We start from the raw sequence: 115,343 nt of genomic DNA, 5'->3' as shown, positions 1-115,343 counted from the left end.
TTCACCACAGGCAGTGAGCATTAAAATTGGTTGTGGATAAAACATACGTAATTCACGGCATACATCAAAACCGCTTTTGTACGGCAGCATCACATCAAGAATCACCAGATCGGGCGCATGCTGTTGCACATAAGCAGCGACCTGATCACCGCGCGCAATATGATGTACGCGATAATTGTGTCCGCGCAGATAATTCACAATCCACTCGGCGAGCGATGCATCATCTTCCACCAACAAAATGCTGGCCTGATGCTCTGTCGTTACTGCTGGCGTATTCATGACTGTAATTTTCCCAAAGGATCAAGGCGATGCGTTTTAAAATAAACGCCAATGGGTTTTTCGGCGGGTATTGGATTTATAAACCCACGCCACTTCCATAGTGGCTTGCGCCAATAATTGTTGCTGCGCGTTTTTCAATTGCAACACTTGCGATTGCGCGCTGGCAAATTCATACGCGTAATTACCTTGCGCCTGCGCTTGCCAACAATGTAATGGCTCGGGTTGGTCATCGACATACAAACAATAGTTTCCTACCTGCTCACTACTCCAGGAAACCTGCACCTTCTGGTAACACATTTGTCCCTGGTGCAATGCAACACAGCGCACCGGAGTCAGCAGCACACTGGCTTGCGTTGCAGATGTGTTGACCGATGGATTGTTAATATTATTTGCAGCATTGACCGATGTATCACCAGCCGCACACAATAAAGGCGATAACAAAATCGCTGCGGTGATTAACAATCCTTGGAATATTCTTGCCATAACCATCGCCGCTAGAATACGTAACTGATGGACGTGGCAATCATGTCGCCATGATTGTCCAGAATAAGCGGACTTTTTTCAGCATCGGTACCTATGTCAATGCGGCGGATCAAACTGCGCAGCACCCATTTCTCACTCAGCGGGTAAGTTGCCCCCAGTTCACCTACGTAGGCCATCGCTGACGATGCAGAAAATACCGGAAATTGCGCAGATGCTTCTGTTTCATCGATACCAAAATAATAATTGGTGATCTGGCGCGAGCGATAAGTTGCACCGACAATGCCGTGAATCGTCCAATTGCGGTATTGCCAGTGACGTGCAAGCTTGAGTGAATACAATTCGCCGTGATGGGTGTTACTGATGTCAGTGAGTGCGTGTAATTGCACGATGTAATTACCAAGATACGCTGTCGCGCGCGGCCCGGACATAAAATCGAAATGCCGTTTTTTTAATCCGCGATAATCATTGGATTCCTCCGCGCTCATTTCATCGTGTTGCATCAGCGCAACCCAATCTATCGCCCAATTTTCCCCGTTGTGAAAATTGTAGCCGAGCGTAAATTGCTCCAGACTTTGTGAAAATAATTCAGCAAAAAATCCGCGGTATTGATAGCGCGCGTTGATATCCACAAATAATTCCGGATGGACTTCGTCTTTTTCATTACCTTCCGGCGCGCCCAATATGGGGCTGGTATAGGCTGTTACGCCCATACCAATTTCAAAGTAACCGCCGTCGCCGGAATCCGGCCCCGACGCACCTTTGCGTACATCGCTGGAAAGATCGCCTGCCAGCGCGGATAACGGCAACATGCCCATGCACACCGACAAAACGATAATGAACAACGCGCGCGAACGATTAATCCCCATAACCACTATCAACACCCTAATAATAAAAACGCTAACGACAGTTTTAGAACGAAAGACAACGATTTAAAACGAAAGAAACCTATTTAATTAAAACGAGAGCGACATACCGACCGCCGGAATAATGCCCATACCCACTTCATCTTCCAATTTAAAATCTTGCGCTGACTGGGTGCGTTTGTAATCCAGATTGCGGTCGGTCACATTGCGCCGGTTGAGGGCGTTGAGAATATCAATATTGTAGGTGCCGGTGTAACCCCATAATGTCATATCGCGCTTGAAACGCACGTCAAGCCGTGTGTACACCGGCAAGTTTTCCGAATAGGGCTCGCCGTATACCGGCAGTATGCGGCCTTCAAACCAGGGGTTGGGCTGCACACCGACAATCGGGGTAATGGCGCGGCCTGATTGCGCCGTCAAACGTGTGCCCATCGTCCACCGATCATTGAGTTGATAATTCATGACCCAATTCAATACCAGCGGCGTATCCAAATAATAATCGCGCTCAACGCCTGTCAGTTTGTTGGTGCGCGTACTGCGCGATGCACTGATAGCAAGCCAACCGTACCAGCGCTCGGTCAAACCTTTGTTGATAAAAATATCCACTCCGTATGCATCGCCTTCTACATCGTTGGTATAAAGCGCGCTGTTGTTATTGTTACTGTTGTTAGCAACGCTGCTGCCGTTATTGAGATTCACATCGCTAGCAAGCGGCAAATCATCCATGGTTTTGTAGTAAGTAGTAACCGACCAACTCCACTCATTATCCAATTCGTGTTTGATACCGAATGTGTAATGGTTTGAGGTGGGCGATTTCAATTCAGTGTTGCCAATTTCCGGGAATATTTTGTCAATATCCGGCAAGCGATTGTAGGAACCGGCAGAGGTATTGATCGTCCAGTTGTCGATAAATTCCCACGCGACAGCTATACGCGGATGGGTAAAGGTTTCATCGGTGTAATTGTTGTAATGGGTTTGTACGCCGACATCGACAGCCACGCGATCACTCAGCAGCCAATGATCATTGATATACGCTGAGTGTTCACGGATATTTACGTCATCTGCCGCTACCAATAATTCACCGCGGCGCAATTCGCAATCCGGATCAAATTCGGTGCACACATAATTGATAAAGCGCGCATCGTAACGGTATTGGGTATCGTGCGCTTCTGCACCCAGCGACAAGGTGTGGCGCTCACCTAACAGCAGATCGTAGTGAACGAGTGCATAATTATCTTCCGTGGTGATGTCAAAAAAATAGTTATCGCCACCCCAAAATGTATCTTCCTGTTTTTGGTAATGGCCAATTTGTACATCTAATTCTTGACGTTCATCGGGTGCAAATTGCCAGCGCAAATTTTGGTTATTGAATTGGTTTTTGATTTTGGCATTACCGGCAAAATCCGGTTCTTCCATCACCTCGGTTGAGCGCTCGGTAAATTCTGCTGCGGCCAAATCACTCGCGCCGTTTGCACTGAACGTCAGCTTGTGCGCATCGCCAATACGATATTGGTATTTGAATTGGTAGTCGGTGTCTTCTGGCGCATCCTGCACACGGATGCCATCTTCTTGGTCGGCTTCGTCGGTATCATAAAAATATTGCAACAAGCTTGCGCGCGCCGATACATAAAAAGCCGAATTGTCGGTGACCTCGCCTTCGGTAAAAATCCCCGCGCGCAAAATAGAGATATCCACTTTGCTACTGATGTCCTGCGCTTTGGGATCGCGCAATTTGATATCAAATACGCCGCCAATCGCATTGCTGTAACGCGGCCCAAAACCCGCTGAATACAACTCGAAGTTCTGGATAATATTTTCATGGAAAATCGAAGTGGAAAAGGCATGGAATACATACGCAGCCGGTGCACCATCCACCAAATAGCGGTTATCACTGGGCGATGAACCGCGCACTGCCGGTGCACCGCCACCATCGCCTTCACTGATCACACCGGGCAGGCTAAACACCGCCATCAGCGGATCACTCAATGAGCCGGGAACATCAATCATTTTTTGCGCCTGCTCGGTAATAACCGAGTAATCACCCTGACGGCCTTGCACAAACAGTTCTTCAACCGCTTCGCCATCAGCAGATACAGAATCGGCAAATACAGGATTGGCAACTATCGACAATGCAACTATCAACAACTCAACTATCAACAACACAATAGTTGCCGGAACAAACGCAAATGAAACCAGCAGGCAGTGGATTAATGAAGGGCGCGGTTTGGAGCTGAGCATGGCAGTTTCCTTTTTGGCTGCAAATAATCCGCACAGCCTACTGACTGGCCGCCAGCATGGGTGTAACAGTGCGCAAGCGTCTGTATCCATCTGTAACAACTCCGCGCGATTTATTGCGAAAACAACCTGATTGTTAAAAGAAATTATCAAAATGGTCTAAAGAGAACAGTGTCGCACCGCAGGAAGCACCTATACTTTTTTGGTAATCAGAAGAGGGATGACTATGAAGTTTCTGAAACCGGCCAGTACCTTGGCATCCGCGAAGAACCCACTGGCCAAACCCTGGAAAGTGGCTGTTATCGATGATGAAGAGCAAGTGCACGCCGTCACCCAACTGGTGCTTAAAAATACCCAGCTCGATGGCCAACCCTTGCAATTTCTCAACGCTTATAGCGCTGAGGATGGCTTGCGTTTATTTCAGGATCACCCGGATATCGCTCTGGCATTTATTGATGTAGTGATGGAAAGTGACGACGCCGGTTTGCAGCTGATCCACAAAATCCGCAACGATCTGCAAAACCATTCCACGCGTATTGTGCTGCGCACCGGCCAACCCGGTAGCGCACCGGAAGAAACGATTATCCGCACTTACGACATCAATGATTACAAAAGCAAAACCGAACTGACCGATACTAAATTAAAAACCTGCGTTTACTCATCCATCCGCTCCTATCGCGACATCCTCACCATTGAAACCAGCAAGCGCGGTATGCAAAAAGTCATCGCCGCATCGGACTCAGTACTGCGCAGTCAGACACTCCACCAATTTGGCAACGCCATCTTGAGCCACACGGTACAGTTGCTGAATATCAAAACCGCTGAAATGTATTTGGTGAGTCAACATATCGATTTATTTGGCGATGCTGAATTAATTTTATTGGCCGCGACAGGCGATGAAGTCAAACTCAATAATCAATGGGATACCGACATACTTCCTGCAGATGTCAAACACGCCATCATTGACGCATTGGAGCAACAACAATCATCAGTGGCTGAAAATGTTTTTGTTGGTTATTACCACACCAATGAAAATACCCAGAGCGTGCTCTACACCCGCTTCCATGAAGCACATAACGCGCAGCAGGATGAAATTTTAAAATTATTTGCGGCCAACATTACGTTGATTTTCCAAAATTTGCACAACCGTGAGCACATCCAGGAAACCCAAAAAGAATTACTGTTGGTATTGGGCGATGCGATTGAACAGCGCTCAAAAGAAACCGGTTCACATGTGCGCCGCGTTGCGCTGATGTGCGAACTCATGGCGTTGAAACTGGGCCAATCCAGTGAATACGCCGAGATTTTGAAACACGCATCGCCACTGCACGACATCGGCAAAATCGGCATACCGGAAAGCATTTTGCACAAACCAGGAAAGCTCAATGATGAAGAATGGGAAGTGATGAAAACCCACGCGCAAATTGGCTACGATCTATTACAAGGCTCTACCCGTACCATCGCCAAAATGGGCGCGCGTATCGCCGTGAGTCATCACGAACATTGGGACGGTAATGGCTACCCTAACGGCCTTAAAGGCGAAGACATCCCGCTGGAAGGGCGTATAGTCGCCATTATTGATGTGATCGACGCACTCGGTTCCGAGCGCTCCTATAAAAAACCCTGGCAAGAAAGTGAAATTATCCAGTACGTCAGCGAGCGCCGCGGCAAACAATTTGACCCGGCGATTGTGGATGCGGCGCTGGAATTATTTGAAGCTTTCCGCGAGATTCGCCGCAACTTACCCGACCATACACACCACTGATAAATAACGGATCACCATGACCAGATCGCTTTACGATATTTTGCTCGACGTTTCCAAATCCACCATGATTGATGACGGCGATTTAAATGCTGCCGGTTTGTTGATTCTCACTGCCGCTATCCACGGATTACGCATCAGCCGCGCAGGCATTTGGTTATTATCGGAAGACAAACAAGCCATTTGCGGAAAAATGCTGATTGATGGTGATGACTGTAAATTGGATACCGATTTATGCCTGTTGCGCGAACACTTCCCACGCTACTTTGACAGCTTGGACACCGATCGCGCGATTGTCGCCAACAACGCACAAGAAGATGACAGCACCAATGAATTCCGCGATAGCTATTTAATTCCCTACGGCATTACCTCCATGCTGGATGCACCTATCCGCCACCGCGGCAATATGCTGGGGATTATTTGCTGTGAGCATCAAGGTGACATGCGCGAATGGACGAATGAAGAGATCGCCTTTGTGAGCGCACTGGCCGACACTTATGGCCGCGCTGTCAGCGCAGCGCAGCGCAACGATTACGAGCAACAACTAAAAAAAATTAACGAGCAGCTGGAAGAAAAAATCAATGAACGCACCAATGTGCTGCAAGATGCACTGCGCAATTTGAATCACACCCAGGCAAAATTAATTGAAAGCGAAAAACTCGCATCACTCGGGCGATTGGTATCGGGACTTGCCCATGAAATCAATACGCCCTTGGGTATCGCAGTCACGTCAGCCAGCCATTGCGCCAACGAATTAAAGCAGGTGCAGCAACTCTATCGCGACGACGCATTAAGTGAAGAGGCGTTTGCACAATTTCTGACAAACATTGACGACGGCCTCAGCCTGATTAACAACAACCTCGGCCGCGCTGCCACCTTGGTACAAAACTTCAAACTCTCCGGAGCAATTCACATTGCCAACGAAGAGGAACAATTTGAACTGCGCGCGTGTATTGAATTAACACTGAAAAGTCTGCAACCGCTGCTGAAAAAAAATCACATCGATTGCACGCTGTTGCCCGGTGCAGAGATCAACATCAACAGCTACCCGGGTGCTATCGCCCAGATTATTACCAACCTGATCACTAACTCCATCCACCATGCGTTTGCCAATACCAGCGATAAAAAAATCCGTATCGAATTACGCGAATCCCAAGGCCAAGTCGTACTTCACTACACCGACAACGGCTGCGGCATCGCCAATGATATCCGCGCAAAAATCTTTGAACCCTTCTTCACCACCGCCCGCCGCACCGGCGGCTCAGGGCTAGGCCTGTCGATTGTGTACAACCTGGTAACACAAAAACTGAAAGGCGAAATAATCATCAGCGAAGACCAAAGCCAGGGCGCCAGTTTTGAGGTAATTTTGCCTAATCAGCATTAACCGCGATTTATCCCTCTTTGGACGGCAGATGCTGCGCTGGCATCTACATCCCTATGCGCCTACAATTCCCACCTTTGGTTTTGCTGCTGCCGTTAACGCTATGAGCTCATCCCTGATTCCTGAACGCCCACTGCTGGTTTCCCCGTCCCTTGCAGCCACTATCGGGCTGGAAGAGGCGTGTATGCTGTCGATTTTGGGAGACATGGCGGCGTTTTTGCCGCTCTCGCAAGCCAATGGGCGGCAGTGGCTAGATGTGGATGCAAACTGGGCAAGCCGGATGATGCCGTTTTGGACGGATCACGACATTCAGCGCATTAGCCGCAACCTGAAAGACAAGGGCATTATCCTGCTGGCTTCAGCGCCTTACACCGAGAGCCAACGGCTGGTGATCTCGCTGGAGACGGAGCCTCAAGCCGCCAATCCACCTTCAGCTCCCGCATTTGCGCCGACTCATACGGGATCGCACAGCGCGAATTTGATTCCCCACAACTGGCAACCCGACCGCGACCTGCTCGCGCAGTTATTGCAACTGGGTGTACCCGGTGAGTTTGCCTGGCAACAAGTGCCGGAATTTATTGTCTACTGGCGCGACCGTGGCGATACCAAGCATTCCTGGGGTTCGGCCTTTGTTAAGCACACCAAAAAGCTGTGGGAGCAAAAGCAATCTGACGATGCCCGCCGCCTGCGTGAAGAGCAGGAGCGCCGCACGCGCGACCGCGATACCGAATTCCTGCAGCGCGATCAGGAAATTGCCATGCACAGCCAATGGCGTCCAAGCCGCGAAGCGCTTGAAGTGCTGGTCAAACACGCCAATATCAGTCTCGCATTTGTAGAGGATTCGATTCCCGAATTTGTGGTGTACTGGCAAGAGCGCGGTGAAGTCGGCCGGACTTGGAACAGTAAATTTATCCAGCACGTTAAACGCCAATGGCTGCGCTACCATTCGGCGCTGGAGCACGATACCGAACCCAAGCGTATTCCCGAAAACTGGCAGCCAAGCCAGGATGTATTTGATGTGCTCAAATTGGCAAATATCGATTTGCAATTTGCCCGGCAACAGGTTGCGGAGTTTGTTCTTTTCTGGCGCGACAGCAATCAGGTATACCCCAGCTGGAATACCAAATTTTTGCAGCACGTGAAATATCACTGGGCAAAACAACACGCATTAACCACCGTCAACTCGCAGCAGGTTAACCATGCAGGACAGCCAATCCCTCATCAATCAGGTCGCACAAGAGATAGCAGCCTCGCAGAACAACTCAACGACCGCAGCTGGGCAAGCTGATTCTGCGCGCGCGCAACGCGAGCATTACAGCGCGCCCACTGATGCGCATGTCGATGCAATCAATCAAGTGTTTGCATTGTTCCGTATTAATTATCACAACCAATATTACAGCGCGTTCAAAGACAATGAATTGCTCAATCAAGCGCGTCGCCTGTGGTTGAATTCACTCGCGCAATTCGCGCCGGAAACTATTTTGCGCGGCGCGCGTAAAGTGATTGAAGAGTCGGAATATTTACCCACGCTCAACCGCATGATCCGCGCTTGCCAGGGCAATCCGGAAGCCTTTGGTTTGGTTGATGCCCACCAAGCCTATGTAGAAGCCTGCCGTGCGCCCAGCCCCAAAGCGGCTCACCAGTGGAGCCATCCGGCGGTGTATCACGCCGGTTGTGCGAGCGACTGGTATTTTCTGGCAAGTAACAGTGAAAAAGTGGCCTTTCCTATTTTCGAGCGACACTACCTGAAACTATGCGAGCGCGTCATGAATGGTACCGAACTACCCGCGCCTAATGTGCCTGCACTACCGGAAACCATAGAGACACCGCTCAGCAAAGAAGAAAATGCCAAACGTATGGAAGCACTGCGCAAACAACTTGATTTGTAACTTCCAATTACTCTTTTTATTTTTTATTTTTTATTTTTTATTTTTTATTTTTTATTTTTTATTTAGGTATAGCAATTCATGAACAAAAACCTTTCGCAATGGTTGATGGGATTTTTACTGATCGCATTTCCACTGGCCACCTTGGTGCTGGTTGTCATCCTGATGTCCACTCCACTTCAACAGGTGTTTATGGATGAGGATGAACTCACCAGCAGCACACTGCTGCCCGATTTTGCCGCCATCGACCAAACACCAGAACGTAAAGAGCAGTTCTTGAATATGCTGCGCCCACTGGTCGATGAAAAAAATGCAAAATTATTAAAATCCCGTGAACGTTTATTAAAAATAAAAGCCGAATGGGATACATCGCAAAGCATTACCGGAGTGAATAAACGCAATCTTGAAAAACTACGTGAAAAATTCCACGTCACTTACGAAACCTACCCGGAAGATGCCAAAGCAATCGACATCTTATTGTTGCGTGTTGATGCCATACCGCCAGCGATGGTATTGGCACAAGCGGCTGTTGAATCCGGCTGGGGCACATCGCGTTTTGCAGAAGAAGCACATAACCTGTTCGGCCATTGGTGTTACAAGGAAGGCTGCGGCATAGTTCCCAGCAAACGCCCTAAAGGCGCGAAACATGAAGTTAAGAAATTTAACAATGTAGAAGAGTCCCTTACGGCATACTTCAACAACATTAACACCCACAATGCGTATCGCCCTTGGCGGCAACTGCGCGCAACACTGCGTGATACACCCGAGCAATTTACCGGCCACGCCCTGGTTGCAGAGCTGGGTAAGTATTCTGGTCGCGGCAGCGCTTATATTCACGAACTGCGCACTGTAATCAACGGCAATAATCTGGAATAACTGTTAACAATCACATCTATCACACAGCAAGGAAAACTTATGTGTAAACGATTGCTACTCATCAACGGCCTGCTAGGCGCTCTGGCTTGTAGCCACGCCATGGCAGAACAAGACCTAATTGCCTTCAGCGCATCGGCGCAGGCGGTTTACACCAAAATCAAAGCTTCGGGTGAAAGTTTTTCGCCATCGCTCTTGCAACTCAAAGGCGAAGCTGCCTTTACCGATGGATTAATGGATGGCATCGGTCTGCAAGCATTGATTGCCGCCCCGATGAGCGATGCAAAAGAAAACAACCTGACGATGGATGTTAAGCAACAGAGCGGTATTTACATCACGCTCACCAACCCAGATACACAACCGGAAGACCTGAAAGTCAGTGTGCTTTTGGGTTATGCATCGACCGAGCTGGAAACCAACCTGCCAATACTTGGCAATCTCGCCAATAACAAAGACACCTTTTCTGATTTTAGTTACGGCGTATCGCTGCAAGACCGCATTATGCGCAACAAAAATTTTTATTGGACGTTGGATTATCTGCGCTACTACAAAGATGATCACCTGACGATTGACGGCTTCGGCCTGGGAGTAACTTATGCGTTCTAAGGGAATACGTTTTTTATCGACACTCGCACTCAGCGCCAGTGCATTTACCCTGATCAGTTGTGGTGGTGGCGATGGTGACAGCGCGCGGGTTGAGCAAACCGTTGATGCAAGCAAAAATGGCGTTATCTCGATTGCCATCGCAAACAACGACGGCATTGTGCACATCAAAGGTGATTATCAATTTAATGCAATTGGTAAAAATGCTGAAGGTAAAGACTTCAATCTCAATAGCAAAGCCACTTGGAAACTGAGCGATTCAAGCTTTGGTTCAATCAAAAATGGTTTATTTAAAGCGTCAGGCAAAATAGGTCAGGTATCACTTACCGTCAGCTATGCAGGCATGATTACCGAACAAAATATTTCGTTAACGGATGCCAATCTGAAAAAAGTCACTGTCAAACATTCATCCGGCGCAACCTCTGTAGATGAATGCCAAAATACAACATTCACCGCTGAAGCTGAATTTGAAGGCGGCATTACACTGCCTTATCCGCTGACATGGGCAGTCACTGAAGGCAGCACAATTGCAAGCTTTAAGGATAAAAACGCAGAGGCGCTCAGCACCACCAACAGCGGCACCATTAAAATCGTCGCAAGCGGAACAAATAACGACAATGAAATAATTTCATCTGATGCGCTTGGCTTTACCGTGAATGACGCGCTGACCGCAATTACGGTCACAAACAGTAAAACAACCGAATGGCGCGATGGCGATACTGCAACGGTTACCATCAACGGTACTTATACCACCGGCTCCACTCCTATTGATATTACCGCCAATTCAACTCTTTCAGCAGCTCCAGCGAGTTTGTTAAAAATTGAAGGCACCAAAATTACCGCGCAAAACGGTACAGCCAATGGATCAACAGTCACCTTAAAAGGTACCTGTGGCGATATAGAAGGCACTCAAAAGTTAGTCATTAAAGAGCGTCAACTTCGGTCAATTGAAATCAAAAACAACAATGGTGGAGCAACTTCAAACCTGAGCGTTTCAGAAGACAGCAACCTGAATCTGGATGTCACCGCAACTTATGCCGACGGATCAACCAAAGACGACTACACCAGCAATGTATTTTGGGATATTGATGATCGCAACAACACCATTCCAGATGACCGTGAGAATAGAATTACCATCACATCAACGGGTGAGTTACGTGTGAATAGCGATCTGGATCTCGTCTCAAGCGCTACGATTTATGTTGTCGCTGAAGTGCGTGACAGTGAAGGCAATGTGATCGAAAACTCAAGCGGCGTTGAAGTAACTGACGACATCAATATCACTATCAATCCTAATTAACGCCAGACTCACATAATAAAAATAGCGCTCCTGTTGTTAACAACAAATTCATATCTGGTTAACAACAGCGAGTGCGATTAACAAGGAATCCGCAATGCCTGATATTTTTATTATTAACGCCAAAGGCGGCTGCGGAAAAACCACTATTGCGACCAACCTCGCCTGCCACTTTGCCAACCAACACGTTCCTACCGTATTGGTTGACCGCGATCCGCAAAAATCAGCCGCTGATTGGTTTGCATCCCGCCCTAAAAACTGCACTGTATTTGACCTGATTACGCGCCAAGTTGATGAGCCTTTTCAAGCGAATATTGATGGCGCGGTTGTCATTCACGATCTGCCTGCCGGTTGGATTCCAGAAACGCAATCACCTGTGCTTGCGCCCGGCTGCCAACTGATTATTCCGCTATTGCCATCGCCGGTGGATATCAAAGCCAGCTTGCGTTTTTTAATGCAGATCTATCGCTCTGGTATTTTGGAACAGAATCTGCGCGCAGGCATGCTGGCCAATCGCACTCGACCACATGTGCGTTTTCATCAGGAATTAATGACATTTTTGCAGCGTGTACAAATTCCGCTTATCGGCACACTGCGCGATTCACAAAACTATATTCGTGCAATGGAGAATGGCATTTCTATTTTTGATTTACCCGTGCGCAGCGTACAAAAAGATTTACAACAATGGCAGGATATTACTGCATGGCTCTCGGCGGGCAATTCTGCTAACAAAGAGCCATCCAAACGCTAAAAATAGCATTCGCTTTTAATTAATCCTTATAGGTCCAAGCGCCTTTTTTATCTGTCACCAACCACTGTTGTGTGTACCAATAAAAACGCCCTTTCTCACCCGTATAAGCCGTACAGTTGTAACGTGTTCGCCCTGGCACTAATGCTGTTTTTGCCTGCGCCCACAAAGCATTGCCAATCACTTCAACTGGAATGGCCCCTTGGCCTGTCGCAAAGCAATTTATTTTTTTCAACAGTGCAGTATCATCCAGTGTTAACACCAACCAGGGTTTATCGCCTTCACGCGCAATCAGGTTATCCATGCGTTTATTTTTATCTGCATAAAACTCCACGCGCTTTACCGGCATAGGCTTGGTGTTAACCTTCATAATAAAATCATCCAGCTCGGCAAAGCTACCGCCAAACGGGAAGCGCGGCACCGCTTGTAAATCGCCCTCACTATAGAGCACACCCGATTGCTGGCCGAAGGCGATATATCCCAGTTTTTGGGCAATACGTTGCACTTCTATATCGTATTCACCAAAAGGGTAAGCAAGAATCATCGGTGCTTTGCCAATTTCTTTTTTAATCGTCTGCTGCGCGTTATTAATGTCAGCGGTAATGCGTGCGCGCCACTGTTTTTCAGTTTCATTTTGCTCGCGACGCGGAAGGTGATGATGCGCACTGGAATGATTGGCGACAGTCACACCATTCCTGGACATTTCACGCAACTGATCCCAGCTCACAAATATTTTTCCCGAGCTGACAACCTCGGTATTCACAAAAAAAGTGAATGGCCAGCCACGTTTTTTTAAGCGTGGATAAGCAGATTCATACACAGATGCGTAAGAATCATCAAAGGTGATGGCAATAGTTTTATCGGGCAGAGGCTCACCCTTGCGTAACTTTTCAGTCAACTCCAGCAAAGGCACAACAGTGAAATTATTGTTTTCCAGATAATCCATCTGCGCTTCAAAGGCTTCTGGACTGATACTGGTAGATTTAGGCGTGGAGTTACTAACATGATGGTAAAGCAGGACAACCGCAGACTGGGCATTGAGTGCGCCCGTCAACATGATCAACAATAACAACAGGCGCACACTGGATTTCATAAAGTGTTAATCCTCTGCTTCAGCAACAGTATCCATCAGGTTGGCAATCACATCGGGAACAAAGGGACGGCCGCGCTCGTTGAGCGATGTCCCGGTAATTTTGGCAGCGAGCATTAATTTATTATCGCGCTTGCGATAAATATGCTGCACAAAATCAAAGCGCACACGCGATGATTGCTCAACACGCACATCCACAAAAAACTCATCGCCGCTCACCAGCGGCAACTTGTAATCCAATTCGGCGCGCAACACGACCAAATTAATTTTTTGCCGCGTCAGCTCCGCAAAATCAATGCCTTTCGCCAGCAAATACTCATGGCGCGCATGCTCCAGATAATTCTGGTAGACACTGTTATTCACAATGCCTTGCATGTCGCACTCGTAGTCGCGCACTTTGAAATCGAGCGTAAATATTTCCTTATCCATTTTTTATCTGCCTTATTTCGCTATGTTTATTTAACAACCGATGCAAACACATCAAAGTAAGTCGGAAAGGTTTTGGCAGTGCATTTCGGGTCATTAATTCGCACCGGCACACCACCGAAAGTAGCGAGTGAGAAACACATCGCCATACGGTGATCGTCGTAGGTATCAATCGCCGCATTGGGAATTAATTTTTCCACCGGCGTAATACGCAGCCAGTCTTCACCCTCTTCCACAATCGCGCCAAGCTTGCGCAGCTCAGTCGCCATCGCAGCAATACGGTCCGTTTCTTTCACGCGCCAACTGGCGATATTGGTCAAGCGCGAAGGACCATCGCAAAAGAGCGCAACCACAGCGAGCGTCATAGCAGCATCGGGGATATGGTTGAAATCGCGATCAAACGCTTTGAGTGGTAACGAAGGCGCAGAGGCTTCAATCCAGTTTTCACCCTTGGTGATGGTTACACCAATCGCTTCCAGCGCATCGGCAAACGCCACGTCACCCTGGATACTGTTTGCGCCAACACCCTGTACGCGCAACGGGCCACCGCCTAATGCACCCGCCGCAAGGAAGTAAGACGCCGAGGACGCATCGCCCTCCACAAAAACAGTCGCCGGGCTGGTGTAGCCAGTTGCCGCAGGAACAGTAAAACGCTCCCAGCCATCGCGCTGCACATTGACGCCGAATTGCGCCATCAACTTGAGCGTGATTTCAATATAAGGCTTGGAGATAAGCTCACTCACCAGCTCGATTTGTGTTTCTTTGCCGGTCATTGGCAGCGCCATCAGCAACGCCGTGAGGAATTGGCTGGAGACATCACCACGAATTTTAATGCTGCCATTTGCAGCGATCTTCGCAGGCTTGATCAGCAGCGGTGGAAAGCCCTCTTGCCCGAGATAAGTAATATCCGCGCTGATCTGGCGCAGCGCATCCACTAAATCGCCAATGGGGCGCTCATGCATACGCGCCACACCATGCAGCTTGTAAGTGCCGCCACTCAGCGCAAGCGCCGCGGTCAATGGGCGAAATGCCGTACCCGCGTTACCCAGGAACAGATCTGCCTCTTTATTAGGGAAGCTGCCACCAGTGCCAACTACGCGGTAATCGTTCTCGCCGGTCTTGGTCACGCTCACACCCAGAGCCGCCAAGGCTTCCAACATGCGATCGGTATCGTCAGACTTCAGCAAATCGCGGATATGCGTCTCGCCTTGCGCCAACGCCGCCAACAACAAGGTGCGGTTGGAGATGCTTTTGGAGCCGGGCAAATGCACAGTGCCCTGGGCACGGGTAACGGGAGCGAGATCAAGAAATTCCATCGTGAACCTGTCTGACAAGAGGGTGAACGCCGGATAATGGCGCAAAAAAGAAAGTGCGCATCATACCCGCATCAGCTTCTCCCCGCATCTCTCCTAACACCCAGCCAGCTGCTGACCCAAACCCCGACAAACGCCCCTAAAACACCCGCAAGTTACGATTTTGGGGTTGACAGCCAGCCCCTCTATCGCCAAAATGCGCGCCTCTCAATTATGGCTAGATAGCTCAGCTGGTTAGAGCACAGCACTCATAATGCTGGGGTCGGCGGTTCAAGTCCGCCTCTAGCTACCATATTTGAAAAGGGTTTGTAGGTTAGTTCCTGCAAACCTTTTTTATTTCTACATCCATAAAAAATCCATTTTGCCTCCAGAACAATCCAAAGAAGCTGGATAACTGCCATTCCATCCGTGTGGACAAAAGGCGATAGATCACCTTAACCGGAAACACCGCATTGCCTTGTTGCCCACACTACCCGCGCTCACGCGCCCTTACGTCCTATCCGGACGCCAACATCGATTAATCTGGTTTAAATGGGAGAGAGATCACGAACTCTTGCCATGTAATCAGGGGCGAGGTGTGCGTACCGCATAGTGACCTTTAAGTCGGAGTGACCAAGGATTCTTTGTAGTGCGAGAATATCGCCACCATTCATCAGGAAATGGCTTGCGAAGGTATGCCGGAGAACATGCGTTAACTGCCCATCGGGTAATTCGATACCGGAACGCTCAACAGCCTTACGGAAAGCCCCCTTACAGCTCGAAAACAACCTAACCCCTACAGGATAGGCCACCGCAGACAAAGCCGCTGATAACTCAGATTTAATCGGAACGACACGGACACGACCATTTTTCGTATCCGAGAAGACCACCCTGTCAGCCAAGAGATTATGGCGAGGTAAATTATTGGCCTCACTCCAACGGGCACCAGTAGCAAGACACAAACGCGCAACCAAACCGCAGTGATTGTTGGTTGATTTATCGCACTCAGCCAAGAGCACCGGAATTTGCTCAGCCGTCAGGAAAGAAAGCTCTCGTTCACGCTCTGCAAAAGTGCGGATAGTGGCGAGCGGATTTTTGCCGTTAAATTGATCCAGCCTGATTAATTCTGCAAAGACCGCACGAAGATAACGTGTCTCATGATTTACCGTAGAGACCGAAACATCCTGCAATCGCTTTTCACGATACCGCGAGAAGTCAGCCGCTGAAAATTTATCAACCGAAGGATCACCCAACGCATCACAGACAGCAAGGGTACGTGACAATCGATACCTGGCATCACGCAATGTAGAACCGTGTAACTTGTACCAGAGATTTACCAAGTCAGAGAGCTTGCGACGATCAACAGTGAATCGATCCGGTGCAGCCTGATAATCCAATTCATATTGAGCCTGCAGCGCTTTCAGTTCTTTTTTAGACCCGATACGTTGAACGCGAATACCTTTGGCACCAGCAGGGTAAAAGTCCAGTTTGTAACGACCATCCGGCAACTTCTTAATCACGCAGCAACACCATTCAAAATCAGCATACGCATTTTTTCAGACACAAAGTCATAGAGCACTTCAGGCAATAGATCAGACTCGCCAAATAATCGCACACTGAAATAATCAGACAGCTCAGCCTCAAGACCACAGGACATTAATTTGGCAACAACAAAATGCGGATCGTAACGCTTACGAGCATAGAGACGAATTTGATTACCAAGCCAGAAAGCGACGTTACGACGAGTATTTTGTGAAGGAGGCTTAGGCTCGCGACGATAATTTAAATCAGGGGACGGGCAAAAAAATTCAATATCTTCGATGAGAAATTGCCAAACAGGATCGATGTAAGACGTGGAATGCTGCAAGCGAAAATTATTTAACGAATACTTCCAGAGTGCAGTTAAGTGCGGAGCCAATTCAGCGTAAGTTTTGATAGAAATATTTTTACCATCAGCACCTTTGGTTCCCCAGCAAAACTGATTAATAACCGAGTGATGAAAACGAGCCTCTATGCGATGAACAGTATCAACTGGCTGATACTCGGACATTGAATCAAGATTGCTAAAATCCCCGTCAAAATCAGCTGCAGGCACCTTAGACCAAACACCCTGCCAGAAGTCGAGCTTATCGCTTTTAATCGCCTCAGCGGTTTTATCGTAAATACAAAACTGCAACGCACCAGCAGAACCAAATGTGTAGGACTGCCCTGCACCGTAAATAACCGCTGTTTCATTCAAATCCAACTGTGCATTGGAAATGCAATTGAACTTGTACTGACGCTTGGCTTTAGCAACGAGACGAGCTTCCAGATCATCAGGCACTTGAAAACCTTTAACGTCAACAGCGATATGACATGAGACACCAGCAGGAACGAGCTGATAACCAAAATGCGAAGCGATAGCGTTAATCTCATCAGTGAGGGACTGGGGAGAATGCTGGGAAATTAATTGCGGCGTACATTCAATTTTAATATGAGAACCAGAAAGATCATGCTCAGCGTAAAACGACTTAAGCAATACAACAAAACCTAAATCCAAGTTTTTGAGAATGTACTGATAACCAGATGCCTTACTGGAACGAGTCAGCGCCCAATCAATACCGTTCAACGTCAGATACTGATCCGATGACTCATAAGCGCTCTGCACAAGTTTGAGCACATCCTGATTAAGTAAGCAGTTGTAAAGCTGCTTAATCGTATCAACACCACAGTGCAGATATTTTAGCGAGGAAAGATCAAACGATTTTGACTCGTTAAAAAAGCGATTACCAATACGGTGCCAAAATTTATTCTCGTAACGCATGCGGAACTCCTTAAAGAGCGGTAAGGATTTTTTAAAAACTAAAACAAAAAAAATAAAAAAGCAAAAAAACCTGTGAATGTGGCGCAGTGAGGTTCAGTGAGGGAGATCACCCCCCTTATTATTAACGTGTTACAGGAACGTTAGCGGTGCCCGCCAGCGCGCGGGGCAAGCCCTGATCGCGCGCAGTGGCGTAGTCACCGCCTTGAGAATCAGAAAAATTATCGGGTTTAGTGTGATTGAAATAGCCATTATCAACATAACGGTTGCAAGCTTTTTCTGATATTTCCAACGGTGTAGCTTGTTGTGTGTAACATTTGCAAAGTGGAGGATTGTCATACCCTCTATTAAAACGAATACACTGAGGCCGTGGGAACGTTTTGGGGACAGTCAATGCATCATAGACAGGGGCAGACCAAGGGACATCCGGCAATCGCGGTGTGTGGGCTTTAATGTAGTCATCCGTAGATAGATAAGTCGCAGAACTGCTGGGAGAATCAGAACGAATAACGCCGGCTAATTTTTCAACAGGTGCAGCAATAGAATCAGGCAATGACTCACTATCAATTCGATCACCCCATGAATTTACAAAGTGAACAACGAGACCAATTAAAACCGCGAGAGCAATAAACGGAATAAATACTTTTGCAGGCAATTTCCGCTTATGTGTATGAACCTCAGCAGATTTATAGGTGCCGTAATATTTCTTATCGAAACCAACTCGCTTAATTACTGCTTCTTTACGCTTGAAATGATCATCAACATCAGTAACGCATTTTTCCCATGTAAGCCATTTGGCAGACTCAAGACCGAATATACGCTCGATGTGCGTATGCCTTCCCACAAAGCGGCGAAAACCTGCATCCAACAAATTGGGTGATTGGGTCATAAAAATCAGATCATAGCCTTTGTGGCGATGCTCAGACATTTTTAAAATCCAATCAGGCAACGGCTTACGAGGGTCGCGCACCGGCATTAAGTATTGAGCTTCATCAACCACCAACACAGCACCTTCAGGCAATGTGTCCCACTCTTTAACTTCATTCTCATCCAGTGAAATCCAAGGCAATGAAAGCTCTTTGATTCTGTGATAGTAAATATTGCGACCTTTAAAAGTAGAGTCTTCGCAAATTGTTTTAATCACATTAAGTGTTTTAGAAGAACCTGGAGCACCGGTAAATAAATAGATCATTATCAGGCCTCCATTTTTCCTTTAAACACCATTTTGGTAGAAGACTGTGCAAGCTTGAATGCAATAGCAATACTCATAGCGGTAAATACTATTTTGAAACCTGCATCCACCTTCATGATTAGAAATATTTGCAAAAGATCATTAGGCAAACCGTTTAGTTTTGATAAAGCAAACTCAGATAAAGCATCAACGGTAAGATCAACACCCGCATAAGACACAACACCAATGCCAAGCAATTTAATTGCTTTTTCCAGAACAAGAGGAAGGGCAAATAAAATAAACGCCCACAATCTTGTCCAGATAGTAAAGAAGAAAGCGCGCAATAATGCGTAGACACCCTGAAGAACCGCGACAATTACATAAGGCATAAATCCCCCTTACCACTGCAAAGAGCGGTAAACAATCATTGCACCAATATAGGAAAAAATAAGAATGACCAAACCAGATACTTGTGCTGCAAAATCGCAAAAAAACTGATAGGAAATATCGAAGTTACCAGCGCCCAAACTAATAGCGCGATCAGCAGGACAAGAGCCACCACCACCGGAATTAGCCGCACCATCCAGACCGGACAAATCAAGCCCATTGCCACTCCCACTGCCATTACCTGAACCAGTCCCAGAACCACTACCAGAGCCGGAACCATTACCGGCACCACCGCCCGGGGTCATAACATCCAATACACCTTCTTGATTTACAGAGGGCTCAGCAGATGACATAAGCGCATCAAAATTATCGCGAATTGCTTCGTTATCATCAGACGGATTATTTAACTCGACTTCATCAAAACCAGCGCAATTGTTTATCCAGAGCTGAACAAGCATTGCGCATTGAATTGGATCACCGTCACATTCAGGTTCATTGTCATTACAGTTAGCGGCAGCAGCAGTGCCATTACCAATTCCTTCATCACCGTCACCACTACCCGTATCAGAAGGCGTAGAGGAATTGTTACCCGATCCATTACCATCCCCATCACCGGAACCATTACCGGAGCCAGAACCACCAGATGATGAATCAGAGCCACTACCGGTACTTGAGGGTGTAGACGTATTACTGCCGGATGAAGATGGCGGGGAGGAATTGCTACCAGAAGATGAAGGGGTGCTATCAGGTGTACCGCAAACTTTCCAAGAGCCCGCAGGCGTAGTCAAAATTGTTGAGCTAGTACCATCACCACAGTTTTCATCATTGGTACAAACATAACCGCTACCGGCAGCAACCGCAGTTGTATACGTACTACCGCAATCTTCTGGCTTTTCTTCAACATCGCGGCAAAGACCAGCAAAATCAACTTTAGGAGGAAGACACTCTTCAGGCTGAGCAGGCTCATCAGGAATACATTCACCCTTTTTAACACCTAGAACCTCAGTAACATTAAATTTTTGGCCAGCAGGACAAGAGCAATTAGACATTACTACACAGGCGTAATATTTGTGATTAGCAGGACAACCCATTTGACCTTTATCAAGCAAAAATTTATCAGGTGCTTGAGCTTGGCACCATGAAGTATTGGGACCTACTGTTTGAGCATCAAGACAACCGAGGTTATATGGATTTGTACAGTTAGGAACAGCTTGAGCAAAAACAAAATTACTATGCAAACTGAATACTAAAAAAAATAGTACATATAAAAAACGCATACCCCACCTCATATCCCGTCAGCCATTACATAAAGTGCAATCACATAAACGAACAAAAGAAATGCGTAGGGATCAAAAAACATTTTAATTACCTCGAAAAATTAAGAGGCCGAAAATAAAAAAGGGAGCCGAAGCCCCCTCGGGATGAACGGCTATTAACCGAAGAAAGTAGCCTTAACCCACTTGATACCAACTGCCACAACGGCCAAGCCAATCAGGGCACCACCTACAGTAGTGATGTCAGTTGAAACATCACCCATATCTGCAGAGAACGTTGATGGAAGGATTGACGCTGCATGAGCAGAGCCAGTCAAAATCAAAGCAGATGTTGCAGTTGCGATTTTTACGCCCTTGGAACGGGCAACAGTAAATACATTTTTCATGACTCATTACCTTTCGAGGAATTGAACAAAAGTTTTAACAACACACGTACACCAATTGCAGTGCACATGATTGCTGTAACGCCCGCGCCAACAATCCAAAAATCCTCTTGTGTGAGCATTGATGAACGGACGAGAGCGCCCAACAATTCATCCTCCGAAACGCTTTGCCATGCGGAGCAATGAAGTGAACCATCTACAATGGTTATTTCACTTTCGCACCGGAGATAAAACGGCATACATCACCTGTTAATTAGCAGATGAAGGTTTGTTAGCAGATGCAGCAATAGGACTGCGAGCATCAATGGCTTTAACGCCTGTACAAAACTGACCAAGACGACCTTGTGCTGCTTTTTTCAACCGATACGACAATTCAACCTGAACAGGATATTTTGCAAAACGAAGGGACTCGTACACGTCAGGATCACAAGGCATTTTCATAATCACGATGCCTTTTGCATTTTCTTCTTTTTCGTTTTCGACTTGCTGGCCAAGAAACAAAGACACGTACTTTGTTCCTTCCATATCAGCGATAGAGGCACCGTATAAATCAACAGTCATAGTTTGGTTCATGGCATTTACCTTTTGATTAAGAGAGCTGGAATTGAATTAATCCCGTGACCCAGCTTGTCATCACAGAATGTAGGAATAAAAGGGGACGCAGACCCACAGAGAATCCGCACATTCTCTTTTGCGTGGGTAGCGTCCAAGACAGAGCGACTAGGCAACTGTGTACAGGCGATGGGGTGCGTGTGGTTTAAATATTCTTTCCACCCCACCATTAAGAGCATCGCGAAAATAAAAAACATAAAAATGCGAACGATGTGTTTTTCAGTCGTGAGCATATTCACCTCGACTAAAAATCGTTTTTCCGTTTTTCAGGTCATCAACAAATGCAATGACATTGATGTAACGCTGGCGACCAATTTTTACATGCGGGAGTGTGTCATTCTCGACCCAGCCGCGGACGGTATCTGGTGTTGAACCGATGAAGGTTGCGAATTGCTCTTGAGAAACCACAGGAGCGATTACCGATAAATTCACGATGATGTTTTGATCGAACGACATTACGCAGCCGCCTTGGCAGCTTTCACTTGCTGCAAAAATGCTTTGAATTTTTTCAGTTCAGATACGGGGAAATTGATGTAGGCGTTTGCGAGGTAAACAGAAAAGATCACCTGCCCTGCTTGAATGTCATGGTTGATATGTGAGGAGCAGAGGCAAAAGGAGCCGGTTGGGATAGACGCTAGAAAAGTGCGGGTAACAGTAAAGGCAATGCGCCATTCGACTCCATCGACAGCTTTTATATGAACATCCATTACTGACATAGCCATTACCTTTATGGTTTAGTGAGTTTCAATGAGGTTCATGGCTTGGTTTTTAGACCTTCGTGAGCCAGAATGAACAACGATTAACTTCAATTAAAGGTAATAGTTACTGGTAATTATTACTAGTAATAAATACTTATGACGTCATTTGATGTAATAGACAGACTCAATCTAATAATTGAAACTGAAAGGGTTAGCCGCGATGCACTAAGCCAGAAAACCGGCATTAGCTACACTCGATGGACTAACGCTCTGCAACGCAAAGCAAAATTGCGCCATGAAGAAATTGAAGCTGTTGGAAAGGCATGGCCTGAATACAGACTCTGGCTCGCATATGGTGAAGAGTTGCCCGAGGCAGGACAGATAAGCCCAATGACGAAAAAAGCCTTGGGTGACTTAGGAACACAAGGGAGAGCCTAATTATTGCGGCTAAGGTTGCCAGTAGATGGAGGAAGGTAAGGTGAAAAAGATAATTTCACTTGTGATTGGAACACTGTTTGTAAACATCTTAATAATAAAAACTGCCAACGCAAACGAGTGCTGGCGGATAGAAAGGCAATTAAGACAAGCAGAATACAAACTTCAACAAGGCGGCGATCAAAGCTATATGAAAATGTGGCAACAAAGCCGAGATCACAACGCCAAAGAACTACCCAAATGCCTGAGAAGATTTAATGCAGGCCCACCACTAATCAGCGTAGCGACAGGAAAAAAACCAGAAAACAACAACCGCTACAACGAAGAACCCATATCAATCGATACAGACAATCCGCAACTACAGCAGGTAATAAAAACCTGCAATTATTGGATACAACAACACAATCAATATGGAAGCGAACACACCCGCAATCTTCGCAATATGGCTTGCGAGCATGTAAACAGAACTCGCAGAGAAATAGAACAAAACCAAGGAAAAGCGCAAGAAGCATTCATAGCTACACGATCACTTAAAGAATGCGTAAAACCGAATAATAAAATTGATGATGATGTGAAGCTTTGCATGCAAGGACTGAAGGAGCCGGAATGGGTTACCAAACACAGAAATTGAGCAGCAATCAAAAAACTTTATCCGCAAATGAAGCTATGAAAAATTGAATCATTTGATTTAAATATAAACCGAAAGCAACTGGCTCGAGTTGAATGTCATGGGCAGAGAAAAAATATTTATATTCCAGGGGAATTATGATTTAGCGTTTCAGGATCGATAGGAGGATTCGCCAAAAATTCTTGCGGTTCAGAGCTATCAGAAGTGAATTTACTACCCAGCTTATTCAGAGTCGACTGAACTTCGGCATTAACTTTGTCAACGGCGTCAGCGGCTTGTTGAGAAGAGTTTTTAACTATCCCACCCGAATCGTCCACAACTCCATCAGCGGCAGGTAAAGGTTTTATATTAGAGTATAAATTTAAAAGATCCGTAATTGCCTTGAGAGCTCGAGGTGACTCCAATGTACGCATATCAGCATCAAATTTTGCACCATTAGGCAACACCATACTTGTCGGATGAGCCCCCTTTAAATCATTGACCCTATGGGATTTTAGCCATAAAAGAGCCGCAACACTTATAAGTACAAAACCAGATACTAAAGGAATCCAAAAATTCTTGTCATGCCATGCAAATAGAAATGCAGTAGGAAGACAAGTACCTCCTAGGCAAACAAGAACCACGGGAAAAGCTTGATTATGTTTAGGAGGTATTGGAAGGCTAGCGGTATCAGTAACGTCCATCTTGTTATCCCTCTATCAACTACTTTTTATCGTAATAGTTCCATTAGCATTCTTTTGAGGAGTGAAGTAAGGAAATGTGCTGTACATTTCTGAGCTTCTGGAATACCAAAGCTTGATAATTTTTAATATATCAGGCGAATAAATTATTGTGGTTTTGTCATCAAGCATGCAGTCAATGAGCTCAAATTTAGTAGAGCTTACAAACAATTTGGAAGATTCGAAACGGCAATTTTTAAAACGGTAGCCATCCAAATGCACCTCCTTTTCAAAGAACCAAAGCTGATTTACATCGTAAAATGAATCATAAACCGCCAGCCCTCCCAACAACCCGCTATTACCACCCAGTCCGAATCCAAGATTAGGGCGAAACCCAAGCCCAAGCTGATTTTTTTCATCTTCCATAGAATACAACCTTCTGAATTGGCCTAAAAACCAGCAGATTAATCCAAATCTCACAAAATCACCAATTACCAATCCATAACTAGATGATTTAGTATGGTGTAACGAGGTTTAATGTGGTTTTAAGTTATTGATTTTATTGGTTTTGAGGTTCTATGAGGGTGAGTTATCAGCTCTCATAATGCTGGGGTCGGCGGTTCAAGTCCGCCTCTAGCTACCATATTTGAAAAGCCGACCTGGTTAACGCCTCGTCGGCTTTTTTATTGTCTTGAGCTTCCCTCGCCCCGATACGCCCATCCCGCTACTATCGCCTTAAGCATCTCGTAAGAATTGGTCGATATGCTTTGCTATTACGTTTATAAAATAAACTGAACTCATGCTGCCAAAGACTGCATGGGTGGCGAAATGGTGTGCGGGTCATGTTTGAGACAGCGCCTTATACGACGTTTTGTATGTTGACACTCATGATCGTGCCGATTGTATCGTTGCGGCGGCGTGTGCTGGATTATGCGGAAGCTAATTGGCCTGAGTTATTTTTGGAATTTAATTTACAGCATGAAAATACCGATTTACCTACGGAGCCATGTTTATTCAATTTTTTAAACAGCGGTGCCTATACGCGAACGCATGATCCCATTTTTATTGCGCTGTGCAGGCGATTAATTCGCTGGATTTATTTTTTTATGTTCGCCTGCGCACTTGTGTTGATTGATATAGATACTGTCGCAAAAATTCAAACCTTTTTATAACTCCTCACGTATCAACTCCTGCATGTATTCAATATATCAAGATTGCGATTGAGCACACTGGTCTCTATGTGCAATAACCCGAGTACGGTATGGAATAGGTTGTCATGGGAATAAGACTTTTGGTTCAGATTGTGTAAACAGTTTTTATTGATGTGGTTTGCACTCACATACTCATCTGACATCCACATAATTAATGGAACATGTTTTTGCGCTTTAGGTGCAATCCCGTAGGGCATACCATGAAGGTAGAGATGCTTTTCCCCCAAGGATTCCCCATGATCGGACATATAAATTAAAGCAGTGTTATATTGCGAGTTTTTCTGTTTTACCCATTCAATCGTTTTATTCAAAAAATAGTCGGTATAACGAATAGTATTATCAAACGCATTGATGACTTCCTCTCTGGTGCAATCTTGCAATTGGTTGGTTTGGCATACCGGTAAGAAAAAAGCATGGTCTTTAGGATAGCGCTTGTGGTAATCAGGCCCATGACTGCCCTTTTGGTGTAAAACCAATAATTTACTCCCTACAACAGGGAACACTTTGCTATCCAAATCGTGCAACAAAATCTCATCGTAACACTCGTCGGAATTACAGACTTCCGACACGCGCAGCCTTTGCATGTCTTCACTGGTGACACGATTACACGTACCCTTGCAACTGGAATTGTTATCGCGCCATAAAACATCGACTCCCGCGTGAGAAACAACATCCAACAATCCCTCTTGGGATTTTGCTTTTGAGTCAGAGTAGCCGCGACGACCTAAATTGGAAAACATACAAGGCACAGAAACTGCTGTCTCTGTTCCACAGGATGTCACACGGGGAAAGTTAATGATGTTCTGCTGCGCAAGTAATGGCGTTGTGTCTCGCTCATAGCCATTAATACCAAAATGATCTGCTCTTGCTGTTTCACCCACCACTAACACCAGCAATGTTGGCTTTACCTGACTCGCCCCAAAAGCGCTGATTTTTGCATCATTCTCAATGGGCTTTATTACAATGTCTTTTTCAAGAAGAGATGCAGCATAAGAACCTGTTGCATAAATAAAATTAAGCGGATTGGCTGACTGACGAATACTTTTGTGATTACGAAAAAAAGAAGCATAATCCATTGACATACTTAAAATTAAAATCACACAGACAATGAGCGAAATAGATATATATTTCAGCTTATTCCAACCTTCCACACCCACGCTGCCATACCGGACTCTTATGCGCCACAATACAATAGAAGGCAAAAGCCCCAAAGCAACAATATATAAGGCAAGCTTTATATTAAGCAGATCCTTTACTTCTGCTATATCCGTTTCCATGACATTCTGAACCATCAATTTATGAATAACCACACCATAGGTATCCATAAAATAAGCAGTACAAGACGCAGCAAAAAAAACAATGGGAAACAAGATATTAACCACATAGGGAATGGTGACGAGGTAAATAAAAATAAACGTGACCAACCACAGCAAAATACTCAGGTTAGCGATAAATAATGCACCATTAATATTAGTGATGCCGACAAGATCAATAACCGATCGAAAAAAGAAGGCATTGTAAAAGCAGACAAAAAACAAAGATAAGAGTGCGGCAACGACAACCGGACTAAATTGCTGTTCCGCGCGACCATGAGTAGGCTCAACTGCAATGCTCATCGACATGCTTATTTACCATCCATTACTTAAATCGATTTTTTGAAAAACAAAACATATGTACACAACGAAACAAACCAACACACCGCTAATGTCCAAAGATCATGCGATATAAAGTGCGCTCCACGCAACTGCTGCGCAAAGCCAAACACTGTACCAACCGCTATCGCTGAGAATAAAACCCACCAGCGCCATCGCGCCTGATAGAAAAGCCCAACAAAATAACCTGATACCCACGCGTACCCGGCACTGGCATGACCCGCGGGAAAACATCCATCTCCATTGCGCAAAAATAGTTGCTCGATGACTGACGCATAAACCAGATCACCGCCATAACGCTGAAATTCCCAAGGGCAAGAAACCGCTAGCGATGATTTCAGCAGTGACACTAAAATGCTGCCGATCGCCGTCGCGATAAAAAGAAAGATCAATGTTTTTTTAAAGGGCGACAAAACAGATACTGCGAACGATGCAAGCGCAACAACCAGCAGCAGCAACGCCATTAACAGTGACAACGCCCTCCCGCCTTTATGGATAACATTTTCAAGTAGCCACGCGCTTTTCCATGCCCAGTTATGCCCCTGTAACGAGTAAACATAATCGGCAAGGCGCATATCTATATTGCCTATCGATATCACCACCGAAAGGGAAATCAATGCCAGCAAAGGAAGCCAAAAATGTAATAGAAGGAATTTTTTAATCTTATTCACCGCAACCAATAAGAGCCGATGAAATCAGATTACGATTAAAAACTTAACGCTTTCTTAAGAAAGGAAACTTACATAGAAGCATCGCGTCTGAATGACCAACTACTTGGTTGACGACGAATTGCGGGAAATGAACAGTACAACCAAGCCGATGCTAACGAACAATACCGTCAGGGGGTGAACGCGATTGGTTTCTTGCTGCGCTACAAACAATGAGCCAACCGAGGATACGGTATGGGTATCGTCTGGCACAACCTGAGAGGGAGCAGGACTGATATTGGCGACATCCTTGTCGGAGTTTCCTCCTTGAGCCTGTGCCACATCCTTGTGCAGATCCGCGTTTTGGGTAGACACCAGGGCGGCTTGACCCACATCCATGGGGACAGCGGCAGCCGTGGTGGCTATTGAAAAAGAAAGCAGCGCGATAACGATGAGAAAGTGGTTAAACATTCGCGTAACTCCTTTTTGCACATGACAAAAACGCCGGACGCTAGTCCTTTAATACCAATGCCGCGAGTGACGCCAATCAACCCACAACGCTTGGTACATGGGGTACTTTAAAGGGTAACTGAAGGGATAGATGTACGTTATTGGGGGTTGGGAATGTGAAATATTCACGTTTTGAAGTGAGGGATGTTGTGCAGGGGACGCTGTCGCGCTGAATGAGGGGGAAAAACCAGCGGGGTTAGCCGCTGGTTTTTAGTGCTTAATCTTTTCTTTTGATAATTAACGGCGGATCAAGCTCTTTTCCATTAGCTTTAATACCGTAATCGAAAACAAGCTGCTTATTCTTCCGAAACTCTTCAGCAAATTCTTTTCTTTCCAGAATATCTTCAGGAATTTTTATTACCACAACCCCATTAACCGAAGCATTCTCCACTTTACGATTAGGTGTTTTTCTATTCTTGAAGATGATAGAAAATTCATCTGGGCCTGCATAAAGAACTTTTTGACCGGGATATGCCACTACATCTTTAAATGTTTCTTTCGGGATACCATTTTTATCAAGACCTATTCCGACCACTACTGTATTAGTACCCGGCAAAGCATACCCTGTTTCAAGTTTTTTAGGGTCACAATCGATTGATGCACAACCCACAAACGAAAACAAAACACCTACTAAGATTAACTTTATAAAATGCATTTTATCCTCCTGGTTTATATACATTTACTTCTGTTTGAGAAAAATACTACTAAATCTAGATTCCTTTAAAATTGATAAGTCGGGATCTGACAGTAGCAATTTATCCGAATATTCACCTTCGAGCAAATTTGACGCATGCTTTTTGATACTTTCATCATCCTGTAATGCAACAGCTATTCTCAAATGAGTATATGAAGCCTCTGTGCTCTCATTATCTATTTCATCTGAAATGATCATCATCTTTTTTGCTTCATCAAATCTTCCAAAATAAGCGTACGCCCTGGCAATATACTGATATGGCTTAGCAATTTTTGGATTAAGCAAAATCTCCTTATTTGCGTATTCGATTGTATTCTTAAAATATTCATCCGCTAAACTTTTATTTCCCGGCAACCATTTGTATGCATCAGCAATATATGCCATCCACTGATAACTTGCAGGCTCAAGACGTAATGCTTCCTTATACATTTCAAGAGCTTTAGCATAATCTCCCGACAGATAATACATACTCCCTGTATTAGCAAAAACAAAGGCATTTGGATCCAATTCCGCAGCCCTCTCGAAAGCCACAGCAGCGCCTTTAAAATTATTTTTATACAAATAGCCAATCGCAATATTATTAAGAGCAGTTACATTGCCTTCGGTTAGATCAAGTACTTTCAGATAAATATTGATCGCTTCATCGTAACGCCCACTACGAAGAAGCATATATCCGTATCCGTCATACGCCCTCCAATTTTTTGGAAAGCTGGATATTATCTGTTTAAAAGAATCTTCTGATTTCTTCTTTTCCCCCAATAAAAAATGTACTCCTGCTAGAGCAACCAAAACAGATACATCGTCAGGATTCGTTTTCTTGGCCTTCTCCAAATAAACAATTGCCTTTTCATATTGCCCTGTATCTCTGTAGATAGCCCCCATACTTTTGTAGGCTTTTACTGATTTTTCATCCTGTTTTAATGCATTCAAACAGTGCAATTCTGCATCTAATAACCAAGAGCCAGCTCCTGTAATTTCATATTTCTGCCAGTAAGCCTCACATATTCCAGTATTAGCCAAAGAGAATTTAGAGTCGTGCACTAATGCGGCATTAAACTTTTGAACCGCAGAATCTATATTCTCATGAGTGGTTGGTTTATTTAAAAAATTCAATCCCTGCAAATAATAATCATAAGCCGTAACATCACCCGTTAACCTCAATGGCGCTGGCCGAAAATTCTGTAAATCAAATTCATCCGCTAAATACCGTGCAATCTCACCCACTAAACGATCTTGCAGAATAAAAATATCCTGATAAGTGCCATCCAATTTTCCGCCAGCGATTTGCACGTTATCTTTGCGGCGAAATAAGCGGTAGGTAATGCGTAGGTTATCACCCAGGCGCTGTACGCTGCCTTCCAAGCGGATGGGTGCGTGTACGCCTTCTTTGGGATCAACTATGTATACATCGCGCATATCGGCTAATTGCGAGCGCACGGCGGCAGTGATACCGGCAGAGAAATAATCGGCATCGCCTTTTTCGCTCATCAGGTTTTGGAAATCGGCGATCTCTACATAATTGGCGGCATAACCTGGCACCAACCAGCGCGGAATAAAATAAAAACCGGCGGCGATAATCGCGAACACGCACACCGTTATCGGGTAGCGATAGGCAACAATCGCTTTATTCAGCGCGCGCAAAAAATAATGCAGGTGATCGCGCCAACCAATGCCTGCGGGCTTGATTAAATAGACGCGGATTTTTTGCTGGATATTTTTTAAAGTTTGTACACCCAAGCGTTTGGCGGGCGATGACAGTGTTAGGCGAATTTCATCGTATACGGTTTGCGAAATACAAATGCCATCGGCAACGGCGAGGGGTTCCAGACGCGCGGCGATGTTGACGCTATCGCCATAAACTGCACCATCGCGCAGCATTACTTCGCCTTTGTGCAGGCCGATGCGGGTTTGCAAGCGCGGGAGTTTTTTATCGCGCGCTTCATTAAACGCAAGCAAATGTTGTTGGATGGCGATGGCGGCCGCGACAGCAGCAGTGGCTGTGTTAAAGCGTGCAAAAATGGCATCGCCCACGAATTCCACCAATTGCCCGCCTTGCGCTTCAATATGCGAAAGCAAAATGCGGCGATACTCGCCCAACATCTCCACCGCCAGCAACTCATTGCGCCCCATAAGGCGCGAGTAGCCAACGATGTCGGTGAACATGAGTGTCTGTTCACAGTGATGATTGGGCTCGACGACCATGATGCAGTCGGCTCTCCATGCGATAGCGTTAAATGGGAATGAAAGATGATCCTTGCCGCAACAAATAACGGCGGAGTGAACCGATTATTGTGCGTTTTGGTGTCAATAACAACCAATCCTTTCTGCTCGCACAAGAGCGTGAGGAAATGCACAGGTTTTTGCTAACTTAAGCGCCAAAGTTAGCCGCACAGCAGATCAGGGGTTATGATGAGCGTCACGCCAATCACTCACAAGAAGCCACTGTCATGTTAGAAAACGTACGTCTTTTTGCCGATGTGCCGACCGAATATCTCCTGCAATTGGAAAAACTCAGCATTCCGCGCCGCTTTCCCAAAAACACGGTATTGGTGACCGAGGGGGATGAATCCACGCATTTGTATATTATTCGCAAAGGTACTGCGAGCGCGTTTTTAACGAATGAAGATGGCCGTCAGGTCAATTTGAATTACATGCAGGAAGGCGAATATTTTGGTGAGCTATCGCTTCTGGACGGCCAGCCGCGCTCTGCATCGGTAATGACAGTGACCGATTGCGAAATCATTTTAGTTCCTCGTACCGGCGTCATTGAGCTGCTCAGCAAGCACCCGGAATTTGCGATGGTGCTGATTACCGAATTAACACGCCGCGTGCGCGACTTGACCGACAGTGTAAAAGATATGGCGCTGCTGGATGTATATGGCCGCGTGAGTAATGCATTGGAAAAATTGAGCGACGAAAACAAACGCATCCACAACCCTAAAGTGACCCATCAGGATATTGCCAATATGGTAGGCTCATCGCGCGAGATGGTAAGCCGGATCATGAAACAATTATTGATTGGCGAATATATTGAACAATGCCCCGGCTACATTGAAATCAAAAAACAATTGCCGCGTTATTGGTAAATTTTGACTTTAAAACCTATGGATCCCCGCTGCGCGAGGATGACGACTCCCCATTTTTAACTATTATCGCATGGGAATTATTTCTGTATATTTTCTTTTAATTAAACGCGCCCACCTGCACCAACCAGGCTTTGAGTTGCGGCAATGGCATAGCGCCGGATACACGTTCTACTTCGCGCCCGCCTTTAAATAAAATCAATGTGGGAATACTGCGAATGCCCCAATCTTGCGCAACGGATGGAACAGCTTCGGTATTTAATTTTGCACAACGTAAATAGGGTTCCGATTGCGCGGCCAACTGTTCAAACACCGGCGCAAAGCTTTGGCAAGGACCACACCAGGGTGCCCAACAATCTACCAATACCGGAATATCATTTTTCTCGATGGTGCTAGCGACATTCCCCGCATTCAACTCCAGTGGTTTTCCCACAAACAGATGATTTTTGCACCGGCCGCAGGTTGGGTTATCAGCAAGGCGCTCAGAAGGTAAACGGTTAGTGGCAAAACAATGGGGGCAATTAATTTGTATGGCGCTCATGGTCGCTCCGCGTGTGGGTATAAAATGGGAGAAAATAAAATATAAACCACTATAACAAATAAAAAGACCCACCGCCGCCAAGGGGGGCGACGGCAGGCAAAGGAGCACTGGGTTTCCAGTGAGGGGTAAATCGATATTCGCTAATTGCGTGCTACAACAGATGCGCTTTTTGCTACTGAAACATTTTTTACAACTGCCGTATTATCCAACTGCCAGCCGCCGCCCAGCGATTTATAGACCGCGACCAGATTTAATAGCACTTGCATATCGCTCTGCGCTAACTGCGCACTAATCGTCAATTGCGAACGCTCTGCATCGAGCACCGTTAAAAAATCACTGCTGCCCACCTCAAACCGTTTGCGGGCAAAAAATGCAGCCTGATTACTGGCATTTAATGCGCGTTGCAAGTCGGTACGGCGCTCTTCTTCACGCGAGAAATTTTGCAAGGCGTTATCGGTTTCTTCCAACGCCACCAATACTTTTTGTTCAAACTCCGCAACACGCGCCTGGGTGCGGGCATCGGCAGCATCGATTTGCGCATCCACGCGGCCGAGATTTAACGCCGCCCATTGAATACGCGGTGAGAAGGAAAACGTATCGGTTCCGCTATTACCCAGACGCGTCCAATCCGTCGATAAATAACCAAGGCCACCGCTAAAAGTAATGCTGGGATACAAATCGGCCACGCGAATATTGTATTCAGCAACGGCACCGGCAAGCGCATTTTCTGCACGGCGAATGTCAGGCCGACGCTTTAATAAATCCGCAGGATTTCCCACCGCAAAGGATGCAGGTACTTCCGGCAAAGACTTGGTTTGCGTCAGCGCCATTTTTAATTCAGCGGTAGGTTTGCCAGTAAGTACGCCAATGCGATTCAACGCCACATTCACTTGCGCATGCAACACCGGAATACTCGCGCGCGTTAATTCAAGCTGCGCTTCGGCACGCGCAACATCTAACTGATCGCCACGCCCAACTTCTTCAAAACGCTCGGTAAGTTGCAGCGTTTCCTGCTGATTGATCACATTGCGCAGCGCCACATCCAATAAATACTGGTTGCCACGCAAGGTGATGTAAGCACTGGCGACTTCTGCTGCGATACTGACTTGTGCTGCTTGCAAATCGGCTTCGCTTGCGGCCAATTGTGCTTTGGATAATTTCACACCATTGCGCACGCGACCAAATACATCCAACTCCCAGCTCGCATCAAAACCGGCTTGATAAGTTTCGCTGATGCGATCACCTGCGCCTACAATATCTGCGCTTTGTTTTTGGCGCGTGCCGCTGACATTGGCTTCCACTGTTGGGTAGCGATCCAACTTGCTATTGCGCAGCAGAGCGCGCGATTCAGCAAGTGATGCTTGCGCGATACGGATCGAATGGTTTTGTTGCAACGCATCGGCAATTAATTGATTTAACTGCTCATCGTTTAATTGCGACCACCATGCAACCACAGGCTGTTCCTGCATCATACCTTGCTGCATAGCGAATGCAGCAGGCAGTGTTGGTGTGGCTGCCAGATCACGCGCCTGTTCGACAGATTTAAATCCGCTACAGGCGCTGATGACCAGGGGCAGCAATGCAAGACTAAATAGTTTCAATAAAGGTTTCCGGTTCATACATGCACCTCTTTATGCCCTGCACTTTTATCTTCCACTGCAGGAACAGAATGATCTTCAACTTTATTGCTGCGCTTGCCTTCTTTATAACTGCGATTACCTTCCAGCTTGCGCAGCAACACATAAAACATCGGCGTGAAAAACAAGCCAAAGAAGGTCACACCCAACATGCCCGAGAACACCGCGATACCCATCACGCTACGCATTTCTGCACCCGCACCGGTAGAGAACACCATCGGCAGTACACCCATAATGAAGGCGAAAGAGGTCATCAAAATCGGGCGTAAACGCATACGGCTCGCGGTGATTGCCGCTTGATAAGTTTCCATGCCGCGCATTTCCAATTCACGCGCAAATTCCACAATCAAAATCGCATTTTTACTGGCAAGACCCGCCAGTACAAACAAACTGATTTGCGTGAAAATATTATTGTCGCCATTGGTAATCCACACACCAAAAAGTGCAGACAAAATCGAGAGTGGAACAATCGTCACGACGACCAGTGGCAGCGCCAAACTTTCGTACTGCGCGGCAAGCACCAAAAACACCAACAGCAAACACAATGGCAAAATGTAAATCGCGGTATTACCGGCAAGCACTTCCTGATAAGTTAAATCGGTCCATTCATACACAATACCCGCAGGCAATACTTCATCCAGAATTTCAGCAATCGCATCCTGTGCCTGCCCACTTGAATAACCGGGCGCCGCATTGCCGTTAATATCTGCCGCCAAATAACCGTTGTAATGCGCAGCACTTTCAGGGCCATAACTTTCTTGCATACTCAACACAGCGCCGAGCGGCACCATATCGCCCTGCGCATTGCGCACTTTTAATTTGAGCGCATCATCAGGCGTGTTGCGATATTCTGCATCCGCTTGCGCGATAACCTGATAGGTGCGACCAAATTGGTTAAAGTCATTTACATACAAGGAACCGAGATATACTTGCATGGTGTCGAAGACATCTTTCACATTCAGGCCAAGCTGTTTGGCTTTGGTGCGATCCACGTCGGCATACAATTGCGGCACATTGATTTTGTAATTTGAAAACACACTCGCAAGCTCCGGGCGCTGCATGGCTTTTTGTTGCACCTGCGCAACCACTTCAGCCAGTTTTTCGTAACCCAACCCTGCGCGGTCTTCAATTTGCAATTTAAATCCACCGGTTGTACCCAAACCACGCACAGGCGGTGGAGGGAAGATCGCAATAAACGCTTCTTCTATACCGGCAAATTTCATTTGCAATTTGTGCGCAATAGCTCCTGCAGAAAGATCATCACTGGTGCGCTGGTCAAAATCTTTTAACGGGAAAAACACAATGCCCGCGCTGGAGCTGTTGGTGAAACCGTTAATACTCAAGCCGGGAAATTGCACCGCATTTTCCACACCGGCTTCGGCCAAACCAATTTCACCCATTTCACGGATCACTTGCTCGGTACGGTTCAGAGTCGCGCCGTCGGGCAACTGCGCAAACGCAATCAGATATTGTTTATCCTGTGCGGGCACAAAGCCTTTGGGAATAATATTGAACCCAACTACTGCAACACCGAGCAACACTGCATAAACACCGACCGCTGCCATTTTGCGGCCTAAAATTTTTCCGACTTGGGTAGAGTAATTACCGGATGCACGCGCAAAGCTGCGATTGAACCAGGCAAAGAAACTACCGAATACTTTATCCATCCCTCTGGTCAAACGATCTTTAGGTGCGTCGTGACTTTTTAACAACAGCGCTGCCAATGCCGGGCTGAGCGTGAGCGAGTTAATCGCCGAAATCACGGTGGAAATCGCAATAGTCAACGCAAATTGTTTGTAAAACTGGCCAGTTAAACCACTCACGAATGCGATAGGCACAAACACTGCAATCAACGTTAATGAAATAGCAATAATCGGCCCGCTAACTTCCTGCATCGCTTTATAGGTCGCCGCCAGCGGTGTTAATCCCTCTTCAATATTTCGCTCAACGTTTTCTACCACCACAATGGCATCGTCAACGACGATACCAATCGCCAGTACCAAACCAAATAGCGAAAGCGTGTTGATGGAAAAACCAAACGCCCACATCAATGCAAAGGTACCGATAATGGAAACCGGAACGGCGAGCAGCGGAATAATGGAGGCTCTCCAGGTTTGCAAAAACAGAATCACAACCACCACAACCAACGCCAGTGCTTCAAGCAAGGTTTTGATCACTGCTTTGATTGAGCTTTTAACAAAAATGGTAGGGTCATACACAACGTGGTAATCCACACCGACAGGAAAACGCTCCTTCAATTCCGCCATAGTGGCGCGTACCTTGTCGGAAATTTGAATAGCATTCGCACCGGGTGCCTGGAAAATAGGAATAGCGACTGCAGGCTGGCTATCGAGCATGGAGTTCAGCGCGAATTCTGACGCACCCATTTCCACACGGGCGACATCTTTCAAACGGGTAATTTCACCATTGCTGCCCGCGCGAATAATAATTTCGCCAAACTCTTCCGGATTATCCAAACGGCCTTTGGCATTCACTGGCAATTGCACATCCACCAAATCGGTCACGGGCGCACCACCGATAATACCGGCAGCCACTTGCACGTTTTGTTCGCGCACGGCGTTAACCACATCATTCGCGGTGAGATTTTTTTCTGCAATTTTTTCCGGATTCAACCAAATACGCATGGCGTAATCGCCAGAGCCAAACAAACGCACCATTCCTACACCCGGCACTTTGGCGAGTTCATCTTTGATATTCATTAATGCGTAGTTGCGCAGATAAAGTTCGTCGTAACTTTTGTCCGGCGAAATTAAATGCACCACCATGGTTAAATCAGGCGAACTTTTTACGACGGTTACACCGCGCTGGCGGGTGACATCGGGCAAACGCGGCAGTGCCTGGGAAATACGGTTCTGCACCATTTGCTGTGCAAGATCGGGATCGGTGCCGATTTTAAATGTCACCGTTAAGGTCAAGCGGCCATCGGTTGTGGCTTGTGAAAACATGTACAACATATTTTCAGTGCCCGCCAATTGCTCTTCCAAAGGTGTTGCTACGGTTTCAGCAATCACTTTCGGGTTTGCACCCGGATAGGAGGCATTCACGACCACCGACGGCGGCGATACTTCGGGGTATTCCGAAATCGGCAATTGAAACATGGCGATAGCGCCACCGATAAAAATCAACAGTGAAATCACACCGGCAAAAATTGGGCGATCCACAAAAAATTTGGATATGTTCATACTGAACCTGCCTGCATGGCTACAATAAAAATCGAATTGAAAATGTAAAAAAATGAATAAAACCAAATGACGAGCTTGGAGACTGCTGGTGCATAGCACCAACAGATCTCGCTATAAAACAATCGGAAAGCTAGTGTGTAATTAGATCAGTGCGAAGACGCAACCTTGGTTGCAGCACTTTCTTGCGTAACACTCGGATTGACGACGCTATTGGGTCGCACGTGGGACAGACCATTGACGATAATTTTATCGCCCGCATTCACACCAGCGACAATCACACGCTGGCCTTGATAGTGATCACCCAAGGTGACTTCGTGATAATTCGCGGTGTTATTTTCATCCACAACCAATACATATTTTTTGCTTTGGTTGGTACCAATGGCACGCTCGGGAATTAATAACGCCTGCATTTTTTCTGCTGAACCCAAGCGCACATTGGCAAACATACCGGCGGTTAATGCACCGTCGTTGTTTTCAAATACAGCGCGCGCACGAATGGTGCCGCTATTGGTATCCAGACGATTATCAAAGGCAGAGATATAACCTTTGTAGGTCACGCTGGCATCGCTGGCGAGTGTTAATTCCACTGGCATGTCCTGCGTGTTTTTGGTGTTGCGTACAAATTGAATGTAGGTCGCTTCATCCACATTAAATTCTGCATAGAGCTTGTCGTTCGCTACAATCTGCGTGAGCAGTGGCGCATTTGCCCCCGCCTCCACCACATTGCCTACCGTCAATTCAGCGCGGCCGACACGCCCGGAAATAGGCGCGCTGATGTGCGCATATTCCAAATCCAACTTTGCCTGACTCAAGGCTGCTTCTGCCTGTTTTACATCGGCTTGCGCAACCTGATGCGCACTGAAGGCGGAATCGTAAATGCTTTGCGATATCAACTTGGCCGCAATCAATTGCTGTGAGCGATCCAATTCATCTTTCGCCAGTTTTGCGCGCGATTGCGCTGTCGCCAATTGTGCCTGGGCGCGCTGCACCGATGCCTGATGCGGACGCGGGTCAATCACAAACAGCGGCTGGCCTTTTTTCACCTGCTGACCTTCGCTAAACAACACCTGCTGGATGGTGCCACTCACCAGAGGTTTGATGGCGGCGCTTTCTACCGGCGCAAGGCGGCCTGAAAAATTAGCCCAGGTGCGTATGGCTTGCGGCTCTACCACCACCACATCCACCGCCGGTGCAGGTGGTACGGCGGCAGGGGTTGCAGCATCCACTCCGGACACATAATAAAAGCCTACTATACCTGCAAGTATGGCGGCAGCAGTGTAGTGGAAGGTACGGCGGGATAACGCCGCTGTACTCTTGATATTCACGGTGCTACTCATGGGAAGTCTCCTGAAATCCGTTAGCAAATGAATGACTATTTGAAACTCCTTGGAGGGGTCTAAATCGGCATTTGTGAAAATCATACATACCGGTCGGTATGCTGGTCAACAAGATTTTTCAGGCAGTGTTCACACCAGGGGGAGTAAAATGGAAAGAAGCAGAATAAACACCAATAAAATCAATAAGTTTGGCGAGCAGATTTTTTTTGATGCAGGCGCAACTTTTGACCTGCAACCGGTATAGACAAGAAAATGGCCGATTGAAAAACATACCGGCCGGTATCATAATGACCTTAGTCTTTGTACGAGAACCCGAGTAATGAACGCTACTGATACCCGCACTGTATTACTGGAAACTGCGCTGGGCCTGATATGGAACAGCAATTACAATTCCGTGGGTGTGAATGAAATCTGCAAGCAGGCGGGCGTTACCAAAGGCAGCTTCTACCACCACTTTGAATCCAAGGCGCAGCTGTTTTGTGAAGCGACCAATCACTATTGGGATGAAATTCGCCGCGAGCTGGATTGTATTTTTTCCCCCATCAACAGCCCACTTGAACAGCTGGAAAATTGGCTGCAATTTATTTTTATTAACAAAGTGGGTAACGATAAAGACAATGTGCCCGGCTGTGCATTTTTTACGGCAGGCATGCAAGCGGGCTGCGGCGAAAATCGCATCAGCGATACCTTGCAACTTATGACGGAGCGCGGCGCAAAGTACAATCAAGCGTTAGTGCTGAGCTTGCTCAATAACAATTATCTGCAAAACGCAAAAGACCCGGAACAACTGGCGCGCCTGATGCAGCAGTACGTGCAAGGCGCAATCATGCATGCGCGCGTGACACGCAACATCAGCAACATTAAAAAAGATTTACCGGAAGGGATTTATCGCATACTCGGTTTAAAACCAGAGTTTTGGTTCAGCGCAAAACCGACTTGGCCAAGCGCCGAACCAACATAATATTTACAACTTGACGCGCAACCCCATGCGCGTCAGCAGCGCGCCAATTCCCATAATTACGCAAGCAAACAACAGACTCCAGATAATACCCGGCACACCCGCATTAAAAAATTCAGGGCGCAGATAAAACCCGAAAATACCGCACAGCGACAGCACGATATACGGCAGGATATACACCAATAAAGGATTGGTGGCGGACGGCTCAAAAAATGCAGTCCAGCGACGCTGTTGTTTTACATCGACCAACCAATAAACCGCACCGAAAATCAGACAGCAGAAAAATACGCTGAACAACGCCCAGCTGGGTGTTGCCCAAATTTTGGAAATGGGTGACACCTGCCAACTAGCGAATGCTAACGCGCAGACTACGCCGGTAAAGATAGAGTAATTTTTTAATTTACTCGTTGCAAAATTCGGCAGATAAAATAATTGCGAGAGAATGACACCAGCCAACACAATCGCGGCGTGGGTGTGATTGCCATTGAATCCGGCCAGAGTTTCCAACACCGGAACGTCCGCCAAATCCGCTTTGTTTTTATCCAAAACAAAAAACAACACAATCAAGCCAAGCGATGTAACGGCGAGTGTAAAAAATTGCGTCGCGGGTGATGCAAACTGACGGGTGATTAAAAACAACGAGCCTGCCAACAAATATGCCCAACCGATTAACCCGAGAATTCCCCACCACTGTGTAGTCATGCCGGTATTATCCGGGCCTTGGTACAACCACCAAAGCATTAGTAATCCGGCAACGCCAATCAGTTTTGCGCCGAGTGAAATAGCGGGTGAAAGTGTTTTGGGATAATTCGACCAAATCAGCAACACACAGATAAACATTAACAAGGTCCACAGCGGCATGGAAATACTCATCGCCGCTGCATCGTAGCCCGACTCCGCATTCACCATAAATACGCCGATCACCATCAACCCGAAACTGCGCAGGGCGATGTGTTTGAAAATCTCCAATGCGGAGTCACCCTTGTTGGCGCGCGCCTGGATTGCAAACGGAATTGACATGCCGACGATAAATAAAAACGCCGGAAAAACCAGATCAACAAAGGTCATGCCATCGACATCAGCCGGTAAATGTTTCATCCACTGGGGAATATCGGCAACACCGGCCAATTCATTCACAAAGACCATGGTAAAAATAATGATGCCGCGGAAAACATCGATGGATAAAACGCGGTTGGCGTTACTAACGGGATTATTCATGTAATTGCCCTTGCGCCCCCGATGGGGATCATTGTTATGGTTGATTTTTTTGTAAAAATCCACAATAACCGAGCGGCACCTAAAGCCGCAATCCAAAAATGACAACGTTGACTGTCGATTTACAAATCCCTACACAGGTACATGTGTTTGCTCGGGAACGAGGCGCAGTCAATCCATACCCACAATAAAAAAGCCCGCAATAACCTGCGGGCTTTTTTGCGGTGGCGCCATCAAAACACTTAATCGTGGTGATGACCACCAACGCCGTGCGCATGGCCGTGAGCGAGTTCTTCGTCAGTCGCATCGCGCACGTCAATGACTTCCAGTTCAAATTCCAGATTTTTACCGGCCAGTGGATGGTTGCTGTCGATATCGACATTGAATTTACCGACTTTCAATACGATTGCATCCCAAGGACCGTGCTGGGTGTTTACCGCGACTTTCATGCCCGGTTTGATTTTGCCTTTCAGTTTCTCGTGACCGTGCAGGTGTTTGATCGGAATACGTTGCACTGCACCTTCCTGACGCTGGCCGTAGCCTTGCTCCGGGGTGATGCTTACGCTGATTTTGTCGCCCGCTTGTTTGCCTTCCAGTGCAGCTTCCAGCGCTGCGAGCAAACCATTGTGGCCGTGCAGATAGAGGGTTGGGTCGGTATCGTAAGACGATTCCAGCAGCTCACCGCCAGTTTCGCTCAAGCGGTAGTGAAAGCTGACAACTTTGTTGGCAGTGATTTGCATAACAACTCCAAAAGGATTCTGTGTGTTTTTGAGGGCGCGAATTGTCGCTGATTTGCCCTAAACAAAAAAGCCCGCATAAAGCGGGCTAAAGGGTGATGTATCAAACATCGGTGGAGAAAAATTACAGTGAATTGAGGAACGCTTTTAGTGCATTGCGATCGCCGGTGGAAAGCGCCTCGTAGCGCAAACGGCTGTTGGTCGCTTCGCCGCCGTGCCAGAGGATGGCCTCATCCAACGTGCGGGCGCGGCCATCGTGCAAGTAGCGGACGCTCGCCTCATTGCCTGCCGAAGTGCCGCTTTGCACGTACTTCAAGCTACCCAAACCCCACAGCGGCGCGGTGCGCCACATGCTGGCAGAAGCACCGTCTTGCGCGAGGGTATCGGCAAGGTCTGGCCCCATATCGTGCAGCAGCAGGTCGGTGTAGGGGCGGATAGTTTGGTTGCGCAATTCGGCGAAAGGATGTGTGTTGCCGGTGGTGAAACTGGCTTTGTGGCAGGCCACGCATTGGGCATTCTCAAACACAGTTTTGCCCTGGGCGATTTGCGCCGGATTTACATCGTGCTCTACCGATACCCGCATACCATTTGGATAACCACTGCGATAGCTGCGCTGTGCCGGTACGCCGAGCAACTGCAAATAGTTGGTCAGACGGGTCAGCTCCAACTCAGACACATGGGTGCTCACACCGGCTTGATGGCAATTCACATCGGTCTTTTGGCAGGAGCGAACAGGATACACAGGCGATGTCACCCCCATATCCTGCACCAGCGCTTCTGCGGCTTGATGGCGCACACTGGCTTTTGCTGCTTTCCAACCAAAACGGCCGAGCTGGGTTGCGCCGGTTTCCGGATTTTTCACAAAGTTGGCTTTACCGCGCACGCCATCGCCATTGGTATCGCTAGCATCCACATTCGCCAGAATGGCCGACTCGGGAATCGCCTCTAACAAACCAGCACCAATGACTTGCGGCGCCTGACGCACGGAATACAACTGCGGCACCGGGCCGCTGAATTCATACACCGGTTTGTGCATGTCCACGCGGGTGCCATCGTTGAGGAAGCGCGGGGTTACATCGTAGCGCTGCAGCTTCACGGTGTTATCCACTGCCCCCTTCTGCAGAACGTTAAAGCCGTAGTAAGGGTCAGGCAGGTTGCCCGGCGCGCCGGTCAGCACTGACATTGTATCCAGTGCAGCACCTGCCACCGCGGCTTTACTGCGGCCATTCAACTGGTGACAAGCGATACAGCGTTCATCGTTAAAGTTGCTACCCAACTGGTTAACGTGCTCATTGAAGATGGGGTTCTGGGTTGGGAACTCCGAGTGTTGGCCAGTCGCAAACGAGGTATGGAACAACCGGCGACCTTTGAGGAAGCGGTCGGTGTTGCGGATACCAATGTTGTTCGCCATTTGCTGGAACACGCGGTATGGTTCTTCGGAATAGTTGTAAGACACACTGGTCTCACCGCCGAGCAGCGCATCATTCGGTACAGGAACAGAATCCAGATTGGGCGCAACACCGTACCAGGGACGAACGCCCTCACCGACGACATACAGCTGCTCGAACGAGTAGTAGCGCGAACCGCCGCCATCGATACGTGCACGGTTGTCCGATTCACTCATCTCCACCAAGCGCGGTGCCGGTGCCAGCTCAATACGGTCGCCCATCACCAGCGGACGGTGTGGATCGCGGCCGGTATTCCAGTAGGAATCGACATCCAAGTAGCAGTCTTCATTGCCACCATCAAAACAGCGCGGCAAATTACCTTCTTTCAGGTTGTTGAAACCATAGTTCAGCGCCCAGCCAAATTCGGTGACGGTTGGGTCGCTGGAGTTGCGGAACAAACTGAAGGTAGTGCCAAAGAAAGTCCCCTCATTAATCAACATGGTGATGCGGATATTGCGCCCGCCCGCAGGGATGGTGTCGCGGATTTTCAAACCGAACGAGCGGTTTTGGAAATAAAACGGTGGATAAGTGAAATAACGGCCATCAGCCTCGTTCGCTGCCAACCAAGGCTCACCGCGCTCGCGCGCATGGCGTTCGGTAGAGCGCATGCCCATTAACGTCACCAATGTGCCATCCGGCTCACGGTATTGGATTTGCTCGGTCACTTGCGTACCTTCCGGGAACAGCGGCGTATAGCCCAAATTGCCCGTGCTGGACGATGACGACGAGCTTGATGATGAGCTGCTTGCTGCGCCTCCGGCAAACACACGCATCTCAAATATTGAATAACCCCAAGCATTGCCCGGCGCACGTTTGGTGGCATACATACGCACATAACGGTAACTGCCGCTCACGTTGAAACTGTCGGTGCGGTTGCCAAAAGTGCCGCCGGTTTTGGTCGCGAGTGTCGTCCAGGTTGAATTATTGTTAGAGCCCTGAATTTGATAAGTCTCGGGGTTAGCTGCCTCCCAATCGATAACCACCTGACCAAGATTGGTCGCGGTGCCCAGATCGACGGTTAACCAGCCCGCCTCCAACCCTTGGGTCGATTCCCAGCGGCTGTAGCTGCTGCCATCGACTGCATCTTTGGCGGCGCGCAGCTCACTGCTGGCATAGGTGGTTTTGTTAAGCGCAAGGTTGGTTTGCGCCAATGCGGTGCCTGCACACAGCAAACTCGCGGTAATACACATCAGCTGACTAAAGCGGTTGAGGGTGTCACGGTTGAAGGAGTTTTTGCGCCGCAGCACAATCGCTCCGGGGGGAGTAGTGTTCATACTAATTACCTTCTCGTTTTGTTATTCGAATGAATGCGACGGCATCCCGGCATCACACCGGCAAACACATTCGCCACGAAAAGCGCCTGTAGCTTCTCACCATAAAAGCCAGGCTCTCTCTGATACGCAGAAGGATTGTGCGAGCATGGAAAAAAAGAGTGTTCGGACAAGCGCCGCGAACGCGTATTTTTTAGGTTCGGTTAAAAAACACGATCAATACGCCCACCTGAAAAAACGATGTAGCTAACAAATCGCGCGCAGAATTGATGAATGAATCACAACACGACAAAGTGGGACGCGAATCGGCGTATGATGCGCAGCTTTACTTTTATCCAAAGCGCACATCGACAATGTACACACCTAAAGCGCAGCCTTGATCATCCACACCATGACGACACATTTGCCATCTCTTTCCGCACCGGTTTTTTCCCAAGCAATGCCCGATGCCACTGCATCATTAGCTGCACGGGAAATACACCTGTGGCTGCTGGATTTAGATCAATTTACCGATGCGCATCGCCTTGAAGCGACAAAGATCATGAGTGCCAGCGAACATACGCGGGCGCAAAAATTTATGCGCGGCAAAGAGAGTTATATCGCCAGCCGCTGGCTACAGCGCAAGGTGCTGGCGAGGTATTTGGATGTGGCACCGCAAGAGTTGGAATTGTTGCGCTCCGACAAAGGCAAACCCTACCTGCCCCATAGCGATATGCATTTCAGCTTGAGTCACAGCGGCCATTGGGCGGTACTGGCAGTGGGCAAGGCTGAGCTTTTGGGAGTCGATCTGGAAAGTATCCGATCGGCGCGCAACCTGTCCGGTATCGCCCAACACTATTACCATCCTGATGAGCAGACACAAATGCAGTCATTACAAGGCAGCGCACAGGCCGATTATTTCTATCGCCTGTGGACACTCAAAGAAGCGTTTTTCAAAGCGCTGGGCACAGGCATATCTGCCGGATTGGAAAAGGTCGCCTTTCAGTGGGACGCAGATAACATCAGCGCAACCATTGACGACCAGCTCGGCTGCCTCAGCGATCAGTGGCAATTTCACCAATGGGCGCTATCGCCACAAGATTACTGTGCCCTGGCGCACAAGAGCGGCCAACCACTGGCAGCCAAATGGCTTGATGCACTCACATTGCCAGCTTTTCCTTGACTCGCCGGGCGCCACTGCTAGCATTGCCGCCTGAACATTACCGCTTTAAAACCCGGTTCCCAGCACTCACTCCAAGATAAGAAGATCCCATGTTGCCATTCCATCAGGCCGTCAAAGACGACTTCAGCGCAGTCAACCAACTCATCATCGATAAGCTTCACTCCGATGTCGGACTGGTTGAGAACATCGGCCATTATTTGGTGGAAGCAGGCGGCAAACGCTTACGCCCATTACTGGTGCTGCTCACTGCCAACGCACTGGGCTACCAGGGCAAGGATCATTTATCGCTCGCGGCGATTATTGAATTTATCCACACCGCCACCTTGTTGCATGACGATGTGGTGGATATGTCCAACCTGCGCCGCGGCCGCCCGACTGCCAATGCGCAATGGGGCAATGCGCCGAGCGTACTGGTGGGGGATTTCCTCTATTCGCGCGCATTCCAGATGATGGTGGCGATAGGCAATATGGATGTCATGGCGATCCTGAGCGATACCACCAACGTCATCGCCGAAGGTGAAGTACAACAACTGGTGAACGCCAAAGATCCCAACGTGGATGAAGAAAATTACTTCCGCGTCATCGACAAAAAAACCGCCATCTTATTTGCAGCTGCCTGTGAAGTAGCCGCGGTGCAATGCGGCGCAACACCTGCGCAGCGCGAGGCCTTGCGCCTGTATGGTCGCCATGTCGGTGTCGCATTCCAATTGGTGGACGATGCGCTGGACTACACCGGCGATGCCGCAACCCTCGGCAAAAATGTGGGTGATGATCTGGCCGAAGGTAAACCTACCCTGCCACTGATTTACGCCATGCGCACCGGAACCGCTGCGCAGGCAGAGGTGATCGCCACCGCCATCCGCAATGGCGATGCCAGCCAGTTGCCCGCCATTTTGGAGATAGTACAAACCACCGGTGGCATGACCTACACCCTGGATGCCGCAAAACAGCAGGTACAACAGGCACTCGAACAACTGAAACTTTTGCCCGATAATCCTTACACTCTCGCCATGAAGCAGCTGGCAGAGTTTTCACTGGCGCGCAGCTTCTGACCTGCGCCCACAACGCCAACCGGCATCCGCCAAACTGGACAATGCAGCCGTAGCGGTTAGAATGGCGCACTTTTGCGTGGGCGTTGCCTGCGCGCAATGATCACTAGCAGAGTAAATTCCATGACTCCCTTTGAACCCAAAAGCTCTTACAGCCGCGAAGACTTGCTCCTCTGTGGCGACGGCAAATTGTTCGGCCCAGGCAACGCACAGCTGCCAAAACCCAACATGTTGATGCTCGACCGCATTGTGCACATCAGCCAAACTGGCGGCGAATTCGGCAAAGGCGAGATAGTGGCAGAGCTGGATATCAGCCCTGACCTGTGGTTCTTTGACTGCCATTTCCCCGGCGATCCTGTAATGCCAGGCTGCCTGGGTCTGGATGCCATGTGGCAATTGGTCGGCTTTTTCCTTGGCTGGAAAGGTAACCCTGGCCGCGGCCGCGCATTAGGTTGTGGCGAAGTGAAATTCACTGGCCAAATCCTGCCTACTGCCAAGAAAATTACTTACCACATCAATTTGAAACGCGTGATTGAGCGCAAGTTGATTATGGGAATTGCCGATGGCCGCGTATCGTGCGATGGCAAAGACATTTACTTCGCGCATGATTTGCGTGTGGGTTTGTTCCAAAACACTGACAGCTTCTAATCTGTTCGCAATAATTACAATGAGTGAGCGCCTTATTGCCTATGGCATAATGCTCGCTTCGAACCAAGCCAAAGGGCATCAATGCCCAAATGCTGTAGCTCAAGAGTAAGAAGAGGTAGCCTATGAAACGCGTTGTTGTTACCGGTATGGGGATTGTGTCCTGTCTGGGCAATGATAAAAGTGCCGTATTGGATGCGTTGCGCGCTGGCCGTTCCGGTATCAAGTTCCAGGAATCCTACAAAGAAATGGGATTCCGCAGCCACGTCGCAGGCTCTATTGATATCAACCTGTCCGAGCTGATCGACCGCAAGGTATTGCGTTTTATGGGCGATGCGGCGGCATACGCTTACCTCTCTATGCAACAAGCGATTGCCGATGCAGGATTGAGCGAAGATCAGGTTTCCAATGAGCGCACCGGTATCATCATGGGTTCCGGCGGCGCATCTTCCATGAATCTGGTGGAAGCGGCAGACATTCTGCGTGAAAAAGGCCTGAAGCGCGTTGGCCCCTATCGTGTAACACAAACGATGGGCAGCACTACCTCTGCGTGTTTGGCGACCCCTTTCAAAATCAAAGGTGTTAACTACTCAATTTCATCCGCCTGTGCGACCAGCGCCCACTGTATTGGTGTGGCTATGGAGCAAATCCAACTCGGCAAGCAAGACATCGTTTTTGCTGGTGGCGGTGAAGAAGAGCACTGGACGCTGACCGCCCTGTTCGATGCGATGGGCGCACTCTCGACCAAATACAACGAAACCCCCGACAAAGCTTCACGCGCTTACGATGCGAACCGCGATGGTTTTGTAATCGCTGGTGGCGGCGGCTGCTTGGTCATCGAAGAATACGAACACGCCAAAGCGCGCGGGGCAAAAATCTATGCTGAGATCGTCGGCTACGGCGCAACGTCCGATGGCTACGACATGGTTGCACCGTCAGGCGAAGGTGCCGTGCGTTGCATGAAACAAGCATTGGCAACGGTTGAAGGCGATATCGACTACATCAACTCTCACGGCACCTCAACGCCAGTGGGCGATCTGGCCGAATTGCGCGCAATTAAAGAAACCTTTGGTGCCAATATTCCCGCCATCAGCTCGACCAAATCGCTTACCGGCCACAGCCTTGGCGCAACCGGCGTACAAGAAGCGATTTACAGTTTGCTGATGTTGGAAAACGACTTTATCTGCGCCTCAGCCAACATCGAAACCCTCGACCCTGAAGCCGAAGGCATGCCTATCGTGCTCAAGCGTCAGGACAACGTGAAGTTAAACCGTGTGATGTCCAACAGCTTCGGCTTTGGTGGCACTAACGCGACACTGGTGTTCCAGAGAATGTAAGTGCTCCAACGCATTTACATATCACACTTACATATCACTGAAACCACCATAAAAAAACCGCGAGCCGCACCAGCGCATCGCGGTTTTTTTATGGTCGCTCCTCACGACCAACGCACACTTCATCGCGTGGTTTTAATCTGCTCGCGGTTATGCAACCACTGTTTCACCAGCGGCAATAAGCTGGGGCGCCAGGAGCGGGATTGGATACCAAAATAATCGCGTGCGCGGCGGCAGCCGAGAATGGCGCTGAGCGGTTCATCGACAGGCTCGCTGTCTTCGAGCGTGAGGCTGGGTTCGGCGGTGAGTAATTGTTGTTGGATGAGAAGCTGCAGGAGGTTTTCGGCGAATTCGTCTTCGGTACAGGCATCGCTGCTGCAATAATGCATGACACCCCAATTTTCCGCCCCACACTGGATTTGCTTGGCCATCGCCACAGCGACACGTGCAGCATCCGATAGCGCCGTAGGCGCACCGCGCAAACGGCGGTTTACACTGACCGATGCCCCTGCCAAAAATGCACTGAGCAAGCGCGTAAGCAAGTTATCGCCATAGGCACCAATCACCCAGCTCAAGCGCAATACAATATGCTTTTCCAGCTTTTGTACAATCATCCGCTCAGCTTCCGCAAACGCATTGCCCGTTTCGTTAAGCGGCGACACATCGTCTTTTTCGCTGTGGGTGCCTTTGCCATCGCCGCCAAATACGCTGTAACTGGAGAAATGAATCAGCGGGATATTGCGCGCACCGCAATGTTCAGCCAACAAGGCAGCGCTGGATAACAACAACGATTGTCCGCCACTATGGTAAGCCTCTTCCCAGCCGCAACAATTAATCACCAAATCCGGCTTATGTTTATCGATGTAATCGGCAAGCCCAAGGGGATTCGACCAATCCAACTCCGCTGCCGATGGCACAAGTAGTTTGAAGGGTTCGCGCTCCAGCTCATGCTCAAGCGCTTTACCTAACGGAGAAGTTACATCGGTTAACAGCAGCGTGAATGACATTATGATGAACAAGCCTTTAAAAAAATTTACGCATATTAGCAGTAGAACCCGCTGCCACCGCAAGGGTAATTCATCCGCGAAACGCTTATACTGCGCCGCTTTTGGTCTTACCCGTCAAGATTGTTACGGCCACTGATACGGATCAATTATTACCAATGCCCCACGCCACACTCACAGTAAACCTTGATCTTGCCATTATCGGCGGTGGCGTAGCCGGTCTTTGGCTCGCCAATCGCGCCAAAGCGGCTGGCTTCAGCGTGGCGGTATTTGAATCCAACGCCTTGGGCAGCGACCAAACGCTCGCCTCACAAGGCATGATCCACGGCGGCATGAAGTACACATTGGCAGGCGCGCTGACCGGTGCATCGGAGGCGATTGCCGATATGCCCCGCCACTGGCGCGCATGTTTGTGCGGCGAGGGCGATGTTGACCTGCGCCATACCCGCATCCTGAGCGACCATTTTTTTATGTGGTCGGGCGATGATCTGGGCAGCAAGTTGACCGGTTTCCTCGCCAGTAAAATTACCCGCGGCCGCATCGACCCGGTTCATCCGGATCGCCGCCCGCCGCTGCTGCGCAATAATCAGTTCAGTGGCAGCCTTTATCGCCTGGAAGATCTGGTGATCGACACCCCCAGCCTGGTCGCCAACCTTGCCCACAATATCGAAGGCAATGCGTTTTTGATTGATTGGGATAACGCGCAACTGGAGAAAGACGATGCGGGCGTAGTGAGCCTGCGCATCCAAACACCAACGCACGCGATTCATCTGCACGCACAGCAATTCATTTTTACGGCAGGCAAAGGCAATGCAGCGCTGCTACAGCAAATCGGGCTTACAAAGCCGATGATGCAACTGCGCCCACTGCAGCAAGTGATGGTCAAACACCACTACCCCTTCGATTTCTACGGGCATTGTTTGGGGCGTGACACAACGCCGCGCTTGACGATATCCAGCCATCGCCTGCCCGATGGCACCCATGTGTGGTATCTGGGTGGCAGCCTTGCCGAGAAAGGCGCACAAATGGCAAGTGATGAGCTCATCGCACTGGCCAAACAAGAGCTGCAAGAGTTGATTCCCTGGGTGAACCTGGACACAGCTGAATGGGCGACCTTGCCGATCGACCGCGCCGAACCGCTCCAGCCCGGTTTTGTGCGGCCGGATAACGCATTTATCGCCGCCGCTGACGGTGCTGCTAATGTGCTGGTCGGCTGGCCTACCAAACTGACGCTGGCACCTAACCTTGCCAATCAGGCGCTTGAGCGATTGCAGGCAGCGGGCATCCAACCTGCCGCTCAAACTACTCATGAGCCCCTGACCAATCTGCTCGATTATTTAGCCTATGCCGAGCCGGCCAAAACCCCATGGGATGAAGCATTTCCACCGGCGATGAGTGCAGAGGAGGCGCTGGCATTGCGCTTTCGCGAACCGGATGATGAGGACGACGAATCATGATGCCGCGTAAACGCCTCGGGCGTACCGACATAGACATCAGCACACTAGGCTTGGGCACCGTCAAATTTGGCCGCAACCAAAGCCTGAAATACCCCGCCCCGTTTGAGCTGCCCAGCGATGAAACCCTGCGCGACCTGCTTGCCTGCGCGCGCGATATGGGCGTGAATCTGGTCGATACCGCGCCTGCTTATGGTTACAGCGAGGAGCGCTTGGGCGAGCTGTTGCGCAAGGAGCGTAAAAACTGGGTGATCTCCACCAAAGTAGGCGAGGAGTTCGAGGCCGATAAATTCTCCGGCGAAGGAAAATCCTACTTCGATTACAGCGCCAAACACACGCGCTTGAGCGTGGAGCGCTCTATGCGCCGCCTGCGCACGGATTACCTTGATCTGGTACTGATCCACTCCGATGGCAATGACATGGAAATCCTCACCCAAACACCGGTTATCCACACCCTGCAGCAGCTCAAGCAGGAAGGCTGGATCCGTGCATTTGGTATCTCCAGCAAAACCCTGGAGGGCGGAATGTTAGCAGCGGAACTGTGCGATACCGTCATGCTCACCTACAATCCCGGGCATACAGAGGAAGAGCCAGTCATCGCAAAATCTGCGCAACATGACACTGCCGTTTTATTAAAAAAGGTTCTCGCCAGCGGCCATATCTGCCATGATGCATCCCCCGTTCAGGGCGCGGCGCAGGCCTTCCATGGTGCCAATGCCCCCGAACCAGACCCCATTCAGGGCGCATTTGATTTTGCCTACGCCCATGCAGGAGTCACCAGTGCCATTATCGGCACCGTCAATTTGCAACATTTGCGCGCTAACCTGATGAAAGCATTGCGTGCCCAAAATCTGGCATGAGATTCTACTGAGTAAACTATGAGTAATTGGTTAGACACCGTTAACTGGAACAGCGATGGACTGGTTCCCGCTATCGCCCAGGATGCAAAATCAGGCCGCATCTTGATGATGGCCTGGATGAACCGTGAGTCCCTGCAACTGTCTGCTGAGCGCGGCGAAGCCGTTTACTGGTCGCGCTCGCGCAACCAACTGTGGCACAAGGGTGAAACTTCGGGTCACATCCAGAAATTGCATGAGATCCGCCTGGATTGCGATGAAGACGTCATTGTCTTGCAAGTCGAACAACTGGGAGGAATTGCCTGCCATACTGGCCGGGAATCTTGCTTTTATCGCGTCCTCAAAGACGGTGAATGGCAAACAGTTGAACCCGTATTGAAAGATCCGGCGACGATTTACTCGCAATAGTCATCCAGCAGACTTATTTATTCGCAACTTATCCAACCAAGAGCTGTACATGAGCAACGATATTCTCCAGCAACTGACGGTCATCCTCGAAGCGCGCAAGAACAATGCTGCCGCTGAAACTTCCTACGTTGCCAGCCTGCATCAAAAAGGGCTGAATAAAATTTTGGAAAAAGTCGGTGAGGAATGCACTGAAACGATTTTGGCCGCGAAGGATGCCCAAGCCAGTGGTGATAACACTGATCTGATCTATGAAACTGCAGACTTGTGGTTCCATAGTCTGGTGATGTTGTCGCACCTCGGTACCAATGCCGATGCAGTATTAAATGAACTAGCGCGCCGCTTTGATGTGTCGGGTCACGACGAAAAAGCAGCGCGCACTCCACAGTAACCAACACCGTATGTTTTGAGGGTATTTATCATGGGTATTAGCGGTATCAGTATTTGGCAACTCCTGATCGTTCTGGCGATTGTCGTGATGTTGTTTGGCACCAAACGCCTGCGCAGTTTGGGCAGCGATCTGGGCAGCATGATCAAAGGCTTCAAAAGCTCAATGAACACCGATGAAACCAAGAAAGATGAAGAAGATCCTGCACAAAAGATGGATCCTAAAAATCTGGATCAAAAGACCACTAACGCCACTGCTGCTGGCGACAAAGTTGACCAGAACAACACCAAGGTTTAATCCGTGTTTGATATTGGTTTTACCGAACTGCTGGTTTGCCTGATCGTTGCTTTGGTGGTTATCGGCCCCGAGCAATTACCGGGCACTGTGCGCACTATCGGATTGTGGATAGGCAGGCTCAAACGCAGCCTGCGCGATACCCGTGAAGAAATCGAGCGGCAAATCGGCGCGGACGATATCCGCCGCCAATTGCACAACGAGGAAATCATGCAAAATCTGGAGGCTACCCGTTTGCAGCTTGAACAAAGCATGCGCGAGGCCGAACAGGCAGCCAGTATCAACCCTGCGGAACAAGCGCCAGCGGGTGCCAAACAATACGGCCCACCCGAGGAGTTACCGGATCACGCGCACATGCACGATCAGGTAAAAGCGGCGCCTGCATCGCCTGAGGCTGACAACACGACACCCAGCACGTCCTCATCCAAATCCGGTACGGGCAATTAAGTACGCATGAACCCATCATCCGATAAAGAACAACCGCTGGTGCAGCATTTGATCGAGCTGCGCACGCGCCTGCTGCACATCATTTATTTTTTACTCGCGGTATTTGCCTGCCTGTTTCCATTTGCAACAGACATCTATGCGATTGTCTCCGCGCCTTTGCAAGCGGTGCTGCCTGCAGGCACGCACATGATTGCAACCGATGTGATATCGCCGTTTTTAACACCGTTAAAACTCACGTTTTATCTATCACTTTTCATTGCCGTGCCTTTTATCCTCTACCAGATATGGGCTTTCATCGCCCCCGGCCTTTATAAGCATGAAAAGCAATTAGCCGCACCGCTACTGTTGTCCAGCGTGCTGTTGTTTTTTACCGGCATGGCATTCGCCTACTTTCTGGTTTTGCCGATGTTGTTCAATTTCACCATGGGGATTGAACTGCAAGGCGTAAGCACAATGACCGACATCACCAAGTATCTCGATCTGGTGCTGCACATGTTCTTTGCTTTCGGCTTTGCATTTGAGATTCCGGTCGCGACAGTACTGCTGATCCACGCCGGCGTGGTTACACCTGAAGGTTTGGCCGAGAAGCGCCGCTATATCGTCGTCGGATGTTTTTTCGTAGGCATGCTGCTCACACCACCAGATGTATTTTCCCAAACTATGCTGGCCATTCCGATGTGGATGCTATTTGAAGCCGGTTTATTTTTTGGGCGGATGGTGAAAAAACGCAGTGAAGAGCGCGAACAAGCCAACGAAAACAACGATCCCTCCAACTGACAACGTCACTCTTCCAGAAAATGTTCTCCCTTCAAAAAAATGGCCTGCCGATCACTCCGCAGGCCATTTTTTATTAGCGGGCAGTTTTATCCACAGACCGTTTAATTGCAGGGTTGATGCGGGAACCCCAGCTAAACACTGTTTGCCAAGGCCTCCTGGATCGCCTCTTTGTTTTCTTCGTATTTCTTCCAACCCAATTCGTGGAAGTAGAAAGCAATGGTGTTGATGGCAGGCTCAATCAACGCCAGCGCACCACCTACCACGATACTTCCGGTTAAGGCGTAACCCACAGTGAAGGCCACGCTGAAATGCACTACTGCGAATGTTGCTGTCTTGGCCATGATGAAATCCTCAATAATCCGGTGTTAATATCGGCGGCTGATGACTTATCAGCCCATGGATTCATCATAGGCAAGCAATAATCATTATCAAAGAAAATAGATTCTAAGCAATCAATAGAAAATAGCTATTTGTGCCACCGATTGAACGGCAAGCGCGATAAGTTGGAGTTGAAATAGCGCGCATCACTGGTCACCTCCTCCCCAACCCACTCCGGCTTATCAAACACGCAATCCTCCGATGGCAATTCAATTTCTGCGGCCACCAAGCCTGCGTTATCACCCACAAATTCATCCACCTCCCACACAAACCCTGCGTGTGGGATCTTGCGGCGATACTTTTCTATTAAGGGTTGCTCGCACAGCGCAAGCAACTCACACGCATCCTCAACAGGCACCGGATACTCAAACTCCGCACGGCTCGCCCCTACCGATTGCCCCTTGATCGTCAGAAACGCCTCATCACCCGCAATACGCACACGCACCGTGCGCGCTTTATCGCGGTTTAAATAACCCTGCGAATAAAACACCGCAGGCGCACTGCGCCAAGCATCGCCAATAATTAAAAATTTACGTTCAATTTCGATTGCCATTCGCACACCTTTTGGAATTCATATGCACCAGACACAACAGCAGCGCCAAAACATAAAACGATAACGAACCACCTCCTCCACCGGATTTAGCTGTGGATGCAGGCGCGCTTGCTGCCACTGAATTGTTCACCGAAGTATTATTGCTTGATGCTACAGATGACGAGCCTATTACTGACTCATCGGGTTTATCTGCAATCACTATTTGCATCATATTAGGCGATGCCAGTGAAAGACCGTTGCGCGGATTATACAAGCGTACAAAGAAATGCTCTGAATATTCATTGCCTTCACCGTCGGCAGTAATGGGAATGGAGATTATTTTTTCACTCGCGTCACCATCCAGCCATTCAACACTGCCATTTACTGCGGTGAAATCATTCTGATCTGCATTACCGGTTTGTGTTTCATAAAAAACGTCTACCCTACCGTTACTGCCGCCGGTTCGCTGAATGGCTATTTGAACGCTTTCACCTTCTTTTGCATTGATATGCGAGGCAGAAAATACTGCTCTGCCTTCTGCGCTTACCGTGTTATCGCGAATCACATATAAACCGCTGTTAATATCGTTTACCAAAATATTGCCACTGGGTAAAAACGGATAGGTTCCCCAAGCGCCATTAAAAGCCGCTGAATTCGCAAAAGGGTAAGTATCGAAAAAACCGGCCTCTTTGGGGTTGCGCGGATCAGTAATATCCAACACCACCAAACCGCGCTCGTAATTGGAAATATAGTAGCGATTGCCGCGCGTATAACCGTTGTGATCAATCGCTGGCGTCGGGCCAATATATTCACCTACTAATTCCGGTGCGCGCAAATTGTTGATGGCAAAAAAACGCACGCGCGTATTTAAGCCATAATTAATTTCATCCAGCTCGTCGTGAACAGAAATAAATTGTTTGTCTTCCATCCACCAGCCGGAATGTACATAAGACACATATTGATACTGGGTGCGCGACAAATTCGCCGGTACCGCATTGTTGGTTTTATCCCACAACAGAATTTCATTTTCGTTGTAATCCAGCATTACATCGCAATCGTTGTTGGTATCGATGCATTGCGCGCGACGCTCATCGGTAATCCACAGCGATGACACATCGTGGCTGTACCAGTTGCGGGGCGATGCCAACGCATTTTTATACACTGCGGCAGGTTTTAATGGATCAGCAAGTGAATACGAATTAAATGCACCGCCTTGTTTATCACTCCCGGCGATATGCATATACGCCGCCTTTCCTGTCAACGCTACACCAGTGGAATAATCAACATTGCTGATATAAATATTGTGCGCACTGGTATCGGTTTTTTCACTGGATGCCACAACAACCGTTTGTGGCAACTGATTTAAATCCAGGATCATAGTGCCGACGCTCGCGGCATCGGCTGTCACATAGGCGTAACTCATCCAACGGCGTAAGCTGTTATCGTAAAACTGATAGGTTTTGATATCGCGCCAGACGGTATTTTGGCTTGCAATAAAACTCACCACGCGCGGATTCACCGGGTCGCTAACCTCAACCACACTCACGCCATTAGTGAGCCCTACCAATGCGTACTCGCGCCCGTCGTTAAGATCGTAATGCCCCCAAATATCATTGCCATTGGAACCGCTATTGCCCAAACGCGACAGCGGTACATGCGCAAGTAAATCAAGATTAGTGCAACTAAACTCGCCTGCTTTTCCGTTCACACAAGGCACAGCCGTTTGCGCTTCTGCCATTGCGCTTAATTGCGATTGTTTTACTTGCAGGTATTGCTGTTGTTCGCGGTTCAAGCCTTTGGTATCAGTGATAACGGTAAAACCTTTTTCTGCCAACCCCTGTGCAAATTGCGCAGGAACACCAATCAATATCGATTTATTAGTTGCAGCCGTTTGTTGTGATGTTGCTTTTTGAAATGTTGTTTTTTGATAACCACCGGAAACCGGTACAACGGTAGAGCTGAGATAAAAAACCGAATCCATGTCGGTAATTTCATAGCGACCTTCCGCCACTAAAATGCGGTCGCCTTTGCCTGCTTGCCTGGCTGCATACGCGATGGTTTTGCAGGGCGACGCAATCTGGTCGCAGCGGCCCTCATCCTTGCCCGACTCAGCCACATAGCGGGCTTTATCATGCTCGGCATGAGCAAATACCGGCGACGACAACGCCAGACCACTACACATAACGCCAGAGATTGTTAATAACCGGAAGTCATTGATACGCACATTAGAGTCCTTTAAAGAATTCACTCGTTAGGATTGCAACAACACAATCCCGTTGATTAAGCGATTAGATTATAGCGGCTCAAGATTCAAACTGCTTAGGCATAAAAAAAGCGCAGACCAGCTGCGCTTTTTAAAGAAGTGTTATTCACACCAGAGGGTAATTGCTTTAACGAGCAATTTTACTGCTGATTAATTTTTTTAAATCTTCCGGCTGCAAGGGAGCATCAGCAACACCAGTATGCTGCACAACCATGCATCCAGACTGCCCCCGCCCTGTTTGCCCGGAGTCTCAGGAGTTGCGGGGGCATCATCTCCTAGTGACTTTTTTTTTGAGACCAATACAACAACCGACCTTGCTGGCACAGTGAATTCGCCTTTGGCAGGATTGATTTTGACATCGTTCAGTCGTTTATCTTTTGACTTCTTTTGCACCGGATGCAGAGCCAAATCGGATTTTTTCAAGTCGCTCAAGGTCAAGGTTTTAGCCGTGACATTTGCGTTAAACAACACCAGAATCATTTCCGCATCAGGATCGAGATTCGCCTTACTATCGCTCAACAACATAGCGATTACACCGGGAACCTGATCAGCGCCGTTGTTATAAAACTTTACTTGCTCCTGAATTTGCGCTGCCGTTTCCAAGCGGAACAGTTTTGAACTTTTGCGGATAGCCAATAATTCCAATGTGCGTTCCAGTGCAGTGCTGATATCTGCCGGAGCAGGCTTCAATGCCGGATTCGCCAACAATAAACGTGACTCATTCCAGTTTTGTTGGTTGTCGCCTTTCAGTGGCAGACCACGCCCCCATCCATTTTGTTGATAGGTAAAATCCAGCAAGTTAAACCAATCACCAGCATCATAACTGTTGCGGTCAGTTGATTTGGAGCGCAGCATTTCCTGCCCGGCATGCAAAAACGGAACGCCCTGGGCAAACAATACAAGCGCGTTGCCAAGATGTTGCATACGCACGCGGTCGGCCATGCTGGTTGCCAGTGGCGCTTTGTATTGGATCATATCGAACAGGGTTTCGTTATCGTGTGCTTCGATATAGTTAATGGTTTCTTGCGGATCCAGCGTATAACCAGCACCGTCAATTGCCGATGCTTTTTGGGTTTTACCGGTGTAGTCCACCAACGAAAATTCTTTCAAGCTTCCGGCGAGTGTTGCTTTCAGCATATCGGTTTGCTTGAGTAAATTTTCTTTGGCAGCAGCGCTTGCCGAATTTTCAGCGTTAGGGTCCAGATACAAACCGTTGATAAAACTCTGGTTTTGGATATGCGCAATACCGGAGTCAAATGGCCCGCCACCGCGCACGGCATCGCGAATAAAATTATTAAAGGTGCCTACGCCGGTGCCACTCATATTGCCAATACGCGCCTGCACAAAACGCGCATCATTTTCTACTTCACCAAAATTCCATCCTTCGCCATAAAAATAAATTGATTTACCATCAACACCGTCCGCATTAGCGGTCAGTGATTGAATGTCATTTTTAATACTGACGATATTGTCTTTGGTGTGATGTCCCATAATGTCATAGCGGAAACCATCGACTTTGTAAGCCGTAGCCCAGGTGCGGATAGAATCGCGCATCAATTTTTCCATCATTACATTTTCACTGGCGGTATTTTCACAGCAGGTACTTCTTTCAATATCGCCCTGCGCATTTAAACGGTGGTAATAACCTGGAACCACTTTATCCAGCACCGATTTATCACTCAGCAATGCACCACTGGTGTGGTTGTAAACCACGTCCATAATCACACGCAAACCGGCATTATTCAGTGCCGCAACCATTGCGCGGAATTCACGGATACGTGTAACGCCGTCAGGATCTGTGGCATAACCACCATCGGGAACGGTGTAATGGTGCGGGTCATAACACCAGTTAAAGCCATCCTGCCCGCGAATTGCCTCTACCGCCGCCTGCTGCATTTCGCTGTCAGGTGCAAAACTGGCGAGATTGTCCGTCAGTGTTTTTTGCTCGGATTTATTTTCATTGATGGTGGCACAGTCAAAGGCTGGCAATAAATGCACGTGGCTTAATCCCGCATCCGCCAAACGTTTTAAATGCTTCATTCCGTTGGAGTTGGTTTTCGTAAACGCCGCAAAAGTCCCGCGCTCTGCTGCTGGTACGGTTTCATCCTGAATACTGAAATCGCGCACATGCAGCTCATAAATCACCATATCTTCGGGCGATTTAAATACCGGTTTTGCCAAACTATCCCAGCCTGCAGGTTTTAAATCCGCATCGGCAAGATTAATAAACTGGCTGCGTTTGCCATTGATAGAGGTATTCAGGCTGTAAGGATCGGTTGTCCAATTTTTTTCAACTTTCCCGGTATGGCGAACAAACACTTCCACTTCATACAAATAATATTTGCGATTCCAATTAGCATTCCCTTCTGCAGTCCACACACCAGACTCTTCATCCAATTGCATTGCATAAGGCGTAGCGGTTGACTGCGGATTGGCATCATCAAATACATGCAGCGTCACTTTTTGTGCGGTAGGTGCCCACAGTTTTACACTGGGAACCGCTCCTGAATAAATCACACCCAAATTGCCGTTATAGGCAAATACATCATCGAGTACGCCTGCTAATTGCAGTGCAGTCGCTTCCAACAAATTACCATTGGCTGCATTCACGGAGATAGCGGTTTGCTGCTTGAGGATGTAGCCAACGCGAGCAAGATCAGCTGCAGCAACTTTGAATACGGAAAGATTTTTTAAATGCGGATATTTATTTTTTAATGCATCACTTAAACCAGTAGCATCATAAGTCAATGCAATAGTATCGCCACCACTTACACCGGCAGGGCTGGTAGACAGGCTGGCATCGCTGGAGAAATGTAAATGTGCTGTTGCGCCTGTTAATTGTTCAGCAGGAAGATTGACTGCAATAGTGTCGCGCGTTAACCAATGCGCTTTAGCGGTTTTTAAATCACCGGCAACCACTTCATCACCGATGTACACTTTTTTATTAGCAGCATCAAAAGTAAACACGACTTTTTGTTTAGGCGTATCAACACGGAAGCTGATGTTATTGCCATTATCGCCGTAACTTTCATCCCATTTTTCATTGGTCGCCACTTTGGCTTCATAGGTTCCCACAGGCAATGCAGTGGTACTGAAGGTATACAGCCCATTACCGTCTACATCTTGCAACCAGGTGCGCAAGCAATCCGGTTGCCAATTGCCGGGGCAGCCCAACAAGGATTGGAAATTACCCACGGCAGTTGCAATAACAGACGTTGCGTTGGACGTAATCCAATGGGTTTTGTGGCTGTAATAAAAGGTCACGGATTGCGGTGCAGAAAGTGAGAGATTGATATTGCTCCCGCCGGCAGCGCCATTAGCGCCATAATTTTCTGACCAGCCTTGATTTAATGTTGCTTTAAATTGCCAGTTGCCTGCAGGTAGCGATAATGTTTTTCGCCATATTTTATCGGCTGCATTCAATTCCATTTGGGTATTGGCGCATTCTGGTTGCCAATCATCCGGGCAACCGGATTCTTGTTGCAAATCGCCCGCTATAGTCACGAAATCCGGTTGCGGTTCTACTGGTGCTACCACACCATCCTGGGAATCGTCGCTAATTTCGTGAGTCACTTCGTCGTAAACAAAGGTAACGGTTTTTTCTTCCGTTATTGCAAACGCGATGTTTGCACCATCTTTGGCACCACCGGCACCGTAGTTTTCTGTCCAGGCACCATCAATGGCAATTTTATATTCCCAACTACCCGCAGGAACGGTGAAAGTTGCAGACCAAAGATTGCCGTTTTTACTTAAAAAAGTGGTTGCGCAAGATGGCTGCCAATCTGCCGGGCATCCCAGCTCTGACTGTAAACTTCCTGCTAGTGTAACGGAGGTGGGTGCAGCCAAGGCCGATGCTGGGATAGCGCAAGCCAGCGTCAGGCTCCACAACCCAATTAAGGTGTTTTTCATAGTAATGATCTCGTTTATTTTTATTAAAGTAGATAGCGTTAAACCAACACACGATAAAAAATGGCGCAGCAAAGCTGCGCCGAATTTATCAACAGCGACGATAAAACGGGAAAAGCAGAAAGGGATTCACTATAAAACTGTCATCCCTAGCATGAGTCGAATACTAGGGCTTTAACAGAAATGACAACAAGCGGTTACATACGTATTCATAGGGAAAAGCAACATTACATACGTATGCAATATTTTTATTTCGCAGCGTTAAAAAATGCATGTTATTAGCAGGAAATTTTTTAGTCGTAAAAAAGGATGACCAAGACTCACATGTGCGCTCTGAGCGCAGCCAATTGTGATTTGTGCGATGAGAAATTTAACGCACAACGACTAATAAAATCTTCTATCGTTTCAAGTTTGTATTTATTGGCGATTGCATTACCGGCACTTAATTGTTTTTGCTCGGGAAAAACACCGTAACCAGCTAACAGACAATGCCAGGATGCCGATGGGTAGTAACCGCCAATCTGTTGCCGCTCGATTTCTTGTGTGAGATTGTCTCCCGATACCCAGACTTGTAATAACCGGCGCAGCGAATCGGACAAGTAATTGTTATTGGCATTTTCTCGCCAGTAATCAGTATCGGTACGCGAATTAACACGGTAATGGCACACGATATAATCGCGTACTGCTTCAAAACGCTGGTTAATTTTTTGGTTAAATGAAGCCTGCTCTTGCTCGGAAAAATTGCCCTGCTCAAAGGCCTCGGCAAAACTTAAAATTGTTTCCTGCACAAGATGCAACGCGGTTGCTTCCAATGGTTCAATAAAACCTTGCGACAATCCCACAGCCAAACAATTTTTTGCCCAATGCTGCTCCACACGGCCCACGTTCATTTTCAGGTGACGCACTGGCACATCGGAATCCAACATATTCAGCTGTGTCCGCAGCTCAACTTCAGCGGCATCTTTTGAGCAGAATGCAGAGCTATACACATAACCATTTCCCACTCGGTTAGTGAGTGGGATATTCCACATCCAGCCATACTGTAGTGCAGTGGATGTTGTCTGCGGTGCAAAATCATCAACCTGTGCTGTCGGCATAACGACCGCAGAATCGTTAAACAGATTTTTAGCAAAACTGACAAAAGGCACCTGCAATGTTTTTTGGATCAGTAATCCTGCAAAACCGGTGCAGTCGATAAAAAAGTCTCCCTCCAATGCCTGGCCATCATCCGTCATCAGTTGGGATATATAACCTTGTGCATTTAGCCGGACATCCACAACACGATGATCCAAATGGGTGACGCCCAATTTTTTTGCGTGTTCTTTTAAAAACTGACCAACCAATGAAGAATCAAAGTGATAACCGTAACCCACCTGAAATGGAAAACGGTGATCGGGCTGCGGACCTAAATGATGGGATGCGAGATAGGTTGCCAGAAAAAATTTATCCGGATGCGCGTAAACATCCGCGCCCCTGCGCCGTACAAATGCATTATAAAAAAATGCCGGTGCAGAATAATCATCCGGCTGCGTAGGAAAGGGATGAAAATAATTCTCGAACCCTTTTTTGGTAGACCAATTACAAAACCGGATACCGGTTTTGTAGGTAGCGTTACAGGCAGGCATCCATTCCTGCTCAGCGATTCCCATGTAATCAAAAAAAGATTTGAGCTGCGGTGTTGAACCTTCACCCACACCAACAATACCAATATCGGTCGATTCCAGTAAGGCGATATCAATACCCCGGTTTGCCCAGCGTTTTGCCAGCATATTGGCTGCCATCCACCCCGCTGTACCACCGCCTAAAATGATAATTTTTTTGATCATACATACCACCTGATGCTGCAATCATCCGAGTATAGCTGACAACACGCTATTAATAGTTTCATCATCTTTTCTTTAAGGATTATTTTTAGCCCACAAACAGCGTGGATTAAACCAGCGGCGACCGGGGACTTCTATATAACGATAAGAAAAATGCGCAGAACCCAGCGTGAGCGCGATAAAAATCAGGATATAACCGCACTTTGCCAATAGCGGCATCTGCTCCAATTCATACTCCACTTTGACAAAAGGAAAACTGAACCAGAAAACGAAAAACCATAGGCCGTGCATTAAATAGATCGAATAGGAAATAGTGCCCAGGTACTGCAACAATGGCTTTTGCAATAGCGTAAAAAAAACGTTGTTGTTATAAGCTGCTGACAGAATCAAAAGTGCAAACAGCGGTATAACAATCAGGTCTGGCCATTTAAAATGAAATGTTGCCGCAATTCCCAACAACAGTGCAGCAAAAACGATATCCCGTTTTAGCCAGCGATGGACACAATTGCGCACATAAAACTGGTAAATACCCAGACCAATAATGAATTCAAACAAACAGCGCCAAAAACCATAATTGAATGTGATATCCAATTTTTTCTCTGGCAACCAATACACCAGTCCAGCTAAACATAAAAAGGCTGCCGACATAGCTATTACAACAATAGGTAATGATTTTTTCCATAAACCGATGATCAAGCCAAGCGCAGCAATATACGTCCACCATTCTGCACCAATAGACCAAGACACCATATTCCAGGAAAGATACTCATGCTGGTTCATTGCATTGGTAAACAATAAATGCGAGGGAATCGCACTCCAGGCAAAATAGGTTTTCCAACTGCCGTCTACTACCGCCGGAAAATAATAAGCAACTACAGGTGCAATCAGCACTAACAATGCCAGAGTAAACAAATGCAGAGGATAAATGCGGGCAAACCTTGCCCAGAGATATTCTTTAATAGCATGCGGCTTATTACTTGATTGAAGCCGCTCACCGTAGACGTGCGCAATAATAAAACCGCTGAGTAAAAAGAAAAAATCAACCCACAAGTAGCCCTGTGAAAATATACCCGTGCTGGTACGAGGCAATAACGCACCAAGGTCACGATAATAAAGACTGACATCAATATGAAAGACAACAACCCACAACGCAGCAAGACCGCGCAAAGGCGTCAGGGAATGGATATAGCGCGCGGAATCAAGGCTAAGCGCAGAGGAATGAGCTGGCTGCATACAATATCCCAACTAAATTATTTGCTGTTATGCGCGCAGAATAACCAAGGAACTTTTTGCAACCAACCCACTACATACGTATTCAGATGCTCAGTTTACAATTATTAATGCCAAAAATAATCACTAACAATGACAGCATTTATTTTTGCAATTGCAACACTAACGATTCCAATGGTGCTAACTGGATGGCGACATAAGCCCGCCCATCGCGCACCACCAACTCGTAAGTGTTGTTATTACCCAAACGCGATTGCAAGAGCGCGCTGCCGGAAAGATTCCAGGCGTTCACCAGCTCTGGTGTTACTTGCAAATTAAATGTGCGCGCTTCAGTTGCGCTGAAATTGCTGACGACTAACCATTGCTGCGCAGTATTCCAACGGGCGAATGCAAAAACCTGCTCATCGTAACCGGAATGATTTGCCAGATTAGCGCCATGCAGTTCACGATACTCGCCATTAAAACCCGATTCGTTTGCCGAGAGCGTCATCAGCTCGCGATAAAACTGCAACAAGGATTTTTCCGCAGGCGTTGATTGCCCTGCATCAAACTTACCTTTGTTCATAAAGCGCTGATGCGCAGGTACACCAGCGTAATCGAATATAGTGGTGCGCGATGGGTCGCCAAAACCGGATTCCAACGCGCCCGCTTCGCCAACCTCCTGACCAAAATACAACATGGTGGGCGAGCGACTGATTAATGCCGACACCACCATCGCCGGTTTGGCTTTTTCAGCACTGCCGGCAAATTCAGGGCTGGCGATGCGCTGCTCATCGTGGTTTTCCAAAAAGTGCAGCATGTGTTCTTCAATATCGCTCATGCCCGCCTGTACCGAGGCAATTGCACTGGTGCCGGTTTTACCTTGCATAATCGCTTTCAAGCTATCGTACATTTCCACTTTGTCGTACAGATAATCCATTTTTCCCAGCTGCAAATAATTGCGGTACTCAGCCGGGTTATAAACTTCTGCCAGTAAAAACGCATCGGGATTTTTGTGTTTAATCGATGAATTCAAATAGCTCCAAAATTCCACCGGCACCATTTCTGCCATATCAAACCGAAAACCGTCCACGCCTTTTGCTAACCAATATTCGGCAATTTGGCGGAATTTAATCCAGGAATCAGGAACCGATTTTCCCTGCCAGAATTGGTAATGCTCCTGCACCGTTTTTTGTGCACAACCTGCAGGCAATTCGGGGAAATCTTTGCTGCCATCGGGGCGAATACCGTAATTGATTTTTACGGTTTCGTACCAGTCATCAAATTTTGGTTGCGCAAGGCGCGAACCATTGCCAGTCCATTTCGCGGGATTTTCAACGAACTTTCCATCACTCAATGGATGTGCCTCGCCACCTAAAGGGCGATAATTATTCAGCGCCTCAGGCACATTAAATGGCTCGCCAACCACATAATAAAAATTGTTATCCCGCGCGTATTCCACTTGCGTGTTATCACGCGCACCAAAATCTTCAACACCTACGGGTTTACTAATGGAGTGATACGCGCGCGCAACATGGTTGGGCACAATATCAATAACCACTTTCATACCCTGCGCATGGGTGCGTGCAATCAATGCTTCGAACTCCTGCAAGCGATTGGCCGGATTCACTGCAAGGTCGGGATTTACGTTGTAATAATCTTTTACGGCATAAGGTGATCCGGCGCGGCCTTTGACCACATCGGGATCATCGTTACTGATACCGAAAGCGGTGTAATCGCGAATCACTGCATGATGCGGAACGCCGGTGTACCACACATGGCTTACGCCGAGCTGTTTGAGTGATTGCAAGGCGGCATCGTTAATGTCGTTGAATTTTCCAACACCATTTTCTTCCAGCGTGCCCCAGGGTTTATTGGTGGTATTGGTATTGCCATACAAGCGCGTGAAAATTTGGTAAACCACAGGTTTTCCTTGCGCATCTACTTTCTTTTCTGCATTGGGTTGCGGCGTGCTCGTACAAGACGCTAGCACCAACACCAAACCGCTCATCATCATTTTTGTTTTCATTGTATTTCCCGCCAGAACAATCCGCTTCATAATCAATTGCATTATTGTATTTCCAGAACCAGCGACGTTTTGGCCGGCAAAACCAATGAATCGCTGACTGCTATTTTTTTATTCGCCAGTACATCGCGCATGGTTTTCTTTCCGTTCAGAAATTCTTTATAGGCACCCAAAGAATGTGTTGTGTCTTGCTTGTTTTTATTTAACAACACCATGACGGCTTTATTATCCAAGTAGCGAACATACACATACACACCTTTTTCCGGTGCGTAGTGGCGCAAATGCCCGCGATGAATCACCTCGGATTTTTTACGCCAGCTGAGCAAGGTTTTCATAAACAGTTGTGCGTCTTTTTCTTTACTGGTCAGCCCTTTTCCAGTGAACGCATTTTTACTATCATCTTTCCAACCGCCGGGCATATCGGCGCGTACGGCACCGTCGTCACGCTCTTTAGGACTGGTCAATAATACTTCCGAGCCGTAATAAAATTGCGGAATGCCGCGCATGGTTGCACTGTAAATCATTGCGGTCTTGAATAAATCCATGTCTTCATTCAGCACCGAATAAATACGCGAGGTGTCATGATTTTCCGGGAAGACCACTAAATTAAACGGATCAGCGTATACAAAATCATTTGCCAGCATTTCATACAAGCGGACAAACCCTTTATCCCAACTCTCTTCTTCTACCAACACATGGCGCAGGGTTTCGTGGATTGGAAAATCCATGACGCTTGGCATGTGCGATACATGCCCGCTTTTGTTTTCTTTGCCCCGCTGCCAATGGGCGACTACTGCCGGGTTTGTGCTCCACTCTTCACCCACAATATTAAACCGGGGATATTCATCCATAATCGCTTTTGCCCAGCGCGATAAGAATTTCTCATCGGCGTAGCCGTAAGTATCTTCACGCACACCGCTCAGGCCTGCGTATTCAATCCACCACAAACTATTCTGGATTAAATAATTTGCCATTTGCGGATTGCGCTGGTTTAAATCCGGCATGGAATTAACGAACCAGCCATTCACAAACAGTTCTTTATCGCGCGTGTCTGCATAAGGATCTTGCACTGTGGTGCGACGATGGTTGGTAAATTCGGGCGCACTTTGAAAATTAAGCCAATCGCTCGCAGGTAAATCTTTCATCCACCAATGCTCCGAGCCTATGTGATTGAGTACGATATCCTGAATAACACCTATCCCTTTTTGTTTTGCTTTTTGCACAAAGCGTTTGAAATCGTCATTGGTGCCGTAGCGCGCATCAATCAAATACAAATTGGTAGCGGCGTAACCATGATAGGAATATCGCGGCTGGTTATTTTCAGTGAGCGGATTTGGCCAGATTTGGGTAAAGCCCATACTGGCGATGTAATCCAGATGTTGCATCATGCCCGCAATATCACCGCCGTGACGGCCGCCTTTATAGGCGCGATCGGGCTGCTCTGTTAACCCAGGCATTGCATCGTTCGCGGGGTTGCCGTTGGCAAAACGGTCGGGCGTGATTAAATAAATGGCATCTTTTGCAGAAAAACCCTGACGCTGTGCAGAATTTTTTTCGCGTTCGAATAACGCATATTCAAAACGACTTTGTGTTTCACCATTGAGCTGAAATTCAATAGGAAATTTTCCTGGCTTGGTGTTAGCCGCAATATCGATAGTGACAAATACATAATTGGGGTTATCGGTTTTTACTACCGAAAGAATTTTTACGCCAGGGTATGCAATGTGCGGCTGTGTTGCACTGATGTTATCGCCATGCACCATGAGTTCAACCTGATGGTACTTCATACCCACCCACCAGTTAGCAGGCTCCAAGTGGTAAATAGTATGTGACTGGGCGAATGCCGTCAGGGTGCAAAGTAATAGCAGCAAGGGAAGTAACCGCATCATTGTTATTCTCCTATTCATTTTTTTAATTTTTTTCAGTTGGCTCGCACTCATCAAACAAACAATTATTTAAAAATGAGTGAGGGCAGATAAAAAATCACCCACATGGCACGCCATGCGGGTGATTGATTTGCTCAAGGTCGTACTGGCACTGCCATTACATCTTGTAGTTAACACCAAAGAAGTATTGACGGCCGAAGTACTGGATAGAACCGGTTTGCGCTTCAGTACCAAAGTAGGTTTTTGAAGGCTCATCAGTCAGGTTGTTCACCTGGAATACCAGCTCAACACCATTGTCGAATTCGTAAGACGCTTGATAGTCCACTACTGATTCATCGGCGTAGAACACTTCTTGCGTTTCAACTGCAACCTGGTTGGCCACAAATGCTTCGCGGTAGCGATAGTTCAAACGGGTTGAGAAGCCTTCGTAGTCATAGAACAGGGTTGCACTGAGGTTGCTTGGTGACAAACCTGGCATACCGATATCTTTGTCTTCACCGCCCAGATTATTGATACGCTCAACGTCACTTTCAGTGTAGGAATAGCTGCTGCTCACACCCAGACCAGACCAAATGCCTGGCAAGAAATCGAAGGTTTGGGTGTAACCCAATTCAATACCCTGAATGTAGCCACCTTTGGTGTTGTTGTAAGCGGTTTGATATTCACCACCTGGCTTCAGTGGATTACCAGTGTTGGGGTTAATATCCGGTACGTTGAAACCGAGTTCTTTGAAATCAACACCGCGCAGGGTAATGTTTTCAATGAACGATTCGATATCTTTGCGGAACAATGCAATAACGATTGCACCTTCGGTATCCGCAAAATAGTGCTCGTACGACAGGTCATATTGATCGGCATAGAATGGATCAAGCAATGGGCTGGTATTGCCCCATGCATTGAATCTATCTTCGCCGTCAATCCAGGAACCTGCACCCGATTTCAATTGGCTCACCGGTGGACGCGACATTACTTTTGCAGCAGCAAAACGAATGTTGTCTTGCTCTGTAATTTGGAAATTCAGGTTCAACGATGGCAAGTAATCGGTGTATTTCTGGCCGAGAGTGTTAGGCACGTAATCATTGCTGACAACACCGCGCTCGTCGGCGATAGCTTCACCAGCGCCTGCACCAATTTGCAAATAACCGGTACTGGATTGATCAGATTCAACCACACGTACACCCAGGTTACCTGTCACAGGCGTTGAGCCCATTTCAGTTGCAAAATTTGCCATGACATAACCAGCAAGTACATCTTCGGTCACGGTACCTGATTGGATCATGGTCCAGTTGTTGGACCAGTTTGCAACAGGATTCCAATCGCTGCCACGAGCCTCTTCAACAGCAGCAACGGCTTCGTCAAAATCAATCGCAAAGAAGTTAGGCATGCCTTTAAGGTCGCCGCCAAATTTGACCACTTTTACCATGTCGTCAGTCAATTGAATCGGGAATTCAGAAGGGTGGTTACCAAACTCTGAACCATAACCTTCCTGACCGCGCTTACCGGTGTATTCACGTGAAGAGTTGCGAACACCCGCTTCAACAGAGGTTACAAAACCGGATTCAAATTCGTACTTCACATCCACTTTTTGCGCATTGATTTCGTTGTGGGTAATGAATGGCCACTGCCCCACTTCAGTCAACGCAATACGGTTCAAATCGGTGTAGTTTTGGTTAGCAGTAAAATCTGCAGGGTTCAAACCATTGTTTTTGTAGGTAATGGTTTCTGGTGAACGCACTGGATTAACAACACTGGTATCGTTGTACAACAGTGCACGGGTGCCACCGTTTTGGAAATCGCCATCGGATTCAGAGAAAGATACGTCTGCATTAACGGTCCACTGATCCAATTTCCATTCAGCATTCAAACCATAAGATAAAACTTCCGCTTCGCGTGAGTCGTTATCGTTAACGGTAAATACGGCAAAGTTGCTTGTACCATCGCCGGATACGGTGCCGCCAATCATGCTGTTGCCAGAAATAATCGGGTTGGTAATGCTGTTGGCAGAGCCGAGTGTTTTCACACGGATACCGCGCGCAAATGCTTCAGAGTCTGCTTTGGTATTAAATACATCGCCCTTCAGGGTAAAGGTATCGCTCGGTGCCCACACGAAAGTACCGAGGTAACTATCGCGCTGCTCTTCACCGCCGCGCTGTTGCATTTCCATACCTTCGCTGATGAATTCATCATCGGCATCGCCGTCGATATTGCCGCGGCCATTGTATTGCAGACCAATGTATTGGTTGGCAACACTTGGCGCGCTCAGCTTGGCGTAACCAAATGCAAGGCCAAGGGTATCGTCAGCAAATTTACCTTGATAAGACGCATTAAAACGATGGCCCAAATCAATTGCATCTTCTACTTCTGAAGTGCGGCTATTGGAGCTACCGCGGATTCCCATATTGAACGAGTGATCCTGGGTATTGTTCAGCGGGTTAACGGTAGTCAGTTCGATACTGCCCGCAACACCACCTTCGATAAGCGATGCTTTTGGTGATTTGTAAACCGCCGCTTGTGAAATCAATTCAGATGGATATACATCAAATTCAATTTTACGGCCGGCAATAGGGCCGGTGCTGGTACTGACTTGTTCACGGCCATTCATGGTAGCGAAAACAAAGTCACCGCTCATACCGCGAATGTTCAATTCACTGGCTTGACCACCAGTGCGCACAGAGGTGACGCCAGGCAAACGCGACAGCGAGTCAGCGATAGAAACATCGGGCAAACCGCCGATATCATCGGCAGAAATCGCTTCAATAACAGTATCGGAATTGCGCTTTGCATCAATTGCATTCAAAACGCTTTGACGGAAACCGGTAACAACAACTTCTTCAACTTCTTTCTCTGCCGCAGCAGATTGGGTTTGAGCATAAACAGTAGACGAGCCCGCTACCATAGCCATGGTAGTGGCCAGTGCGAACATGTGGTTAAACGATGGCTTTTTCATGATTTTATCTCTCCGCGGAGGTATAGCTTTTATTTTTAACGTATTGCGTGAACGACGGTCCTTCTTACGCGATACGGGGAAATATGCGCAACACAGAATGGTTCTGTCGTTGAAATGATGGTAGGCCTTTGCTATCGACTCTCACAATAGAATGCATACGTATTCAAAAGACCGCATACGTATTCAAAAGACCGCATACGTATGCATTCACAAAAATAATGGAACCAATACCAAAGTGGTTTTGCGGAGTTAAACGTTGTTGCCCGTAGTTTCCGGTCAGGCCACTTTCATTGCGGCCTTTTCCAGCAGTGAAAGCTGCTCCATATGGGGTTTGAAATTCAGCGCACAACCACGGATATACGCATGCACTTTTTCCACATCGTACTGGTGTGCCAATTCATTGCCAGGTTTTAATTGCGCCTGTGTTGGGTAAATCCCTTTTCCTGCCAGCAGGCAGCTCCAGGAGACGTTCGGAAAGTACGCATCCAGCTTTTGGCGTTCCAATTCATCGGTGATATTTTTACCTTGTATCCAACTGGTCAAAATCGCGCGCAAGGAATTGGAAATTTTTTCATTGCGCCCGTTTTCAATCCAATAATCGGTGTCAGTACGCGATGAAATACGGTAGTGACACACAATGTAATCGCGCACCGCATCAAAGCGCGCATTAATGCGGTTATTAAAATCCTGGCGAAATTGGTCGGTATAGTTGCCGTTATTATAAGCCTCAATAAAACGCGCAACAGTTTCTTGCACCATATCCAACGCAGTGGCTTCCAGTGGTTCGATAAAACCCTGTGCCAAGCCCACCGCCAAACAGTTTTTATGCCACTGTTCGGATACGCGCCCAACTTTAAATTTCAAATGACGCGCTTCTATATCCGCATCCAACAAACCCAAATGCGCACGAAATTCTGTTTCTGCATTGTCTTTGTCGCAAAAGCGCGAGCTATACACATAACCATTGCCATTGCGATGAGTGAGCGGAATTTTCCACGCCCAACCGTATTTCATTGCGGTCGCAATGGTTTGTACATCAATGTTATCTTGCTGCGGCGTTGGAAATACCACAGCGGAATCATTAAACAAACTTTCTGCACAGCTGATAAACGGAACCTGCAATGCTTTTTGCAACAGTTCACTGTTAAAGCCGGTGCTATCTACATAAATATCGGCTGTAATTTCTTGCCCATCGCGCATTTTGAGCGAGCGGATACTGCCATCATCTGCCAATATCACTTCTTGCAAGGTAGCCTGAATATATTTCACACCTTTTCGCGCGGCAACTCGCGCTAAAAATTTGCCGAGCAAGGCAGAATCAAAGTGATAGCCGTAATTAATTTCAAACGGAAAATTAGGCGGCGCAATCGGCGCTAGTTTTTGCCGCGCCAATTCAGTTGCCAAAAAGAAATGATTGGGATGCCCTTCAAGATCAACGCCGTTACGGCGCAAATGACTGTTATGAAAAAATGCAGGCGCGCTGAATTGGTCAGGCTGGGATAAAAACGGATGAAAGTATTCCGTGAATCCGGGTTTGATGGACCAGTCTTTAAAGGTGATGCCGGTTTTGTAAGTGGCTTTGCATTCTGCCATCCACTCGCTTTCTTCAACGCCGATTACATCCATAAAACTTTTAAGCGGCGGTGTTGAGCCTTCGCCAACACCGATGATGCCGATGTCCGGTGATTCCACCAAGGTAATGTCAAAACCTTTGTCTTGCCAATGGGTCGCCATTAAATTTGCCGTTATCCAACCAGCGGTACCACCACCCAAAATCAATACGCGTTTGCCATTCATCACAACACCCATAACCACACCTTTTTCATCGCTGCTTTTTTTATAAAAAAACCGCCCGTCAAGTCGGCTCGACGGGCGGTTCCTGGTTGCCGCTGGGAATTCCCAGTGTTATTTCAGGCGATTAGAACTTGTAGTTCACACCAACATAGAACTGACGACCAAAGGTTTTGTATTCGCCCAAACGACCTTCTTGACCGTAAGACAATACAACCGGCTCATCGGTTACGTTAGTGATTTCAAACACTACATCCACACCGTTATCGAACGCGTAGGAAGCCTGGTAATCCACAGTGGTATAGGGCTGACCAAGTACCGGTGTAGAGCTGCCAGGTACAGGCATATTCAACACATACTCATCGCGATAACGCACGTTGAGGTTGGTGCTGAATTGGCCTATATCCCAGAAGCCGGTCACAGACCACACGTTTTCAGACAGACCTGGCAGAGACAGTTTGTCCTGGAACAGTGAACCACCGGTAATTTCCATTTCACTCTGGGTGAAAGAATAGCTCGCGGTAGCGCCCAAGCCACCAAAAATACCCGGCAATGAATCAAAGGTGTAAGTACCGGCCAATTCCAGACCACGGATGTAACCGCCCTTCTCATTGTTCACTGCAGTTTGGTAAGTACCTGCCACCATACCGGCTGGAATTTCCAAACCATTCGCCTGGAAGATTGGCAATGTGTCTTCAGTAACAATCACATTACCGCTGCCATCCAATACCGGATTGCCATTGCTGTCGCGTTGGATAGCCGGATTGTAAGAAATATTTTCTACCAAACTTTCAATATCTTTCCAGAAACCGGCAACAGTCACTGCACCGCCATTATCAAAATAATGTTCGTAAGAAATATCAAATTGGTTAGCGCGGAATGGATCAAGGTAAGGAGAACCTTTGGTCCATACGTTGTACTGGTTGCCACCGCGATCACCGCCATTCCATGAACCAGCACCGCCTTTTAATTGGCCTGCTGGTGGACGGCCCATCACTTTCGCCGCTGCAACACGCAATACATCGTTATCGCTCAATTCAAAGTTCAGGTTCAAACTTGGCAGCGTATCGCTAAACTCAGGGCCGTATTCAACGTATTTGTAGTTGGTCTGGGTAACACCTACATCATCGGTAATCGGTTCGCCGTTACCTTCACCAACGTTTTGTACGCCTTTGGATTTCACATCGGATTTCACATAGCGCACACCGATATTACCGGTCACCGGAATGCTGCCCAATTCAGTTTCCAAATTGGCCATTAAATAAAATGCATCGGTTTGTTCTTCAAGCGCACCAGATTCAACAAATGTCCAATCGCGGCTGAATACTTGCTTGCCTTGGTAATTACCCGGACCAAACAATTCATCGGCCAGACCTTGCATGTTCACCACAAAGTGATCAGGTGCACCATCGACTGAACCTACCGACACAAAGCCATCGATTTCTTGTGGAGTACAAGCAATAAATGGATCGGTGATGTTATCGGCGCAATAGGACTGCCAGTTACCGCTGCCATCTACATAACTGAATTGACCATCGCGTGCGCCGTACAGGAAAGTACCGCGCTGTGAATCAAATACACGCTCGGATACACGCACACCTGCTTCAAACGATTTGATCAGAGGCATTTCCACTTCTTGTTTCAAATCCGCTTTAAAGCTTTCCACTTCATCGGTGTACACGTGTGGATATTCTTCATAGCGAGACAAACGCATATTGCTGCTGGTCAGCAAGTTAGGATCGTTAAACGAAATGGTTGGCGTTTCTTCGCCATTTTCTACGATGGAAATAGTTTGGCCCGCAAGTTCTTCCCAGGTAGGTGCAGTGACGGTTGTGCCATTCAGGTTGCCGGTTGCAGTACCGAATTGATACGCGTGCATAGAAACCAAACGGTCTTTACGGGTTTTATCACCTTTACTATCGGTGTAATCCAGTGTGAGCGTGGTGGTATCGGTCAGTTGGAATTCCAGATTCAAACCGATGCTTTCAGAATCTGCATTGGTGGATTGGTCTTCGGTACGCGCTTCAATCCACGGCGAAGAATCACCGGTGGTTTTGGGATCGCCAATGCTGATAACACCATTAGTTACCGATGCATTTGATAAACCACCCACGGTTACACCATGGCGTTTGTCTTCTGATTCAAATTCGGATTTGAAATAATCCAACTGCGCTTTGAATACATCGTTTGGTTGGAACACAGCGGTCAGCATATAAGCATCGCGCTGATCGTCACCGTAGCCGGTTTGGAATTGGTAAGCGCGAGCAAAATCAGAATTGGCAGAAGCGTAACCAATTTGGCCATCGGCTGCTGCGCGTGAGCCGTCGAAATTGTTGGGCTGGGTCAGGCTGGAATAACCCAACGCAACACCCAAAGTGCTGTCCAGGAATTTGCCTTGGTATGAAAGACTGTAACGTTCACCATCGGCATCACCGGTTGCATCGTCGTTGTGCGACAAACGCACGCCCGCGTTAAAGTTGTGATCTTTTGCCGCTTGCAGCGGGTTAACTGTTTTCAATTCAACTACCGCAGCAACACCACCTTCAATGTGCGATGCTTTTGGAGTTTTATAAACTGCTGCCTGGCTGATTAATTCAGCCGGGTATTGGTCGAATGACATCCAGCGCAAACTTTCAGTGTACGAACTGGTAGTGGCTTGTTCGCGACCATTCAATGTGGTTTGAATAAAGTCGCCATTCATACCGCGAATATTTAATTGCGATGATTGGCCTGAATCGCGCACGGTGGTTACACCGGGAATGCGGCCCAGTGCATCGGCAATCGATACCTGAGGCAATGAACCTACGGCAGACGCATCAACTACGTCGGCAACTACGTCAGACTGACGTTTGGTATCGATAGAGTTCAACACCGTTGCGCGATAGCCAGTAACGGTAACTTCTTCTACTTCAGAAGCTGCCTGTTGGGAATAAACGGTTTGTGAGCCTGCCACCATGGCCATGGTGGTAGCCAGAGCAAGCATGTGGTTGAACGATGGTTTTCTCATGATTTTTGTCTCTCCGCGGAGGTATAGCTTTTATTGTTAACATAATGCGTTAACGACGTTTCCTTCTGCGCAAATAAGAAGAAACCTGCGCAATGCAGAATGGTTTTGTCGTTGAAACGATAGTAGGCCTTAGCCCTTATCTCTCACAACCGAATGCATACGTATTCAAAAGACCGCATACGTATGCAATCACACAGATAACGCAACACGGGTTACCGGAAAACCTTCTGTTGTAATCCTACTCCTCAAGGTGCAATAGGGTGTTTCACTTTAAATCTAGTTGAAGACTAGCTGATTAATTATTTCAATCCAGCAATTTAAAAACCAAAAGTAAATAAAGAAAAATTCTAAGAGAATAATTAGTGATATAAAAAAGAATAAAGCGACAGCAGAACGGGAGATACAAAAGGAGATGTAAAAGGGTATGCAAAAGGAGATATAAAAATAGACATAAAAAAAGAGGGCATTAAGCCCTCTTGCAAGCGAGACCAATAACAAAGGGAAAAGCAACTAACGAGAAAAAACTTACCGGAAAAACAATTAATCACATTAACTACATTAACTACAGAAAACACGAGTAACAAAAAAATAGTATCAACTAATGGCAACACAACAACCGTGTGCTGCCACAAAAATTACATCACACGCGCAATAACCGCTCCGTAAGCAGGCACAGAAATGCTACCCACAGCGCCAGTTACCGAGCCAAAACCATGACCGGCAATTTCATCCAGCTGATAATTCGTGCCCAGTGAAATAACCTGTTCAACATCAGAGAAACTAAACGCGCACAACAGCGCATCGTTACCATGACGGCGGATAAACACCAAATAATCCCGGGCATCTGCTACAAATTCAATATCACCCAAACGCAATGCAGGCTGCTGTTTGCGCCAGTGCATAAAGGTGCGATACGCATTGAGTATGGAAGCGGAATCATCTTCCTGCAAACTCACCGCTTTTGATTTGTGATCCGGCGCAATCGGCAACCATGACTTTATTTGCGAAAAACCGGCGTGTTCATGGCGGTGATCCCATGGCATAGGCGTACGGCAGCCATCGCGCCCTTTAAAACGCGGCCAGAAAGTGATGCCATACGGATCTTGCAATTCATGCTGCTGGATTTCCGCTTCAGTCAGACCCAATTCTTCGCCCTGATAAGCACAGACACTACCGCGCAATGAGAGCAACATCGCATTCAATGTTTTAGCTAATTGGGGCGATTGTTTTTTACCGCCCCAACGCGACATCACACGCACAACGTCGTGGTTGCCGATGGACCAGCACGGCCAACCTTCCAACAAATTCTTTTCCAGGGTTTCTACCGTTTCGCGGATATAAGAGCCCGACAACTGATCGACCAACAATTCAAAACTGTAGGCCATGTGCAAGCGCGAATTACCCGCAGTGTATTCCGCCATGGTTTTCAATGAATCTTCCGAGGCGATTTCACCCAGGGTTACAGTGCCAGGGTAGCGATCCATTAATGTGCGCAGCGATTCCAAAAACTGCAGGTTTTCAGGGCGATCACAATCAAACACATGACGTTGGAAAGCATAGGGATTATCTTCACGGAAACCGCGCCCTCTACGCTCCTCAACCGGCTTGGCGGGATTATCGCGCAGCAATTTATCGTGATAGCAAAAAATAATTGCATCCAAACGCAAACCATCGACGCCGCGTTTTAACCAGAACTCAACCTCATCCAGAATTTGCGCGCGTACAGCATCGCTGTGGTAATTCAAATCCGGCTGGGTTTTTAAAAAGTTGTGCAAATAATATTGGCAACGGCGCGGCTCCCACTCCCATGCCGAGCCACCAAAAATAGCCAGCCAATTATTCGGCGGCGTGCCGTCTGGCTTGGGGTCAGCCCATACATACCAATCGGCTTTGGGGTTATCGCGCGATTCACGGCTCTCGGCAAACCAGGCGTGCTGGTCAGAAGTATGGCTAAGCACTTGGTCGATAATAATTTTGATGCCGCGCGCATGGGCCTTTTCAATCAGCTCATCAAAATCAGCAAGGGTGCCAAAAATAGGATCGATATCGCGATAGTCACTGATGTCGTAACCGAAATCTTTCATTGGCGACTTAAAAAACGGCGACACCCAAATGGCATCCACGCCGAGGCTCGCAATGTAATCCAGTTTGCTAATGATGCCGGGAATATCACCTATGCCGTCGTTGTTGGCGTCCATCAAACTGCGTGGGTATACCTGATACACCACCGCACCGCGCCACCAGGGAGTTGTTGTCATTTGCGGGAATCTCTTGTTATTTCTTTTTTTCAGACATCATTCATTCCTTGGACCGCCCAAGGCTAATAGTCTGAATTGCGTATGCCAAACATACGCGAGCCGTTTTTTTTCGCCAAGTGACTACATACGTATGCAAGTCGGCAAGAGGCCGTTTGCCCCTGAAAAATTCATAGAATACGTATTCATAACCCACAAAAAATTTTATGCAGCCCAAAAAAAGCGGGCTACTCTCAGATGCATACGTATGCATTCTGAATACGTATGCACGCCCTTGAGTTGATTCTAGCCAACGCCTATGGTGTCGAAATAGTCATTTCTGCTATGACAGGCGAGGCTTATAGCCGTGCAGACATAACAATGCAGAAAATACTCCAATTCGAATAAAGACCGGATTTTTAATTTGTACTTCCATCTACACACCGATCTACATATCGATCGATAAGAATCATCCAACAAGAGCAATTTAAAGAGAGTGTTGTCATGAATAATATGAAAAAAAATCTTCTCGCTGTATTTATTGGGAGCAGTCTGCTGTTGAGCGGCTGCTCAGACAAACCAGCATCCACTGACAACACCAGCACAGTGGCCGTTGCACCGGGCGCGCCGGGAAAAAGTGCGGTATGGGCATATGCCGGTAAAACCGGAATTGGCACTTCCTATGAGACCTACACCAACGGCGACTATAACGATACCGGTGCAAGCGGCACTATTTCCAAAGTCTGGTTCTCTATTGCGCAAGGCGTACTCACTGAAACCATGTTTGGTTTGATTCACGAAGCGCAATTACAAGAGCTGCAATTTTTTATCAAAGGCAGTGACTTTTTGGATGAAGAAAAGAAAGACACTGTATCCAGCACACACTATCTCACCACCGATGCACAAGGCCGCCCACAATCGCTCGCATACAAAATTGTGAACAAAGATAAAGACGGAAAATACGAAATTGAAAAACATTTTTTCACCGATCCTGATTCACAAACCTTGATGATGCGTGTCATCGTGCGCGCACAAAATGACGATGTCACCGCTTATCTGTACGCCAACCCTGCGGTTGCCAATACCGGCAGCAACGATAGTGCAATCTATTCCAAGGGTGCATGGACAACTACCGACGGCAACACCAGCATGTCACTCAAAACCAGTGCACAAGTGACGCAAAGCACCGTCGGTTTTGAAGGCGTATCCGATGGCCTTGATGACCTGAAAAATAACGGCGCGCTCAGCAAACTTTATACCTCCACCGGCGACACCAAAGGCAATGTGGCCTTCACGCTGGAATTGCCCGCCGTGAAAAAAGGTGAAACCGCGCAGTGGGATTTTGTATTGGGCTTCGGTAAAAATGAAACGGAGAGTATCGCCGCTGCAGACAAAACATTAACAACGGGTTACGACAAAGTGCTCGCCCATTACAACGGCGATGGCGATGCAATTGGCTGGCAAGATTTTTTACAAAAATTACCTGCACTGGAAACTTTATCGGCCACCGCTACTGACGGCGGAAAATTACTGTACACCAGCGCCATGGTATTAAAAGCACAGGAAGATAAAACCCACGCAGGCGCATTCATCGCATCGCTCTCCAACCCCTGGGGCGACACCAAACCGGCAGAGCAATCAGCCACCGGTTATAAAGCGGTATGGCCGCGCGATTTTTATCAAGTTGCAATGGCGATGCTGGCACTGGGCGATACCGAATCACCGCGCATCGCGTTTGAATATTTGCAGCAAGTACAAGCGAGCGACAAGATCGCAGGCTACACCGGAACACCCGGTTGGTTCTTGCAAAAAACCCACGTTGATGGCGAACCTGAATGGGTAGGCGTGCAGCTTGACCAAACCGGTATGCCATTGATGCTCGGCTGGCGCTTGTGGAAAGAAGGGATATTGAGTGATGCAGAGATTGCTGACTGGTACAAAAAAATGCTCAAACCTGCGGCCGATTTTTTAGTAGATGGCGGCGCGGTAAAAATCATGTGGAACGACACCACCATCAAACCACCGTACACACAGCAAGAGCGCTGGGAAGAGCAACAAGGTTATTCGCCCTCAACGACTGCCGCCGTTATCGCAGGATTGGTGTCTGCTTCTGACATAGCCGCACAAGCAGGTGATACTGAAAGCGCCGCAAAATATGCAGCAGCAGCCGATAAATATTCCAGCGAATTGGAAGCACTAACCTACACCACATCCGGCTCACTCACAGGTGAACTGGGCAACAGCAATTATTATTTGCGCATCAACGCCAACGACGATCCTAATGATAAAGGCGCGCTTGACACACGCAATGCGCAAGTGATCAGCGATGAATCGCAAGTGATTGACGGTGGCTTTTTAGAATTGGTGCGTTACGGTGTACGCGCCGCAAATGACAAGCACATCCTTGAAACACTTCCAGAGTATGACAACCAACAATTGCCTGATTTACTGCGCCTTAAATATGAATTCACCTTCCCTGGTGTTGAGGGCAAATTCCCCGGCTGGCGTCGCTATGGAATTGATGGCTATGGCGAAGATGTGCAAACCGGTTTTGGTTATGTGGAAGCCAACAACTCAACCCAAGGGCGCGGACGCGTATGGCCGTTCTTTACCGGTGAACGCGGCCACTATGAATTGCAATTGGCCAAAACCAATAACAGCATCGACATGGAAAAATTGCGCAATACTTATGTAAAAGCAATGGAGCTGTTTGCCAACGAGGGCATGATGCTGCCCGAACAAGTCTGGGACGGCGTTGGCAACAACGATGCCTATCACTATGCACTGGGCGAAGGCACTAACGGCGCAACACCACTGGCATGGACACACGCGGAATACGTGAAATTATTGCGCAGCTACAGCGATGGAAAAGTGTGGGACAGAAACGCGAGCACTGAAGCGCGCTATGTGAAGTAATCGGCCTCGCTCTTTGGCAAGCGCTATACATCAAGCATCCCGTTTTCAATTATTTTGAAAACGGGTTTTGCGTTTAAACACAGCGAGTATTTCGCGCACAATCAGCAACACCAAAAGATCAATAAAACAAAATGATTTACTGAACCAAATGATGAACTAAAAAATCACTATAAGAAAATAAACCTTACCGATAACAACGCTAACAAAGGCGCTACACGATGAAACAACCCACGCTCCCCTTCTGGCAAGTCTGGAATGTCAGTTTTGGTTTTTTAGGGGTACAACTCGGATTCGCATTGCAAAATGCCAACGTCAGCCGTGTGCTGTCGGATTTAGGCGCAGACCTGCATTCACTTTCACTCTTCTGGCTCGCCGCACCCATTATGGGTTTGTTAGTGCAGCCAATTGTCGGTGCCGCATCTGACCGCACCTGGAACCGCGTCGGCCGCCGCCGCCCTTACATCCTTGGCGGTGCGATTGCCGCCGCTATCGGCATGCTGCTGATGCCCAACGCATCGCTATTCGTCGCATTTATGGCGCCTATGTTATTTGGCGGAATGATGCTGGCGTTAATGGACGGTGCATTTAATGTGACCATGCAGCCGTTCCGCGCACTGGTTGCCGATATGGTGCCCGATGAACAACGCACACTCGGTTACTCCATCCAGGCGCTGCTGATTAATATCGGCGCTGTAATCGGCTCTATATTGCCGTTTGTGCTCACCAATCTGATCGGGCTGGAAAATACTGCCCCTAAAGGTGAAGTCGCTCCTACGGTCACCTGGGCGTTTTATATCGGTGCCAGTGCATTATTCCTCACCGTGCTCTGGACAGTCATTCGCACCAAAGAATATGCGCCCGCCGATTACAATCGCTACAAAGGGTTAACAGCTGCGGCACCGGCAGAAAAAAAATCTATTGCGCAACGCTTGGGAAATTTCTGGCAATTATTTATCAATATGCCCAAGACCATGCGCCAACTCGCCGTGGTGCAATTTTTCTCCTGGTTCTCGCTGTTCATTATGTGGGTTTACACCACACCAGCCATCACCCAACATATTTGGGGCATAGAAGCCAAATGGTTTGATGCCGATTATTTACATTCACTCGATACCATTCCGCCAGAAATTGCCGCCGCAAAAGGCGCAGCAGGCGACTGGGTGGGCATTATTTTCGCTGCCTATTCACTCTTTGCTGCACTCTTTTCGATTGTACTGACACGCATCGCCAATCGCTTTGGCCGCAAGCTCACCTACTCGCTCTCACTACTTGCGGGTGGCTTGGGTTACATGAGTTTTATTCTGTTTCAAAACCCGGAAGTGGTGCATGTGAATTTGTGGCTGACGCAAGTAGATGTGCCCAAGGGCGCGCTGGAATTATTAATCCCCATGATCGGCATCGGCATCGCCTGGGCTGCCATTCTCGCTATGCCTTACGCGATTCTTGCAGGCTCATTACCTGCAGATAAAACCGGCGTTTACATGGGCATTTTCAACTTCACCATCGCCGCACCGCAAATTGTCTCTGGCTTGGTTGCAGGGCAAATTTTGAAATACGTTTTCCACAACGAAGCCATTTATATTTTGGTGCTCGCCGGCGCATGTATGATTTTAGGCGCTCTTTCAGTGTATTTCGTGAAGGATGCTGAGACAAAAATCGAGTTGGCTCCACAGGGGCATTGATATTTAAGAATGCGAAAAATAAAAAGCCTGTCAACTTTTAATTGACAGGCTTTTTTCAAGATATCTAAAAGAATTAGCAAATTAATTCTGTAACAACCTAAATCAGACAGATCAGAGCAAATTAATAACCGACACTAATTTCACACTTTCCGCACTTTTCTTAAAAACGGCAAATCCTCCAACCAACATATTGTCTATAACCTGAGCTTCAGCATAAACCCAACAATCAGATGCCGCAGTTAAAACAATAGGCTCACCACTAATGGATTCCGACAGTGGCGCAATGACATCTTTTAATGAGGAATCCCATTGATCAAAAGCCAAGTTACAAATTTTTTCAGACATGCCATAGTGTGGCAATTTATTGTCGTCTTTAATTGGCAAACTGGGAAATATTAGTTTCAGACTAAATGGTGTTTGGTCTTTCACCAAGAACTCCATATCTTCTGTTATAGAAGAAGCTGAGAAATTAGCACTCAACTCTTCTCCTCTGCCACCAAGATTACCCGATGTAAATTTTCTAACAAGGTATATTCCAGAAGGGTTTGCTGCCGACTTAAACTTAGATACATCGTCATTTGGCACAGCAGTAGAAAATAACTGAGCTGATGCCTCAAATGAACTATCCACTTCTGCGTCACATGAAAAAAGAAATACTGAGAGAATAATTCCGGCAAAAAAACGATACTTCATATCAACCTCCATGAATTCATGATTGATATTAATGTCTTGGCATAGTTGGGGTCAGTTGCGTACCCTGCTTTTTGAAGCCCTTCCGCCCATACCTTAGGGTCTTTTGAATTAAACAGAGACTTGTATCTTATATTTCTCTTAAGGAAAGTAGTTCGACCTGAAATAGATTCAGCAAAACTATTATAGGCTTGAAACTTATCGATAATTTTTATTCTTTTTCCATCGATCACTTCATGAGTATAAACATTTACCGACCCAGCAGTGCCAACCCCCTTAATACCAAATAAATTGTAACTGTACTTTTTGGTATTAATATCAGTTGGTACAGCACCACCGTAACCTGTCTCAAGAATGGCCTGAGCAGCGGTGACTGCGGCTGGAACACCAGAACTCAACTCCTCTTTCTTGGCAGCCTCAAAGACTCGCCTAACAAACTCTTCTTTAGTAAGCGATTTCAGATCAACACTCTCGGATACAGCGCCACTTAAGCACAAATCAAAATTTTGACTGGTATTATTCTGACTTCCAAAAGTTCCTGCCAACAATGTACTAGGCGTCAGCATAGATTCGATTTTGCTTGTTTTGGATATCGAAGCATCTTGTTTTGCTGTCAATATGGTTGAATTTAATTTTTCAAGCGTTTTTCCTGTGGGATCAATACGACCATCTGGAATGGGAAAGCGTACTAAAACTTGCTGAAACCGACGGATGGCTGCTTTCGTCTTTTGCCCGGCGACACCATCTTCTTTTAGAGGAATTAGAGGTGCTAGCATGTTACTTTTTATGACTAGATTTAAAGCTTTCTGTATAACAAAAACATCTGATCTATAATTTTTACCATTCTCGCCAACAGAATATGAAATCCTTAATGCGCTCATTACTTCTCCTTTTATTTACTACCTTGTTAAAGTGAATCCCATTAGTTTTAGTCATATAATCAGCCATCCCAAATAGACTGCAAATACCGACTAACACTCTTTTAACTGAAATATCCAAACTCAGAGCATAGAATATATCTTTTATGCAAAGCATTGCTCGAACACAATTCACATTAACTATCGCATCCACATCTCAATTTTTTGCAAATAAAAAGCCCGCCAATTTTTCAGTGGCAGGCTTTTTATTTATCTAAAATTGAACACTTTATTTTTTAACCGGTTTAGCCCCACAAGACCCACGCACAATTAATTTTGCGGGAAGTAACATGGATTCGGGTCTTTCGCCTTCGACGAGCATTAGCAAATTCTCTACTAATAATTCACCGGCGAGCAATGTGTCTTGTTGAACTGTAGAGAGTGGTGGATGTGTGTACGATGCCATGGGAATATCATCGAAGCCCATCACAGCGACATCATTTGGAATATGCATACCGGCTTCTTCCAAGGCTTTCATTGCACCGATTGCAATTAAGTCGCTCGCGCCAAAAATGGCATCAAAGGGTAAGCGGCGCTGCAACAAACTGAGCGTTGCTTTGTAGCCTTCCTCTTCTGATGTTTCAGCAGCAACTTGTAGCTTTGGATTAATTTCAATTCCCGCTTCTTGCAGCGCTTTGCAGAAGCCGTGATAGCGGTCGGCAAATTCGGGGCTGTGCTCGGAAACATCGCCAAGGAAAGCGATATTTTTTCGTCCGAGCGATAACAAATGTTTTGCGGCGTGATAAGCGCTGTTGAAATTATCGCAGCCGATAGACACGCCTGGCTGACCTTCAAGCACTGGCCCCCAGGTAATAAAATGCGCGCCGACTTCTGTGAGGTAGGTAAGTTTTTTTACGAAGCTTTCGTAATCGCCATAACCTAAAAAGATAATGCCATCGGCACGGTTGGCATCTTCATAATCTGCATGCCAGTCTTCGCTGAATTGCTGGAATGAAATCAATAAATCAAATCCGCGTTTGGCCGTTGCGCGGGTGATGCTGCCGAGCATGGAAAGAAAAAAAGGATTGATTAATGAATTGCCGGTGCCTTGGTCTTCGCACAATAAAAGGGCAATCGTTTTAGTTTGTTGAGAGCGCAGACTGCTCGCGTTTTTGTCTACTTTGTAATTGAGCTCGCGCGCAATTTGTTGGACTTTAAGGCGCGTCTCTTCATTGACCAATGGGCTATTGCGCAGCGCTCTTGAAACAGTAGATTGGGACACCCCTGCGCGGTAGGCAATATCAAAGGATGTGGGTTTATCGTCTTTCAACTCAGTTACCCTCGCTGTACTTGTATTTTTTTGTAATTGTTGTGATGGGGGCGATACTACATCAACCCCCATTTCAGGTACAGCCTAGCCCAAAAACGGTTATATCAAATGGTTATACCTCGCGTAACGCCGTTGCTACTGGCAAACGCGCCGCGCGGATTGCAGGAAAAAAGCCACCGATAAAACCAATAATGGAGGCAAATATAACGCCCTGTACCAACAAATCCGGTGTTACCGCAAAATCAAATACCACTTGGCTAAAGCTCGCGAAATTCAGGGTGGATACGGTGTAACCGTTAAAGACCACATAGATCACTACGGCCCCGATAATTCCACCGATAATCGCCAGCACCAGCGATTCCACCAAAGTCGAGATAGCAACGGGCGTTGCACTAAAGCCCAGCGCACGCAAGGTGGCAATTTCACGGGTGCGGTTGGATACCGAGGTGTACATGGTATTTACCGCACCAAAAATTGCGCCGAGCGCCATTAAAATCGCAAGCGGATAGCCGACCATTTTAATAAATTTACTCAGCGGTTCAGATTGTTCGGCGAGATACGCTGATTCACGTTTTACGTCCAGATTAAATTTTGGATCAGCTGCGATAGCCTCTTTTACCGTGGCAAAACTATTTTCATCACCCAGCTTTACGCGCACGATTTGATAGCTATTACCGCGGCGATACGCATTTTGCAAAATTTTGGCATCGCACCATAATTCCGATTCTGCCAATCCGCCGCCAGACTCAAACACCCCCACCACTGTCCATTCGGTTTGGCCAAATTTCACTACCGAACCCACGTTCAAATTCGCAAATTGTTTTTGCGCACCGCGCCCGACAATCAATTCATTTTTACCCGGTTCAAAATTTCGGCCTTCAATGATTTTGAACGACTTACGCACCTCAAACGCCATAGCTTCAACACCGCGCAAAGGGGCGTTGGCATTGGCATCTTTGTTGCGCATGGGAATATCGACAATCACAAATAATTCCGGTGAGCTGACCGGTTTGCCATCGAGCTTGGCAATGCCGGGCAAATTGGCAATTTGCTGTGTTTGTTCATAGCCCATACCGCTGCTCATTTCGGATGTCGCACCGGCGCGCATCATAATCAATACATCATCGGCTCCAGCACTGACCATGGTGCGCTGAAAACCGCTCGCCATGGAAAGCACACCGATAAACACACCCACCACACAGGCCACACCAAACACCGCGACAGACGATGTACCCACACGCTGCGGCAAATTGCGCAGGTTCATAAACGTAATCACAAAAATTTGGGTAATTGCATTAAACATAATTAACGCCTCCGCAATGCTGCAACAATATTGAGCCGCAAACCTTGCAGCGCAGGAATAATGCCGGTGAGTAAACCAAACGCAAACATCAGTGCAATACCGAATAACATCATGCTATTGGACAAGCCTAACCCCGGCAGTGTTGCTGCCATGGATTCCGCCGCACCACTGATAAAAAATTTCGCAAGCAATAGCCCGGCAAGACCACCAATCAGTGAAATAACAATTGCTTCAGCGAGTACCATTAACATGACCGCCACATCGGAAAAGCCCAGAGTTTTTAAAATCGCTAACTCTGGAATACGCTCGCGGAATGACTGCGCCATGGTATTGCCAGCGACTAACAACATGGTAAAAAACACCGCACCTAAAATTAAGGTAGTGATCAACCCTATATCACCAAATTGTTTGGCAAACGATTTGGCAAATTCTTTTTCGCTACTGGTTTTTGTCTCGGCCGGTGAATTGGCAAACATAGCATCGATGGCGGCGGCAACTTGTGCAGATTGTTTGGGATCTTTCACACGAATAATTAACCAACCCAAAGTGCCTTTACCATACTGGCGCGCCTCATCAAAATAATCGTAATGCATCAGCATTGCGCTGGTATCGGCGCTTTTGTTTTTTGCTTCGTAAATACCTTCAACCACAAATTCCCAGGTGGTGCTGCCATCTTCTTTTGGGAACATGCCTTTTAACGGAATGCGATCGCCAATTTTCCATTTAAACCGGTCAACCAAGGCTTTACCGATCACCACCCCGATACGATTTTTCTTCCACGCCTGCATTTGCTCCTCAGGGAGTGAAATCATTTCGTTATAAATTTCAAAATAATCTTCCGCGACAATCGGGAATTGGGGGAATTGATTTTTAGGGTCTTGATAATAACCACCAAACCAATTCGCCGAGGTTGCGCGATCAACGCCTTCCAACGACTGTATTTTGGCAAGATAGGATTCTGGAACAGGCTGGATCAAACTGACTTTATTAATACTCACCAGCCGATCTTCACCGGCAATTTCTGCGCCCTGATCAAAGGCTGCGGCTAAACTGCGCAGCAAACCAAATAATAAAAACGCAATCATGATGGAGAGCAAGGTCAAAATGGTGCGCACTTTTTTACGACCCAAATTGCTCAATAAAAATTGCAGGTAGTACATGATTAATGCCCTCCTGCACCTTGGCTTGCGGGTGCACTGCTATTGGTGACCAGTGACCCTTTATCCATATGCCAGGTGTGGCGCGCATGCTCTGCTGCACGCGGATCGTGTGTCACCATGATGATGGTTTTTTGTTGTTGCTGATTGAGTGTTTGCAACAGCGAAAGAATTTCATCGGCAGTGGCGCGATCCAAATCGCCGGTTGGCTCGTCGCATAACAATAAATCCGGATCACTCACCAGCGCGCGTGCGATCGCTACACGCTGCTCCTGCCCGCCGGACAATTCACTGGGATAATGTTTGGCACGATTGGATAAACCCACCAATTCCAATGCAGCTGCCACATGATGTTTGCGCTGCTTGCTGGATAAATTGGTCAGCAGTAACGGCAGTTCTACATTTTTTTCAGCGGTGAGCACCGGCATTAAATTATAAAACTGGAAAATAAACCCGACATGGCGCGCGCGCCATTTTGTGAGCTGGGAAGATGACATTTTATCAAGGCGCTGCCCGCCAATAATTAATTCACCGGCGGTCGGCTTATCCAAACCACCAAGCAAATTGAGCAAGGTTGTCTTGCCTGAACCCGAAGGCCCCATAAGCGCGAGAAAATCACCGCGATGAATATCCAAATTAAGGCCCGCGAGCACACTCACTTGCTCCTTGCCTTTTTTATAACTCTTTCCGATTCCTTTTAATTGAACCAGCAATTCATCTGATACGGGCGAAGTGGATGCGAGCGCAGTCATAGATCCTCCAAAATGTGAGACCAGCGTTAACGGACAAGATAGACGTGTAAAAAATCAGGACAGCAAATTTGAGGCGTTTTATTTTCAATATTTATTTTTATTGTTTACGCCTCGCCACCGTTTAGTGGCGAGGTTTTTCTATGTAGCTTCGCGCGATTTATTGCAACTCAACCAGTGAGCCGTCTTTTAATTCCGGAGTCGCTTCCACGACAAAATCTTCACCCGCTCGCAAGCCACTGCCGATATAAATATCCGTTCCGTAGCTGGCATTGATCGTCACTTTGCGCAATTCGGCGACGCCGTCTTTCACGACAAAAATAAATTTATCTTCACCTTCGGAGCGCACTGCCGTAATCGGCACGCGGATTCCCAATGGCTCTTTCGGTTTTTCTTCCACAACCGGTTCCGCATTCATAAATGCAACCTTCACCCCCATATCGGGAAGGATGCGCGGATCAGATACCTGAAAACCGATGCGCACCTTGACGGTGGCTTTTTGGCGATCAGCGGCCGGAATAATGGCGATGACTTTTGCCGGAATTTTCCACTCGGGATAAGCCTCCAACACCGCTTGCACAAATTGATCTACGCGCACACGCTGGATGTAGGATTCATTGACATCCACTTCAATTTCAAGCGACGACATATCCACCAATGTGCAAATACCGGTACGGGTAAAACCACCGCCCGCCGACATAGGGGAAATCATTTCACCTGGCTGCGAATCTTTACTGATTACCACACCGGTAAAAGGCGCACGTAGGGTTAAATCTTCCAGATTTTGTAGCTGCAAAGCCAAGCGCTTTTCGCTGACATCCACCTCGGCATTGCGCGCGGCTAATTGTGCACGCAGCGATTCAAAATCAGCGCGCGCTTTATCCAGCGTAGCCGCACTGACCAACTGGGTACGCGCCAATTCAGTATTGCGCTCCAGCGTTAATTTGGCTTCGGTCAGACGCGCCTGGGCTTCTACCACCAATGTTTTTGCCGAGCGCAATTCAGCTTTGCTCAACTCCACGGCTTTTACTGTATTGGAATCATCCAAGCGCGCAACAACCTGGTCTTTTTCAACTTGTTGGCCTTCTTCAATAAAAATCTCTGTCACACGCCCGGTGACTTTGGATGACACAGTTGATATGCGGCGCGCAACCACATAGCCCGTTGCATCCAACACAGTTGCCGTTGAAGAGTCAGGCACCGCCATGCGCGCCATTTCTATTTTGACCGGTACAGGAGCTGGGTCACTCAAGAGACTGAATGCCACCACTGCAATGCCCACTACTGCCGCAATGCCAATCCACACACGCACCTTGCGGCTTTCGTCTGGCTGCTGTTCGCGGTTAATGCGCAATTGCGATAAAAGTTCGTCTTGATTTGTCACGGTATGCTCTGCCCATTGCTATTAGATGTTGTTAGATTGTCAGAAAAAAACCTGAACATGCGAGGCGCATTATTATTCAGTCTGGCAGCAGAACCTAGCGGTGTTTTCATCTTCCGGACATTTCCCTGGCAACACTGTTGTTATGTGCGCAGGATAGCGGGAATGACATTGGCTACCACAGTAGCCATTGTCATCCGATGCCGGTGACATTTATCACCGGCGAAAAAATTATAACGCGGGTTTGAAATCGGCCATTTCAGCCGGAAGGATAGGATTTTTCAGGCTAATCATGGTGCGTGCAGGCAGGTTGACGGCTTTTAAGTCTGCCGCAAAATAGCGGTTAAAAATTGCATCCAACTCGCCATTACTGCTGATCGTTTGCAAGCCCGCTGTCACACGCTCAGCCAGTGCTTTCTTGTCGGGATTCACATAAAACACCAACGGGAATGGGTAATACACCAGCAGGGATGAATCCACCATCAGCTTGCCCGATTTAGCCGCGCGCTCATTGAATACGCCGGTGACCTCATTGGCACCGAAGGTGACGTAATCAAACTCATTGTTTTCAAGGCGCGTGAATAAATCATCAAAGCTGCCTTTCTCTTCTACCTTGTAACCGTTTTGGCGAAACAGTTCGGCATCGGCCCAGGTTGATGGAATGCCCATGCGCAATTGTTGCAGCTGCTGCGCGGTGTTGATCGCGGCAAATTTTGCTTTATCTGCCGAGCGGATAATCAAGATGCGATAGCCCAACAATCCTTTCATTAGCGGCAATGGAATCAGGATTTTCTTTTCATTCGCCAGTTTGGTATTGCCTGCGACAGTGCCAAAAATATCAAACCCTTTTTCGCGGAAAACGCTGGCTTCATCAGCAGCGAGCGGGTAATCCGTCAGGTCTTCCTTGAGCGTCCACGCGCCCAGAGTTTTTTCAGTGGCGATGAGCGCCGCTTCCAGCACCTCGCGCTCATAGGTCTGGCGCGATTGGGTTTTATTGCCGTTCCACAATGCAACACGGGTCACTGCTGAATCTACCGAAGAGCCGGATGCCGCTTCTGCATTTACCGCAAAAGACAAACTGCACAATAAGCACAACAGGCACAACGCCGTTGCGCGCAGACTATTGGCAGGGGAAAGACGGAGTAGCGCCGTTGGTTTTTTGAACATGAAGTCTCACCTCGTGGGTATTTATTATGATGATCGTTAGTGTCGCTGGAGCAGATTGCAGCATAGCAGCCCAAAACAGGCAGATAGGCCTAAAATCCCGCTTGATCGAGTGGCATTTTCAGTAAACAAAGCCAGACTGTAAAGGAAGTACACCCCTCGACGTTCCCGCCCCTGAGCGCCCTATCGCTTTACAGCGAACCATAACGACCATCGATAACGACGAACGAAACAACCAATGCTTGATATTTTTATTGATTACAACACCCAATACACGCTGCTGGAGGGACACCATAATCCCGGGCTGGTAGCGGTTTCCGTTTTGGTCGCCATAGTGTCCTCCATGATGGGGCTACAGATTGCAGGGCTGGCACGTGCAGCACACGGGCGCATGCTGCGCCAGACAGCGCTGGTATCCGGCTCGCTGGCCTTGGGCGGCGGCATCTGGTCCATGCATTTCATCGGCATGCTGGCGTTTGAGATGGGCACCCATGTGCACTACCAACCCTTTATCACCCTGCTTTCCATGCTGCCCTCGGTGTTTGCTTCCTGGGTAGCACTGCACATGCTCTCGCGCAGCCGTATTTCATGGCAGCAATTGATGATTGGCGGCGTGTTGGTCGGCTCCGGCATTGGTGCCATGCACTACAGCGGTATGGCCGCCATGCACCTGAACGCAACCCTGCGTTACGATCCGCTGTGGTTTATCGTCTCTATTTTCGTGGCGGTGATAATGGCCATGATCGCACTCTGGGTGCGTTTTGGCCTGCACGACCACGGCAAACTCAATGCAGCGCGAGCCACCCTGATTAGCGGTGTCATTATGGGATGTGCGATTGCCGCCATGCACTACACCGGTATGGCTGCTGCACGTTTTATCGGCACACCCGATACCAACTTTTCGGACGACAACAGCCATACATTTCTCGCCATCATTATTAGTGCAATGACCGTCGCGATTGGCTTGCTGGTCATTGCTGGCAACCTGATCTTGCGTTACCGCCAGCTCTATCGCCACTCACTCAAAATCGAAAGCGAACTGTCTTCGCGCGAGCAGCAATACCGCACATTGATCAGCAATATTCCCGGCGTTGCGTTTCGCACCCAGGCCACTGCCCCCTGGGAAGTTATTTTTATTAGCGATGCGATCTATAAATTAAGTGGATGGGAAGCAGAAAAATTCTTTGCGCATGAAATGCATTTGGGCGACATCATCCATCCCGATGACGCAGAGCGCATTTCACAAGAGCTGTTGCCCGCGCTCAACAATAAAACCCCTTACATCATCGAATACCGCATTGTGTGCCGCGACCATAGCGAGCGCTGGGTATCGGAAAGAGCCAGCGGTGTTTATGACGCGCAGGGAAAACTGCAATGGATCGACGGAGTGATTATCGACATCGCCGAATCCAAAGCCATGGAAACGGATTTGATGATCGCCAAAGATCGCGCAGAACAAGCGTCCACGGCCAAAGGCATGTTCCTCGCCAACATGAGCCACGAGATTCGCACCCCCATGAATGCGATCATCGGCTTCACCGAATTATTATTGGATTCACCACTGGAAGCGGAACAACGGCGGCATTTGCAAACCGTTAGCCGCTCGGCGCGCTCATTGCTAACGCTGCTGAACGATATCCTCGATACCGCGAAGTTAGAACGCGGTGCACTTGAATTGGATATCAAACCGTTTTCGCTGCGCGATATGGCGCGCGACATCATCAATGAGTTACATCTTCAAGCCGATAAAAAATCGCTGTTATTAACCACACAGATCCAGAGCGAGATGCGCGATCTGGTGCTGGGCGATGAAATGCGTTTGCGTCAGGTGCTCATTAATTTAATTGGCAATGCGATTAAATTTACCGAGCATGGCAGCGTCACGCTCGATATCAGCGAACAAAACGATCAGGTTATTATCAAAATAATCGACACAGGTATCGGCATTGCCGCTGACCGTATCGAACATATTTTTACACCCTTCACTCAAGCCGATGCATCCATGGCGCGCCGCTTTGGCGGAACCGGTTTGGGCACTACCATCGCACGGCAACTGACCGGATTAATGGGCGGCACTATTTCGGTCACCAGTGAATTAGACAAAGGCAGCTGCTTTCAAATTTCAATTCCTTTGCCTGCAGCACATGCAGTGAAAAAAATCATTTCCGCAGAGCCCGTTACCTTACCGGTTCTCAATATTTTGATTGCCGACGACGTGCCACAAAATATTGAAGTACTTCAATTGATGCTGACGCGCAACGGCCATCGCACAGTGACAGCAAACAATGGTAACGAAGCATTTTCGCAATTTAAAAAGCAAACGTTTGATATTGTGCTTATGGATATTCAAATGCCGGAAGTTGATGGCTTGCAAGCCTGCCGGATGATTCGGCAATGGGAGCAAACACAAAGCGCCAAAAGCACGCCGATCATTGCACTCACCGCCAGCGTATTAGCGCAAGACCGGAAAGATGCGGAGGCCGCCGGCATGAATGGCTTTGCCTCAAAACCTATCGTTTTACCCGAGCTTTATCGCGAAATAGCGCGCTGCCTTGGCATAAAACAATCTGCACCCGCACCTTCATCCGGCCAGGAAAACGCCGTGCAGGTTATTGATTGGGATGGCGCATTACAGCGCTGGGGCGATCATGCACTGCTCACCAAGGCAATCCAACGCTTCTGTGCAGATCACACCAAACCCGATGCGTTTTTTATGCAGCTTGGTCACCTTGCTGAAACGGAAACATCACATAATATCAACGCCATTTCGCGCGAGGCGCATCGTATAAAAGGGGCGGCAGCGAATTTAGGTTTGCAAGAATTAACCGGCATCGCACAACAACTTGAGCAGGAAAAATCATTCAATTCACGATTGCTGGATGAGCTGAGAGCTGCCTTCAACACCATTGCAACCGCGCTGGAAAAAATAGAACTGCCCGCTTCCGATCATCAACATAAAACAGCATCCTGTGACCGTGCACTATTGGAAACATTATTAGCTGCTTACCAACATGGCACGCTTGATGATGAAGCCTATCGCAAAATTTCCCAAACCTGCCCGGCCGCATTACTAACACCGCTGGATGAAGCCTTGGATCAATTTGATTTTGATGCAGCCATTGCCATCCTGCAGAACTGGATAAACAACAGCGCTACCGATCACGAGGTATAAATGGCCATCGAAGTGCGTGACTCGCGCCCTAAATTACTGTTGGTAGACGATGAACCCGTCAACCTGCAAGTACTCAAACAAATCTTGCAACACGACTATCGCTTGTTGTTTGCACGCGACGGCGAAAAAGCATTGAGCCTTGCAGAAAATGAACAGCCGCATTTAATTTTGCTCGACATCATGATGCCCGGCATAACCGGTTTGGAAACCTGCAAACGGCTGAAAGAAAATTCTGCAACACAACACATACCGGTTATTTTTGTTACCGCGCTTGCAGAAACCCGCGATGAAACAGAAGGCTTTAGCGTTGGCTGCGTGGATTACATTACCAAACCCGTCAGCCCGCCGATTGTACTCGCGCGCGTGAAAGCACAACTGTCATTAGTCAGTGTTGATTCCCTGCGCGAGACGCGCTTGCAAGTGATCCATCGGCTCGGGCGCGCCGCAGAATACAAAGACAACGAAACCGGCTTGCATGTTATCCGCATGAGCCACTACGCCAAAGAAATCGCACTCGCGGCAGGCATGAATAAAACTGATGCCGACGAATTATTAAATGCAGCGCCGATGCACGACATCGGCAAAATTGGCATCCCTGATTTTATTCTGCAAAAGCCGGGAAAACTCACGCCAGATGAATGGGAAATCATGAAAACCCACACGCGCATCGGCGCGACAATTATTGGCGACGACCATTCCAATTTATTAAAAATCGCCCGCATTATTGCGCTGCACCATCATGAAAAATGGGATGGCTCCGGCTATCCCGATGGGCTCAACGGCGAAGCCATTCCAATTGAAGCGCGCGTCGTTGCGCTTGCAGATGTATTCGATGCATTAACCAGTGTGCGCCCTTACAAAGCAGCCTGGACAATCGAACAGGCGAGCGCTTACATCGAACAGGAATCCGGCAAACATTTTGATCCGGATTTGGTGATCGCCTTTAAAAAAGCGCTGCCGACCATCATTGCCATTCGCGAGCAGCTACTCGATACGTAACGCCTGTATCGCAAGCGACAAAAAACAAAGCCACCCGAAGGTGGCTTTGTTTGTGGTTTTGTTTTTCTGGGAACGTTTGGAAAACGCGGATCTAGAACGGAATGTCATCATCAAAAGAATCAAAACCAGCTGGCTGCTGTGGTGGCGCATTGTGGGATGGTTGCTGTGGCGCGCGATTTTGTTGGTAACCGCCACCACCTTGGCTGTATCCACCTTGCGCGGGTGCATTGTTGTATTGCGGAGTCTGATCAAAACCGCCTGCCATTGCTGCTGCGCCCATACCAGCACCGCCCATGTTATTGCCCATACCGGCATTGTCTCCACGGCCATCCAACATTTGCATTTCGCTGGCAACAATTTCGGTGGTGTAACGGTCACTGCCGTCTTGCGCTTGCCACTTGCGGGTGCGCAATGAGCCTTCAATGTAAACCTTGGAACCTTTTTTCAGGTATTCGCCGGCAATCTCACCCAAGCGGTTAAAAAACACCACGCGGTGCCACTCAGTACGCTCTTGCGGTTGGCCGGTATTTTTGTCCTTCCAGGTCTCGGAAGTTGCTACGCTCACGTTGGTGACAGCGCCGCCAGAGGGCATGTATTTTACTTCCGGGTCTTGCCCGATATTGCCGATCAAAATTACTTTGTTGATGCCACGAGCCATACTGAATTCCTCTTGGTTGTCCGGGTATCCGCCTTCTGTTGTTATACGTCAGCGGCTTTCAAGTTTCTGTTTACTACCCCCTGACGGGGGCCGTGCACTTTAGCATTTTCGCTATTCGTCATCTACGATGGCAGCTAACTGTTTCCGGTTCACGCGCTGCTGGTCAACTTTAAGATAAGCGGTGTTCTCCGAGGCGACAATCACCACTTCCGCTACGCCATCCACTGCACGCAATTTTTCGGCAAGCGCCTGGTGATCCTGCCCGCGCAATGGAATAAGCACACTGGCCAGAAACTGCGGTGGTTTCATCGACCAAGCTACAGCAAGCCAGATCAACACCAGTATCGCATTGAGCAAGAACACCATTTGCCCTCCCTGCTCTTGCAGTAACCATCCGCCCAACGCACCGCCACTAAAGACCCCCAGCACCTGACAAGTCGAGTAAATACCCGTCGCTGTCCCTTTGGCTCCAGCGGGCGCAATTTTGCTTACCATCGAAGGTTGGGTAGCCTCCAGCACATTAAAGGCAATAAAAAATACAAACAGCACCAACAGCGCGGCAATAAAACTATCGCCCACCTGGGTTAAAGCCAATTCAGCCGCAAGCAACAACGCAACCGCAAGCAGGAATACACTTTTAATTTTGCGCCGTTTTTCAGCGATGATCACAAACGGCAACATCAATACAAACGCGAACGCAAGCAGCGGGAAGTAAACCAACCCATGATAATTGCGCGGAATCTGCAGCTGGTTTTCCAACATCAGCGGCAACACCACAAAGCTCGACATCAGCACAAAATGCAGTACAAAAATCCCGACATTCAAACGCAACAATTGTGGATGCTTCAGTGTGGATGCAAGGAGCCCGGGCACCGCAACGGCTTCACGTGCGGAGCTGCGCGTATGGCTGACATCGGGCACTAACTTCAGCAGGATATACACGCCGACAAGCCCGAGCAGCGCGGTTAACCAGAAGATCGCCCCCACACCGCCCCAAGCGGCAAGCAAGGGCCCGGCGGTCATCGCCACCGAGAAGGACACGCCGATAGAAGCACCTATGGTGGCCATGGCTTTGGTGCGGTTTTCATCGGAAGTAAGATCGGTTAAAAGCGCCATCACCACCGCCGAAATAGCGCCGCCCCCTTGCAAAAACCGGCCGATAATCAGGCCGTACACAGACTCTGCCAGCGCCGCCACTACACTGCCCAGCACAAATATCAGCAAGCCTGCGAGAATCAGCGGTTTGCGCCCGATACGGTCGGACAGCACGCCAAATGGAATCTGCAACAACGCCTGGCTAAACCCGTAAGCACCCAGTGCAAGGCCGAGCAAGAACGGGCTGTGATGGGCGTATTCGGTGCCATAGAGCGCAAGCACCGGCAACAACATGAAAAGGCCAAACATCCGGAAGGTGTAAAGCGCAGCGAGCGATAACACGACTTTTCGCTCAAACGGAGCTGGCGTAGTCGTGGTCATAACAGGTGATGTAGAAACAGGATCTTGCATGGCGGGCGCCGTCAGTATCAGCAGAAAAGGGATGAATTCAGTAAAAGTGCGCCAGTGTACCAACTACTACTCCCAACGGCCTATAAATCACACGAAACATTGTGTTAAAACGCCTGCTTGATTGTTTGCAAGCAAATAGAAATCAGCTCCTGACATCTACTGGCAGTATCTTACGTATAATCACTTTCCTTTCGTGTCCATTTTCATGACCCAGGCGGATTGCAGTACATGGATAAAATTATTGTTAGGGGTGCGCGCACCCACAACCTGAAGAATATTGATCTCGACATTCCACGCGACAAACTGGTCGTCATCACCGGCCCGTCTGGCTCGGGCAAATCATCGCTGGCATTTGATACGCTCTATGCAGAAGGTCAGCGCCGCTATGTCGAATCGCTATCCACTTATGCCCGTCAATTTTTATCGATGATGGAAAAACCCGATGTCGATCACGTCGAGGGCTTGAGCCCGGCGATCTCCATCGAGCAAAAATCCACCTCGCACAACCCGCGCTCCACTGTGGGCACTATCACCGAAATTTACGACTACCTGCGCCTGCTCTATGCCCGCGTAGGTGAGCCGCGCTGCCCCGAACATGGCGTACCGCTGACCGCACAAACCATCAGCGAGATGGTCGATACCACCCTTGCTCTGGCTGAAGGCACGAAATTGATGCTGCTTGCGCCGGTGATCCGCGACCGCAAGGGCGAGCACCTGCATGTGTTTGAACAGCTCAAGCGCGACGGTTTTATCCGCGCCCGTATCGATGGCATTCTGTGTGATTTGGACGACACACCCAAACTAGATAAGAAGAAGAAACACAGCATTGAAGTCGTAATCGACCGATTCAAGGTGCGCGACGACTTGAAACTGCGCCTGGCAGAATCGTTTGAGACTGCACTTAACCTGTCAGAAGGTATCGCATGCATCAGCTACATGGACGGCGAAGCACCCGATCGCCTGTTCTCGTCCAAACACGCCTGCCCCATTTGCGATTACAGCCTGACCGAGCTTGAGCCGCGCCTGTTCTCCTTCAATAACCCGGCCGGTGCCTGTCCAACCTGCGATGGCCTGGGTGTGCATCAATTTTTTGATGAAGACAAAGTCATTCAGGACACCAGCTTGAGCCTGTCCGACGGGGCAATTCGCGGCTGGGACAAACGCAACGTCTATTACTTCCATATGCTGGCATCGCTCGCCAAACATTACGGCTTTAACGTCGATACGCCTTGGGCAAAGCTCAAAGCCAAACAGCGCGAGGCGGTACTCTACGGTTCGGGTGATGATGTTATCGAATTTAACTACATCAATGATCGAGGCGATGTATACAAGCGCAGCCATACCTTTGAAGGCGTGCTCCCCAATATGGAGCGGCGCTACCGCGACACCGAATCCAACTCGGTGCGCGAGGATCTGACCAAATTTTTATCCAGTCAGCCCTGCCCGGAGTGTGAAGGTACCCGCCTGCGCATAGAGGCGCGCAACGTATTTATCGACGAACGCCCACTACCCAAAATCACCGAAATGCCCGTTGCCGATGCTTATGACTACTACATGAAGCTCAGCTTTACCGGGCGCAAGGCGGGTATCGCTGACAAAATCCTGAAAGAGCTACGCGACCGCTTCCGCTTTCTGGTGGATGTCGGCTTGAACTACCTCACCCTGAATCGCAGCGCAGAAACACTGTCAGGCGGCGAAGCGCAGCGCATTCGTCTCGCCAGCCAGATTGGTGCGGGCTTGGTAGGCGTGATGTATATCCTCGACGAACCTTCTATCGGTCTACACCAGCGCGATAACGAGCGCCTACTCAAAACCCTTACGCACTTACGCGATATTGGCAACACCGTAATCGTGGTGGAGCACGATGAAGATGCCATTCGCCTCGCCGACCACGTCATTGATATTGGCCCAGGCGCAGGGGTTCATGGTGGTCAGGTCATCGCACAAGGCAACGTAAAAGCCATCATGGCGAACAAAGAATCCATTACAGGCCAATACCTGAGTGGCACCCGTGAAATTGCCATACCCGCAAAACGCCACGTTTTTGATAAAAAGAACCTTTTGCGCCTGACTGGCGCAAAGGGCAACAATTTGCAGAATGTAACGCTGGAGATTCCCGTGGGGCTCATGACCTGTGTTACCGGCGTGTCCGGTTCTGGCAAATCAACATTGATTAACGCAACACTTCACCCACTGGCAGCAACCGCACTCAATGGCGCGACTACACTCGATCCAGCTCCCTATGACAGTATTGAAGGACTTGAGCTATTTGATAAGTGTGTGGATATTGACCAGAGTCCCATTGGCCGCACGCCGCGCTCTAACCCAGCAACCTACACTGGAATCTTCACGCCTATCCGCGAATTGTTTGCAGGCACCCAGGAATCGCGCTCACGCGGCTATCAACCAGGCCGTTTCAGTTTCAACGTCAAAGGCGGGCGCTGCGAAGCCTGTCAGGGTGATGGCGTGACTAAAGTAGAAATGCACTTTCTGCCAGATGTTTACGTTCCCTGCGATGTATGCAAAGGCAAACGCTACAATCGCGAAACGCTCGACGTGAAGTACAAAGGAAAAAATATCAACGAAGTCCTAGGAATGACAATTGAAGACGCACGTGCATTTTTCGATGCGGTCCCCGCTATCGCCAATAAACTGCAAACATTGATCGATGTCGGGCTTTCGTATATCTGCCTTGGACAATCTGCAACTACGCTTTCAGGTGGCGAAGCACAGCGAGTGAAATTGGCAAAAGAATTATCCAAACGCGATACAGGCAAAACACTTTATATTTTGGATGAACCAACCACAGGACTTCATTTTTACGATATCCAGCAATTGCTAAACGTGCTGCACCGTTTGCGCGACCATGGCAATACTGTGGTTGTAATTGAACATAATTTGGATGTCATCAAAACCGCAGATTGGATTGTTGATTTAGGCCCGGAAGGAGGAAGTGGTGGAGGTCAAATAATCGCAACAGGTACTCCGGAAGAAGTAGCTCAACTCGATTACTCCCACACAGGAAGATTTCTTGCCCCAATGCTAAAACAAACCACTAAAAAGGGCAGAGTATCGAAGAAAATAACTGCATAAAAAAGAAAAGGGGCATTGCATCCTGCAAGCCCCGTTGCATCCTGCGTGGGTAAACGATCATCTTGATCGTTTGGCATCATGCCTTATCTGTTTTTCACATCCCTGGATCGAATTCGTCCTGAAATTCTATCCTCCAACCAAAACTTCCTTTCTCGGTTAGCGTCCCTGTGATCATCATTTTACGGATTTTGTATTAGTAAAATAGTCGGCAATTGCTGAAATCTTTGTAAGACATTGACCATAGCGAACATATCAGTGCTTTGCTTTAAATATACACAACGCATAAAAACAAAAAAGCCAAGCATTACTGCTTGGCTTTTTTGTTTGACAGAATAATCTGCAAATTATTCAGCATCTATTGCCGAGTCAACAGCCTTTGCAGGACGATCAACCAACTCAACGTATGCCATTGGCGCTTTATCACCTGCACGGAAGCCGCATTTTAAAATACGAACGTAGCCACCTGGACGAGCATTGTAACGCGGACCAAGCTGGCTAAATAGCTTGCCCACAGCTTCTTTGCTGTTCAATCGAGCAAAAGCCAAGCGACGATTAGCAACGCTATCTACTTTAGCCAAAGTAATCAAAGGCTCAGCAAAACGGCGTAACTCTTTTGCCTTTGGTAAAGTAGTTTTAATTAATTCATGCTCAACCAAAGAAATTACCATGTTACGAAACATAGCTTTACGGTGAGCAGCATTACGGCCTAACTGACGACCACTTAGTTTATGACGCATGAGGAATTACCTTCAAAAATGGATTGCTATTAGCAATCTCGTTAACCACCCGCACCGAAGTGAGTTCACGGGTGAACTAATAATAAAAACAGCCTGCCACTAATGTATCAGTGGCAGGCTGTTTTATCTTTACTTAATCGTTTCTCAAACTGGCAGGAGGCCAATTTTCCAAACGCATACCCAACGACAAACCGCGAGATGCAAGAACATCCTTAATTTCTGTAAGAGATTTCTTACCTAAATTTGGAGTCTTCAACAGTTCGACTTCTGTACGTTGAATCAAATCACCAATATAGTAAATGTTCTCTGCTTTCAGGCAGTTCGCAGAACGGACAGTAAGCTCAAGATCATCAACAGGACGCAAAAGAATAGGATCAATCGCTTCTTCTTTTTGTTCTGGTGCTGATTGTTTCTCACCTTCCAGATCTACAAACACAGCAAGCTGTTGTTGCAAAATAGTTGCTGCACGACGAATAGCTTCTTCTGGGTCAATGGTACCATTGGTTTCCAAGTCCAGAATCAGCTTATCCAAGTCAGTGCGTTGCTCAACACGAGCACTCTCTACGCTGTAAGCAAGACGCTTTACAGGGCTGAAAGATGCATCCAATTGCAAACGACCAATAGCACGACTCTCATCATCATCACGACGACGATTATCAGCAGGTTGGTAGCCACGACCACGAGCAACAGTAAGGCGCATTTTTAATTCAGAATTGCCAGTGATATTTGCAATCACATGATCTGGGTTCTTAATCTCCACATCGTGGTCAACCTGAATGTCAGCAGCAGTAACAACACCGGGACCTTTTTTAGTCAGCGTCAATACTGCATGATCCTTACCGTGCATAATTACAGCTACACCTTTCAGATTAAGGAGGATTTCAATAACATCCTCCCGCACACCTTCAATAGCGCTGTACTCATGCAACACACCGTCAATCTCTACTTCTGTAATGGCACAGCCAGCCATAGAAGAAAGCAGAATACGACGCAATGCATTTCCTAAAGTATGCCCAAATCCACGCTCCAACGGCTCCAGCACTACGCGCGCGCGCGTAGGGCCGCTTTCTGAAACATCGATATGACGAGGAGTTAAAAATTCGTTTACTGCTGTCTGCATAGCCACACCTGTTAGCAACTCGTCGTTTACTTAGAATAAAGTTCGACGATGAGGTTTTCGTTGATGTCCGCAGGTAAATCAATGCGATCAGGAACACGTTTGAAAACGCCTTCCTTCTTTTCACTATTTACATCTACCCACTCAACATTACTGCGCTGGCCAGCAAGGTTTAAAGCGTTCTGTACACGCAATTGCTTTTTAGCTTTTTCACGAACAGCAATAACGTCGCCAGCAGCCACTTGGAATGAAGCGATGTTAACTGTTCTACCATTCACACTAATTGCTTTGTGAGAGACTAATTGACGCGATTCAGCACGAGTAGAGCCGAACCCCATGCGATACACAACGTTATCTAAGCGAGCCTCCAAAAGCTTCAACAGGTTTTCACCAGTTGCACCTTTACGACGAGCTGCTTCTTTGTAATAGCCGCGGAATTGCTTTTCCAGAATTCCGTAAATGCGACGTACTTTTTGTTTTTCACGTAACTGCACACCATAGTCTGATAAACGACCACGACGTTGACCATGCTGGCCAGGTGCAGTTTCAATCTTACATTTTGAGTCTAATGCGCGCGCACCACTTTTCAGGAAAAGATCAGTGCCTTCACGACGCGACAGCTTACAAGTTGGACCAATATAACGAGCCATTATCTACTCCCCTTTACACACGACGTTTCTTCGGCGGACGGCAGCCGTTGTGAGGAATCGGTGTTACGTCAGTAATGTTAGTAATTTTGTAACCAACATTGTTAAGTGCGCGTACCGCAGATTCACGACCTGGGCCAGGGCCTTTAACTTCGACATCGAGGTTTTTCAAACCATACTCTTTTGCTGCCTCACCAGCCCGCTCAGCAGCAACCTGAGCAGCAAAAGGTGTACTTTTACGTGAACCACGGAAACCAGAACCACCAGAGGTAGCCCAAGCAAGTGCATTACCTTGGCGATCAGTGATAGTAACGATGGTATTGTTAAAAGAAGCGTGGATGTGCGCTACACCATCGATCACCGTCTTTTTAACTTTTTTCTTGGCTGTGGTTTTATTACTTGGCTTCGCCATAGCAATTTCTTCCTACTAATTTGTTACCGTAAGTGAATGAAAGTCGTAAGCAAGAATTATTTCTTAATAGGCTTACGTGGGCCTTTACGGGTACGAGCGTTCGTTTTGGTGCGCTGACCACGAAGAGGTAAGCCACGACGATGGCGCAGGCCACGGTAGCATCCCAAATCCATCAAGCGCTTAATATTCATAGATATTACACGACGCAAGTCACCCTCTACGGTGCGCTTAGCAACCTCAGCACGGATAGCATCCATCTGATCTTCTGACAATGTGCCGATTTTTACATCTTCAGCAATGCCAGTAGCAGCACAGATTTGCTTGGCTGTGGTACGGCCAATCCCATACACATAAGTCAATGAGATAACGGCGTGTTTGTTATCTGGTATGTTTACACCAGCAATACGAGCCATTCAAATTACTCCAGTAACACATAAATTGCAGCGTTGACAGCGTAAGCACCACCCTCGCCCCCTGAACAAAAGGCGCGCAGAATAGCCGCAAATACACCATAAAGCAATAGCCGAAAATTTCTTACTCGACGACAGTCAACGCCCCCTTTTGGCAATACTTATTTTTCATATGGTAGAAAAGAACAGGCAGGAAGTCACAATGTGACACACCTGCCTTGATTTCAACCTTGAAGTATTAAGTATTAGCCTTGACGCTGCTTATGGCGCGGCTCAACGTTGCAAATTACACGTAGAACACCGTTGCGACGCACCATTTTGCAATTGCGACAAATTTTTTTAACAGATGCACGAACTTTCATAATTCAACCTCAATATCGCGGATTAGCGCGCGTTACCACTGCCATATCCTTTCAAATTTGACTTCTTCATCAACGATTCATACTGATGAGACATCAAGTGAGCCTGGACCTGAGACATAAAGTCCATAACAACAACTACCACAATGAGTAGTGAAGTTCCGCCCAAGTAGAATGGCACACCAGTGGCAACTACAAGGAACTCAGGCAACAAGCAAACTGCCGACATATAGATAGCACCAACAACGGTTAACCGAGTCAGAACACCATCAATATATTTAGCCGAGTGCTCACCTGGGCGAATACCCGGTATGTAAGCACCCGATTTCTTCAAATTATCTGCAACTTCTTTAGGATTGAACATTAAAGCCGTGTAGAAGAAACAGAAAAATGTAATCAAGCCAGCAAAAAACAAAATATACAATGGCTGCCCAGGACCGATATTGAGTGCAAGTTCTTGCAATATCTCACTTACTACTCCTTCTCCACCTTGACCGAACCATTGCGCGATTGATGCAGGAAACAGCAATATACTACTAGCAAAAATTGCTGGGATAACACCCGCCATGTTGATTTTTAATGGAAGATGACTGCTCTGAGCAGAGTAGCCCTGACGCCCTTGCTGACGCTTAGCGTAATTAATTGTAATGCGACGCTGACCACGCTCAATCCGCACTACAAACCAAATAACCGCTATCGCCAAGATCGTGACAATCAACAAAGCAATAATATGCAAATCACCTTGTCTTGCACTTTCAAACGCTTGGCCTATTGCACTAGGGATACCAGCAACAATTCCTGCAAAGATCAGCATAGAAATGCCGTTACCAATGCCTCTTTCAGTTACTTGCTCACCCAGCCACATCATAAATACTGCACCAGTAACTAGTGAAACTACTGCAATAAAGTAATATGAGAAATCAGGCTCGCCACCGAAAGCATAAGATGAAAAACTTACAGCCATTGCGAGAGCTTGGACACTAGCCAAAACCACCGTAAAGTATCGAGTGTATTGATTGATCTTACGGCGACCAGCATCACCCTCTTTTTTCAACTGTTCCAAGGAAGGAGTAACAGCTGTTAGCAACTGCATAATAATCGATGCAGATATATAAGGCATGATACCTAAAGCGAGGATGCTCATCCGCTCCAAGGCACCACCAGAGAACATGTTAAACATGCCAAGGATGGTTCCTTGATTTTGATTGAACAGATTAGCAATTCTCTCTGGATCTAAACCCGGTACTGGAATGTGAGTACCAATACGATAAATCACGATTGCCAAAAACAAGAAGCGAAGGCGAGCCCAAAGCTCACCCAAGCCTCTTTGATTTGCTAATGGCAGATTACCTGGAGTTGCCATTCGAGCCTCGTTACTCTTCTACGGATCCGCCAGCGGCTTGAATCGCTGCTTTAGCACCTTTCGTTACAGATAGGCCTTTTACAGTGACAGCTTTTTTTACTTCGCCAGAAGCAAAAATCTTCACACGCCTGATAACAGAGCTTATAAGGCCTGCTTGTTTTAAGGTTTCAATATCTACTATTGAACCAGCAACAGCATTTAATTCAGACAAGCGAATTTCTGCAGTTACCAAGCTAACACGAGAAGTAAAACCGTATTTTGGCAAACGAATATGCAAAGGCATTTGACCGCCTTCAAATCCAGGCCTGACTGTACCACCAGAACGAGACTTCAACCCTTTATGGCCACGACCGGCAGTTTTACCTAAACCGCTACCTATACCACGGCCAACACGTTTTTTAGCGTGAACTCGACCGGGCGCAGGACTTAGAGTATTCAGACGCATCTTATTCTCCTTCTACCTTAACCAGATAGTTGACAACATTGATCATGCCGCGAACTGAAGGAGTATCTTCAACTTCCACAGTGTGACCGATGCGACGTAAACCCAAGCCGCGAACACAAGCTTTATGGTTCGCCAGACGGTGAGCAGTGCTCTTAATCTGGGTCACTTTAATCATTTTCTTAGACATGGTGAATTCCGCCATCTAATAATCGAGTTAATCGATTAATTCAGAATATCTTCAACACTTTTACCACGTTTGGCAGCAACGGCTTCCGGAGAAGTCATTTCTTTCAACGCGTTGAAAGTGGCACGAACTACGTTGACCGGGTTGGTCGAACCGTAACATTTAGAAAGAACGTTCTGAATACCTGCAATTTCAAGAACAGCACGCATAGCACCGCCCGCAATTACACCAGTACCTTGAGAGGCTGGCTGCATGTATACCTTGGAAGCTCCATGAACGCCTTTTGTCGGATATTGTATGGTGTCGCCATTCAATTCGACAGTTATCATGTTACGACGTGCTGCCTCCATTGCTTTTTGAATCGCAATAGGAACTTCACGAGCCTTACCACGGCCAAAACCTACTTTCCCATTACCATCACCAACTACTGTTAATGCGGTAAATTGGAAGATACGACCACCTTTTACAGTTTTAGCAACACGATTAACTTGAACTAGCTTCTCTTGCAAGCCTTCGTTGTTGTCTTCTTCTTTCTTAGCGTATGCCATATCTCACCTTTAGAATTCCAATCCGCCTTCACGCGCTGCATCAGCCAAAGCTTTTATGCGGCCATGGTATTTGAAACCACTGCGATCGAAAGCAACTTGAGTGACGCCAGCTGCTTTTGCACGCTCAGCAATCAGAGAACCAACTGCTTTGGCAGCCTCAGCGTTGCCAGTTTTGCCACTGCGCAAATCTTTATCAAGAGTTGATGCACTCGCGAGAACACGACTGCCGTCACCTGAAATGAGTTGTGCATAGATATGGCGTGGAGAACGGTGAATAGTGAGGCGAGCAGCGCCCAATTCACGAATCTTGGCGCGCGCACGACGTGCACGGCGAAGACGAGTTTGCTTCTTATCGCTCATATCTTAGCCCTACTTCTTCTTAGCTTCTTTACGCAGTACCTTCTCATCCGCGTAACGAACACCTTTACCTTTATATGGCTCTGGTTCGCGGAATGAACGAAGTTCAGCAGCAACTTGACCAAGCAATTGCTTGTCGCTGCCCTTCAGTACTATTTCGGTCTGACTAGGGGCTTCTACAGTAACACCCTGTGGCAGGGTATAAACAACTGGATGAGAAAGACCCACAGACAGGTTTACAGTATTGCCTTCTGCTTTAACACGGTAACCAACGCCAACCAAAGTAAGTTTTTTTTCAAAACCTTCGCTTACGCCTTTAACCATGTTATTAACTAGCGCACGTGTAGTGCCTGCTAGCGCATCTGACTGCTTGGCACCATCACGCGGTGCGAAAGTTAAAACATTGTTTTCGTGTTTAACTTCAACATTTGCGTGAACTTGCAGCGCCAATGTACCTTTGCTGCCTTTAACGGACAGTGACTGTCCGTTAAGAGTGACAGTCACTGCAGCAGGTACTTCAACCGGACTTTTTGCAACTCGTGACATGACGATTTCCCAATTAGAATACTGTGCAGAGGACTTCACCGCCCACGCCAGCGGCGCGTGCAGCACGATCAGTCATTACACCTTTACTGGTAGAAACAATTGCAATACCCAAACCACCGCGAACGGAAGGCAGTGCAGTTTTACCAGCATAATTACGCAACCCAGGACGGCTTACGCGGTCAAGCTCAACAATAACTGGCTTGCCCTCAAAATATTTCAGCTCAACAGTCAGCTCAGCCTTAGGGCCTTCGCTAACAGAAAAACCATTGATATAACCTTCATCAGAAAGTACTTTGGCAACACTTACTTTCAGTTTTGAAGAAGGCATGGTTACAGTTGCTTTACCTACATTTTGCGCATTGCGAATGCGGGTCAGCATATCTGCCATTGGATCTTGCATGCTCATCAGATTCTGCTCCTAAAATTAAGCCGAGGCTTACCAGCTGGCCTTAACCAGACCGGGGACATCACCACGCATGGCTGCTTCGCGCAACTTGTGTCGACACAGGCCGAACTTGCGGTAAACACCATGAGGGCGCCCAGTCACACGGCAGCGGTTACGTTGACGTGAAGCACTGGCATCGCGAGGCATTTTTTGCAGTTTGATTTGCGCTTCCCACACCTGCTCTTCGGTTGAAGAAGGGCTAAGAATGGTTGCTTTCAATTCTGCACGTTTAGCAGCGAATTTCTTTACGGTTTCTGCACGTTTAACTTCGCGTGCAATCATAGATTTTTTAGCCATGACGTCACCTTAACCTTTGAAAGGGAAGTTAAATGCCTTCAACAATGCACGACCTTCTTCGTCAGTGCGGGCCGTAGTAGTGATACAAATATCTAAACCACGCAAGCGATCTACTTTGTCATAGTCGATTTCTGGGAAGATAATTTGCTCAGTAACGCCCATTGAGAAGTTACCGCGACCATCAAATTGCTTGGGACTAATACCGCGAAAATCGCGAATACGAGGAATAGCAATAGTGATCAAACGATCAAGAAATTCGTACATACGATCTGAGCGCAGAGTTACTTTGCAACCAATCGGCCAATCTTCACGGATTTTAAAGCCCGCAATTGATTTACGCGCATTGGTAACAACCACTTTCTGACCAGCAATTTTCACCAGATCATTAACAGCGTTTTCAAGAATTTTCTTGTCGCCAGTAGCTTCACCTACACCCATATTAAGAGTGATTTTGGTAATACGTGGAACTTCCATCACATTCGCCAGACCCAATTCTTCTTTGAGTTTTGGTGCGATTTCTTTCACGTAAAGTTGTTTTAACCTAGCCATGTTTCATTAAGCTCCCAGGGTTTCGCCATTGGATTTGAAAACGCGGACTTTGTCACCGTTTTCAAGCACTTTGAAACCTACGCGGTCAGCTTTCTTGGTTGCCGGATTATAGATAGCAACATTTGAAGCGTGAATCGCAGCTTCTTTTTCAACGATTCCACCAGCAACACCCAGTTGTGGGTTTGGCTTCTGGTGTTTTTTGATGATGTTAACGCCGCTAACAATCAAACGATCTTCAGCCAATACGCGAACTACCTTACCGCGCTTGCCCTTGTCACGTCCGGCGATAACAATCACTTCGTCATCACGTTTAATTTTATGCATTTTTCTGCCCTCGACTCTTCAGCGTAAAGTGCTTACAGCACTTCAGGAGCCAAAGAAATGATTTTCATAAATTTCTCGCCGCGTAACTCACGAGTTACTGGTCCGAAAATACGGGTACCAATCGGAGCATCTTGGTTATTCAGCAGTACGGCAGCATTATCGTCAAACTTGATTAATGAACCGTCTTGACGACGCACACCTTTTTTGGTGCGTACAACAACTGCCTTCATTACTTGGCCTTTTTTCACCTTGCCGCGAGGAATTGCTTCCTTAACGGTCACTTTGATGATGTCGCCCACTGCCGCATAGCGACGGTGAGAGCCGCCAAGAACCTTGATGCACATGACACGGCGGGCACCGCTGTTGTCAGCAACATCTAAGTAGCTTTCTGTTTGAATCATCGTCCGTCTCCGAAACTGACTTGCAAAAGCGCGGAAGCCTTAGACTTCTGAAGCGCGCTCTTCAATTTTCACTAAAGACCAGGTCTTGGTTTTTGACAGGGGACGTGACTCAGAAACAGTCACAAGATCACCTATCTTGCACTCATTATTTTCATCGTGAGCGTGAAGCTTGGATGATTTAGTAGTGTATTTGCCATAAAGCTCGTGCTTTACACGACGCTCAATCAACACGGTGATGGTTTTATCCATCTTATCGCTGACAACTTTGCCAGTCAGTGTACGAGCCACTTTAGTTTCTTGAGTCATCGTTACTTACCTGCCTTTTGACTAAGCGCCGTCTTGATGCGAGCGATGTCTTTGCGAGCTTGCGTAAGCAAGTGCGATTGGTTCAATTGACCAGTTGAAGCTTGCATACGCAATTTGAACTGTTCTTTTAGCTGTTCCAACAAGACGCCATTCAGCTCTTCGACGGATTTTTCGCGGAGTTCTGAAGCTTTCATCACATCACCGAACGTTTAACAAATGTTGTTGTAATTGGCAATTTAGCCGCGGCAAGAGCGAAGGCTTCGCGAGCTAACTGCTCACTCACACCATCCATTTCATAAAGAACCTTGCCAGGACGAATTTGTGCCACCCAGTATTCAACACCACCTTTACCGCTACCCATACGAACTTCAAGTGGTTTAGCTGTAATCGGCTTATCAGGGAACACACGGATCCAGATTTTTCCGCCACGCTTAACATGACGAGTCATCGCACGACGTGCTGCCTCAATTTGACGCGCAGTAATGCGACCGCGACCAGTTGCTTTCAAGCCAAAATCACCAAAGCTAACTTTGGAGCCACGTTGGGCCAGACCGCGGTTGCGGCCTTTCATCTGCTTGCGAAACTTTGTACGCTTAGGTTGTAACATGATGCGTACCCCTTACTTGGACTTAGCGGTTTTTTTCTTGGACGCAGCTTCGGCTTCTACAACATCACCAATAACTTCGCCTTTGAAAATCCACACTTTCACACCAATGATACCGTAGGTGGTGCTCGCTTCTGCAGTTGCATAATCGATGTCTGCACGCAGAGTGTGCAGAGGCACACGACCTTCGCGATACCATTCACTACGAGCGATCTCGGCACCACCCAAGCGGCCACCCACTTGAATCTTGATGCCTTCAGCCCCTTGACGCATAGCGTTTTGTACCGCGCGCTTCATCGCACGACGGAACATTACACGACGCTCAAGTTGCTGAGCCACGCCTTGTGCCACTAAAGCTGCATCCAAATCGGGCTTGCGAATCTCTTCAATATTAATATGAACAGGCACGCCCATTTGCTTGCTAACTTCAGCGCGCAACTTATCAACATCTTCACCTTTTTTACCAATCACAATACCTGGACGGGCAGTGTGGATAGTAATGCGCGCAGTATTAGCGGGGCGCTCAATATCAACGCGGCTAACTGACGCACTGGCAAGTTTCTTTTGAATGTACGTACGTACTTTCAAATCGATGTTGAGTTTGTCTGCGTACTCAGTGCCATCGGCATACCATATAGAGGTATGTTTTTTGATGATACCGAGACGAATACCGTTTGGATGTACTTTCTGACCCATAACGCGCTCTCTTACTTATCGGCTACTTTAACGGTGATGTGACAAGTGCGTTTGGTAATGCGATCAGCACGGCCTTTAGCACGCGGTTTAATGCGTTTCAGGCTTACACCTTCATCCACAAAAATCGTTTTTACCTTCAACTCATCAACATCAGCGCCTTCGTTATGCTCAGCATTTGCAATTGCAGATTCGAGCACTTTCTTGATAATCGCTGCACCCTTTTTGGTACTAAATGCAAGAATATCAAGCGCGTCTTCAACGCCTTTACCGCGAATTTGATCGGCAACCAAACGCGCTTTTTGCGCCGACAGACGAGCACCGCTTAATTTTGCTGCTACTTCCATCGTATACCTCGATTAGCGTTTTTTCGCTTTCTTATCAGCGGCGTGGCCACGATAAGTGCGGGTTGCTGCAAATTCGCCAAGCTTATGGCCAACCATTTCTTCATTAACCAAAACCGGAACATGCTGGCGACCGTTGTGTACAGCCAAGGTCAGACCCACCATCTCTGGCATAATCATTGAACGGCGAGACCAAGTCTTGATTGGACGACGATCGTTGCTCGCAATTGCGGCTTCGACCTTCTTAATCAGGTGAAGGTCGATGAAAGGACCTTTTTTCAGTGAACGTGGCACTGTCTCTTCCTCTATTCAGCTGTTAAGTCGGCGCTTATTTCTTATCGCGACGACGAACAATCATGTTATCGGTGCGCTTGTTACTGCGCGTTTTGTAACCCTTGGTTGGAGTGCCCCATGGTGAAATCGGATGACGACCACCTGAAGTACGACCTTCACCACCACCCATTGGGTGATCGACCGGGTTCATTGCAACACCGCGAACAGTAGGACGAATGCCTAACCAACGCTTGGCACCAGCTTTACCCAATGAACGCAAGTTGTGCTCATTGTTAGAAACTTCGCCGAGCGTTGCACGACAATCACTCAAGACCTTGCGCATTTCACCACTGCGCAAACGCAGAGTTGCATAAGCACCATCGCGCGCAACCAATTGAGCAGAAGCGCCAGCTGAGCGAGCGATTTGCGCGCCTTTACCAGGTTTCAACTCAACACAGTGAATCACACTACCCAACGGGATGTTACGGATTGGCAAGGTATTACCTGGCTTAATAGCCGCAGCGTTACCCGACTCAATTTTATCACCTGCACTCAAGCCTTTAGGCGCAATAATGTAGCGGCGTTCGCCATCTGCATAACAAACAAGCGCAATGTATGCTGTACGGTTTGGATCGTACTCAATACGCTCTACTGTTGCAGGAATTCCATCTTTGTTACGACGGAAATCGACTACACGGTAATGCTGCTTATGGCCGCCACCAACGTGGCGAGTAGTAATACGACCGGTGTTATTACGGCCACCTGACTTAGACTTTTTGTCTAACAATGGCGCGTAAGGATCACCCTTATACAAATCCGGGTTAACAACCTTTACTACAAAACGGCGACCAGGAGAGGTTGGTTTACATTTTACAATTGGCATCGCAACTATCCCCTTACTCTGCTACCGCAAAGTCGATTTCTTGACCTTGCTCAAGACGTACATAGGCTTTTTTCCAGTCGGATCTTTTTCCGATACCGTAGCGGGTACGCTTGGTTTTGCCTTTTACGTTCAATACACGGACTGACTCAACTTTAGCGTTGAACAATGCCTGAACAGCGGCTTTAATCTCCAATTTACTAGCATCAGCCAATACTTTGAAAACCACTTGATTACCAGATTCACCGGCTGCTGCTGACTTCTCAGACACCACAGGACCTAGCAACACCTTATAAATGCGTTCTTGGTTCATCCCAGGATCTCCTCAAATTTTTTCAGAGCAGGAACAGTCACTACAACCTTGTCAAAACCGATCAAGCTAACAGGATCAACACCTTGCACATCAATCACGCCAACTTTGTATAAATTGCGTGAAGCGAGGAACAAGTTTTCACTCATTTCCTCAGTGATAATCAAGGCATCAGTCAAATTAAATTGAGCTAATTTTTGAACCAAAGATTTAGTTTTTGGCGCATCAACATCAAAGCTCTCAACAACAATCAAACGCTCCTGACGATTTAACTCTGACAGGATGCACTGCAGTGCAGCGCGATACATTTTCTTGTTAAGCTTTTGATCGAAGTTGCGAGGCTTAGCAGCAAAAGTTGCACCACCGCCACGCCAAATCGGGCTGCGAATAGTACCAGCACGAGCACGACCAGTACCTTTTTGACGCCAAGGCTTCTTACCACCGCCAGATACTTCAGCGCGAGTTTTTTGCGCCTTAGTGCCTTGACGAGCACCTGCCATATAGGCAACAACGGTTTGATGAACCAGATCTTGATTAAACTCTCTACCGAAAGCTACTTCAGATACCGTAACAGTACCTTGGGCGCCACCGGGACTAACAATTTTTAATTCCATGGTCGATTCCCCTCGGATACTTAAACGTTAGTGCGCGCTTTAACAGCAGGACGCACGATAACGTCACCGCCTGGAGCACCAGGAATAGCACCCTTAACAAGAAGCAGGTTGCGCTCAGCATCGACACGGACAATTTCAAGATTCTGAACGGTTACACGCTCAGCACCCAAATGACCAGCCATTTTTTTGCCTTTGAATACGCGACCAGGAGATTGACACTGACCAATAGAACCTAACACACGGTGCGAACGGGAGTTACCGTGAGTCGCATCTTGCATGCCGAAATTCCAGCGCTTTATGCCGCCAGCGAAACCTTTACCTTTGGATGTGCCAGTAACATCAATCAATTGACCTGCAGAGAAAGCATCTACAGTGATTGTTGCACCAACTTCGAAAGCTTCTTGAGCTTCGTTACGCAACTCCCAAACACCACGACCCGCTTCAACATTAGCTTTAGCAAAGTGGCCGGCTTCGGACTTGGTAACACGGGAGGAGCGACGAGCACCAACAGTAATCTGCACAGCAGAATAGCCATCAGCATCTACGCTTTTAACCTGAGTAATGCGATTAGGTTCTACCTCAATCACAGAAACAGGGATGGAAACACCATCATCGGTAAATACACGAGTCATACCGCTTTTGCGGCCGACAATACCAATCGTCATTTTACTAACCTCTTAGTGTACGGGGCTTTTACCCGCTATGGCCGCCCATTTCAGAGCGTTACACAGTTCGAAACGCACTTGCGCCCGAACATTAAACATTTACTTAGCCGAGACTAATTTGAACTTCAACACCAGCAGCCAGATCCAGCTTCATAAGTGCATCAACAGTTTTTTCAGTAGGCTCAACAATATCCAGCAAACGCTTGTGTGTACGAATCTCGTATTGATCGCGCGCATCTTTATTAACGTGCGGAGAAATCAATACAGTGAAGCGCTCTTTACGAGTCGGCAGCGGAATCGGACCGCGCACTTGAGCACCTGTACGCTTTGCTGTCTCGACAATCTCTTGGGTTGAGGCGTCAATAAGCTTGTGATCAAAAGCCTTCAGGCGAATTCTAATGCGTTGATTCTGCATGTGAACCAAACTCCAATTGTTTGTTTAAAGAACTTCCAGTGCGCAAGGGAAAACAACCCCCAGCAAAAGGAGGCGCAATTCTAAGGGCGAGCTATTAACCTGTCAACAAATAAACAATCAATAATTGCTTTTGTACGGCAACACTAGCATCTACTAATAAAAAGGCGAGCCTTTCGGCTCGCCTTTTGCGACATCACACTAATTACTGAATGAT

Annotated in this window: 111 protein-coding genes and 1 tRNA gene (1 of these 112 running past the window's edge); 31 read left to right on the top strand and 81 right to left on the bottom strand. The window is 47.6% G+C overall.

Going from position 1 to position 115,343, the window contains the following annotated elements; genetic code table 11:
• The 4 genes from B2739_RS11560 to B2739_RS11545 all read right to left on the bottom strand — a co-directional run.
• Positions 1-279, bottom strand: the 5' end (the start) of a protein-coding gene (locus tag B2739_RS11560) for a response regulator (protein ID WP_331346009.1). The gene continues 441 nt to the left of window position 1, outside the view; only the first 279 of its 720 coding nucleotides appear in the window; the start codon lies at positions 277-279; its stop codon lies beyond the left edge, outside the window.
• A gap of 36 nt (positions 280-315) precedes the next feature.
• The gene (locus B2739_RS11555; RefSeq protein WP_331346008.1) at positions 316-762 is read right to left on the bottom strand and encodes a DUF3019 domain-containing protein; all 447 of its coding nucleotides are present in this window, start codon (positions 760-762) and stop codon (positions 316-318) included.
• A gap of 11 nt (positions 763-773) precedes the next feature.
• Complete coding sequence (locus B2739_RS11550; protein ID WP_331346007.1) at positions 774-1,628, bottom strand: MipA/OmpV family protein; 855 nt, start codon at positions 1,626-1,628, stop codon at positions 774-776.
• Between the two features lie 87 nt (positions 1,629-1,715).
• Positions 1,716-3,863 (bottom strand): TonB-dependent receptor plug domain-containing protein, encoded by a 2,148-nt coding sequence (locus tag B2739_RS11545; RefSeq protein ID WP_331346006.1) that lies wholly within the window; start codon positions 3,861-3,863, stop codon positions 1,716-1,718.
• A 223-nt stretch (positions 3,864-4,086) separates the two neighbouring features.
• Between B2739_RS11545 and B2739_RS11540 the strand changes: the two genes are divergently transcribed.
• The 8 genes from B2739_RS11540 to B2739_RS11505 all read left to right on the top strand — a co-directional run bounded on the left by B2739_RS11540 (position 4,087) and on the right by B2739_RS11505 (position 12,413).
• Positions 4,087-5,625: a DUF3369 domain-containing protein gene (locus B2739_RS11540; RefSeq protein WP_331346005.1), complete on the top strand. Its 1,539-nt coding sequence runs from the start codon at positions 4,087-4,089 to the stop codon at positions 5,623-5,625.
• A 16-nt stretch (positions 5,626-5,641) separates the two neighbouring features.
• Positions 5,642-7,006 (top strand): GAF domain-containing sensor histidine kinase, encoded by a 1,365-nt coding sequence (locus tag B2739_RS11535; RefSeq protein ID WP_331346004.1) that lies wholly within the window; start codon positions 5,642-5,644, stop codon positions 7,004-7,006.
• Between the two features lie 28 nt (positions 7,007-7,034).
• Positions 7,035-8,291: a DnaT-like ssDNA-binding domain-containing protein gene (locus B2739_RS11530; RefSeq protein ID WP_331346003.1), complete on the top strand. Its 1,257-nt coding sequence runs from the start codon at positions 7,035-7,037 to the stop codon at positions 8,289-8,291.
• Positions 8,203-8,892, top strand: coding sequence for a replication protein P (locus B2739_RS11525; RefSeq protein WP_331346002.1), 690 nt, complete (start codon positions 8,203-8,205; stop codon positions 8,890-8,892). The genes B2739_RS11530 and B2739_RS11525 overlap by 89 nt, the downstream gene beginning before the upstream one ends.
• A gap of 78 nt (positions 8,893-8,970) precedes the next feature.
• The gene (locus B2739_RS11520; RefSeq protein ID WP_331346001.1) at positions 8,971-9,765 is read left to right on the top strand and encodes a glucosaminidase domain-containing protein; all 795 of its coding nucleotides are present in this window, start codon (positions 8,971-8,973) and stop codon (positions 9,763-9,765) included.
• A 39-nt stretch (positions 9,766-9,804) separates the two neighbouring features.
• On the top strand, positions 9,805-10,368 hold the full coding sequence (locus B2739_RS11515) for an outer membrane beta-barrel protein (RefSeq protein ID WP_331346000.1): 564 nt from the start codon (positions 9,805-9,807) through the stop codon (positions 10,366-10,368).
• Positions 10,358-11,665 (top strand): hypothetical protein, encoded by a 1,308-nt coding sequence (locus B2739_RS11510; protein ID WP_331345999.1) that lies wholly within the window; start codon positions 10,358-10,360, stop codon positions 11,663-11,665. Before B2739_RS11515 ends, B2739_RS11510 begins: the two co-directional genes overlap by 11 nt.
• A 94-nt stretch (positions 11,666-11,759) precedes the next feature.
• On the top strand, positions 11,760-12,413 hold the full coding sequence (locus tag B2739_RS11505; protein ID WP_331345998.1) for a ParA family protein: 654 nt from the start codon (positions 11,760-11,762) through the stop codon (positions 12,411-12,413).
• A gap of 19 nt (positions 12,414-12,432) precedes the next feature.
• On the opposite strand, the gene B2739_RS11500 is transcribed toward B2739_RS11505, so the two are convergent.
• From B2739_RS11500 to aroA, 3 genes are read right to left on the bottom strand one after another with little or no spacing between them, the layout of a single operon-like run.
• The gene (locus tag B2739_RS11500; protein ID WP_331345997.1) at positions 12,433-13,503 is read right to left on the bottom strand and encodes a polysaccharide deacetylase family protein; all 1,071 of its coding nucleotides are present in this window, start codon (positions 13,501-13,503) and stop codon (positions 12,433-12,435) included.
• Positions 13,504-13,509: 6 nt separating this feature from the next.
• Positions 13,510-13,929, bottom strand: a complete 420-nt coding sequence (locus B2739_RS11495) for an acyl-CoA thioesterase (protein WP_331345996.1) — start codon at positions 13,927-13,929, stop codon at positions 13,510-13,512.
• 26 nt (positions 13,930-13,955) lie between these two features.
• Entirely contained in the window at positions 13,956-15,242 is a 1,287-nt protein-coding gene (gene aroA / locus B2739_RS11490) for a 3-phosphoshikimate 1-carboxyvinyltransferase (protein ID WP_331345995.1), read from the bottom strand.
• Between the two features lie 212 nt (positions 15,243-15,454).
• On the opposite strand from aroA, the gene B2739_RS11485 reads away from it, so the two are divergent.
• Positions 15,455-15,531 (top strand) — tRNA-Met (locus tag B2739_RS11485).
• A gap of 235 nt (positions 15,532-15,766) precedes the next feature.
• Here B2739_RS11485 and B2739_RS11480 read toward each other — a convergent pair.
• From B2739_RS11480 to B2739_RS11440, 9 genes are all read right to left on the bottom strand, one after another.
• Entirely contained in the window at positions 15,767-16,738 is a 972-nt protein-coding gene (locus tag B2739_RS11480; protein WP_331345994.1) for a phage integrase, read from the bottom strand.
• Entirely contained in the window at positions 16,735-18,021 is a 1,287-nt protein-coding gene (locus tag B2739_RS11475) for a hypothetical protein (protein ID WP_331345993.1), read from the bottom strand. The genes B2739_RS11480 and B2739_RS11475 overlap by 4 nt, the downstream gene beginning before the upstream one ends.
• Before the next feature lie 121 nt (positions 18,022-18,142).
• The gene (locus B2739_RS11470; protein ID WP_331345992.1) at positions 18,143-19,210 is read right to left on the bottom strand and encodes a zonular occludens toxin domain-containing protein; all 1,068 of its coding nucleotides are present in this window, start codon (positions 19,208-19,210) and stop codon (positions 18,143-18,145) included.
• A 2-nt stretch (positions 19,211-19,212) separates the two neighbouring features.
• A complete protein-coding gene (locus B2739_RS11465; RefSeq protein WP_331345991.1) occupies positions 19,213-19,578 on the bottom strand; it encodes a DUF2523 family protein in 366 nt (121 codons plus the stop codon).
• 9 nt (positions 19,579-19,587) lie between these two features.
• Positions 19,588-20,853 (bottom strand): virulence factor TspB C-terminal domain-related protein, encoded by a 1,266-nt coding sequence (locus B2739_RS11460; RefSeq protein WP_331345990.1) that lies wholly within the window; start codon positions 20,851-20,853, stop codon positions 19,588-19,590.
• 155 nt (positions 20,854-21,008) lie between these two features.
• Complete coding sequence (locus tag B2739_RS11455; protein WP_331345989.1) at positions 21,009-21,236, bottom strand: major capsid protein; 228 nt, start codon at positions 21,234-21,236, stop codon at positions 21,009-21,011.
• Positions 21,237-21,482: 246 nt separating this feature from the next.
• A complete protein-coding gene (locus B2739_RS11450; RefSeq protein WP_331345988.1) occupies positions 21,483-21,806 on the bottom strand; it encodes a hypothetical protein in 324 nt (107 codons plus the stop codon).
• A gap of 258 nt (positions 21,807-22,064) precedes the next feature.
• Positions 22,065-22,301, bottom strand: a complete 237-nt coding sequence (locus B2739_RS11445; RefSeq protein WP_331345987.1) for a hypothetical protein — start codon at positions 22,299-22,301, stop codon at positions 22,065-22,067.
• Complete coding sequence (locus tag B2739_RS11440; RefSeq protein ID WP_331345986.1) at positions 22,301-22,561, bottom strand: hypothetical protein; 261 nt, start codon at positions 22,559-22,561, stop codon at positions 22,301-22,303. The genes B2739_RS11445 and B2739_RS11440 overlap by 1 nt, the downstream gene beginning before the upstream one ends.
• Before the next feature lie 138 nt (positions 22,562-22,699).
• On the opposite strand from B2739_RS11440, the gene B2739_RS11435 reads away from it, so the two are divergent.
• A complete protein-coding gene (locus B2739_RS11435; RefSeq protein WP_331345985.1) occupies positions 22,700-22,981 on the top strand; it encodes an XRE family transcriptional regulator in 282 nt (93 codons plus the stop codon).
• 40 nt (positions 22,982-23,021) lie between these two features.
• Complete coding sequence (locus B2739_RS11430; protein ID WP_331345984.1) at positions 23,022-23,609, top strand: hypothetical protein; 588 nt, start codon at positions 23,022-23,024, stop codon at positions 23,607-23,609.
• Positions 23,610-23,725: 116 nt separating this feature from the next.
• Here the strand turns inward: B2739_RS11430 and B2739_RS11425 are convergent, their stop codons facing one another.
• Complete coding sequence (locus B2739_RS11425) at positions 23,726-24,289, bottom strand: hypothetical protein (RefSeq protein WP_331345983.1); 564 nt, start codon at positions 24,287-24,289, stop codon at positions 23,726-23,728.
• Positions 24,290-24,304: 15 nt separating this feature from the next.
• On the bottom strand, positions 24,305-24,691 hold the full coding sequence (locus B2739_RS11420; RefSeq protein ID WP_331345982.1) for a hypothetical protein: 387 nt from the start codon (positions 24,689-24,691) through the stop codon (positions 24,305-24,307).
• A gap of 416 nt (positions 24,692-25,107) precedes the next feature.
• Here B2739_RS11420 and B2739_RS11415 point away from each other — a divergent pair, with 416 nt between their 5' ends.
• Positions 25,108-25,437 carry a hypothetical protein gene (locus B2739_RS11415; RefSeq protein WP_331345981.1) on the top strand — a complete coding sequence of 110 codons (330 nt, stop codon included), beginning with the start codon at positions 25,108-25,110 and terminating at the stop codon, positions 25,435-25,437.
• Positions 25,438-25,448: 11 nt separating this feature from the next.
• Here B2739_RS11415 and B2739_RS11410 read toward each other — a convergent pair whose 3' ends face one another.
• The 5 genes from B2739_RS11410 to B2739_RS11390 form a co-directional block, all read right to left on the bottom strand.
• The gene (locus B2739_RS11410; protein WP_331345980.1) at positions 25,449-27,098 is read right to left on the bottom strand and encodes a phosphoethanolamine--lipid A transferase; all 1,650 of its coding nucleotides are present in this window, start codon (positions 27,096-27,098) and stop codon (positions 25,449-25,451) included.
• A 20-nt stretch (positions 27,099-27,118) separates the two neighbouring features.
• Positions 27,119-27,799 carry a phosphatase PAP2 family protein gene (locus B2739_RS11405; RefSeq protein WP_331345979.1) on the bottom strand — a complete coding sequence of 227 codons (681 nt, stop codon included), beginning with the start codon at positions 27,797-27,799 and terminating at the stop codon, positions 27,119-27,121.
• Positions 27,800-27,898: 99 nt separating this feature from the next.
• Positions 27,899-28,246: a hypothetical protein gene (locus B2739_RS11400; RefSeq protein WP_331345978.1), complete on the bottom strand. Its 348-nt coding sequence runs from the start codon at positions 28,244-28,246 to the stop codon at positions 27,899-27,901.
• 256 nt (positions 28,247-28,502) lie between these two features.
• Positions 28,503-28,940: a hypothetical protein gene (locus B2739_RS11395; protein ID WP_331345977.1), complete on the bottom strand. Its 438-nt coding sequence runs from the start codon at positions 28,938-28,940 to the stop codon at positions 28,503-28,505.
• A 24-nt stretch (positions 28,941-28,964) separates the two neighbouring features.
• The gene (locus B2739_RS11390) at positions 28,965-31,109 is read right to left on the bottom strand and encodes a tetratricopeptide repeat protein (RefSeq protein WP_331346017.1); all 2,145 of its coding nucleotides are present in this window, start codon (positions 31,107-31,109) and stop codon (positions 28,965-28,967) included.
• On the opposite strand from B2739_RS11390, the gene B2739_RS11385 reads away from it, so the two are divergent.
• The gene (locus tag B2739_RS11385) at positions 31,044-31,223 is read left to right on the top strand and encodes a hypothetical protein (protein WP_331346018.1); all 180 of its coding nucleotides are present in this window, start codon (positions 31,044-31,046) and stop codon (positions 31,221-31,223) included. The genes B2739_RS11390 and B2739_RS11385 overlap by 66 nt on opposite strands.
• Positions 31,224-31,426: 203 nt before the next feature.
• A complete protein-coding gene (locus B2739_RS11380; RefSeq protein ID WP_331345976.1) occupies positions 31,427-32,065 on the top strand; it encodes a Crp/Fnr family transcriptional regulator in 639 nt (212 codons plus the stop codon).
• A gap of 97 nt (positions 32,066-32,162) precedes the next feature.
• Here B2739_RS11380 and trxC read toward each other — a convergent pair whose 3' ends face one another.
• The 4 genes from trxC to B2739_RS11360 form a co-directional block, all read right to left on the bottom strand.
• Positions 32,163-32,603, bottom strand: a complete 441-nt coding sequence (gene trxC, locus B2739_RS11375) for a thioredoxin TrxC (protein ID WP_331345975.1) — start codon at positions 32,601-32,603, stop codon at positions 32,163-32,165.
• Positions 32,604-32,743: 140 nt separating this feature from the next.
• Positions 32,744-34,222, bottom strand: coding sequence for an efflux transporter outer membrane subunit (locus tag B2739_RS11370; protein WP_331345974.1), 1,479 nt, complete (start codon positions 34,220-34,222; stop codon positions 32,744-32,746).
• A complete protein-coding gene (locus tag B2739_RS11365) occupies positions 34,219-37,443 on the bottom strand; it encodes a multidrug efflux RND transporter permease subunit (protein WP_331345973.1) in 3,225 nt (1,074 codons plus the stop codon). Before B2739_RS11365 ends, B2739_RS11370 begins: the two co-directional genes overlap by 4 nt.
• A gap of 146 nt (positions 37,444-37,589) precedes the next feature.
• A complete protein-coding gene (locus tag B2739_RS11360) occupies positions 37,590-38,780 on the bottom strand; it encodes an efflux RND transporter periplasmic adaptor subunit (RefSeq protein WP_331345972.1) in 1,191 nt (396 codons plus the stop codon).
• Positions 38,781-39,099: 319 nt separating this feature from the next.
• Here B2739_RS11360 and B2739_RS11355 point away from each other — a divergent pair, with 319 nt between their 5' ends.
• Positions 39,100-39,741 (top strand): TetR/AcrR family transcriptional regulator, encoded by a 642-nt coding sequence (locus B2739_RS11355; protein ID WP_331345971.1) that lies wholly within the window; start codon positions 39,100-39,102, stop codon positions 39,739-39,741.
• 3 nt (positions 39,742-39,744) lie between these two features.
• Here B2739_RS11355 and B2739_RS11350 read toward each other — a convergent pair whose 3' ends face one another.
• The 3 genes from B2739_RS11350 to B2739_RS11340 all read right to left on the bottom strand — a co-directional run bounded on the left by B2739_RS11350 (position 39,745) and on the right by B2739_RS11340 (position 44,412).
• Entirely contained in the window at positions 39,745-40,956 is a 1,212-nt protein-coding gene (locus B2739_RS11350) for a DUF5009 domain-containing protein (protein WP_331345970.1), read from the bottom strand.
• Between the two features lie 239 nt (positions 40,957-41,195).
• Positions 41,196-41,693: a peptidylprolyl isomerase gene (locus B2739_RS11345; protein WP_331345969.1), complete on the bottom strand. Its 498-nt coding sequence runs from the start codon at positions 41,691-41,693 to the stop codon at positions 41,196-41,198.
• Between the two features lie 121 nt (positions 41,694-41,814).
• Positions 41,815-44,412 carry a di-heme oxidoredictase family protein gene (locus B2739_RS11340; RefSeq protein WP_331345968.1) on the bottom strand — a complete coding sequence of 866 codons (2,598 nt, stop codon included), beginning with the start codon at positions 44,410-44,412 and terminating at the stop codon, positions 41,815-41,817.
• A 388-nt stretch (positions 44,413-44,800) separates the two neighbouring features.
• Between B2739_RS11340 and B2739_RS11335 the strand changes: the two genes are divergently transcribed.
• From B2739_RS11335 to fabB, 4 genes are all read left to right on the top strand, one after another.
• Positions 44,801-45,571, top strand: coding sequence for a 4'-phosphopantetheinyl transferase family protein (locus B2739_RS11335; RefSeq protein WP_331345967.1), 771 nt, complete (start codon positions 44,801-44,803; stop codon positions 45,569-45,571).
• An 89-nt stretch (positions 45,572-45,660) separates the two neighbouring features.
• Positions 45,661-46,623, top strand: coding sequence for a polyprenyl synthetase family protein (locus B2739_RS11330; protein WP_331345966.1), 963 nt, complete (start codon positions 45,661-45,663; stop codon positions 46,621-46,623).
• Between the two features lie 120 nt (positions 46,624-46,743).
• Positions 46,744-47,268 (top strand): 3-hydroxyacyl-[acyl-carrier-protein] dehydratase FabA, encoded by a 525-nt coding sequence (fabA, locus tag B2739_RS11325; RefSeq protein WP_049630870.1) that lies wholly within the window; start codon positions 46,744-46,746, stop codon positions 47,266-47,268.
• Positions 47,269-47,390: 122 nt separating this feature from the next.
• Positions 47,391-48,602, top strand: a complete 1,212-nt coding sequence (gene fabB / locus B2739_RS11320; protein WP_331345965.1) for a beta-ketoacyl-ACP synthase I — start codon at positions 47,391-47,393, stop codon at positions 48,600-48,602.
• A 119-nt stretch (positions 48,603-48,721) separates the two neighbouring features.
• Here fabB and B2739_RS11315 read toward each other — a convergent pair whose 3' ends face one another.
• Positions 48,722-49,606 (bottom strand): sugar nucleotide-binding protein, encoded by an 885-nt coding sequence (locus B2739_RS11315; RefSeq protein ID WP_331345964.1) that lies wholly within the window; start codon positions 49,604-49,606, stop codon positions 48,722-48,724.
• Positions 49,607-49,761: 155 nt separating this feature from the next.
• Here B2739_RS11315 and B2739_RS11310 point away from each other — a divergent pair, with 155 nt between their 5' ends.
• The 7 genes from B2739_RS11310 to tatC are packed head-to-tail and all read left to right on the top strand — an operon-like array spanning position 49,762 to position 54,225.
• On the top strand, positions 49,762-51,060 hold the full coding sequence (locus B2739_RS11310; RefSeq protein WP_331345963.1) for an FAD-dependent oxidoreductase: 1,299 nt from the start codon (positions 49,762-49,764) through the stop codon (positions 51,058-51,060).
• Positions 51,057-51,917, top strand: a complete 861-nt coding sequence (locus B2739_RS11305; protein ID WP_331345962.1) for an aldo/keto reductase — start codon at positions 51,057-51,059, stop codon at positions 51,915-51,917. The genes B2739_RS11310 and B2739_RS11305 overlap by 4 nt, the downstream gene beginning before the upstream one ends.
• A gap of 18 nt (positions 51,918-51,935) precedes the next feature.
• Positions 51,936-52,322: a phosphoribosyl-AMP cyclohydrolase gene (hisI, locus tag B2739_RS11300; protein WP_049630877.1), complete on the top strand. Its 387-nt coding sequence runs from the start codon at positions 51,936-51,938 to the stop codon at positions 52,320-52,322.
• A 49-nt stretch (positions 52,323-52,371) separates the two neighbouring features.
• The gene (locus B2739_RS11295; protein ID WP_331345961.1) at positions 52,372-52,710 is read left to right on the top strand and encodes a phosphoribosyl-ATP diphosphatase; all 339 of its coding nucleotides are present in this window, start codon (positions 52,372-52,374) and stop codon (positions 52,708-52,710) included.
• A 30-nt stretch (positions 52,711-52,740) separates the two neighbouring features.
• Positions 52,741-53,004, top strand: coding sequence for a twin-arginine translocase TatA/TatE family subunit (gene tatA / locus B2739_RS11290; protein ID WP_331345960.1), 264 nt, complete (start codon positions 52,741-52,743; stop codon positions 53,002-53,004).
• 3 nt (positions 53,005-53,007) lie between these two features.
• Positions 53,008-53,448, top strand: coding sequence for a Sec-independent protein translocase protein TatB (gene tatB / locus B2739_RS11285; protein ID WP_331345959.1), 441 nt, complete (start codon positions 53,008-53,010; stop codon positions 53,446-53,448).
• Between the two features lie 6 nt (positions 53,449-53,454).
• On the top strand, positions 53,455-54,225 hold the full coding sequence (tatC, locus tag B2739_RS11280; protein WP_331345958.1) for a twin-arginine translocase subunit TatC: 771 nt from the start codon (positions 53,455-53,457) through the stop codon (positions 54,223-54,225).
• Positions 54,226-54,356: 131 nt separating this feature from the next.
• Here tatC and B2739_RS11275 read toward each other — a convergent pair whose 3' ends face one another.
• The 12 genes from B2739_RS11275 to B2739_RS11220 form a co-directional block, all read right to left on the bottom strand.
• Positions 54,357-54,566: a DUF2061 domain-containing protein gene (locus tag B2739_RS11275; protein ID WP_331345957.1), complete on the bottom strand. Its 210-nt coding sequence runs from the start codon at positions 54,564-54,566 to the stop codon at positions 54,357-54,359.
• Positions 54,567-54,691: 125 nt separating this feature from the next.
• Positions 54,692-55,156, bottom strand: coding sequence for a CYTH domain-containing protein (locus tag B2739_RS11270; RefSeq protein WP_331345956.1), 465 nt, complete (start codon positions 55,154-55,156; stop codon positions 54,692-54,694).
• Entirely contained in the window at positions 55,140-57,359 is a 2,220-nt protein-coding gene (locus tag B2739_RS11265; protein ID WP_331345955.1) for a choice-of-anchor B family protein, read from the bottom strand. The genes B2739_RS11270 and B2739_RS11265 overlap by 17 nt, the downstream gene beginning before the upstream one ends.
• A gap of 198 nt (positions 57,360-57,557) precedes the next feature.
• Entirely contained in the window at positions 57,558-61,307 is a 3,750-nt protein-coding gene (pulA, locus tag B2739_RS11260) for a pullulanase-type alpha-1,6-glucosidase (RefSeq protein ID WP_331345954.1), read from the bottom strand.
• Between the two features lie 317 nt (positions 61,308-61,624).
• Entirely contained in the window at positions 61,625-63,130 is a 1,506-nt protein-coding gene (locus tag B2739_RS11255) for a tryptophan halogenase family protein (RefSeq protein WP_331345953.1), read from the bottom strand.
• A 72-nt stretch (positions 63,131-63,202) separates the two neighbouring features.
• Positions 63,203-64,360 carry an acyltransferase gene (locus B2739_RS11250; protein ID WP_331345952.1) on the bottom strand — a complete coding sequence of 386 codons (1,158 nt, stop codon included), beginning with the start codon at positions 64,358-64,360 and terminating at the stop codon, positions 63,203-63,205.
• 139 nt (positions 64,361-64,499) lie between these two features.
• On the bottom strand, positions 64,500-66,365 hold the full coding sequence (locus B2739_RS11245) for an alpha-amylase family protein (protein ID WP_331345951.1): 1,866 nt from the start codon (positions 66,363-66,365) through the stop codon (positions 64,500-64,502).
• Between the two features lie 41 nt (positions 66,366-66,406).
• Entirely contained in the window at positions 66,407-68,251 is a 1,845-nt protein-coding gene (locus B2739_RS11240; RefSeq protein ID WP_331345950.1) for a glycoside hydrolase family 13 protein, read from the bottom strand.
• Between the two features lie 154 nt (positions 68,252-68,405).
• Positions 68,406-71,195: a TonB-dependent receptor gene (locus tag B2739_RS11235; protein WP_331345949.1), complete on the bottom strand. Its 2,790-nt coding sequence runs from the start codon at positions 71,193-71,195 to the stop codon at positions 68,406-68,408.
• A gap of 276 nt (positions 71,196-71,471) precedes the next feature.
• A complete protein-coding gene (locus tag B2739_RS11230; protein ID WP_331345948.1) occupies positions 71,472-73,004 on the bottom strand; it encodes a tryptophan halogenase family protein in 1,533 nt (510 codons plus the stop codon).
• A 109-nt stretch (positions 73,005-73,113) separates the two neighbouring features.
• A complete protein-coding gene (locus tag B2739_RS11225; protein ID WP_331345947.1) occupies positions 73,114-75,993 on the bottom strand; it encodes a TonB-dependent receptor in 2,880 nt (959 codons plus the stop codon).
• A 635-nt stretch (positions 75,994-76,628) separates the two neighbouring features.
• A complete protein-coding gene (locus B2739_RS11220) occupies positions 76,629-78,251 on the bottom strand; it encodes an alpha-glucosidase family protein (protein ID WP_331345946.1) in 1,623 nt (540 codons plus the stop codon).
• 480 nt (positions 78,252-78,731) lie between these two features.
• Here B2739_RS11220 and B2739_RS11215 point away from each other — a divergent pair, with 480 nt between their 5' ends.
• Positions 78,732-81,143 (top strand): glucan 1,4-alpha-glucosidase, encoded by a 2,412-nt coding sequence (locus tag B2739_RS11215; protein WP_331345945.1) that lies wholly within the window; start codon positions 78,732-78,734, stop codon positions 81,141-81,143.
• Between the two features lie 218 nt (positions 81,144-81,361).
• On the top strand, positions 81,362-82,825 hold the full coding sequence (locus tag B2739_RS11210) for an MFS transporter (RefSeq protein WP_331345944.1): 1,464 nt from the start codon (positions 81,362-81,364) through the stop codon (positions 82,823-82,825).
• 111 nt (positions 82,826-82,936) lie between these two features.
• Here the strand turns inward: B2739_RS11210 and B2739_RS11205 are convergent, their stop codons facing one another.
• The 8 genes from B2739_RS11205 to B2739_RS11170 all read right to left on the bottom strand — a co-directional run bounded on the left by B2739_RS11205 (position 82,937) and on the right by B2739_RS11170 (position 91,459).
• Positions 82,937-83,518 carry a hypothetical protein gene (locus B2739_RS11205; protein ID WP_331345943.1) on the bottom strand — a complete coding sequence of 194 codons (582 nt, stop codon included), beginning with the start codon at positions 83,516-83,518 and terminating at the stop codon, positions 82,937-82,939.
• Complete coding sequence (locus tag B2739_RS11200; RefSeq protein WP_331345942.1) at positions 83,515-84,396, bottom strand: glucosaminidase domain-containing protein; 882 nt, start codon at positions 84,394-84,396, stop codon at positions 83,515-83,517. Before B2739_RS11200 ends, B2739_RS11205 begins: the two co-directional genes overlap by 4 nt.
• Positions 84,397-84,661: 265 nt before the next feature.
• A complete protein-coding gene (locus B2739_RS11195) occupies positions 84,662-85,774 on the bottom strand; it encodes a LacI family DNA-binding transcriptional regulator (RefSeq protein WP_414633226.1) in 1,113 nt (370 codons plus the stop codon).
• A 40-nt stretch (positions 85,775-85,814) separates the two neighbouring features.
• On the bottom strand, positions 85,815-87,005 hold the full coding sequence (locus tag B2739_RS11190; RefSeq protein WP_331345941.1) for an ABC transporter permease: 1,191 nt from the start codon (positions 87,003-87,005) through the stop codon (positions 85,815-85,817).
• Between the two features lie 2 nt (positions 87,006-87,007).
• On the bottom strand, positions 87,008-88,165 hold the full coding sequence (locus B2739_RS11185) for an ABC transporter permease (RefSeq protein ID WP_331345940.1): 1,158 nt from the start codon (positions 88,163-88,165) through the stop codon (positions 87,008-87,010).
• 2 nt (positions 88,166-88,167) lie between these two features.
• Positions 88,168-88,914: an ABC transporter ATP-binding protein gene (locus B2739_RS11180; protein ID WP_331345939.1), complete on the bottom strand. Its 747-nt coding sequence runs from the start codon at positions 88,912-88,914 to the stop codon at positions 88,168-88,170.
• A 157-nt stretch (positions 88,915-89,071) separates the two neighbouring features.
• Entirely contained in the window at positions 89,072-90,295 is a 1,224-nt protein-coding gene (locus B2739_RS11175) for an efflux RND transporter periplasmic adaptor subunit (RefSeq protein WP_331345938.1), read from the bottom strand.
• Between the two features lie 228 nt (positions 90,296-90,523).
• On the bottom strand, positions 90,524-91,459 hold the full coding sequence (locus tag B2739_RS11170) for a transporter substrate-binding domain-containing protein (RefSeq protein ID WP_331345937.1): 936 nt from the start codon (positions 91,457-91,459) through the stop codon (positions 90,524-90,526).
• Between the two features lie 235 nt (positions 91,460-91,694).
• On the opposite strand from B2739_RS11170, the gene B2739_RS11165 reads away from it, so the two are divergent.
• A complete protein-coding gene (locus B2739_RS11165; protein WP_331345936.1) occupies positions 91,695-94,628 on the top strand; it encodes an MHYT domain-containing protein in 2,934 nt (977 codons plus the stop codon).
• The gene (locus tag B2739_RS11160; protein ID WP_331345935.1) at positions 94,629-95,627 is read left to right on the top strand and encodes a two-component system response regulator; all 999 of its coding nucleotides are present in this window, start codon (positions 94,629-94,631) and stop codon (positions 95,625-95,627) included.
• Positions 95,628-95,718: 91 nt separating this feature from the next.
• On the opposite strand, the gene ssb is transcribed toward B2739_RS11160, so the two are convergent.
• Together ssb and B2739_RS11150 are read right to left on the bottom strand one after the other, a co-directional pair.
• Positions 95,719-96,285: a single-stranded DNA-binding protein gene (ssb, locus tag B2739_RS11155; RefSeq protein ID WP_331345934.1), complete on the bottom strand. Its 567-nt coding sequence runs from the start codon at positions 96,283-96,285 to the stop codon at positions 95,719-95,721.
• Positions 96,286-96,396: 111 nt separating this feature from the next.
• Positions 96,397-97,791 (bottom strand): MFS transporter, encoded by a 1,395-nt coding sequence (locus tag B2739_RS11150; protein ID WP_331345933.1) that lies wholly within the window; start codon positions 97,789-97,791, stop codon positions 96,397-96,399.
• A gap of 228 nt (positions 97,792-98,019) precedes the next feature.
• On the opposite strand from B2739_RS11150, the gene uvrA reads away from it, so the two are divergent.
• The gene (gene uvrA / locus B2739_RS11145) at positions 98,020-100,884 is read left to right on the top strand and encodes an excinuclease ABC subunit UvrA (RefSeq protein WP_331345932.1); all 2,865 of its coding nucleotides are present in this window, start codon (positions 98,020-98,022) and stop codon (positions 100,882-100,884) included.
• A gap of 344 nt (positions 100,885-101,228) precedes the next feature.
• Here the strand turns inward: uvrA and rplQ are convergent, their stop codons facing one another.
• The 28 genes from rplQ to rpsJ all read right to left on the bottom strand — a co-directional run bounded on the left by rplQ (position 101,229) and on the right by rpsJ (position 115,129).
• Positions 101,229-101,621: a 50S ribosomal protein L17 gene (gene rplQ / locus B2739_RS11140; RefSeq protein ID WP_331345931.1), complete on the bottom strand. Its 393-nt coding sequence runs from the start codon at positions 101,619-101,621 to the stop codon at positions 101,229-101,231.
• Positions 101,622-101,754: 133 nt separating this feature from the next.
• On the bottom strand, positions 101,755-102,741 hold the full coding sequence (locus B2739_RS11135; protein ID WP_331345930.1) for a DNA-directed RNA polymerase subunit alpha: 987 nt from the start codon (positions 102,739-102,741) through the stop codon (positions 101,755-101,757).
• A gap of 26 nt (positions 102,742-102,767) precedes the next feature.
• The gene (gene rpsD / locus B2739_RS11130; RefSeq protein ID WP_331345929.1) at positions 102,768-103,388 is read right to left on the bottom strand and encodes a 30S ribosomal protein S4; all 621 of its coding nucleotides are present in this window, start codon (positions 103,386-103,388) and stop codon (positions 102,768-102,770) included.
• Positions 103,389-103,401: 13 nt separating this feature from the next.
• Positions 103,402-103,797, bottom strand: coding sequence for a 30S ribosomal protein S11 (gene rpsK, locus B2739_RS11125; protein WP_062059529.1), 396 nt, complete (start codon positions 103,795-103,797; stop codon positions 103,402-103,404).
• Positions 103,798-103,853: 56 nt separating this feature from the next.
• Entirely contained in the window at positions 103,854-104,210 is a 357-nt protein-coding gene (rpsM, locus tag B2739_RS11120; protein ID WP_310073208.1) for a 30S ribosomal protein S13, read from the bottom strand.
• A gap of 242 nt (positions 104,211-104,452) precedes the next feature.
• Positions 104,453-104,569 carry a 50S ribosomal protein L36 gene (rpmJ, locus tag B2739_RS11115; RefSeq protein WP_039912586.1) on the bottom strand — a complete coding sequence of 39 codons (117 nt, stop codon included), beginning with the start codon at positions 104,567-104,569 and terminating at the stop codon, positions 104,453-104,455.
• Between the two features lie 22 nt (positions 104,570-104,591).
• Positions 104,592-105,929 carry a preprotein translocase subunit SecY gene (secY, locus tag B2739_RS11110; protein WP_331345928.1) on the bottom strand — a complete coding sequence of 446 codons (1,338 nt, stop codon included), beginning with the start codon at positions 105,927-105,929 and terminating at the stop codon, positions 104,592-104,594.
• 10 nt (positions 105,930-105,939) lie between these two features.
• Entirely contained in the window at positions 105,940-106,374 is a 435-nt protein-coding gene (gene rplO / locus B2739_RS11105) for a 50S ribosomal protein L15 (RefSeq protein WP_331345927.1), read from the bottom strand.
• A gap of 1 nt (position 106,375) precedes the next feature.
• Positions 106,376-106,561, bottom strand: coding sequence for a 50S ribosomal protein L30 (gene rpmD, locus B2739_RS11100; RefSeq protein WP_049630907.1), 186 nt, complete (start codon positions 106,559-106,561; stop codon positions 106,376-106,378).
• Between the two features lie 35 nt (positions 106,562-106,596).
• Positions 106,597-107,106 carry a 30S ribosomal protein S5 gene (rpsE, locus tag B2739_RS11095; protein ID WP_007644490.1) on the bottom strand — a complete coding sequence of 170 codons (510 nt, stop codon included), beginning with the start codon at positions 107,104-107,106 and terminating at the stop codon, positions 106,597-106,599.
• Positions 107,107-107,115: 9 nt separating this feature from the next.
• A complete protein-coding gene (rplR, locus tag B2739_RS11090) occupies positions 107,116-107,466 on the bottom strand; it encodes a 50S ribosomal protein L18 (RefSeq protein WP_331345926.1) in 351 nt (116 codons plus the stop codon).
• Positions 107,467-107,475: 9 nt separating this feature from the next.
• Positions 107,476-108,009 (bottom strand): 50S ribosomal protein L6, encoded by a 534-nt coding sequence (gene rplF, locus B2739_RS11085; protein ID WP_331345925.1) that lies wholly within the window; start codon positions 108,007-108,009, stop codon positions 107,476-107,478.
• Between the two features lie 13 nt (positions 108,010-108,022).
• Positions 108,023-108,415 carry a 30S ribosomal protein S8 gene (gene rpsH, locus B2739_RS11080; RefSeq protein ID WP_331345924.1) on the bottom strand — a complete coding sequence of 131 codons (393 nt, stop codon included), beginning with the start codon at positions 108,413-108,415 and terminating at the stop codon, positions 108,023-108,025.
• Positions 108,416-108,445: 30 nt separating this feature from the next.
• Complete coding sequence (rpsN, locus tag B2739_RS11075; RefSeq protein WP_331345923.1) at positions 108,446-108,751, bottom strand: 30S ribosomal protein S14; 306 nt, start codon at positions 108,749-108,751, stop codon at positions 108,446-108,448.
• A gap of 9 nt (positions 108,752-108,760) precedes the next feature.
• Entirely contained in the window at positions 108,761-109,300 is a 540-nt protein-coding gene (gene rplE, locus B2739_RS11070) for a 50S ribosomal protein L5 (RefSeq protein WP_331345922.1), read from the bottom strand.
• A 6-nt stretch (positions 109,301-109,306) separates the two neighbouring features.
• Positions 109,307-109,624, bottom strand: coding sequence for a 50S ribosomal protein L24 (gene rplX, locus B2739_RS11065; protein ID WP_331345921.1), 318 nt, complete (start codon positions 109,622-109,624; stop codon positions 109,307-109,309).
• 32 nt (positions 109,625-109,656) lie between these two features.
• Positions 109,657-110,025 (bottom strand): 50S ribosomal protein L14, encoded by a 369-nt coding sequence (rplN, locus tag B2739_RS11060; RefSeq protein WP_007644480.1) that lies wholly within the window; start codon positions 110,023-110,025, stop codon positions 109,657-109,659.
• A 39-nt stretch (positions 110,026-110,064) separates the two neighbouring features.
• Positions 110,065-110,331 carry a 30S ribosomal protein S17 gene (gene rpsQ, locus B2739_RS11055; RefSeq protein ID WP_039912573.1) on the bottom strand — a complete coding sequence of 89 codons (267 nt, stop codon included), beginning with the start codon at positions 110,329-110,331 and terminating at the stop codon, positions 110,065-110,067.
• Between the two features lie 2 nt (positions 110,332-110,333).
• Positions 110,334-110,525 (bottom strand): 50S ribosomal protein L29, encoded by a 192-nt coding sequence (gene rpmC / locus B2739_RS11050; RefSeq protein WP_007644466.1) that lies wholly within the window; start codon positions 110,523-110,525, stop codon positions 110,334-110,336.
• Positions 110,525-110,938 (bottom strand): 50S ribosomal protein L16, encoded by a 414-nt coding sequence (rplP, locus tag B2739_RS11045; RefSeq protein ID WP_049630916.1) that lies wholly within the window; start codon positions 110,936-110,938, stop codon positions 110,525-110,527. Before rplP ends, rpmC begins: the two co-directional genes overlap by 1 nt.
• A 12-nt stretch (positions 110,939-110,950) precedes the next feature.
• Positions 110,951-111,631 (bottom strand): 30S ribosomal protein S3, encoded by a 681-nt coding sequence (gene rpsC / locus B2739_RS11040; protein ID WP_331345920.1) that lies wholly within the window; start codon positions 111,629-111,631, stop codon positions 110,951-110,953.
• A gap of 11 nt (positions 111,632-111,642) precedes the next feature.
• A complete protein-coding gene (gene rplV, locus B2739_RS11035) occupies positions 111,643-111,975 on the bottom strand; it encodes a 50S ribosomal protein L22 (protein ID WP_039912569.1) in 333 nt (110 codons plus the stop codon).
• A gap of 12 nt (positions 111,976-111,987) precedes the next feature.
• Positions 111,988-112,266 (bottom strand): 30S ribosomal protein S19, encoded by a 279-nt coding sequence (gene rpsS / locus B2739_RS11030; protein ID WP_039912567.1) that lies wholly within the window; start codon positions 112,264-112,266, stop codon positions 111,988-111,990.
• A 34-nt stretch (positions 112,267-112,300) separates the two neighbouring features.
• Positions 112,301-113,128 (bottom strand): 50S ribosomal protein L2, encoded by an 828-nt coding sequence (rplB, locus tag B2739_RS11025; protein ID WP_331345919.1) that lies wholly within the window; start codon positions 113,126-113,128, stop codon positions 112,301-112,303.
• A gap of 13 nt (positions 113,129-113,141) precedes the next feature.
• Positions 113,142-113,438, bottom strand: coding sequence for a 50S ribosomal protein L23 (rplW, locus tag B2739_RS11020; RefSeq protein ID WP_331345918.1), 297 nt, complete (start codon positions 113,436-113,438; stop codon positions 113,142-113,144).
• Entirely contained in the window at positions 113,435-114,049 is a 615-nt protein-coding gene (gene rplD, locus B2739_RS11015; protein ID WP_331345917.1) for a 50S ribosomal protein L4, read from the bottom strand. Before rplD ends, rplW begins: the two co-directional genes overlap by 4 nt.
• 20 nt (positions 114,050-114,069) lie before the next feature.
• Complete coding sequence (gene rplC / locus B2739_RS11010; RefSeq protein ID WP_331345916.1) at positions 114,070-114,714, bottom strand: 50S ribosomal protein L3; 645 nt, start codon at positions 114,712-114,714, stop codon at positions 114,070-114,072.
• Positions 114,715-114,817: 103 nt separating this feature from the next.
• Positions 114,818-115,129, bottom strand: coding sequence for a 30S ribosomal protein S10 (gene rpsJ / locus B2739_RS11005; protein WP_007644456.1), 312 nt, complete (start codon positions 115,127-115,129; stop codon positions 114,818-114,820).
• Positions 115,130-115,343: the final 214 nt, after the last annotated feature.

The organism is Cellvibrio sp. UBA7661, from assembly GCA_002483365.1.
Classification (GTDB): Bacteria; Pseudomonadota; Gammaproteobacteria; order Pseudomonadales; family Cellvibrionaceae; genus Cellvibrio.
This window is presented reverse-complemented; position numbering and strand designations above follow the sequence as displayed.

What these genes read in the sequence shown, in the direction of transcription:
- trxC (WP_331345975.1), bottom strand. Translation starts at nt 32,603, where the DNA reads ATGAGCGCCATACAAATTAATTGCCCCCATTGTTTTGCCACTAACCGT.
- B2739_RS11150 (WP_331345933.1), bottom strand. Translation starts at nt 97,791, where the DNA reads ATGCAAGATCCTGTTTCTACATCACCTGTTATGACCACGACTACGCCA.
- B2739_RS11305 (WP_331345962.1), top strand. Translation starts at nt 51,057, where the DNA reads ATGATGCCGCGTAAACGCCTCGGGCGTACCGACATAGACATCAGCACA.
- B2739_RS11550 (WP_331346007.1), bottom strand. Translation starts at nt 1,628, where the DNA reads ATGGGGATTAATCGTTCGCGCGCGTTGTTCATTATCGTTTTGTCGGTG.
- B2739_RS11500 (WP_331345997.1), bottom strand. Translation starts at nt 13,503, where the DNA reads ATGAAATCCAGTGTGCGCCTGTTGTTATTGTTGATCATGTTGACGGGC.
- B2739_RS11195 (WP_414633226.1), bottom strand. Translation starts at nt 85,774, where the DNA reads ATGGGGGTTGATGTAGTATCGCCCCCATCACAACAATTACAAAAAAAT.
- B2739_RS11395 (WP_331345977.1), bottom strand. Translation starts at nt 28,940, where the DNA reads ATGCATTTTATAAAGTTAATCTTAGTAGGTGTTTTGTTTTCGTTTGTG.
- B2739_RS11530 (WP_331346003.1), top strand. Translation starts at nt 7,035, where the DNA reads ATGCTGCGCTGGCATCTACATCCCTATGCGCCTACAATTCCCACCTTT.
- secY (WP_331345928.1), bottom strand. Translation starts at nt 105,929, where the DNA reads ATGGCAACTCCAGGTAATCTGCCATTAGCAAATCAAAGAGGCTTGGGT.
- B2739_RS11495 (WP_331345996.1), bottom strand. Translation starts at nt 13,929, where the DNA reads ATGGATAAGGAAATATTTACGCTCGATTTCAAAGTGCGCGACTACGAG.
- B2739_RS11540 (WP_331346005.1), top strand. Translation starts at nt 4,087, where the DNA reads ATGAAGTTTCTGAAACCGGCCAGTACCTTGGCATCCGCGAAGAACCCA.
- B2739_RS11525 (WP_331346002.1), top strand. Translation starts at nt 8,203, where the DNA reads ATGCAGGACAGCCAATCCCTCATCAATCAGGTCGCACAAGAGATAGCA.
- rplE (WP_331345922.1), bottom strand. Translation starts at nt 109,300, where the DNA reads ATGGCTAGGTTAAAACAACTTTACGTGAAAGAAATCGCACCAAAACTC.
- B2739_RS11270 (WP_331345956.1), bottom strand. Translation starts at nt 55,156, where the DNA reads ATGGCAATCGAAATTGAACGTAAATTTTTAATTATTGGCGATGCTTGG.
- rplC (WP_331345916.1), bottom strand. Translation starts at nt 114,714, where the DNA reads ATGACGATTGGTATTGTCGGCCGCAAAAGCGGTATGACTCGTGTATTT.
- B2739_RS11215 (WP_331345945.1), top strand. Translation starts at nt 78,732, where the DNA reads ATGAATAATATGAAAAAAAATCTTCTCGCTGTATTTATTGGGAGCAGT.
- rpsC (WP_331345920.1), bottom strand. Translation starts at nt 111,631, where the DNA reads ATGGGTCAGAAAGTACATCCAAACGGTATTCGTCTCGGTATCATCAAA.
- B2739_RS11475 (WP_331345993.1), bottom strand. Translation starts at nt 18,021, where the DNA reads ATGCGTTACGAGAATAAATTTTGGCACCGTATTGGTAATCGCTTTTTT.
- B2739_RS11225 (WP_331345947.1), bottom strand. Translation starts at nt 75,993, where the DNA reads ATGAGAAAACCATCGTTCAACCACATGCTTGCTCTGGCTACCACCATG.
- uvrA (WP_331345932.1), top strand. Translation starts at nt 98,020, where the DNA reads ATGGATAAAATTATTGTTAGGGGTGCGCGCACCCACAACCTGAAGAAT.
- hisI (WP_049630877.1), top strand. Translation starts at nt 51,936, where the DNA reads ATGAGTAATTGGTTAGACACCGTTAACTGGAACAGCGATGGACTGGTT.
- B2739_RS11245 (WP_331345951.1), bottom strand. Translation starts at nt 66,365, where the DNA reads ATGAAAACAAAAATGATGATGAGCGGTTTGGTGTTGGTGCTAGCGTCT.
- B2739_RS11250 (WP_331345952.1), bottom strand. Translation starts at nt 64,360, where the DNA reads ATGCAGCCAGCTCATTCCTCTGCGCTTAGCCTTGATTCCGCGCGCTAT.
- B2739_RS11160 (WP_331345935.1), top strand. Translation starts at nt 94,629, where the DNA reads ATGGCCATCGAAGTGCGTGACTCGCGCCCTAAATTACTGTTGGTAGAC.
- B2739_RS11220 (WP_331345946.1), bottom strand. Translation starts at nt 78,251, where the DNA reads ATGACAACAACTCCCTGGTGGCGCGGTGCGGTGGTGTATCAGGTATAC.
- B2739_RS11230 (WP_331345948.1), bottom strand. Translation starts at nt 73,004, where the DNA reads ATGGGTGTTGTGATGAATGGCAAACGCGTATTGATTTTGGGTGGTGGT.
- B2739_RS11410 (WP_331345980.1), bottom strand. Translation starts at nt 27,098, where the DNA reads ATGTCGATGAGCATTGCAGTTGAGCCTACTCATGGTCGCGCGGAACAG.
- pulA (WP_331345954.1), bottom strand. Translation starts at nt 61,307, where the DNA reads ATGAAAAACACCTTAATTGGGTTGTGGAGCCTGACGCTGGCTTGCGCT.
- B2739_RS11520 (WP_331346001.1), top strand. Translation starts at nt 8,971, where the DNA reads ATGAACAAAAACCTTTCGCAATGGTTGATGGGATTTTTACTGATCGCA.
- B2739_RS11340 (WP_331345968.1), bottom strand. Translation starts at nt 44,412, where the DNA reads ATGAACACTACTCCCCCCGGAGCGATTGTGCTGCGGCGCAAAAACTCC.
- rplB (WP_331345919.1), bottom strand. Translation starts at nt 113,128, where the DNA reads ATGCCAATTGTAAAATGTAAACCAACCTCTCCTGGTCGCCGTTTTGTA.
- ssb (WP_331345934.1), bottom strand. Translation starts at nt 96,285, where the DNA reads ATGGCTCGTGGCATCAACAAAGTAATTTTGATCGGCAATATCGGGCAA.
- B2739_RS11425 (WP_331345983.1), bottom strand. Translation starts at nt 24,289, where the DNA reads ATGGACGTTACTGATACCGCTAGCCTTCCAATACCTCCTAAACATAAT.
- rplX (WP_331345921.1), bottom strand. Translation starts at nt 109,624, where the DNA reads ATGCATAAAATTAAACGTGATGACGAAGTGATTGTTATCGCCGGACGT.
- B2739_RS11210 (WP_331345944.1), top strand. Translation starts at nt 81,362, where the DNA reads ATGAAACAACCCACGCTCCCCTTCTGGCAAGTCTGGAATGTCAGTTTT.
- B2739_RS11380 (WP_331345976.1), top strand. Translation starts at nt 31,427, where the DNA reads ATGTTAGAAAACGTACGTCTTTTTGCCGATGTGCCGACCGAATATCTC.
- B2739_RS11200 (WP_331345942.1), bottom strand. Translation starts at nt 84,396, where the DNA reads ATGAGCGCATTAAGGATTTCATATTCTGTTGGCGAGAATGGTAAAAAT.
- B2739_RS11235 (WP_331345949.1), bottom strand. Translation starts at nt 71,195, where the DNA reads ATGAAAAAGCCATCGTTTAACCACATGTTCGCACTGGCCACTACCATG.
- B2739_RS11385 (WP_331346018.1), top strand. Translation starts at nt 31,044, where the DNA reads ATGCGAAAGCAAAATGCGGCGATACTCGCCCAACATCTCCACCGCCAG.
- rpsN (WP_331345923.1), bottom strand. Translation starts at nt 108,751, where the DNA reads ATGGCTAAAAAATCTATGATTGCACGCGAAGTTAAACGTGCAGAAACC.
- B2739_RS11255 (WP_331345953.1), bottom strand. Translation starts at nt 63,130, where the DNA reads ATGATCAAAAAAATTATCATTTTAGGCGGTGGTACAGCGGGGTGGATG.
- rpsE (WP_007644490.1), bottom strand. Translation starts at nt 107,106, where the DNA reads ATGGCATACGCTAAGAAAGAAGAAGACAACAACGAAGGCTTGCAAGAG.
- B2739_RS11310 (WP_331345963.1), top strand. Translation starts at nt 49,762, where the DNA reads ATGCCCCACGCCACACTCACAGTAAACCTTGATCTTGCCATTATCGGC.
- B2739_RS11420 (WP_331345982.1), bottom strand. Translation starts at nt 24,691, where the DNA reads ATGGAAGATGAAAAAAATCAGCTTGGGCTTGGGTTTCGCCCTAATCTT.
- rplQ (WP_331345931.1), bottom strand. Translation starts at nt 101,621, where the DNA reads ATGCGTCATAAACTAAGTGGTCGTCAGTTAGGCCGTAATGCTGCTCAC.
- B2739_RS11470 (WP_331345992.1), bottom strand. Translation starts at nt 19,210, where the DNA reads ATGATCTATTTATTTACCGGTGCTCCAGGTTCTTCTAAAACACTTAAT.
- rplP (WP_049630916.1), bottom strand. Translation starts at nt 110,938, where the DNA reads ATGTTACAACCTAAGCGTACAAAGTTTCGCAAGCAGATGAAAGGCCGC.
- B2739_RS11440 (WP_331345986.1), bottom strand. Translation starts at nt 22,561, where the DNA reads ATGTCAGTAATGGATGTTCATATAAAAGCTGTCGATGGAGTCGAATGG.
- B2739_RS11505 (WP_331345998.1), top strand. Translation starts at nt 11,760, where the DNA reads ATGCCTGATATTTTTATTATTAACGCCAAAGGCGGCTGCGGAAAAACC.
- tatA (WP_331345960.1), top strand. Translation starts at nt 52,741, where the DNA reads ATGGGTATTAGCGGTATCAGTATTTGGCAACTCCTGATCGTTCTGGCG.
- rplO (WP_331345927.1), bottom strand. Translation starts at nt 106,374, where the DNA reads ATGCGTCTGAATACTCTAAGTCCTGCGCCCGGTCGAGTTCACGCTAAA.
- B2739_RS11275 (WP_331345957.1), bottom strand. Translation starts at nt 54,566, where the DNA reads ATGGCCAAGACAGCAACATTCGCAGTAGTGCATTTCAGCGTGGCCTTC.
- B2739_RS11355 (WP_331345971.1), top strand. Translation starts at nt 39,100, where the DNA reads ATGAACGCTACTGATACCCGCACTGTATTACTGGAAACTGCGCTGGGC.
- rpmJ (WP_039912586.1), bottom strand. Translation starts at nt 104,569, where the DNA reads ATGAAAGTTCGTGCATCTGTTAAAAAAATTTGTCGCAATTGCAAAATG.
- B2739_RS11315 (WP_331345964.1), bottom strand. Translation starts at nt 49,606, where the DNA reads ATGTCATTCACGCTGCTGTTAACCGATGTAACTTCTCCGTTAGGTAAA.
- rpsJ (WP_007644456.1), bottom strand. Translation starts at nt 115,129, where the DNA reads ATGCAGAATCAACGCATTAGAATTCGCCTGAAGGCTTTTGATCACAAG.
- fabB (WP_331345965.1), top strand. Translation starts at nt 47,391, where the DNA reads ATGAAACGCGTTGTTGTTACCGGTATGGGGATTGTGTCCTGTCTGGGC.
- B2739_RS11545 (WP_331346006.1), bottom strand. Translation starts at nt 3,863, where the DNA reads ATGCTCAGCTCCAAACCGCGCCCTTCATTAATCCACTGCCTGCTGGTT.
- tatC (WP_331345958.1), top strand. Translation starts at nt 53,455, where the DNA reads ATGAACCCATCATCCGATAAAGAACAACCGCTGGTGCAGCATTTGATC.
- B2739_RS11370 (WP_331345974.1), bottom strand. Translation starts at nt 34,222, where the DNA reads ATGAACCGGAAACCTTTATTGAAACTATTTAGTCTTGCATTGCTGCCC.
- B2739_RS11135 (WP_331345930.1), bottom strand. Translation starts at nt 102,741, where the DNA reads ATGCAGACAGCAGTAAACGAATTTTTAACTCCTCGTCATATCGATGTT.
- B2739_RS11390 (WP_331346017.1), bottom strand. Translation starts at nt 31,109, where the DNA reads ATGGGGCGCAATGAGTTGCTGGCGGTGGAGATGTTGGGCGAGTATCGC.
- B2739_RS11365 (WP_331345973.1), bottom strand. Translation starts at nt 37,443, where the DNA reads ATGAACATATCCAAATTTTTTGTGGATCGCCCAATTTTTGCCGGTGTG.
- B2739_RS11450 (WP_331345988.1), bottom strand. Translation starts at nt 21,806, where the DNA reads ATGAACCAAACTATGACTGTTGATTTATACGGTGCCTCTATCGCTGAT.
- rplF (WP_331345925.1), bottom strand. Translation starts at nt 108,009, where the DNA reads ATGTCACGAGTTGCAAAAAGTCCGGTTGAAGTACCTGCTGCAGTGACT.
- B2739_RS11350 (WP_331345970.1), bottom strand. Translation starts at nt 40,956, where the DNA reads ATGAATAATCCCGTTAGTAACGCCAACCGCGTTTTATCCATCGATGTT.
- B2739_RS11445 (WP_331345987.1), bottom strand. Translation starts at nt 22,301, where the DNA reads ATGTCGTTCGATCAAAACATCATCGTGAATTTATCGGTAATCGCTCCT.
- rplV (WP_039912569.1), bottom strand. Translation starts at nt 111,975, where the DNA reads ATGGAAGTAGCAGCAAAATTAAGCGGTGCTCGTCTGTCGGCGCAAAAA.
- B2739_RS11435 (WP_331345985.1), top strand. Translation starts at nt 22,700, where the DNA reads ATGACGTCATTTGATGTAATAGACAGACTCAATCTAATAATTGAAACT.
- rplD (WP_331345917.1), bottom strand. Translation starts at nt 114,049, where the DNA reads ATGGAATTAAAAATTGTTAGTCCCGGTGGCGCCCAAGGTACTGTTACG.
- B2739_RS11170 (WP_331345937.1), bottom strand. Translation starts at nt 91,459, where the DNA reads ATGTTCAAAAAACCAACGGCGCTACTCCGTCTTTCCCCTGCCAATAGT.
- B2739_RS11205 (WP_331345943.1), bottom strand. Translation starts at nt 83,518, where the DNA reads ATGAAGTATCGTTTTTTTGCCGGAATTATTCTCTCAGTATTTCTTTTT.
- rpsD (WP_331345929.1), bottom strand. Translation starts at nt 103,388, where the DNA reads ATGGCTCGTTATATTGGTCCAACTTGTAAGCTGTCGCGTCGTGAAGGC.
- rpmC (WP_007644466.1), bottom strand. Translation starts at nt 110,525, where the DNA reads ATGAAAGCTTCAGAACTCCGCGAAAAATCCGTCGAAGAGCTGAATGGC.
- rpsK (WP_062059529.1), bottom strand. Translation starts at nt 103,797, where the DNA reads ATGGCGAAGCCAAGTAATAAAACCACAGCCAAGAAAAAAGTTAAAAAG.
- B2739_RS11165 (WP_331345936.1), top strand. Translation starts at nt 91,695, where the DNA reads ATGCTTGATATTTTTATTGATTACAACACCCAATACACGCTGCTGGAG.
- fabA (WP_049630870.1), top strand. Translation starts at nt 46,744, where the DNA reads ATGACTCCCTTTGAACCCAAAAGCTCTTACAGCCGCGAAGACTTGCTC.
- B2739_RS11415 (WP_331345981.1), top strand. Translation starts at nt 25,108, where the DNA reads ATGTTTGAGACAGCGCCTTATACGACGTTTTGTATGTTGACACTCATG.
- B2739_RS11460 (WP_331345990.1), bottom strand. Translation starts at nt 20,853, where the DNA reads ATGCGTTTTTTATATGTACTATTTTTTTTAGTATTCAGTTTGCATAGT.
- B2739_RS11180 (WP_331345939.1), bottom strand. Translation starts at nt 88,914, where the DNA reads ATGACTGCGCTCGCATCCACTTCGCCCGTATCAGATGAATTGCTGGTT.
- rpsH (WP_331345924.1), bottom strand. Translation starts at nt 108,415, where the DNA reads ATGAGCATGCAAGATCCAATGGCAGATATGCTGACCCGCATTCGCAAT.
- rpsM (WP_310073208.1), bottom strand. Translation starts at nt 104,210, where the DNA reads ATGGCTCGTATTGCTGGTGTAAACATACCAGATAACAAACACGCCGTT.
- rpmD (WP_049630907.1), bottom strand. Translation starts at nt 106,561, where the DNA reads ATGTCTAAGAAAATGATTAAAGTGACCCAGATTAAGAGCACTGCTCAC.
- B2739_RS11535 (WP_331346004.1), top strand. Translation starts at nt 5,642, where the DNA reads ATGACCAGATCGCTTTACGATATTTTGCTCGACGTTTCCAAATCCACC.
- rplR (WP_331345926.1), bottom strand. Translation starts at nt 107,466, where the DNA reads ATGAGCGATAAGAAGCAAACTCGTCTTCGCCGTGCACGTCGTGCGCGC.
- B2739_RS11360 (WP_331345972.1), bottom strand. Translation starts at nt 38,780, where the DNA reads ATGAGTAGCACCGTGAATATCAAGAGTACAGCGGCGTTATCCCGCCGT.
- B2739_RS11345 (WP_331345969.1), bottom strand. Translation starts at nt 41,693, where the DNA reads ATGCAAATCACTGCCAACAAAGTTGTCAGCTTTCACTACCGCTTGAGC.
- B2739_RS11510 (WP_331345999.1), top strand. Translation starts at nt 10,358, where the DNA reads ATGCGTTCTAAGGGAATACGTTTTTTATCGACACTCGCACTCAGCGCC.
- B2739_RS11190 (WP_331345941.1), bottom strand. Translation starts at nt 87,005, where the DNA reads ATGTTTAATGCAATTACCCAAATTTTTGTGATTACGTTTATGAACCTG.
- B2739_RS11295 (WP_331345961.1), top strand. Translation starts at nt 52,372, where the DNA reads ATGAGCAACGATATTCTCCAGCAACTGACGGTCATCCTCGAAGCGCGC.
- B2739_RS11185 (WP_331345940.1), bottom strand. Translation starts at nt 88,165, where the DNA reads ATGTACTACCTGCAATTTTTATTGAGCAATTTGGGTCGTAAAAAAGTG.
- rplW (WP_331345918.1), bottom strand. Translation starts at nt 113,438, where the DNA reads ATGAACCAAGAACGCATTTATAAGGTGTTGCTAGGTCCTGTGGTGTCT.
- B2739_RS11515 (WP_331346000.1), top strand. Translation starts at nt 9,805, where the DNA reads ATGTGTAAACGATTGCTACTCATCAACGGCCTGCTAGGCGCTCTGGCT.
- B2739_RS11455 (WP_331345989.1), bottom strand. Translation starts at nt 21,236, where the DNA reads ATGAAAAATGTATTTACTGTTGCCCGTTCCAAGGGCGTAAAAATCGCA.
- aroA (WP_331345995.1), bottom strand. Translation starts at nt 15,242, where the DNA reads ATGGAATTTCTTGATCTCGCTCCCGTTACCCGTGCCCAGGGCACTGTG.
- B2739_RS11240 (WP_331345950.1), bottom strand. Translation starts at nt 68,251, where the DNA reads ATGATGCGGTTACTTCCCTTGCTGCTATTACTTTGCACCCTGACGGCA.
- B2739_RS11555 (WP_331346008.1), bottom strand. Translation starts at nt 762, where the DNA reads ATGGCAAGAATATTCCAAGGATTGTTAATCACCGCAGCGATTTTGTTA.
- B2739_RS11400 (WP_331345978.1), bottom strand. Translation starts at nt 28,246, where the DNA reads ATGTTTAACCACTTTCTCATCGTTATCGCGCTGCTTTCTTTTTCAATA.
- rplN (WP_007644480.1), bottom strand. Translation starts at nt 110,025, where the DNA reads ATGATTCAAACAGAAAGCTACTTAGATGTTGCTGACAACAGCGGTGCC.
- B2739_RS11335 (WP_331345967.1), top strand. Translation starts at nt 44,801, where the DNA reads ATGACGACACATTTGCCATCTCTTTCCGCACCGGTTTTTTCCCAAGCA.
- rpsQ (WP_039912573.1), bottom strand. Translation starts at nt 110,331, where the DNA reads ATGACTCAAGAAACTAAAGTGGCTCGTACACTGACTGGCAAAGTTGTC.
- B2739_RS11330 (WP_331345966.1), top strand. Translation starts at nt 45,661, where the DNA reads ATGTTGCCATTCCATCAGGCCGTCAAAGACGACTTCAGCGCAGTCAAC.
- B2739_RS11465 (WP_331345991.1), bottom strand. Translation starts at nt 19,578, where the DNA reads ATGCCTTATGTAATTGTCGCGGTTCTTCAGGGTGTCTACGCATTATTG.